The 114,988-nt window shown below is 60.6% G+C and carries 102 protein-coding genes, 1 tRNA gene and 1 pseudogene (2 of these 104 cut by a window edge); 43 read left to right on the top strand and 61 right to left on the bottom strand.

All coding sequences use genetic code 11. The features are described 5' to 3' along the window. A protein-coding gene (locus AC0MRV_RS17880) for a GxxExxY protein (protein WP_472765873.1) crosses the window boundary here: on the bottom strand, positions 1-259 show its 5' portion. The gene continues 134 nt to the left of window position 1, outside the view; only the first 259 of its 393 coding nucleotides appear in the window; the start codon lies at positions 257-259; the stop codon falls past the left edge of the window. Between the two features lie 46 nt (positions 260-305). Next, positions 306-1,712, bottom strand: coding sequence for a UTP--glucose-1-phosphate uridylyltransferase (locus AC0MRV_RS17875; protein WP_472765872.1), 1,407 nt, complete (start codon positions 1,710-1,712; stop codon positions 306-308). Between the two features lie 845 nt (positions 1,713-2,557). Between AC0MRV_RS17875 and AC0MRV_RS17870 the strand changes: the two genes are divergently transcribed. After that, entirely contained in the window at positions 2,558-2,938 is a 381-nt protein-coding gene (locus AC0MRV_RS17870; protein WP_472765871.1) for a hypothetical protein, read from the top strand. A gap of 28 nt (positions 2,939-2,966) precedes the next feature. Here the strand turns inward: AC0MRV_RS17870 and AC0MRV_RS17865 are convergent, their stop codons facing one another. Beyond that, a complete protein-coding gene (locus AC0MRV_RS17865; RefSeq protein ID WP_472765870.1) occupies positions 2,967-3,248 on the bottom strand; it encodes a hypothetical protein in 282 nt (93 codons plus the stop codon). Positions 3,249-3,372: 124 nt separating this feature from the next. Between AC0MRV_RS17865 and AC0MRV_RS17860 the strand changes: the two genes are divergently transcribed. Beyond that, complete coding sequence (locus AC0MRV_RS17860) at positions 3,373-4,743, top strand: hypothetical protein (RefSeq protein WP_472765869.1); 1,371 nt, start codon at positions 3,373-3,375, stop codon at positions 4,741-4,743. Between the two features lie 288 nt (positions 4,744-5,031). Here the strand turns inward: AC0MRV_RS17860 and ptsP are convergent, their stop codons facing one another. Together ptsP and ispE are read right to left on the bottom strand one after the other, a co-directional pair. Next, complete coding sequence (gene ptsP / locus AC0MRV_RS17855) at positions 5,032-6,795, bottom strand: phosphoenolpyruvate--protein phosphotransferase (RefSeq protein WP_472765868.1); 1,764 nt, start codon at positions 6,793-6,795, stop codon at positions 5,032-5,034. A gap of 102 nt (positions 6,796-6,897) precedes the next feature. Then, a complete protein-coding gene (gene ispE, locus AC0MRV_RS17850) occupies positions 6,898-7,800 on the bottom strand; it encodes a 4-(cytidine 5'-diphospho)-2-C-methyl-D-erythritol kinase (RefSeq protein WP_472765867.1) in 903 nt (300 codons plus the stop codon). A 419-nt stretch (positions 7,801-8,219) separates the two neighbouring features. On the opposite strand from ispE, the gene pyrF reads away from it, so the two are divergent. The 5 genes from pyrF (at position 8,220) to AC0MRV_RS17825 (ending at position 14,786) form a co-directional block, all read left to right on the top strand. Further along, the gene (gene pyrF, locus AC0MRV_RS17845; RefSeq protein WP_472765866.1) at positions 8,220-8,915 is read left to right on the top strand and encodes an orotidine-5'-phosphate decarboxylase; all 696 of its coding nucleotides are present in this window, start codon (positions 8,220-8,222) and stop codon (positions 8,913-8,915) included. A 641-nt stretch (positions 8,916-9,556) separates the two neighbouring features. Next, entirely contained in the window at positions 9,557-10,240 is a 684-nt protein-coding gene (ispD, locus tag AC0MRV_RS17840; RefSeq protein WP_472765865.1) for a 2-C-methyl-D-erythritol 4-phosphate cytidylyltransferase, read from the top strand. A 145-nt stretch (positions 10,241-10,385) separates the two neighbouring features. After that, positions 10,386-10,883 (top strand): 2-C-methyl-D-erythritol 2,4-cyclodiphosphate synthase, encoded by a 498-nt coding sequence (gene ispF / locus AC0MRV_RS17835; protein ID WP_472765864.1) that lies wholly within the window; start codon positions 10,386-10,388, stop codon positions 10,881-10,883. A 320-nt stretch (positions 10,884-11,203) separates the two neighbouring features. Then, the gene (locus AC0MRV_RS17830; protein WP_472765863.1) at positions 11,204-12,841 is read left to right on the top strand and encodes a peptide ABC transporter substrate-binding protein; all 1,638 of its coding nucleotides are present in this window, start codon (positions 11,204-11,206) and stop codon (positions 12,839-12,841) included. 316 nt (positions 12,842-13,157) lie between these two features. After that, complete coding sequence (locus AC0MRV_RS17825) at positions 13,158-14,786, top strand: peptide ABC transporter substrate-binding protein (protein ID WP_472765862.1); 1,629 nt, start codon at positions 13,158-13,160, stop codon at positions 14,784-14,786. 199 nt (positions 14,787-14,985) lie between these two features. On the opposite strand, the gene AC0MRV_RS17820 is transcribed toward AC0MRV_RS17825, so the two are convergent. Beyond that, positions 14,986-15,336: a hypothetical protein gene (locus AC0MRV_RS17820; RefSeq protein WP_472765861.1), complete on the bottom strand. Its 351-nt coding sequence runs from the start codon at positions 15,334-15,336 to the stop codon at positions 14,986-14,988. Positions 15,337-15,534: 198 nt separating this feature from the next. Between AC0MRV_RS17820 and AC0MRV_RS17815 the strand changes: the two genes are divergently transcribed. Next, entirely contained in the window at positions 15,535-15,816 is a 282-nt protein-coding gene (locus AC0MRV_RS17815; protein ID WP_472765860.1) for a hypothetical protein, read from the top strand. A gap of 332 nt (positions 15,817-16,148) precedes the next feature. Here the strand turns inward: AC0MRV_RS17815 and AC0MRV_RS17810 are convergent, their stop codons facing one another. Next, positions 16,149-16,514: a four helix bundle protein gene (locus AC0MRV_RS17810; protein ID WP_472765859.1), complete on the bottom strand. Its 366-nt coding sequence runs from the start codon at positions 16,512-16,514 to the stop codon at positions 16,149-16,151. A 127-nt stretch (positions 16,515-16,641) separates the two neighbouring features. Further along, positions 16,642-17,460, bottom strand: coding sequence for an ExeA family protein (locus AC0MRV_RS17805; protein ID WP_472765858.1), 819 nt, complete (start codon positions 17,458-17,460; stop codon positions 16,642-16,644). Between the two features lie 550 nt (positions 17,461-18,010). Here AC0MRV_RS17805 and AC0MRV_RS17800 point away from each other — a divergent pair. Continuing rightward, positions 18,011-18,286: an FtsB family cell division protein gene (locus tag AC0MRV_RS17800; RefSeq protein ID WP_472765857.1), complete on the top strand. Its 276-nt coding sequence runs from the start codon at positions 18,011-18,013 to the stop codon at positions 18,284-18,286. Between the two features lie 12 nt (positions 18,287-18,298). Here AC0MRV_RS17800 and AC0MRV_RS17795 read toward each other — a convergent pair whose 3' ends face one another. The 3 genes from AC0MRV_RS17795 to AC0MRV_RS17785 all read right to left on the bottom strand — a co-directional run bounded on the left by AC0MRV_RS17795 (position 18,299) and on the right by AC0MRV_RS17785 (position 20,900). Beyond that, positions 18,299-19,234, bottom strand: coding sequence for a GDP-L-fucose synthase family protein (locus AC0MRV_RS17795; protein WP_472765856.1), 936 nt, complete (start codon positions 19,232-19,234; stop codon positions 18,299-18,301). Between the two features lie 138 nt (positions 19,235-19,372). Next, positions 19,373-20,389 (bottom strand): GDP-mannose 4,6-dehydratase, encoded by a 1,017-nt coding sequence (gene gmd / locus AC0MRV_RS17790; RefSeq protein ID WP_472765855.1) that lies wholly within the window; start codon positions 20,387-20,389, stop codon positions 19,373-19,375. Positions 20,390-20,606: 217 nt separating this feature from the next. Next, entirely contained in the window at positions 20,607-20,900 is a 294-nt protein-coding gene (locus tag AC0MRV_RS17785) for a VanZ family protein (RefSeq protein WP_472766059.1), read from the bottom strand. Positions 20,901-21,441: 541 nt separating this feature from the next. On the opposite strand from AC0MRV_RS17785, the gene AC0MRV_RS17780 reads away from it, so the two are divergent. Then, positions 21,442-22,083 carry a WecB/TagA/CpsF family glycosyltransferase gene (locus AC0MRV_RS17780; protein WP_472765854.1) on the top strand — a complete coding sequence of 214 codons (642 nt, stop codon included), beginning with the start codon at positions 21,442-21,444 and terminating at the stop codon, positions 22,081-22,083. 737 nt (positions 22,084-22,820) lie between these two features. On the opposite strand, the gene AC0MRV_RS17775 is transcribed toward AC0MRV_RS17780, so the two are convergent. The 5 genes and pseudogenes from AC0MRV_RS17775 to AC0MRV_RS17755 all read right to left on the bottom strand — a co-directional run bounded on the left by AC0MRV_RS17775 (position 22,821) and on the right by AC0MRV_RS17755 (position 26,485). Further along, on the bottom strand, positions 22,821-24,236 hold the full coding sequence (locus AC0MRV_RS17775) for an exopolysaccharide biosynthesis polyprenyl glycosylphosphotransferase (protein ID WP_472765853.1): 1,416 nt from the start codon (positions 24,234-24,236) through the stop codon (positions 22,821-22,823). Positions 24,237-24,441: 205 nt separating this feature from the next. Then, positions 24,442-25,134, bottom strand: coding sequence for an exosortase-associated EpsI family protein (locus AC0MRV_RS17770; protein WP_472765852.1), 693 nt, complete (start codon positions 25,132-25,134; stop codon positions 24,442-24,444). Positions 25,135-25,499: 365 nt separating this feature from the next. After that, complete coding sequence (locus AC0MRV_RS17765; protein ID WP_472765851.1) at positions 25,500-25,643, bottom strand: integrase core domain-containing protein; 144 nt, start codon at positions 25,641-25,643, stop codon at positions 25,500-25,502. Further along, positions 25,622-26,095: pseudogene (locus tag AC0MRV_RS17760) on the bottom strand (DDE-type integrase/transposase/recombinase); the annotation flags it as partial. The pseudogene AC0MRV_RS17760 and the gene AC0MRV_RS17765, both read right to left, overlap by 22 nt. Positions 26,096-26,173: 78 nt before the next feature. Further along, positions 26,174-26,485 (bottom strand): transposase, encoded by a 312-nt coding sequence (locus AC0MRV_RS17755; protein WP_472765850.1) that lies wholly within the window; start codon positions 26,483-26,485, stop codon positions 26,174-26,176. A gap of 403 nt (positions 26,486-26,888) precedes the next feature. Between AC0MRV_RS17755 and AC0MRV_RS17750 the strand changes: the two genes are divergently transcribed. Both AC0MRV_RS17750 and AC0MRV_RS17745 read left to right on the top strand, forming a co-directional pair. Then, positions 26,889-28,205 carry an O-antigen ligase family protein gene (locus tag AC0MRV_RS17750; protein WP_472765849.1) on the top strand — a complete coding sequence of 439 codons (1,317 nt, stop codon included), beginning with the start codon at positions 26,889-26,891 and terminating at the stop codon, positions 28,203-28,205. Positions 28,206-28,338: 133 nt separating this feature from the next. Beyond that, entirely contained in the window at positions 28,339-31,398 is a 3,060-nt protein-coding gene (locus AC0MRV_RS17745) for a hypothetical protein (RefSeq protein WP_472765848.1), read from the top strand. Between the two features lie 422 nt (positions 31,399-31,820). Here the strand turns inward: AC0MRV_RS17745 and AC0MRV_RS17740 are convergent, their stop codons facing one another. The 13 genes from AC0MRV_RS17740 to AC0MRV_RS17680 form a co-directional block, all read right to left on the bottom strand. Further along, positions 31,821-32,804, bottom strand: a complete 984-nt coding sequence (locus AC0MRV_RS17740) for an NAD-dependent epimerase/dehydratase family protein (RefSeq protein ID WP_472765847.1) — start codon at positions 32,802-32,804, stop codon at positions 31,821-31,823. Further along, entirely contained in the window at positions 32,801-33,361 is a 561-nt protein-coding gene (locus AC0MRV_RS17735) for an LbetaH domain-containing protein (RefSeq protein ID WP_472765846.1), read from the bottom strand. The genes AC0MRV_RS17740 and AC0MRV_RS17735 overlap by 4 nt, the downstream gene beginning before the upstream one ends. Then, the gene (locus AC0MRV_RS17730) at positions 33,358-34,482 is read right to left on the bottom strand and encodes a glycosyltransferase (RefSeq protein WP_472765845.1); all 1,125 of its coding nucleotides are present in this window, start codon (positions 34,480-34,482) and stop codon (positions 33,358-33,360) included. The genes AC0MRV_RS17735 and AC0MRV_RS17730 overlap by 4 nt, the downstream gene beginning before the upstream one ends. Positions 34,483-34,546: 64 nt before the next feature. Continuing rightward, on the bottom strand, positions 34,547-35,338 hold the full coding sequence (locus tag AC0MRV_RS17725) for a glycosyltransferase (RefSeq protein ID WP_472765844.1): 792 nt from the start codon (positions 35,336-35,338) through the stop codon (positions 34,547-34,549). Between the two features lie 8 nt (positions 35,339-35,346). Next, a complete protein-coding gene (locus tag AC0MRV_RS17720; RefSeq protein ID WP_472765843.1) occupies positions 35,347-36,891 on the bottom strand; it encodes a hypothetical protein in 1,545 nt (514 codons plus the stop codon). A 7-nt stretch (positions 36,892-36,898) separates the two neighbouring features. Next, positions 36,899-38,272 carry a lipopolysaccharide biosynthesis protein gene (locus AC0MRV_RS17715; protein ID WP_472765842.1) on the bottom strand — a complete coding sequence of 458 codons (1,374 nt, stop codon included), beginning with the start codon at positions 38,270-38,272 and terminating at the stop codon, positions 36,899-36,901. Then, complete coding sequence (locus AC0MRV_RS17710; RefSeq protein WP_472765841.1) at positions 38,269-39,072, bottom strand: CDP-alcohol phosphatidyltransferase family protein; 804 nt, start codon at positions 39,070-39,072, stop codon at positions 38,269-38,271. Before AC0MRV_RS17710 ends, AC0MRV_RS17715 begins: the two co-directional genes overlap by 4 nt. Continuing rightward, a complete protein-coding gene (locus AC0MRV_RS17705) occupies positions 39,059-40,231 on the bottom strand; it encodes a CDP-glycerol glycerophosphotransferase family protein (RefSeq protein ID WP_472765840.1) in 1,173 nt (390 codons plus the stop codon). Before AC0MRV_RS17705 ends, AC0MRV_RS17710 begins: the two co-directional genes overlap by 14 nt. A gap of 44 nt (positions 40,232-40,275) precedes the next feature. Continuing rightward, the gene (locus AC0MRV_RS17700) at positions 40,276-41,010 is read right to left on the bottom strand and encodes a phosphocholine cytidylyltransferase family protein (RefSeq protein ID WP_472765839.1); all 735 of its coding nucleotides are present in this window, start codon (positions 41,008-41,010) and stop codon (positions 40,276-40,278) included. After that, positions 41,003-42,100, bottom strand: coding sequence for an iron-containing alcohol dehydrogenase (locus AC0MRV_RS17695; protein ID WP_472765838.1), 1,098 nt, complete (start codon positions 42,098-42,100; stop codon positions 41,003-41,005). The genes AC0MRV_RS17700 and AC0MRV_RS17695 overlap by 8 nt, the downstream gene beginning before the upstream one ends. Further along, positions 42,097-43,569, bottom strand: a complete 1,473-nt coding sequence (locus tag AC0MRV_RS17690) for a xylulokinase (RefSeq protein ID WP_472765837.1) — start codon at positions 43,567-43,569, stop codon at positions 42,097-42,099. Before AC0MRV_RS17690 ends, AC0MRV_RS17695 begins: the two co-directional genes overlap by 4 nt. Then, a complete protein-coding gene (locus tag AC0MRV_RS17685) occupies positions 43,557-44,408 on the bottom strand; it encodes a class II fructose-bisphosphate aldolase (RefSeq protein WP_472765836.1) in 852 nt (283 codons plus the stop codon). Before AC0MRV_RS17685 ends, AC0MRV_RS17690 begins: the two co-directional genes overlap by 13 nt. Before the next feature lie 48 nt (positions 44,409-44,456). After that, complete coding sequence (locus tag AC0MRV_RS17680) at positions 44,457-44,963, bottom strand: GbsR/MarR family transcriptional regulator (RefSeq protein ID WP_472765835.1); 507 nt, start codon at positions 44,961-44,963, stop codon at positions 44,457-44,459. 544 nt (positions 44,964-45,507) lie between these two features. On the opposite strand from AC0MRV_RS17680, the gene cysD reads away from it, so the two are divergent. The 4 genes from cysD (at position 45,508) to cysC (ending at position 49,394) form a co-directional block, all read left to right on the top strand. Continuing rightward, positions 45,508-46,413 carry a sulfate adenylyltransferase subunit CysD gene (gene cysD / locus AC0MRV_RS17675; protein ID WP_472765834.1) on the top strand — a complete coding sequence of 302 codons (906 nt, stop codon included), beginning with the start codon at positions 45,508-45,510 and terminating at the stop codon, positions 46,411-46,413. A gap of 57 nt (positions 46,414-46,470) precedes the next feature. Further along, positions 46,471-47,739, top strand: coding sequence for a sulfate adenylyltransferase subunit CysN (gene cysN, locus AC0MRV_RS17670; RefSeq protein ID WP_472765833.1), 1,269 nt, complete (start codon positions 46,471-46,473; stop codon positions 47,737-47,739). 286 nt (positions 47,740-48,025) lie between these two features. Beyond that, positions 48,026-48,793 carry a 3'(2'),5'-bisphosphate nucleotidase CysQ gene (gene cysQ, locus AC0MRV_RS17665; RefSeq protein WP_472765832.1) on the top strand — a complete coding sequence of 256 codons (768 nt, stop codon included), beginning with the start codon at positions 48,026-48,028 and terminating at the stop codon, positions 48,791-48,793. 10 nt (positions 48,794-48,803) lie between these two features. Beyond that, complete coding sequence (gene cysC / locus AC0MRV_RS17660; RefSeq protein ID WP_472765831.1) at positions 48,804-49,394, top strand: adenylyl-sulfate kinase; 591 nt, start codon at positions 48,804-48,806, stop codon at positions 49,392-49,394. 168 nt (positions 49,395-49,562) lie between these two features. Here the strand turns inward: cysC and AC0MRV_RS17655 are convergent, their stop codons facing one another. Continuing rightward, entirely contained in the window at positions 49,563-50,726 is a 1,164-nt protein-coding gene (locus AC0MRV_RS17655; RefSeq protein ID WP_472765830.1) for an NAD-dependent epimerase/dehydratase family protein, read from the bottom strand. An 825-nt stretch (positions 50,727-51,551) separates the two neighbouring features. Between AC0MRV_RS17655 and AC0MRV_RS17650 the strand changes: the two genes are divergently transcribed. Both AC0MRV_RS17650 and AC0MRV_RS17645 read left to right on the top strand, forming a co-directional pair. Further along, positions 51,552-52,874 carry a hypothetical protein gene (locus tag AC0MRV_RS17650; RefSeq protein WP_472765829.1) on the top strand — a complete coding sequence of 441 codons (1,323 nt, stop codon included), beginning with the start codon at positions 51,552-51,554 and terminating at the stop codon, positions 52,872-52,874. A 12-nt stretch (positions 52,875-52,886) separates the two neighbouring features. Beyond that, entirely contained in the window at positions 52,887-54,101 is a 1,215-nt protein-coding gene (locus AC0MRV_RS17645) for a site-specific integrase (protein ID WP_472765828.1), read from the top strand. Positions 54,102-54,118: 17 nt separating this feature from the next. Here the strand turns inward: AC0MRV_RS17645 and gmd (AC0MRV_RS17640) are convergent, their stop codons facing one another. Continuing rightward, the gene (gene gmd, locus AC0MRV_RS17640) at positions 54,119-55,126 is read right to left on the bottom strand and encodes a GDP-mannose 4,6-dehydratase (RefSeq protein ID WP_472765827.1); all 1,008 of its coding nucleotides are present in this window, start codon (positions 55,124-55,126) and stop codon (positions 54,119-54,121) included. A 118-nt stretch (positions 55,127-55,244) separates the two neighbouring features. Beyond that, positions 55,245-56,999, bottom strand: a complete 1,755-nt coding sequence (polX, locus tag AC0MRV_RS17635) for a DNA polymerase/3'-5' exonuclease PolX (protein WP_472765826.1) — start codon at positions 56,997-56,999, stop codon at positions 55,245-55,247. A gap of 425 nt (positions 57,000-57,424) precedes the next feature. On the opposite strand from polX, the gene AC0MRV_RS17630 reads away from it, so the two are divergent. After that, positions 57,425-57,841, top strand: a complete 417-nt coding sequence (locus tag AC0MRV_RS17630; protein WP_472765825.1) for an acyl-CoA thioesterase — start codon at positions 57,425-57,427, stop codon at positions 57,839-57,841. A gap of 203 nt (positions 57,842-58,044) precedes the next feature. Here AC0MRV_RS17630 and AC0MRV_RS17625 read toward each other — a convergent pair whose 3' ends face one another. Further along, positions 58,045-59,268 carry an AMP-binding protein gene (locus AC0MRV_RS17625; protein ID WP_472765824.1) on the bottom strand — a complete coding sequence of 408 codons (1,224 nt, stop codon included), beginning with the start codon at positions 59,266-59,268 and terminating at the stop codon, positions 58,045-58,047. Further along, positions 59,247-60,269 carry an o-succinylbenzoate synthase gene (locus tag AC0MRV_RS17620; RefSeq protein WP_472765823.1) on the bottom strand — a complete coding sequence of 341 codons (1,023 nt, stop codon included), beginning with the start codon at positions 60,267-60,269 and terminating at the stop codon, positions 59,247-59,249. Before AC0MRV_RS17620 ends, AC0MRV_RS17625 begins: the two co-directional genes overlap by 22 nt. 211 nt (positions 60,270-60,480) lie before the next feature. On the opposite strand from AC0MRV_RS17620, the gene guaB reads away from it, so the two are divergent. The 3 genes from guaB to AC0MRV_RS17605 all read left to right on the top strand — a co-directional run bounded on the left by guaB (position 60,481) and on the right by AC0MRV_RS17605 (position 64,147). Next, positions 60,481-62,061, top strand: coding sequence for an IMP dehydrogenase (guaB, locus tag AC0MRV_RS17615; RefSeq protein ID WP_472765822.1), 1,581 nt, complete (start codon positions 60,481-60,483; stop codon positions 62,059-62,061). Positions 62,062-62,168: 107 nt separating this feature from the next. Beyond that, a complete protein-coding gene (locus AC0MRV_RS17610; protein ID WP_472765821.1) occupies positions 62,169-63,710 on the top strand; it encodes an adenylosuccinate synthetase in 1,542 nt (513 codons plus the stop codon). A gap of 8 nt (positions 63,711-63,718) precedes the next feature. After that, the gene (locus AC0MRV_RS17605; RefSeq protein ID WP_472765820.1) at positions 63,719-64,147 is read left to right on the top strand and encodes a DUF5069 domain-containing protein; all 429 of its coding nucleotides are present in this window, start codon (positions 63,719-63,721) and stop codon (positions 64,145-64,147) included. 796 nt (positions 64,148-64,943) lie between these two features. Here AC0MRV_RS17605 and AC0MRV_RS17600 read toward each other — a convergent pair. The 10 genes from AC0MRV_RS17600 to AC0MRV_RS17555 form a co-directional block, all read right to left on the bottom strand. Beyond that, positions 64,944-65,927, bottom strand: a complete 984-nt coding sequence (locus AC0MRV_RS17600) for an FAD:protein FMN transferase (RefSeq protein WP_472765819.1) — start codon at positions 65,925-65,927, stop codon at positions 64,944-64,946. Next, the gene (locus AC0MRV_RS17595; RefSeq protein ID WP_472765818.1) at positions 65,924-66,688 is read right to left on the bottom strand and encodes a PepSY domain-containing protein; all 765 of its coding nucleotides are present in this window, start codon (positions 66,686-66,688) and stop codon (positions 65,924-65,926) included. The genes AC0MRV_RS17600 and AC0MRV_RS17595 overlap by 4 nt, the downstream gene beginning before the upstream one ends. Further along, positions 66,685-67,206, bottom strand: coding sequence for an FMN-binding protein (locus tag AC0MRV_RS17590; protein ID WP_472765817.1), 522 nt, complete (start codon positions 67,204-67,206; stop codon positions 66,685-66,687). The genes AC0MRV_RS17595 and AC0MRV_RS17590 overlap by 4 nt, the downstream gene beginning before the upstream one ends. A gap of 47 nt (positions 67,207-67,253) precedes the next feature. After that, a complete protein-coding gene (locus tag AC0MRV_RS17585; RefSeq protein WP_472765816.1) occupies positions 67,254-68,519 on the bottom strand; it encodes a porin in 1,266 nt (421 codons plus the stop codon). A 627-nt stretch (positions 68,520-69,146) separates the two neighbouring features. Next, the gene (locus tag AC0MRV_RS17580) at positions 69,147-70,454 is read right to left on the bottom strand and encodes a bifunctional folylpolyglutamate synthase/dihydrofolate synthase (protein WP_472765815.1); all 1,308 of its coding nucleotides are present in this window, start codon (positions 70,452-70,454) and stop codon (positions 69,147-69,149) included. A 55-nt stretch (positions 70,455-70,509) separates the two neighbouring features. After that, the gene (accD, locus tag AC0MRV_RS17575; protein WP_472765814.1) at positions 70,510-71,439 is read right to left on the bottom strand and encodes an acetyl-CoA carboxylase, carboxyltransferase subunit beta; all 930 of its coding nucleotides are present in this window, start codon (positions 71,437-71,439) and stop codon (positions 70,510-70,512) included. 39 nt (positions 71,440-71,478) lie between these two features. Next, positions 71,479-72,237 carry a double zinc ribbon domain-containing protein gene (locus AC0MRV_RS17570; protein WP_472765813.1) on the bottom strand — a complete coding sequence of 253 codons (759 nt, stop codon included), beginning with the start codon at positions 72,235-72,237 and terminating at the stop codon, positions 71,479-71,481. Further along, positions 72,234-72,986 carry a tRNA pseudouridine(38-40) synthase TruA gene (gene truA, locus AC0MRV_RS17565; RefSeq protein ID WP_472765812.1) on the bottom strand — a complete coding sequence of 251 codons (753 nt, stop codon included), beginning with the start codon at positions 72,984-72,986 and terminating at the stop codon, positions 72,234-72,236. The genes AC0MRV_RS17570 and truA overlap by 4 nt, the downstream gene beginning before the upstream one ends. Then, positions 72,983-73,429 (bottom strand): Holliday junction resolvase RuvX, encoded by a 447-nt coding sequence (ruvX, locus tag AC0MRV_RS17560; protein WP_472765811.1) that lies wholly within the window; start codon positions 73,427-73,429, stop codon positions 72,983-72,985. The genes truA and ruvX overlap by 4 nt, the downstream gene beginning before the upstream one ends. A gap of 18 nt (positions 73,430-73,447) precedes the next feature. Further along, positions 73,448-74,536, bottom strand: coding sequence for a mannose-1-phosphate guanylyltransferase (locus tag AC0MRV_RS17555; protein WP_472765810.1), 1,089 nt, complete (start codon positions 74,534-74,536; stop codon positions 73,448-73,450). A 96-nt stretch (positions 74,537-74,632) separates the two neighbouring features. On the opposite strand from AC0MRV_RS17555, the gene moeB reads away from it, so the two are divergent. Beyond that, the gene (gene moeB, locus AC0MRV_RS17550; RefSeq protein ID WP_472765809.1) at positions 74,633-75,808 is read left to right on the top strand and encodes a molybdopterin-synthase adenylyltransferase MoeB; all 1,176 of its coding nucleotides are present in this window, start codon (positions 74,633-74,635) and stop codon (positions 75,806-75,808) included. A gap of 154 nt (positions 75,809-75,962) precedes the next feature. On the opposite strand, the gene AC0MRV_RS17545 is transcribed toward moeB, so the two are convergent. Both AC0MRV_RS17545 and AC0MRV_RS17540 read right to left on the bottom strand, forming a co-directional pair. After that, positions 75,963-76,874 carry an aminotransferase class IV gene (locus AC0MRV_RS17545; RefSeq protein ID WP_472765808.1) on the bottom strand — a complete coding sequence of 304 codons (912 nt, stop codon included), beginning with the start codon at positions 76,872-76,874 and terminating at the stop codon, positions 75,963-75,965. Between the two features lie 117 nt (positions 76,875-76,991). Then, positions 76,992-77,417 carry a helix-turn-helix domain-containing protein gene (locus AC0MRV_RS17540; protein ID WP_472765807.1) on the bottom strand — a complete coding sequence of 142 codons (426 nt, stop codon included), beginning with the start codon at positions 77,415-77,417 and terminating at the stop codon, positions 76,992-76,994. A gap of 122 nt (positions 77,418-77,539) precedes the next feature. On the opposite strand from AC0MRV_RS17540, the gene AC0MRV_RS17535 reads away from it, so the two are divergent. Continuing rightward, a complete protein-coding gene (locus AC0MRV_RS17535) occupies positions 77,540-78,475 on the top strand; it encodes an acetamidase/formamidase family protein (protein ID WP_472765806.1) in 936 nt (311 codons plus the stop codon). 128 nt (positions 78,476-78,603) lie between these two features. Next, positions 78,604-78,873: a hypothetical protein gene (locus tag AC0MRV_RS17530; protein WP_472765805.1), complete on the top strand. Its 270-nt coding sequence runs from the start codon at positions 78,604-78,606 to the stop codon at positions 78,871-78,873. Positions 78,874-78,997: 124 nt separating this feature from the next. Here AC0MRV_RS17530 and AC0MRV_RS17525 read toward each other — a convergent pair whose 3' ends face one another. From AC0MRV_RS17525 to serS, 5 genes are all read right to left on the bottom strand, one after another. Beyond that, positions 78,998-80,365, bottom strand: coding sequence for a UDP-glucose 6-dehydrogenase (locus tag AC0MRV_RS17525; protein ID WP_472765804.1), 1,368 nt, complete (start codon positions 80,363-80,365; stop codon positions 78,998-79,000). 49 nt (positions 80,366-80,414) lie between these two features. After that, positions 80,415-81,710 (bottom strand): aminotransferase-like domain-containing protein, encoded by a 1,296-nt coding sequence (locus AC0MRV_RS17520; protein ID WP_472765803.1) that lies wholly within the window; start codon positions 81,708-81,710, stop codon positions 80,415-80,417. Positions 81,711-81,823: 113 nt separating this feature from the next. Further along, positions 81,824-83,779 (bottom strand): ATP-dependent zinc metalloprotease FtsH, encoded by a 1,956-nt coding sequence (gene ftsH, locus AC0MRV_RS17515; protein WP_472765802.1) that lies wholly within the window; start codon positions 83,777-83,779, stop codon positions 81,824-81,826. Between the two features lie 169 nt (positions 83,780-83,948). After that, complete coding sequence (gene tilS, locus AC0MRV_RS17510) at positions 83,949-84,980, bottom strand: tRNA lysidine(34) synthetase TilS (protein WP_472765801.1); 1,032 nt, start codon at positions 84,978-84,980, stop codon at positions 83,949-83,951. Positions 84,981-85,013: 33 nt separating this feature from the next. Next, positions 85,014-86,288, bottom strand: a complete 1,275-nt coding sequence (gene serS / locus AC0MRV_RS17505) for a serine--tRNA ligase (RefSeq protein WP_472765800.1) — start codon at positions 86,286-86,288, stop codon at positions 85,014-85,016. 185 nt (positions 86,289-86,473) lie between these two features. On the opposite strand from serS, the gene AC0MRV_RS17500 reads away from it, so the two are divergent. The 4 genes from AC0MRV_RS17500 to AC0MRV_RS17485 all read left to right on the top strand — a co-directional run bounded on the left by AC0MRV_RS17500 (position 86,474) and on the right by AC0MRV_RS17485 (position 90,288). Next, a complete protein-coding gene (locus AC0MRV_RS17500) occupies positions 86,474-87,283 on the top strand; it encodes a sulfotransferase family 2 domain-containing protein (protein WP_472765799.1) in 810 nt (269 codons plus the stop codon). 17 nt (positions 87,284-87,300) lie between these two features. After that, entirely contained in the window at positions 87,301-88,218 is a 918-nt protein-coding gene (locus AC0MRV_RS17495) for an LpxL/LpxP family acyltransferase (RefSeq protein WP_472765798.1), read from the top strand. A gap of 96 nt (positions 88,219-88,314) precedes the next feature. After that, a complete protein-coding gene (locus AC0MRV_RS17490; RefSeq protein ID WP_472765797.1) occupies positions 88,315-89,292 on the top strand; it encodes an ABC transporter ATP-binding protein in 978 nt (325 codons plus the stop codon). A gap of 15 nt (positions 89,293-89,307) precedes the next feature. Beyond that, positions 89,308-90,288 (top strand): ABC transporter ATP-binding protein, encoded by a 981-nt coding sequence (locus tag AC0MRV_RS17485; protein ID WP_472765796.1) that lies wholly within the window; start codon positions 89,308-89,310, stop codon positions 90,286-90,288. Between the two features lie 104 nt (positions 90,289-90,392). Here AC0MRV_RS17485 and AC0MRV_RS17480 read toward each other — a convergent pair whose 3' ends face one another. After that, a complete protein-coding gene (locus AC0MRV_RS17480) occupies positions 90,393-90,863 on the bottom strand; it encodes a tRNA (cytidine(34)-2'-O)-methyltransferase (RefSeq protein ID WP_472765795.1) in 471 nt (156 codons plus the stop codon). Positions 90,864-90,982: 119 nt separating this feature from the next. Between AC0MRV_RS17480 and AC0MRV_RS17475 the strand changes: the two genes are divergently transcribed. Then, positions 90,983-91,375 carry a response regulator gene (locus AC0MRV_RS17475; protein WP_472765794.1) on the top strand — a complete coding sequence of 131 codons (393 nt, stop codon included), beginning with the start codon at positions 90,983-90,985 and terminating at the stop codon, positions 91,373-91,375. Between the two features lie 13 nt (positions 91,376-91,388). Here AC0MRV_RS17475 and AC0MRV_RS17470 read toward each other — a convergent pair whose 3' ends face one another. The 3 genes from AC0MRV_RS17470 to AC0MRV_RS17460 form a co-directional block, all read right to left on the bottom strand. Continuing rightward, positions 91,389-92,297: a homoserine kinase gene (locus AC0MRV_RS17470; RefSeq protein ID WP_472765793.1), complete on the bottom strand. Its 909-nt coding sequence runs from the start codon at positions 92,295-92,297 to the stop codon at positions 91,389-91,391. A 47-nt stretch (positions 92,298-92,344) separates the two neighbouring features. Beyond that, the gene (smpB, locus tag AC0MRV_RS17465) at positions 92,345-92,818 is read right to left on the bottom strand and encodes an SsrA-binding protein SmpB (protein WP_472765792.1); all 474 of its coding nucleotides are present in this window, start codon (positions 92,816-92,818) and stop codon (positions 92,345-92,347) included. Positions 92,819-92,933: 115 nt separating this feature from the next. Next, complete coding sequence (locus tag AC0MRV_RS17460; RefSeq protein ID WP_472765791.1) at positions 92,934-93,134, bottom strand: DNA-directed RNA polymerase subunit omega; 201 nt, start codon at positions 93,132-93,134, stop codon at positions 92,934-92,936. Between the two features lie 156 nt (positions 93,135-93,290). On the opposite strand from AC0MRV_RS17460, the gene cutA reads away from it, so the two are divergent. The 5 genes from cutA to AC0MRV_RS17435 all read left to right on the top strand — a co-directional run bounded on the left by cutA (position 93,291) and on the right by AC0MRV_RS17435 (position 95,689). Continuing rightward, complete coding sequence (gene cutA, locus AC0MRV_RS17455) at positions 93,291-93,611, top strand: divalent-cation tolerance protein CutA (protein ID WP_472765790.1); 321 nt, start codon at positions 93,291-93,293, stop codon at positions 93,609-93,611. A 33-nt stretch (positions 93,612-93,644) separates the two neighbouring features. Further along, positions 93,645-93,800, top strand: a complete 156-nt coding sequence (locus AC0MRV_RS17450) for a small basic protein (RefSeq protein WP_472765789.1) — start codon at positions 93,645-93,647, stop codon at positions 93,798-93,800. A 102-nt stretch (positions 93,801-93,902) separates the two neighbouring features. Then, on the top strand, positions 93,903-94,826 hold the full coding sequence (locus AC0MRV_RS17445) for a DUF368 domain-containing protein (protein ID WP_472765788.1): 924 nt from the start codon (positions 93,903-93,905) through the stop codon (positions 94,824-94,826). 84 nt (positions 94,827-94,910) lie between these two features. Continuing rightward, positions 94,911-94,985 (top strand) — tRNA-Arg (locus AC0MRV_RS17440). 107 nt (positions 94,986-95,092) lie between these two features. Further along, on the top strand, positions 95,093-95,689 hold the full coding sequence (locus AC0MRV_RS17435) for a hypothetical protein (RefSeq protein ID WP_472765787.1): 597 nt from the start codon (positions 95,093-95,095) through the stop codon (positions 95,687-95,689). 71 nt (positions 95,690-95,760) lie between these two features. Here AC0MRV_RS17435 and lpdA read toward each other — a convergent pair whose 3' ends face one another. Together lpdA and AC0MRV_RS17425 are read right to left on the bottom strand one after the other, a co-directional pair. Continuing rightward, on the bottom strand, positions 95,761-97,158 hold the full coding sequence (lpdA, locus tag AC0MRV_RS17430; RefSeq protein ID WP_472765786.1) for a dihydrolipoyl dehydrogenase: 1,398 nt from the start codon (positions 97,156-97,158) through the stop codon (positions 95,761-95,763). 82 nt (positions 97,159-97,240) lie between these two features. Continuing rightward, positions 97,241-97,678 (bottom strand): phage holin family protein, encoded by a 438-nt coding sequence (locus tag AC0MRV_RS17425; RefSeq protein ID WP_472765785.1) that lies wholly within the window; start codon positions 97,676-97,678, stop codon positions 97,241-97,243. A 40-nt stretch (positions 97,679-97,718) separates the two neighbouring features. Between AC0MRV_RS17425 and AC0MRV_RS17420 the strand changes: the two genes are divergently transcribed. The 3 genes from AC0MRV_RS17420 (at position 97,719) to uvrA (ending at position 105,372) form a co-directional block, all read left to right on the top strand. Next, complete coding sequence (locus AC0MRV_RS17420) at positions 97,719-98,822, top strand: glycosyltransferase (protein WP_472765784.1); 1,104 nt, start codon at positions 97,719-97,721, stop codon at positions 98,820-98,822. Next, complete coding sequence (locus AC0MRV_RS17415) at positions 98,819-99,589, top strand: DeoR/GlpR family DNA-binding transcription regulator (protein WP_472765783.1); 771 nt, start codon at positions 98,819-98,821, stop codon at positions 99,587-99,589. Before AC0MRV_RS17420 ends, AC0MRV_RS17415 begins: the two co-directional genes overlap by 4 nt. Before the next feature lie 101 nt (positions 99,590-99,690). Further along, the gene (uvrA, locus tag AC0MRV_RS17410) at positions 99,691-105,372 is read left to right on the top strand and encodes an excinuclease ABC subunit UvrA (RefSeq protein WP_472765782.1); all 5,682 of its coding nucleotides are present in this window, start codon (positions 99,691-99,693) and stop codon (positions 105,370-105,372) included. On the opposite strand, the gene AC0MRV_RS17405 is transcribed toward uvrA, so the two are convergent. Next, positions 105,369-105,758 (bottom strand): response regulator, encoded by a 390-nt coding sequence (locus AC0MRV_RS17405; RefSeq protein ID WP_472765781.1) that lies wholly within the window; start codon positions 105,756-105,758, stop codon positions 105,369-105,371. The two genes, uvrA and AC0MRV_RS17405, sit on opposite strands and share 4 nt — an antisense overlap. A 42-nt stretch (positions 105,759-105,800) precedes the next feature. Next, positions 105,801-106,223, bottom strand: a complete 423-nt coding sequence (locus AC0MRV_RS17400; RefSeq protein ID WP_472765780.1) for a response regulator — start codon at positions 106,221-106,223, stop codon at positions 105,801-105,803. A 121-nt stretch (positions 106,224-106,344) separates the two neighbouring features. On the opposite strand from AC0MRV_RS17400, the gene AC0MRV_RS17395 reads away from it, so the two are divergent. Together AC0MRV_RS17395 and eno are read left to right on the top strand one after the other, a co-directional pair. Next, a complete protein-coding gene (locus AC0MRV_RS17395) occupies positions 106,345-107,370 on the top strand; it encodes an ankyrin repeat domain-containing protein (RefSeq protein ID WP_472765779.1) in 1,026 nt (341 codons plus the stop codon). A gap of 156 nt (positions 107,371-107,526) precedes the next feature. Next, on the top strand, positions 107,527-108,840 hold the full coding sequence (gene eno, locus AC0MRV_RS17390; protein ID WP_472765778.1) for a phosphopyruvate hydratase: 1,314 nt from the start codon (positions 107,527-107,529) through the stop codon (positions 108,838-108,840). A gap of 169 nt (positions 108,841-109,009) precedes the next feature. Here the strand turns inward: eno and AC0MRV_RS17385 are convergent, their stop codons facing one another. Further along, positions 109,010-110,083 carry a nucleoside hydrolase gene (locus AC0MRV_RS17385; RefSeq protein WP_472765777.1) on the bottom strand — a complete coding sequence of 358 codons (1,074 nt, stop codon included), beginning with the start codon at positions 110,081-110,083 and terminating at the stop codon, positions 109,010-109,012. Positions 110,084-110,205: 122 nt separating this feature from the next. On the opposite strand from AC0MRV_RS17385, the gene AC0MRV_RS17380 reads away from it, so the two are divergent. Together AC0MRV_RS17380 and AC0MRV_RS17375 are read left to right on the top strand one after the other, a co-directional pair. Further along, entirely contained in the window at positions 110,206-112,392 is a 2,187-nt protein-coding gene (locus AC0MRV_RS17380) for a hypothetical protein (RefSeq protein ID WP_472765776.1), read from the top strand. 16 nt (positions 112,393-112,408) lie between these two features. Beyond that, positions 112,409-113,203, top strand: a complete 795-nt coding sequence (locus AC0MRV_RS17375) for a sugar phosphate isomerase/epimerase family protein (RefSeq protein ID WP_472765775.1) — start codon at positions 112,409-112,411, stop codon at positions 113,201-113,203. Here the strand turns inward: AC0MRV_RS17375 and AC0MRV_RS17370 are convergent. Beyond that, positions 113,191-114,060, bottom strand: coding sequence for a helix-turn-helix transcriptional regulator (locus AC0MRV_RS17370; protein WP_472765774.1), 870 nt, complete (start codon positions 114,058-114,060; stop codon positions 113,191-113,193). The genes AC0MRV_RS17375 and AC0MRV_RS17370 overlap by 13 nt on opposite strands. Positions 114,061-114,175: 115 nt before the next feature. On the opposite strand from AC0MRV_RS17370, the gene AC0MRV_RS17365 reads away from it, so the two are divergent. After that, a protein-coding gene (locus tag AC0MRV_RS17365; protein WP_472765773.1) for a uroporphyrinogen decarboxylase family protein crosses the window boundary here: on the top strand, positions 114,176-114,988 show its 5' portion. 249 nt of this gene lie beyond the right edge of the window; 813 of the gene's 1,062 nt are visible here — the first part of the coding sequence; the start codon lies at positions 114,176-114,178; its stop codon lies off the right edge, out of view.

Genomic DNA, 114,988 nt, shown 5'->3' with positions numbered 1-114,988 from the left:
CAACCTTCGGATCCACGATGACCTTTCCGCCGACGATAAGATCAGGAACGAGCCGTCCAATGAGCTCCCTCTCGTAGTAGACGGGGAAGCTCTGCTGCTGCTCCACATCCAAACCAGCTTTCCGCAGCTCGATCACCAAAGCGTTCTCGTAGAGCTTCTCATCCAGTCCCGGTTTAAGTGTATTCAGAACCTTCATCGCAGCGCCAATGATCCGGTGACTCAATTCGCCCTGCGGGAAGTCACATTCTACCGCATTCATTGCCTCTCCGTATCTGCGCCCATCAGCGAAATCTGCGGTTAAGATTCTACGCCAGCACCGTCCCGGCCTCGATCTGCGGTGTGGGATCGGCGGCCGCCCAGGACGCGGCGAACGAGGCTTCGTCGTAACCGAAGGACGGGGCGACTTCGAATGTGACCGCCGGCAAACCCGTGTCGTCGACCGCAAGCGCGGCGCCGTGGGCATTGGCCCAGCGCGCAAACTGGCGCAATTGATCGGCCCGGCTGGTCGCCGGGCTGTCGACGCCCTCGGCATTCTTGACCGGGGAAAAATCGTCCTCCCGCCGTGTTTCGATGATGACCGGATTTTTCGCGAAAGGCAGCGCATCGAAGACAAACATCTCGAACTTGATGCCGTTCGGCGCGTCGGGTTTCACCGGCGCACCACTTTCGTCCACCGTGGGGATCTTTTTGTTGGCGCGATGAAACGGCAACGCGACCCCTTCGCCACCTTGGGCAAGACGGCGCACAAACTCGCGGTCGAGCACATGAATCGCGATGCTGCCGGCCAGGTAACGCAGCTCACCGTTCGCGTCGGTCTCTTCCTGCATCTCGCTCGGCAAATCGGAATACTCCACCACCACCGTCTTGCCGCGCTGCTCGCAGAAATGGCCGACCTTTTCGCCGGCGTAAGCCTTCGGCACCATCTTGCTCGACATCTCCGAGCCCCGCAGCACGTGCCAGCCAATGAAGGCCGGGTCGATGACCCGGATGAGGGGATTGTCCACTTGGAAGTAACTGATGATGTCGATGCCCCGCGCCGCCAAAAAATCGAGCGCGCCACTGCGATCGAGGGCCCGCAGCGAGCCCCCGTGACCATCCGGGGACATCGCGATGCTGCCTTGGCTGGCGAGCATGATCTTCCCGTTCATGTCCACCGCCGGCATGCGGCCTTGGCGGAAGAAGCGCACCTGCTCCGGAGCGAGGCCGAAGAAGGCGTGCTCCCGCAAAAACGACTCGGTCGCCTCGTGATTCTGATGGCTGGTCATGATCAGCCACGGAATCACCACGCCGTAGCGTTTTCCGGCGGCCCCAATCTTTTCGGCAAAGACCTGAAAGAGGGTTTTCTCGAGCACCGGCGTGACCGGAAAGGTGCCCTTGGGTCCATCGTAACCGAGCCGGGTTCCCTGCCCGCCCGCAACCGTGAAGGCCGCCACTCGGCCGGCGCGCAACGCCTGTTCCCCCGCCGCCAGGGCCTTGTCCCAAGCTGCGGCGTCACCGCCTTGCTCCGGACGCTTTTCGTAAGGCGCCGGAGTCAGATCACTCAGATCCACGCCCGCTCCGTGATCGCTGTCGATCAGCTCCCGCTTGAGACGCGCGACCTCGGCCAAGTCGATTTCGGCCGCCTCAGCCAGCAAGGTTTCCTGCGCGTTGGCGTCGAGGGCGTCGTAAAAGGCGAAGACCTGCCCTTGGCCCGCATCGCGGAAGGCAGCCATCAGATCAGTCGGTGAAAGCTGGGACATTGGCCGACCACGTTGCGAAACCCGCCCCGTCCGCCGCAACGCCATAAATGCAACGATCGCACGCGCATCGCACAAAGGAACCGCCGGAGAACCACCGCCCCCTCTAGCGGAGGAGGGCCTCACCGCATCGGCGCCATCTGCGGTTAAAACCAACCGCCGACCAAGCGAGGTTTGACCGCAGATCAAGCAGATAGCCACAGATCCACTCCGCCGCCCTCACGCCGTCCGGAGGTCGGCGTCCACCAACTCACCACAAGGTCAACGCCGACGCCTGTCCCGCGAACGCGGCGATCCCCGACCGCGACTTCGTTGCCCCTCGGATCTGTGCCCATCTGTGACCTCAGTGGTTAATAACCCACGGTGCCTCTCAACATCTGCCTCATCCGCGGCCCCAATACCCGCGTTGCCTCTCCGCTATCCGCGCTCATCTGCTTGATCTGCGGTTAAAACCAACCACCGACCAAGCGAGGTTTGACCGCAGATGGCGCAGATAGCCGCAGATCCACTCCGCCGCCCTCACGCCGTCCGGAGGTCGGCGTCCACCCACTCAACACAAGGTGGCCGCCGACGCCTGTCCCGCGAACGCGGCGATCCCCGAGCGCGACTTCGTTGCCCCTCGGATCTGCGCCCATCTGTGACCTCAGTGGTTCAAAATCCAGCCCTGCCTCTCAGCTATCCGCGCCCATCTGCGTCATCCGCGGTCAAAAACCATCCCTGCCTCCCTGTTCCCAGCAACCAGCCCACCAGCTCCCAGTCTCCAGCTCCCAGCCATTTCCTCGTTTGCGCGGCGGAGTTTTCCCGTTTCCTCTGAGTCACCCATGTTTTCCGTTCCGTCCGCTGTCTTTGCCGCCCCGTTTTTCCTGGTCTTCGAGCTGGCGCAACTCGTGGTGAGCGAACGTCACGTCGGCGTGAAACAGATCAAACGCGGCACCGACCCCCGGCTCGACGGCCCGTCGAACCGGGTGGCGGGTTGGTGGGTGTTCATGCTCGTCATCTACTGGTTGTGGATGGGCGGTATGCTCTACTTCCCTTTCTCGCGTGTGCACATGTGCATCCTCATCGGAGTCTCGCTGATTGGCTACGCGTTGCGCCGGAACGCCGGCCTGAAGTGGATCTTGGTGATCCTCACCTTTGAGGGCGCCATTCGCATCGGCATTCTCATCTCTCTGCTCGGCCGCACTTGGCGGACGCTGCACTGAAAGCCAAGGCGCGCTCGCCGACGCCGCCCTACCGCTGCAGTCGGTTGCGCACCATGCGCTCGTCTTCGCTGAGCAACGACTCGCGAAAGAACGCTTCCGCTTTCGAGAGGAGTTTGGCGTATTGGGAATATTGCCCCGCCCACGAATTTGGCACCGACATGTGTTGAATCGTGCCCGGTTTCACTCGTCCATTCACCGTCTCGGCCGCGAAGCGCACGGCCATCTTCGGGTCATGCGTGTGGACCACAAAATACTGCGTCGAGCCGTCGGTGGCTTCCTGTTCGATGCGCACGAAGTGAGGGAAGTTCATGTCGCTGGGCAAAAGCTGCGTGCCCCCGCCCCGCCGCGCAACCCAAAGGTCCGCCCATTGGTCACTTCGCAAAAATTCAGCGTTCCCGTGCGACCGGTTTTCCGTTTCGCTTTCGCTCCGTCACATGGAACTCCCCGACGACGCCCCGAAGCTCCCCAAAATTCCCTTCATCATCGGCGACGTGATTCTACTCGGCGTCGCGACCACCCTGCTCTACCGGCTCGGTGAAACCCCGACCACCGCCCAAGTGGTGGCAATCATTGCCTGCGCCGGGCTCGGCGTGACCTGTTTTCTGGCCCCGTTTCTGATCACCTACGCACGGAAGCAGGAGCAGCAGCTGATTGAGCGCCAAGGCGCGCTCGAAGCCCTCACGCGCACCACCTCCGCCGCCGCCGACCAAGCCAGCATCGCCGCCAACGGCCTGCACGAGATCGCCGAGGTCACCAAGCGCAACCTGCATTCATTGGAGGAACTCCCGGCCAAGATTGAAGCCGCCCGCCAGTCCGCCAAATCCAAGGAGAACCACCAGCACGCCACCGCGGTTGAAGCCCTGCGCAACGACTTCGACCAGCTCCGCGAAGAACAGTCCGGCTCGACCGAATCCACCACCCAGCTCCTGGAAAAACTGAGCGAACAGATCGGCGACTTGGAATCCCGCTTGAGCGCGCGCTTGGGCGAACTGGATTCGCAAGTGGCCGCACTCAAAGTCGCGCCCGTGCCCGCTCCAACTCCCGCACCGACACCGGCACTGGCGTCGGCGCCCGAACCGGAACTCAAACCCGAGCCCGAACCTGAGCCGGAACCGGAACCCACGCCGGAGCCAGAACCGGCCGCGCCAGCGTCCACCGAACCGGATCCGGAAACGGCTGCGGAACCACCAGCCGAAGAGACCGCGGCCGCGCCGGAACCTACGCCGGAGCCGGAACCGGAAACAAAGGCGGAAGCACCGCCCAAGCCCAAGAAGAAGCCGCGCAAGACCGCCCCCAAAGCCGTCGAGCCCTCCCTCTTCGATTCGATGGATGCGGCGGCGCCGCCGGAACCGACTGCTGCAGAACCGACGGAGGAACCTGAGGATGAGGAGGAGCCATCAGACTCCGCGCCGGAGCTTGAGGCCGAACCCGAAACAGCCTCCAGCGAAGTCACGGCGGTCGCAGACGAGACCGACACCGACGAAGTTTCCGGCGAAGCCGCGCCATTTGACGACGAGCCACCACCCGAACCTTCGCTCTCGTCAGACGGCCTGACGCGACTCACGGTCACCGCCTACATCGGCATCGGCAACCGCTTGTTCATCCGCGGCGACGGCCCCGGCCTCAGCCGCGAGGAAGGCACGCCCCTGCAATTTGTTTCGATTGGGAAATGGCGCTGGGAAACCGACGCCGCCACCGCACCCGTGAAGGTCTCCATCTGGAAGAACGACCAGATCGAATGCACCACCCTCGGCGAAATCGAACTCGCTCCCGGCGCCCAGCTCGAAACCAGCGCCAACTTCTGAGCGCCCTCGGCAGCGGAGTGTGGCACCGCAGATTTCGCAGATAGACGCAGATCCACTCCGCCGCCCTCACGCCGTCCGGAGGTCGGCGTCCACCCACTCACCACAAGGTGGACGCGGACGCCTGTCCCGCGAACGTGGCGATCCCCGACCGCGTCTTCGTTGCCTCTCGGATCTGTGCCCATCTGTGACATCAGTGGTTCAAAAACCAGCCCTGCCTCTCCGCTTTCCGCGCCCATCTGCGTAATCTGCGGTTAAAACCAGCGTTGCCCACCCGCCCGGTCCCCCCAGCTACGACCGCATGTGCGCCCGGTAAAAATCGATGCACAGCTTCTCGATTTCCTCCGGTGAATCCATCTCCTTCGTCCGCTCAGCCAAAGCACGGGCCTCGTCCATGCGCATGTTGCGGATGAGATACTTGGCCGCCGGCAACAGCGGTGGCGTCATGCTGAGCTCGTCCACCCCGATGCCGAGCAACAGCGGCACATAAACCGGGTCCCCTGCCATTTCGCCGCACACGCTGACCTTGATGCCGGCCGCATGCGCCGCCTGCACCACCTCGCGCAACACGCGCAACACCGCCGGATGCGCCGGCTCATAAAGGTGCGCCGTGCGTTCATTCACCCGATCAATCGCAATCAGGTATTGAATGAGGTCGTTGGTGCCGATGCTGAAGAAATCGCACTCCTGCGCGAGCCGGTCGGCCGTGAGGGCCGCACTCGGAATCTCGATCATGCTCCCCACCGGCATGTTCGGATTGTAGGCTTGGCCCGCCGCGTCGAGTTCCTGTTGGCATTCCGCCAGCAGTGCACGCGCTTCGCGCAGCTCCTTGGTGCCACTGATCATCGGGAACATCAGGTGGACGTTGCCCACCGCGCTCGCGCGCAGGATCGCCCGAAGTTGGGCTTTGAATATATCGCGGTGTTCGAGACAGAACCGAATCGCACGGAACCCGAGGAACGGATTTTCCTCCCGCGGAAACAAATGCGGCGCGCCGCTCATGGGTTTGTCGCCGCCCAAGTCGAGCGTGCGGATGACCACCGGATGCTCGCCAAACGACTCCGCCACCGCGCGGTAATCGGCAAACTGTTCCTCCTCGGACGGAATGCGGGGCGCGGCCAGGTAGAGGTATTCGGAGCGGAACAAGCCGACGCCCTCCGCCGCGTGTTCGCGGACCAGCCCCACCTCGTCGGCCTTTTCGATGTTGGCGCGCAGCGGCACCGCCACGCCGTCCCGGGTGACGCACGGTTCGTGCACCGCGTCCATCAGTCGTTTCTCGAAACTCTGCTTTTCCGACCGCAGCTCACCGTAACGATAAAGGGTCTGCTTGCTCGGGCGGATGATCACGACCCCGTCGTAGCCATCGACGATGACTTCCTCGCCATCCTTGATCTGCTCCATCACCCCGCGCACGCCGACCACCGCGGGCACCTTCATGGAGCGGGCCACGATGACCGCGTGACTGGTCTTGCTGCCGGACTCGGTGACGATGCCGAGGGCGGACGAACGATCGAGCGTCGCCGCGTCGGACGGCGCGATGTCATCGGCCACCACGATGCGACGCCCCAACAGTTCGCTCAGACTCTCGGCGGTCTGCCCCATCAGGTTGTGGAGCACGCGGAACGCGACATCGCGAATGTCGCCCGCGCGCTCGCGCAGGTATTCATCGTCGATCTCCGCAAAGGCACGAATGTAACGCTGCGCGACCGTGTTGAAACAGGCCTCCACGTTCTTGCCGGTCGTATGGATTTCGCGCTCGGTTTCGGAGATGAGCGCCTGATCCTCCAGCACCATCAGGTGCGCGTCAAAGATCTGCGCCTCTTCTTCGCCCAGGTTCTTTTCCACCTGATCGCGGATCACCGTGATCTGCCCCCGCGTGGCCATCAGCGCCTGATTGAAGCGTTCAATTTCGGCAGGGCGCTTGTCCTCAGAAATCTGATACTCCGGCACCTCCAACTCCGCCTTGCGGTAGACAAAAGTGGGCCCGTAAGCGATTCCCGGCGAGGCGGAGATTCCGTGCAGAATCACCTCGGGTTTGGGCTCGGTTGCGGACATGTGGCTTGGCGGAGATAAGGGGATGAAAACGAAATTAGGCGGCGCCTCCCGGGGGCGGCTCCCCACGATAACCTTCCCCCTCCCGGAGGGGTCAATCCGGATTTACAAATGGGAACGCAACACCCGGGTGACAATGCACCACGCCGAGTCCCCCCAACCTTCCCGCACGGTCGCGATGACCGCCTCTGCCTCGACGCCGTCCTCCAGGAAAGCGTAGCACGCGCTGCCGCTGCCACTCATGCGTGCCCGCACCCCATGGACCTCATGGAGCTGCCGAATCATCGTCGGCAGCGCGATGAACTTGCCGAAGGCCGGCACCTCGAGGGAATTGAACCCCAAGTCGTGCACCGACGCGCGCGCCGCGTGGCACCAGGCCTTCACCCACGCCTCGGCGTCCGGTTTCGGCAGATAACCCGCCGGCGCCCCGGCGGCGAGCGTGTGGTAGGCCCAGGCCGTGTTGATGCCAAAGGCCGGTTTGAACACCAGCAGTCGCAGCGCCGCCAGCCGATCAGCGGCCTGTCCCGGCAACGGCTCCAGATGCTCGCCCCGTCCCCGCATGATCATCGGCCCGTCGGCCAGAAACAACGGGCAATCCGAACCGATCTCGGCCGCGAGTTCGTGCACTTGCTCGGGTTCAAGCGCGTGGTCCGCAAGCTCGTTCAAGGCACGCAAAGCCATCGCCGCGTTGCTGCTGCCGCCGCCTAGGCCCGCTCCCATCGGCACCCGTTTGACCAAATGAAACGCCGCACCGCCGGCGTAGCCGGTCTGCTCGCGAAAGCGTTCGGCGGCCCGCAGCACCAAATTGTCTCCGCCCAGCGGCACCGCCGGATCATCACAAGTCAGCGCGAATCCCGCCTCCGGTCGGGGCGCCACGGTCAGTTCATCCCCAAATGCCAAGGGGGCCACGATCGACACGAGCTCATGAAAGCCGTCCTCCCGTCGGTCGGTCACCGCCAAAAACGCATTGATCTTCGCCGGGCAAAAATAGGTCTGAGCGTTCTCCACAGTCGGCGGAATCTGAGCACCCGGCGGATGACAAACGAGGGTAAACCACCACTTGAGCCGAAAAGCGCAAAACGACCAGGCAGCAACCGAACCACCATGAAGGCAGCCCGCGTGCGGGCGCTCCCCTGCCCTTCGGTCCCAGCCACCAGTCCCAAGTCCACCACTCCACCGCCGTCGGGCGTGGCAAGCCACGCCCCTACACCTAGCCCCATGTAGGGGTTTGGCTCGCCAAACCCGCAGTGCGTCAGCCGGACACACCACCTCTCTTAAACTTGAACTTTCCACTTCAACTGCGGCGCTCCGCGCCGCCACCAGCCCACCTGCCACCAGCCACCAGCGACCGTCCACCAGCGACCAGCACCCAGATTTCAGTTTTTCAGCATTTTAGCTTTTCAGCTTTTCCGTTCTCCTCCTCCCCAATGCCCACCCAACTCATCCTCGCCCTCGACGTTCCGGATCGCGAAACCGCCCGCCCGCTGCTCCAGCAGCTGCAGGGCTCCCTGCCTTGGGTGAAGATCGGCCTGCAGATGTTCACCGCCCACGGCCCGGACTGGGTGCGCGAGGTTTCCGACCTCGGCTTCAAGATCTTCCTCGATCTCAAACTGCACGACATCCCCAACACGGTGGCCAAAGCCGTGGAGTCGCTCTCGGTCCTGCCCATCGACATGCTCACAATCCATACCTTGGGAGGACGCGAGATGATGGCCGCCGCGGTGGCCGCGCAGCAGGAAACCAAGCCCGACCTGCAACTGCTCGGTGTCACCGTGCTCACCTCCATGAACGCCGAGGCCTTGGCCGCGATCGGCTGCAGCGACGCCCCCGCCGCGCAAGTCAGCCGCCTCGCCGCGCTCGGCGTCGAAGCCGGCATGAGCGGATTCGTCTGTTCCCCGCTCGAAGTCGCTCAACTGCATGCCGAACTTCCGGCCGATACCCAGTTGGTCACGCCCGGCATCCGTCCAGTCGGCGCCGACAAAGGCGATCAATCCCGCATCATGACCCCGGCCGACGCCGCCCGCGCCGGCTCGACGCACATCGTCGTCGGCCGCCCCATCCTCAAAGCCCCCGATCCCGCCGCCGCCGCCCGCTCCATCATCACCGAGCTCAACCTCGCGTAGGCCCCCGTTTCGCCGGCTGCCACAACACCGTCCGGATCACCGCGTCCTCGTTGCCTCACGGATCTGTGCCCATCTGTGTCATCAGTGGTTCAAAAAACCAGGGTGCCTCTCAACATCTGCTACATCTGCGGTCCCAAAACCCTCGTTGCCTCACCGCTATCCGCGCCCATCCGCGTTATCAGCAGCCAGTACCAACCGCCGACCAAGCGACGTTTTACCGCAGATGGCGCAGATAGTCGCTGATCCACTCCGCCGCCCTCACGCCGTCCGGAGGTCGGCGTCCACCCACTCACCACAAGGCGGACGCGGACGCCTGTCCCGCGAACGCGGCGATCCCCGACCGCGTCTTCGTTGCCCCTCGGATCTGTGCCCATCTGTGACATCAGTGGTTCAAAATCCAGCCCTGCCTCCCCGCTATCCGCGCCCATCTGCGTATTCTGCGGTTTAAACCAGCGTTGCCCCTCCGCCCAGCCCACCAGCGACCAGCCCCCACCAGCAACTAGCACCCACCAGCAACCAGCCCCCACCAGATTCGTTTGACGGAACGTCCGTCAATTGCGGCACTCTAAGCCCCTGTTCAAAAGGTTGCTCCACCTCTGGAACTCAGCTTTTCAGTTTTTAGCTTTTCAGCTTTTCCCCACATGTCCCGCACCGCCGCCATCCTTCTCGCCGCCGGTTCCGGCAAACGCATGGCCGGTGCCGTCGATGACAAAATCCTCGCCCCGCTGGCCGGCAAACCGGTGTTCTCGCACAGCGCGGCCACCTTCGCCGCCAGTGGCGTAGCCGACCTCTACGTCATCGTCTACCGCGACCAGCGTCAGATGCTCGAGCTCACTGCCTTGGCTCCGACGCCGACCCTCTTCGTCCCTGGAGGCAGTGAACGCCAATACTCCGTCGCCAACGCCTTGGACGCGCTGCCGGCGGACATCGAACAGGTGTTCATTCACGACTGCGCCCGCCCCTTCGTGCGCATCGAACACCTGATCGCGCTGCACAAGATCGTGCGCAAGGAAGGCGCCGTGGTGCTCGCCCATCGCGCCACCGACACGATCAAACTCCACCGGGATGATGGTCATCTCAAGACCCTCGACCGCGGCGCGCTTTGGGCGATGGAGACCCCCCAGGTTTTTGAACGCGAACTCATCGTCAAAGCCTACAACCGCGCCGCCAATCGCGGTGTGAAGCTGACCGACGACGCCGCGGCCGTGGAACTGCTCCGGCACCCCATCGCGCTCCTCGAGAACAGCCATCCGAATCCGAAGCTGACCACGGCCCACGACCTGCCGTGGTTCGAATACCTGCTCCAATCCGCCTCCGCGGATTGAGTCGGTCTTAAGGTAGGGCGGGACCGCTGGGCCCGCCGCCGAACGTAGAGTTCGGTTCACCATCCGGACGGCCCAGCGGTCCGTCCCTACCTCAACACCGCATTTCCTCTTTGCGCCTCTTGCGCCTTTTTGCGGCTATTCCGTGATGAATCCCTTCCGCATTGGCCACGGTTACGACATTCATCGCATCGTGGCGGGACGCCCGATGGTGCTCGGCGGCGTGCGCTTTGAGGTGCCTTACGGACTCGACGGCCACTCCGATGCCGACGCGCTCACCCACGCCATTTGCGACGCCCTGCTGGGCGCGGCGGGGCTGCCCGACATCGGCCACTTTTTCCCCAACGACGACCCGGCCTTCAAGGACATCGACTCCCAGAAACTCCTCGCCCGCGTCGCCGCGGAACTGCGGACCCGCGGCTGGGAGATCGGTAACATCGATGCGTCCCTCATCGCGGAGAAACCCAAGATCGCGCCCGTGCTCGCCGAAATGAAAGCGCGCCTCGCCGCCTCCGCCGGCGTCACCGTCGAGCAGCTTGGCTTGAAGGCCACCACCAACGAAGGCGCGGGCAGCCTGGGCCGCGCCGAAGCCATCGCCGCCCACGCCGTCGCGCTCATCCATCGCTCGGCTGCGAGCGGTGGATGAGAAATCCCAACACTCAGCGTAGGCCAACGGGCGAGGTTTGCACCGCAGATCACGCCGATATCCGCAGATCCACTCCACCGCCAGACGCCGTCCGGAGGTCCTCGTCCACCCACTCACCGCAAGGTGGACGCGGACGCCTGTCCCGCGAACGCGGCGATCCCCGGCCGCGTGTTTCATGTGCCTCTCCTCCTCCACGCCGACGGCCCTTTGCCTCCCGGTATCTGTGCTCATCTGTGCAATTGCCTCGGCGCTTCGCCTCTCGGGTGTCGCTTCGCTCGAAAGTGGTTTAAAAAACGCGTCTGCCTCTCAGCATTCCTTTCGTGCCTCTCCGACTCCCTTCGTGGTCCTACCTCTCTGCCTGCCTCGCTATCTCGTGTCTCCTCTTTGCTGGCTGCAAACCGCGTGAGACGAACGTCGAGTCCGGCAACCGCACGCAGACCCTGCACCGCGGCATGGGACCGGCGCTGGCGAACCTCGACCCTCACCTCGCCACCGGGACAACGGACTACAACGTGCTCAGTGCGCTCTATGAAGGCCTCGTCGCCGAAGACCCTGTCGATCTCTCCCCGGTCCCCGGCGTCGCCTCCCGCTGGGACGTGTCCGCCGATGGCCTGCACTACACCTTCCACCTGCGCGCAGACGCCCGTTGGTCCAACGGCGACCCGGTCACGGCGCAGGACTTCATCGCCTCCTGGCAGCGCGTGCTCTCCCCCCAACTCGGCGCCGATTACGCCAACCTCCTCTACGTGCTGGCTGGCGCCGAAGCCTATCATCGCGGCGAGACCACCGACTTCTCCACCGTCGGCATCGCCGCGCCAGACGACTCCACCCTCGAGGTCACGCTCGCCTATCCCGCCCCCTACTTCCTCTCCCTCCTGCAACACTGGATGTGGTATCCCGTCCACCTGCCTTCGATCCGCGCGGTGGGCGATCCGCTCGATCGCAACACGCCCTGGGCGCGGGTTGGCACCATGGTCAGCAACGGTCCGTTTCAATTAAGCGATTGGCGTCACGGCGAGCGCATCATCGCCACCCGCAACCCGCACTACTGGGACGCGGCCACCGTGCGGCTGCAGGCGATCCACTTTCATCCCTTCGAAGGCGTCGACACCGAGGAACGCGCCTTTCGTTCCGGCCAGATCCACCTCACCGACGCCCTGCCCGCCGCCAAGATCGAAACCTACCGCGCCGACGCGCCGAATAAACTCCGCATCGATCCCTACCTCGGCACCTACTTCTTCCGCCTAAACACCCGGCGGGAATTTCTGGCCGACGTCCGCGTGCGTCGGGCCCTCAACCTCGCCATCGACCGCACCGCCATCGTCGAAAACATCCTGCGCGGCGGCCAGATCCCCCACGCCGCATTTGTGCCGCGCGGCACCGGCAGCGGATACGAACCACCGACCCCGCCCTTGCTGGACTACGCCGCCGCCCGCGAGTTGTTGGCCGACGCCGGTTTCCCGGATGGCGCGGGTGCACCGACCGTCGAGATCCTGTTCAACACCTCCGAAAACCACCAACTGGTCGCGGAGGCGATTCAGGCCATGTGGCAGCGCGAACTCGGGCTCACGGTCACCTTGCGCAACATGGAAAACAAGTCGGTCCTGCAAACTCGCCGCAGCGGCGTCTACGACATCCTGCGCTCGGTCTGGATCGCCGACTACGACGACCCGACTTCCTTCCTCGACATCATGCGCGGCGACAGCGGCAACAACTACACCGGCTGGGCCGATCCCGCTTTCGACGCCCTGCTCGATCAGGCCGCCCGCACGACCGACCGCGCCGCCCGCCAAGCGTTCCTGCGCCAAGCCGAACAACGCCTGCTCGACGGCGCCCCCGTCCTCCCCCTCTTCACCTTCACCCACGTCTTCGCCATCGATCCGGCGGTCCGCGGCTGGCATCCGACCCTCCTCGACCACCACCCCTACAAACACGTGTGGCTGGAGCCGGCAAGGTAGGGCGGGACCGCTGGGCCCGCCGCCGAACCACGGACGGCCCAGCGGTCCGTCCCTACCCATTTGCGGCTTTTGCGTCTTTGTTTCTTCGGCTGCCCTGAAGGGCTCCCGCCTCAGTCCCCCCCTTGGGCACGACGCACGCGTCGCACCATCTGCGCGCTGCGCGCTCCGTTTGCGGCCATTTTCTTCCGACGGAGTGCGGGGCCTCCCGCAGACTCGACCATTAGACATTCAGACTTTCCGACCTCTAGACCGCAGCGCATCCGCGCTGCCTGCCTAAACCGCTTGAACCTCGCCCACTCTTGGCTGTCTTGGGCGCATGCTGACCTCCAAACTTCGTTCGCTCTCGGCGCTCACTGCCAGCGTGCTCCTCCCTTTCCTCCTCGCCGGCTGCGGCGGCTCGGGCTCCGCCGGGTCGGATGGCGACCTCAAGGTCCTGCACTTCGGCAACGGCGCCGAACCACAGGACATCGACCCACAGGTCGTCACCGGCACCATCGAGCACCGCATCGTCAAGTCGCTGCTGGAGGGTCTGGTCTCCGAAGACCCGGACCTGAACATCATCCCGGGCGTCGCCCAATCCTGGGACATCTCGGACGACGGACTCGTTTACACCTTCCACCTCAATCCGAACGCCAAGTGGTCCAACGGTGACACCATCACGGCCACCGATTTCACCGAATCCTATCGCCGCATCCTCACCCCGTCCTTGGCGGCGGAATACGCCTACATGTTGTATCACGTGGTCGGCGCCGAGGATTACCAGGCCGGCAAGCTCACCGATTTCAGCCAGACCGGCTTCAAGGCCATCGATGACCACACCCTTGAGCTCACCCTTCGTCAGCCGACCCCCTTCCTGCTCCACGCCCTGAATCACTACGCCTGGTATCCGGTGCCGGTGAAGGTCATTGAGCAGGTCGGCGATTTTGCCACCCGCGGCTCACGCTGGACCCGCCCCGAGAACTTCGTCGGCAACGGTCCCTTCGTGCTCAAGGAATGGCTGCCCAACCGCAAGATCGTGGTGGAAAAGTCGCCGACCTACTGGGACCGCGAAACGGTCAAGCTCGACCAGATTCATTTTTATCCGATCGAAAGCATCGACACGGAGGAGCGCATGTTCCGCACGGGGCAGCTTCACGTGACCAACGAGGTGCCGCTGGCGAAGATTCCGTTTTATCAGGCCGAGCGCCCCAACGACCTCGAGATCGCGCCCTACAACGGCATCTATTTCTACCGTTTCAACACCACGCGTCCGCCGCTCACGGACCCGCGCGTGCGCAAGGCCCTGACCTACGCCATCGACCGCGAAAGCCTGGTGGAGAAAGTCACCCTCGCCAACGAGACGCCGGCCTACACCGCCGTGCCGCCGGGGGTGTTGTCCTACGTCTCCGAACATCCCTTCGAGGCCGACCTCGCTGAAGCCAAACGCCTGCTCGCCGAAGCCGGATTCCCGAACGGCGAGGGGTTCCCCAAGATCGACGTGCTCTACAACAGCTCCGAGAAGCACAAGGTCATCGCCGAAGCCATCCAGCAGATGTGGCGGCAGAACCTCGGCATCGACATCGGCCTCTACAACCAGGAGTGGAAGGTCTACCTCGACGCCCAGGACAACCTCGACTTCACGATCTCCCGCGCCGGCTGGATCGCTGACTACGTCGACCCGCACGTCTTCCTCGACCTCTGGGAAACCGGCGGCGGCAACAACGACACGGGTTGGAGCAATGCGCGTTACGATGAGCTGCTCGCGGAATCCCTCGATGCGCCATCCGACGAAGCCCGCTTCGCGATCTACAACCAGATGGAAAAGATCCTCCTCGAGGACATGCCCATCATGCCCATCTACCACTACACTCGTGTCCGCCTGATCAACCGAGACGTGGTGACGAACTACCACTCCACCCCGCTCGACAACTTCCCTTGGAAGTTCGCCGACGTGAAGGCGCCGTAATCGGCTTGTTTCTTTAGCCGCAAAGAGACGCAAAATTCACAAGAAATCGGCGAATGCCCGCCGTCGAACCACGGCCGGCCCAGCGGTCCGTCCCTACCTTCTTGCGCCTTTTGCGCCTTTTTGCGGCCATTCTTCGCCCACACAGGGGCGCGGGCCCTCCCGCAGACTCGACTTTTCGACTTTTAGACTCACGAAGAGCCTAAAAGCTCTTCGTGTAAACATACCCCTGCGCGTCCTGGAACCGCAGCTCGCGATCGGCGATGCCGATCACTCGCAACTGCAGATCGCGGTCGACCACATCGTTCAGGCGATACACGCGGTCGTTGAAGAGCACCTTCGGATCGGTCGTCGACAGCCGCACGCCCGTCACACGAGCACGCTCCAAATAACGCAACACCACCTCCTGCGGTTGGACCGCCGTGCCACCGGCCGCCCTCGCCGAGCTCCGCGCTTCCGTGTCGCTCAGGATGGTCAAGCCGCCCCCCGCCGCCCGCGTCGGAATCTCGCCAGGTGGCTCAGCCGACAAGGTCTGAGATCGTGGCTCAGGCACCGGAGCGGCGGATGGGAGACTCGAGGTCACCCGCGTAGGCTCAACACCGCCAACCTCATTCTGCGGCGATGACGAAGCGCGCTCCGGCACCGACACAATTTTCGGAGACGTATCGGTCTCGACGCTTTCCACCGCGGCGGCAGCAGGCTGAGACGGACCAATGGAAACGGTCGGAATCGCGACCTCCTCGATTGGCCCTTGCGCCTCTGTAGTGGCCTGGCCCTGTCCTGCGACCGCGGTGATCGCCAGATCTGCATCCTTAGTCTGGCGCACGGCCTCACCCTCACCGGGCGTTGCAAGCAACGCCCCTACATTCCCACCGTCTGCTGTAGGGGTCTGGCTCGCCAGACCCGCGTCAGCATTTCCGACGACGCCATCGGCATCGCCGTCGCCTCCCCGTCCCAGCCACCAGCCCCCTGCCACCAGCAACACCAACCCCACGCCAGCCGGAAGAGCCCACCGCGAAAGTCCACCGCCTGACCGCCGAGTGCGCGCCGCAACCAAGGGATCGATGCGTCCCCCGCCTGCATCGTCTCCAAACGCCCCACCCGACGCCGGCGCCTGCGGTGGCCGCGGTGGAGCCGGCGGCGTGCCCCCCGCATTCAACTCCCCCGCCCCCGGCGGAAGCACGGCGCCCGACTTGGCGGCGTCCTCCGCCGCACGCTGCTTCTGCGCTTTTTTAAGGGCTTCGTTGATTAAACTCATGGTCTGGGTGGTGGTTGCTGGGAGCTGGAAACTGGGGGCTGAAGATAGAGCGCTGGTTTTCCAGATCGTGGTTGCTGGTGCCTGCTGACTGGATCGGTCAGTCGGAGTTAGGAAGTCGTCGAAGCACTTTGCGACTGAATCAACCGAGTCAGCATACGACCGACTGTTTCATTGTCTGCGATGAGTGCCTCAACCGCAGGCTTAAGATCGACGTAACACTCCGCGACATACGTAAGCCATTCCAACGTCTCATCGTTCGAAGCACGCGCCACAATCAGGTAGCGGAGGTAGTCCTGAGGGTATTCACGTCGTCCATACCCCTCGACTATGTTCGCGGAGACCGACTTTGACGCCCGCCGCAACTGACTACCGGTTTCGTAAAGCTCAAACTTCGGTAGCCGCAGACTCAGTTCGTGACAAGCGAGCCCAGAGGCGTGAGCCCGCTGATATACTTCCAACGATTTATAGGACATGATCTTCAGGGTAAGTCGTTGCTAGCGGGTTGCGACCTAGAGTTCTTCGATGCCCTGATCCACCAGCAACTAGCTTCGAGTTTCCAGATCCGAGTTCCCATTGTGACCAGCCTCCAGCAACCAGTCCCTAGAAAGTTAACTTTCTGACGTCCTTGATCGCACGCCTCACATCCCAGTAGGTCACTTCGTCCGATTCGCGGATGAAGGAAGCGAGAAGCGATTTGTCGCAGACGTTGTTGATGATGCGGGGAATGCCGCTGGAGAAGCGGTGGATTTTGCGGGCCGCCCAACTCGTGAACTGGGGCCGCCCCTGACTGCCAGCCAAGGTGAGGCGGTGGCGGATGTAGTGAGCGACGTCGTTGCGCGTCAGCGGCTTCAACTCGTAGTGCACCAGGATGCGCTGGCGCAGTTGCCGCAGTTCGGGGAGCGCGAGGATATCCTTCAGTTCCGGCTGGCCCATGAGGACGATCTGCAGGAGCTTCTGCTTGTCGGTCTCGAGGTTTGAAATCAGGCGGATCTGCTCGAGCACCTCGAAGGACAAGTTCTGGGCCTCATCCACGATGAGCACGATCTCCCGCCCGGCCGCGATGCGTTGCAGCAGCACTTCCTGCATGTGGGCAATCAAATCGTGGAGGCCCACATCCCGCGTGGTCTCCTCGCCCAACTCGCGCAGGATGGCGCGCAGCATCTCAGTCTCATTGACGCGAGGATTGAGAATGAGCGCCGTATCCCACTCAGAGTCCTCCAGTTCATTGAGCAGGCGGCGGCACAGGGTGGTTTTCCCACAACCGACCTCGCCCACCAGCACGATGAACCCCTTGCGCTCCTGCAGACCATAGAGCAGGTGCTGCAACGCCTCTTGGTGGGTGGGGCTCAAGTAAAGGAACTTGGGATCCGGGGTGATGTTAAACGGCATCTCGGAGAGGCCGTAATAACTTTGATACATAAGCCGCTCACCTTGTGAGGCTTTCGCCGAAAAGCACGCCAAAACCCGAGGATCGCCGCCACGCAAGCGCCCGCCCGCGGGCGCTCCCACGATTTTCACACCCGGTTGACGGGTTTCGCGCAAACCACCGGCCGACCAATCGAAATTTAACCACTACCGAGCGAAGCGACACCCGAGGGGCGCAGCGCCGAGGCAATTTCACAGAGAAACACAGATCCACTCCACCGCCCTCACGCCGTCCGGAGGTCGACGTCCACCTAATCAACGCATGGTGGACGCGGACGCCTGTCCCGCGATCGCGGCGATCCCCGACCGCGTCTTCGTTGCCCCTCGGATCTGTGCCCATTTGTGACATCAGTGGTCCCAAAACCCACGTTGCCCCTCGGCCCCAGCAACCAGCTCCCATCCGCCAGCTGACCAGAGACCAGTCCACCAGTTCCCAGCGACCAGCGACCAGCAACCAGCGACCAGCGACCACCTTCACACCTTATTGCCTCGGGCGAGACTTTCCCACTTTGACAAGGTCACCACCCGCGACTTTGGTCGCGCCATGCAACGTTTGGTGACGATCGTGATGGCCTTGGTGTTCGTGGCGATGGCCGCGGGTTCCACCACGGTGTTCTTCCAGACCAAGGCGGAATACGAGCAACGGCAGCAAACCGAACGCCTCGTGAAGGAGCGCCTGCGCATCGCCCAAGACCGGCTCAAGGAACAGGAAGAGATGCTGCAACGCCTCCGCAGTGACCCCGACTACGTGTCCCTGGTCATCCGCCGCCGCCTCGGCTACGCCAAGCCCGAGGAACTCGTCTTCCGCTTCGAAAACTGAGGCGATATCACCTCAGGTCCGAAGAATGCCGGCGGCTTGTTCAGCTTGGAACGAGGTGTAGGTGCGCTCGATGCCTTCGCGGAGCGCAATCCGGGCGGTCCAGCCGAGGGCGCTGAGCTTGGAGACATCCATCAATTTCCGCGGCGTGCCGTCGGGCTTGCTTGAATCCCACGTGATGGTGCCCGCGTAACCGACGACCTCGGCCACGATCTCGGTGAGTTCTTTGATGGAAACATCGGTGCCGGTGCCGACATTGATCAGGTCCGGCGGAGTCTCCATCCGGAGCAGGAACGCACAGGCGTCGGCCAGGTCGTCGACGTGGAGGAACTCACGTTTGGGCGAACCGGTGCCCCACGCCACGACTTCGGGTTGGTTGCTGAGTTTCGCTTCGTGGAATCGGCGGATAAGCGCGGGCAGCACGTGCGAATTCTGGCCGTGGTAGTTGTCGCCCGGACCGTAGAGGTTGGTCGGCATGGCCGAGTGGAAGCAGACTCCGTATTGGCGACGGTAATACTCGGCCAGCTTGAGACCGGCGATCTTGGCGATGGCGTAGGCTTCGTTGGTCGGTTCCAGCGGACCGGTCAGCAGGCAATCCTCCGGCATCGGTTGCGGCGCCAGTTTCGGGTAAATGCAGGAGCTGCCAAGGAAGAGCAGCCGCCCCACCCCGCTGCGGTAGGCCGCGTGGATGCAGTTGGTCGCCAGCGCCAGATTGTCGAAGGCGAACTCGGCCGGATAGGTATGGTTGGCGTGGATACCACCCACCTTGGCCGCCGCGATGATGGCGGCGTCGGGTTTCTCGGTGGCAAAGAAGGACTCAACTGCCGCTTGATTGGTAAGGTCGAGTTCGGCCCGCGTGCGGGTAACGAGCTCAACGCCCGCTTCGTTGGCAAAGCGCCGCACCAGCGCTCCGCCCACCATACCCCGATGACCTGCGATAAAGAGTTTCATAAAACGTATTTAAAATAGGCCCACAGAACACACGGAATACACCGAAACGGAAGGAACATTAAATCACGCTAATTTGCGCTGATGAGCGAAAATTAGCGTTCCCCCGATTTTTGCGACTTCTGCGCTTTTTTGCGGCTATCAAAGCGCGGGCAGCGCCGCGATCTGGGCTTCGCGTTTGGCGAGTTCGAGGTCGGCCTCGGTCATGATCTTGACCAATTCCTTGAAACGCACCTGCGGCTCCCAGCCGAGTTGCTTCTTGGCCTTGGCCGGGTCGCCGATGAGCAGCTCGACTTCGGCCGGGCGCTCGTAGCGGGCGTCGTATTTGACATACTTCTCCCAATCGAGGTCGAGCAGGCTGAAGGTCTCCTGGATGAACTCCTTCACGGTGTGGGTCTCGTTGGTCGCGACAACGTAATCGTCGGGCGTGTCCTGCTGGAGCATCATCCACATCATCTCGACGTATTCCTTGGCGTAACCCCAATCGCGCTTGGCGTCGAGGTTGCCCATGTAAAGGGCGTCCTGCAGGCCGAGTTTGATGCGGGTGGCGGCCCGGGTGATCTTGCGGGTCACAAAGGTCTCACCGCGGCGCGGCGACTCGTGGTTGAAGAGGATGCCGGAGGACGCGTGCAGGTTGTAGGACTCGCGGTAGTTCACCGTCAACCAGTGCGCGTAAAGTTTGGCGCAGGCGTAGGGCGAGCGCGGGTAAAACGGCGTCGTCTCGGTCTGCGGCACGGCCTGCACCTTGCCGAACATCTCAGAGGAGGAGGCCTGATAATAGCGCACCTTCTTAACCAGCCCCGCTTCGTGAATCGCTTCGAGAATGCGTTGGGCACCGAGGCCCACGACGTCACCGGTGTATTCCGGCACATCGAAGGACACCCGCACATGCGACTGCGCGCCGAGGTTGTAGATCTCATCGGGCTGGAGATCGTAGAGCAACTTCACCATCTGCACGCTGTCGGCCAAATCGCCGTAATGCAGAAACAGCTTCACGCCGTTCACGTGCGGATCCCGGTAAAGGTGATCGATCCTGCTCGTGTTGAAAGTCGAGGCCCGGCGGATGATGCCGTGCACTTCGTATCCCTTCGCGAGCAGGAGTTCAGCGAGGTAGGAACCGTCCTGACCTGTGATGCCGGTGATGAGCGCTTTCTTCATAAAAACAAGTAAGATCGGGAAACGCTTTCCGTCTTGGCAAGCCTCGTGTCGCGAAACCTTTGCCACGTAAAACCGTACGGCCACCAACGAAGGCCAGAGGCCGGAAATACTAACGGCAGCCACAGTGCTCGCGCTGCTAGCCTACGGAAGCCGGCAGGGTCCAACAGTGAGCTCGAGCCGCGAACGCCGTGCAGCGCGAATCGCGCTGCAACCTCGATTATCCGTCATCTGCGGCTCTGCCGCCTCGCGACCGGCAACTGCTAGCCCACACCGCCCAACCGATTCCCGCGCCTACCCAAGATGCCAGCACGTCCTTCCAATCACTAGACCGGCCTGGAAGCCAAAGCTGCGCCAGTTCCAAGAAGACGGCTAGGACTGCCGCCAAAACAAACGACGCCGATCCGGATCGCCGATTAAGGGCAAAAACGAAAACGCCAAACAGCACCGCGAAGGCCGGTACGTTCCTTAAAATCCCGTGCCGGTCCACCGCCTCGCCCAACCATACGGGCATCCAACCGATTTCTCCAAGGTACGGCGAAGCCCGCAACGACAGGAAGCCGAAGAGACTCACTGTGAGCAACGCGACTAACACGCGTATCCACGTAGACACAAATTAAAGAAGCCGAACCAACGGCCGAGCGCAAGCTAGTCGCTAGCTCCGCACTGCCGATGGCAGCCACGGTGCTCGCTGCGGTAGCCTACGACGGCCGGCACAGCCGGCACGGTCCAACCGCGGGCTCGCGGAGCGAGCACCGTCCGCGAGTGCAGCGTCCAGCGCTGCCACCGCTCCGGCGCTCAGGTCAAATTTCATCCTTTAAGCTTGGCGACCGACCAACACGCTGTCGCTGATGTCGACCGAGCCAAAGGAGCACCGCCCCCCCATAGCAGCGTCCCGCACTGCACCGTCCTCGGACGTCCGATGTCCCACCGCAGATGCGCAGCCGCTGCCGACTCGCCGAATCCTTGGTGTCGACTACTTCGTCGGGACGATTGAACAGGCGGTCGCCAAGACAGTCTCTGGTGGCTTGGTACTCGCTCCCTCCGGGCCCGGGATGACGGTCGATATCGTAAACTCCAAAGAATATCGCGAAGCGGTGCAGAACGCCGATCTGGCAATCACCGATTCGGGTTACATGATCCTGCTCTGGCGCCTGTTGACAGGAGAGAGGCTGCCGCGACTTTCCGGGCTGCGTTTCATCCATGCCCTTTTGCGCGAGCCGGCCATGAAAGAACCCGGAGCCTCTTTCTGGGTAATGCCCAACCAAGCTGAAAGTGACCGCAATGTAGCCTGGCTGAATGCCCACGGATTCAGCGTTACCAACGACGACATCTATTTGGCGCCATTCTATGGCTCGGCCCGGATAGACGACCCGGAATTGGTCACTCGCATAGAGGACCGTCGGCCTCTTCTCGTCATGCTCTGCATTGGCGGCGGGATTCAGGAACGCGTGGGGCTCTACTTGAAGCGTCGGTTGAGTTATCTCCCCGGTATTCCCTGCCTTGGCGCCGCCATAGCCTTTGTGACTGGAGGCCAAGCCAACATCCCTCCTTGGGCCGACCGACTCATGCTCGGCTGGCTGTTGCGCACGCTCTCGAACCCGAAAAAATTCGGCAAACGCTACTGGAATAGCATAGGCCTCGCCCGCCTGCTTTACCGCCACCGCGAGCGGATGCCACCGCTTCGCAGCCGGTGAATCGTGAAGCCGAAAAGTCAGACGGCGCTCGCTAGGCGAGCTGACGGTGAGACGGTCGATCGGTGCCTCCGGTATCTTGTCCACCTCCTCCCATTGCGATGAGCACCGAGGGTATGAGATTTTTGAACTTCGAGAAACTGGAGGTCTACCGAGCCGCATTTTCGTTTCAGCAGGCCATTTTCCACACGAGCAAGCTTTGACTGAGGGAAGAAACCTATTCCCTGACCGGCCAAGTACGCCGCGACCGTCGATCAATCGGCGCGAAAATAGCGTAAGTATGTGCGAAACGGCGATACTCTGCTCCAAGTTTTTGAGCGACCTAACCGGCTCTGACGGCCAGCAACAAGACGCGGCGCGGTACGCGAAGCGGCGACAGAAGCCTGATTAGAGCGGGTGCCAGAGAATTGGGCGTGAGAGTAACAATCACTGCCTAGGCTTAACTCTGCCGCAGGATGCAAATACATCTCATCGGAAACGCAGGAGTCGCTTCGTTTCGGGGCCAAGAAAATTGGACGTATGATGGCATGTATGATGGCCAAGCACGACGAGATCTACCGCTAAAGCGGTCGGATCCACATCGGCCAGTGCCACCATTGGCACGCAACGTGATCGCTATGCGGTCCTTCCGCTTGAAAAGAGGTATCACGGGAAGCTTTCGTGAAGCAGATCGCACTATCACCGTCCGATCGTGAAGATGGCGGTGCCCATCGAAGTTGCCTCCGGTAGCGCCGCTGCCGCTAGTAAGCGCTCTTCGGCGGAAAGAACACCTGCCAGAAGGTGCGTAAGATGATGACGACATCCAGCGTCAAGCTCCAGTGGTTGACGTAGTAGAGATCCCAATACACTCGGCGATTGAGTTTGGCCGGATCGTCAATCTCACCGCGAAAACCCTTGGTCTGGGCCATACCGGTGATACCCGGCTTGACCAAAGTGCGCATGCGGTAAGTATTCTCCTGAAGCGCAAACTCCTCATCGTGCTGGGGCAAATGTGGCCGGGGCCCCACGACACTCATTTCGCCCCTCAGGACGTTGATGAACTGGGGAAATTCATCGAGGCTACTCCGTCTTAGAAATCGCCCAAGCGGGTAGATGCGGTCATCCGCCGTCGACGCTTGTTTCGCTTCCTGTTGGTCGTTTCGCTCCGCCGCATACATGGAACGGTATTTGAACATCTCGAAAGAGCGTCGGTTTTGTCCGCCGCGCGGACGCAAGAAGAACACCGGGCCGGGCGACTGCCAGCGCTGCACCAGCCAAACAAACAGCGTCAGCAGCGGTAGCACGAAGAGCACCACCGGCAGAGAGACCGCGATGTCGAGGAGACGCTTCAGCGCCCGGTTGATCGGATCCTCCAACGGCTCCTCCTGCAACGCAAGGAACTGATGGCCACCTTCCTCAATGGGCACAAAGGACTGGGCCATTCGGTCCGCGTAGTTGTTGTAGATTAACAAGCGCGCCCCCTCCTGTTGGCAGGCATCCACCAAACGCTCCATGACGGCCACATCCTCCATTAGCTCCATCACAATGACCTGCTGCACCCCTAAGTCCTGAATATAGCCCCGCGCCTCCTCCACCGTCCCCACGTACGGCGCGATCAACGTGTCAGCACGCGAAGGCGTCTCGTTGCTCACGAGCCCCACCGGTTTGATGCCCAGATGCTCCCGATTCGCAATCCAATCATTTAGGCGTTCCAGCGCCTGAAAACGTCCGACGAACAAAGTCCGCAACAACCGCTGCTGCGGAAACAGCAACCGCGCGAGTTCCCGCGGCACCCGGGCATGGCTCCACCACAGAAAGAGGAACAAAAGAACAAGGTAGGATCCCAGAAAAAGGCGGCTCACCGCCCGATCCTTGATCGCAAACATGAGTGTAAAAATACACGCCGCGACAATAAGAGTCTGTCGCCCAGCGAGTAAGATCGTATCAAGCAATTGTAGCCTGTGAAGTCGCTGCGCTTCTTCGGCCATAGTACGAGCACTGACCAACATTCCTACGATCACCGACAACACGTAGGGCATAAGGTTTAGATTATCGCTCAAGTCGATGAGTGGCAGCAGGTCGACGGCTTCTGCCAACGAAATGAACAACAAACTGGACGCCACAAGAGTGAAGAACCCGTAGGCCGTGACCAAACCTCTCAATCGATAGGCAATCATCAGGATATCGATGCAACGCACGGGCACCCCGCCAGCGCAAGCGCGTTATGCACTACGCATTTGGCACAGGACGCCGGTCGTGCCAATTCCGCACTCCCGAGCTGCTGACTCGGTTTTTCTTTTCATCAGACTACCTCCGCGGAGAGCCTGTCACAGTCCCTCATGGACCAAACTGTGTATCGGCGTGAAACCGCACTCACTGGAATCACTCGGGGCCAAAATCGACGAGAGCACGCACTGTTGCAACCAAAGGGTCTATCACAGGTCGCAGATTTTCGCTACCTAGGGGTCTAGCTGAGGATAGCCTGATAAAAAACTGCTCCTCCCTCTGATTCATCCCGTCTCGCCAAATGTCCGCAAGCATTGCATACCAAGGTGGTCGTCCAATTGTTCCATAAGACACCGCTTGGCGGCCAACGACGTGCCAGAAAAGAACGTGTTCTCTTGTGCCTCCGACTGAAAAGACCCGCGACTCCGCGATTGGAATGCTACCAGTCACGTCAGTCCAGGTTGAAAGATGCGAAGCCGCCTCCAGTTTCCAGCCGTTTTCAACCCAACAGACATCCGGCGTATGCCTAGCAACGTCCTTGATCGACATTCTTCCCGCCCCCCAATAGGCAATGTAGACCGACAACCGATCGGAGCGAGGCGACCTGTAGTCCACGAAGACGGCGTCATCAAAATTAAGGATCTCGCCGACCTTCTGCCGCATCTCCGGGGAATCAGCAAGAGAACGTTGCTCCAGTATCCACCCCGGCGGCGGATCGGGCAGAAGTCCAAGCACCGAGATGGAGGAACGACTCTCCGGTGAAAGCGTTGAACCAAACAAGAGGAGGCCTACCGCAGTCACCAGCAAAGCGAATCCCGAGCCCATAGTGAACTTCTTTGCACCAGTCATTCTTCGTAACAAAAGGCTCTCAATGTGAAAAATCGCGAGCGCTAATCACCGAAGAACAAATTACCACTTCGTCAATCCGAGAAGAGGGAACTCAAAATAGGCGGGGCGGGCGCGCCCAATGCGTCTCTTTCTGACGTTTCCCCTGACTGGTGGTCTCCCAAGCGCTGAAGCTTGAAAACGAGAGTCCGGGGGGGGGGGACCTTGCCCCCGTGGACTGGAGCGTTGGGCTCTAATTCTTGCGGCTAGGATGGTCGGGTTTCGGTGGTGGTTTTCCATAGCTTCCTGGCGAAGACTGCCAGAGGCAGCGAGGCCAGAGAGCTATGCGAACGGTAGTGAATACAGTCTTTGCGCCAGGCTTCAAGTTTCTAGCGTGCGTCTTCCAGTTCGAAGAACAGGTGCACGTTCAGGCACTCGTCGCGGAGTCGTCCGTTGAAGCTCTCGACGAAGCCGTTTTCGACCGGCTTTCCCGCGGGACAAAGTCGAGGCGCAACTGGTTCTGGTAGGCCCATGCGTCCATCGCCTTGCTGTAAAACTCACAGCCATTGTCGACGCGGATGGCCTCTGGCCGAGGACGACCCTTACAGACCTCCGTGAGTTGGGTGGCGACGTGGGTGCCACTCATACCGACTTCGGCCCAGATTCGCAGCGCTTTGCGAGTATACGCATCGGTCAGCGCCAGGATCCGGAACATCCGGCCGCTCTCGAAGCGATCCGTTACGAAGTCCATCGACCAGAGTTGATTGGCCTTCACCGGCGGGATGATCGGACCGCCTTGCTTGGCTACCCGCTTCTTCTTGTGCCGCCGGCTTAGCCCCAAACCTTCCTTGCGATACTGTCGGAAGATGCGTTTCGCATTCACCAGCCAGCCCTCACGGCGCAGCATCGTCGCTAGCCGTCGATAGCCAAAGCGCACTTGCACCCCATCCAACTCACGCAGGCGCTTGCGCAGCACCGGCTCCATCGGATCCGGCTTCGCCTGATAATAAAACGACGAACACTGCAACTGCATCACTTCACACGCTCGAAACTGCGCCACATGTTAGGCATGCACGAGCCGTATCGCCAACTCGCGTTTGCGCGCAGGGCTAAGATTTTTTGCGATCACCTCCTGGAGCATGTGCTTGTCCAAGCTCAGATTCGCGACCAACTGCAGCAGCTTCGCGTTCTCATCGCGCAGGTGTCGAATCTCTCGGATCTCGGAGGAGCCCAAACCGGAAAATCGCTTCATCCAGTTGCAGAACGTCGCCTCGGACACACCCATCTGACGCCACAGGTCGGCGACCTTTCGACCGCCCTCGGCCTGTTTCAGGGCGTAGACGATCTGTTCATTAGTGGAGCACTTCCTTTTCATCTCGGGGGTCCTTTCAGGGATGACCACCCTAGCCGTTTCCGCTATCCATTTGTCGGGGTCAGCGCCCCCCCGTGGCCGTTTCTTGCCGCTTCGGCAATCCAGCTCTTGGGAAGCAGATCAATCCGCTCGACACGCTTTTTGACGAGAAACACGGCCCCACCCGTCATTGCACTTCTTTCAGAATCTCCTCTTGCGCCACTCACGCGTTTTTGCGGCTATCCCGACAATGCCATCGTCGCCAGACCAACTGCTTCGGAAGTTCCGCGGCAACCAACGCGCTTCGCTGCCTATTCACCCTTTGGAGAAAGCTTTAGCATGGGTGGTTGCGCTAAATGCCTGTTCGCTACCGTGGATGCTAGGAGGAATGCGCCCTTGGGCGCAGCTCGCCTCTCTGAGTCTGTCGGTGATTGCCTTCAGCCTTTCGCTTATTCCCCGACACTTTGCAGGAAATTACACCCGAGCTGAATCGTACACATATTACCCCCACCGCAAGCTCCTGCGTTGGCCGATCTGGTGGATATCCGTGCTCTTTTTTGGATGTATCCTGATCCAAGCCCTCAATCCTTCCTACGAATTCGTTCAGCGAGAAACTACTTGGGCCATGCGAAGCATCCCGAATCACATCACTTGGCTGCCTTCAGGAATGAAGACTCCGTTCAACATGATGAACCCTTGGCGCCAAATGCTAATATGGGCCGCCCCATTCCTCTTGGCTTGCGCACTATGGGTCGGGTTCTCGCGGCGCAAAACGTTGGTAACCTTGCTAACCGCAATCGTGATCAATGCAACAGTGCTAGGACTTACTGGAATCGCCGCGCGCTTCACCGCTCCAGATAAGATACTGTGGCTGACTGACGGCATTCCCAACTATGCATTCGCCTCCTTTATTTACAAGAATCATGCGGGGAGCTTCTTCGCGCTCTCCGCTTCGTTGACGCTTTCCTTAGCCGTTTACGCACGTCAGCGCGCTGCGCGCCGACAACTGCGCAGCAGTCCTGCTAGTCTGCTTGTGTTTGGCTCCATGATACTGTTCGTGGCGGTGCTCCTTTCATACTCTCGAGCGGCTATCATCATTCTTGCTGGATTCCTAATTATTATGACAATAGTTGGGTTTGGGCGCTTGATTTATTCCGGCGGCTTCGCCCGCGCACCGCTGGCAATTGGAATATTTGCACTCGGAGTTGTCTTGTTCGGTCTGATCGGTGGGAAACTCGTCAACTCAGAAAAAACCTTAGACCGAATCAGTCGCCTGACCGACACCGAGAAGTCCGATCGTTCGGTTCTTTCGCGACAAATGGCTTGGGATGCAGGCGTAGACATGGCGTTGGAACACCCCGTCGTCGGTTGGGGAGCCGGCGGTTTTCGATTTCTTTTCCCAAAGTACCAATCGAAGCACCCTGAGATTACTTTCGTAGGCTGGCGTCCTCCCCCGAACAACTACCTTTTTTGGGAACACGCTCACAATGACTACCTGCAATTGCTGATCGAAACTGGATGGAGCGGAGTCGGAATGTGTTTTTTCGCTGGTCTACTAGCTTTTATGAGTTTCGTCCGAAACCGGGGTTTGCTTCATCTACCGGCCCTTGGCCTAGCAGGTGCCTGCGGGGTTACCCTCGCTCACGCAATAGTCGACTTCCCTTTGCAGAATCCAGCAATCCTCACCACCTTAGCCATAACTGCCATATCTGCGCTGATATTTCCTACACAAGAACCGCGGTAGTCGTGATGCCGAAACAGGCATGCTGTTTTTGAAAGAAACCGATTATAATATCCAGCTCAAGCCCCCCTTGGGGAGGCACTAATTCTTGACCTATTCTACGAGTTCAATACATGATTACAATTCAGCCATTGCCGTGACTGAAACGAAGCAACCTCCAAAAGAGCAACTCATTCGTACAGTCGCCTTGGGCGCTATCTTGTGGATAACCACTCCGCTGCGCTCGGCAGAGCCTGCATCGAAATATCTTGGATTCGACACGGGCTGGTCGCCCGAACAAACTGAAGCCACGCTCGACGACCTCGTTGTCAATGGATCCCATGGCACTTGGCTTCGGATACGCAATATGGCCGAGTCCCCGGTTTTGGCTCCACCCGAGGGTGAGCGCGGAAACGAAGCATCGTTCAAGGGCCGGGTCGGAACAGTTCGCGCGGACTTGGCTGCCTTGCGTGAACGGGGCCACCGTGTCGTCGCCATGCTTCGGTGGTCGTACCGATCATGGGAAAGTGGAACCCGTCCCCATCGCTCGCATCTTCCGATAGACTTAAAGGAGGCCTACGAGCGCTCCCACGACCTCGCCTTCACCTACGGCGACCTAATTGATGCTTGGGAAATCGACAACGAACCCGACATCTCGTTTGTGCCTGAAAACGCCGAAACCTTCGCAGCTTTTTACAAAGCATGCAGCCTCGGCATATTAGACGGCCGCAAGAAGGCGCAACGGACTCAAAATCGGATAACAAATAATCAAAGAATACTCAATGACCTTGCCGGCTCAGCCGATATCGCGTCACGCCCACACTTTCAAAATCAACGCGCAGCAAGCGCCGTCATGCACTCGCCCATGGCTTTGCCTCCCGGCCCCTACTGGCAGGAGCTAGTTGCTAACGAGGTATTGAGCTATACCGAGGCTTTCAATTACCACTTTTACGGCTACCCCGAGGACTTTCGCGGGGTGCGCGATGCCTGGGTGGCTGCGCTCGAACAAGCGCAGCGGGTAGAAAAGCATGAAGATTCGGTTCGGAAAGTCCGCTCCTCTGGAAGTAGCAATCCGTCTAGATTGCCAGTAAATAGCAAAAGTTTGCGATACGAGGGCCCGCCTTTGGCTTCCCCTGGATTCGACCTTGATCGCGCAAGGCGATCACTTCCCATTTTCCTAACAGAATACGGCTACGGTCTGCTCGACCGCGTTGACCGCTATACCTTAGAAGGGCGCGAGCGGCAAAAGCGGTTCTTCGAGCTCACCCTACCTTCCATAACTGACGGAACCATTGCCGGAGCCATGGCCTTTGTCTTCATGCCCTACTACGAACGCGGCGTGAATGAATTTGGTTTGTTGGCCGAAGCACCGGGGGGCCTTCGATCCGGGTCGCTCGCGCAACAAAGTGAGATCATACCGCAGGAGGCGTCCAGTTTTGAAGGAGAGCAAGTCGACTCGTCAACGACTCCTTCCGCTGAACCTTCTACCCAAAAACATCCTCTACCTATCGGTTCAGACGATACCTTCCCACTTTTGACCGATGGAGACATGCCATCTGAGGTGGTAATCGACTTCATCGCCAGCGATGACACCCGCAGCGTAAAACGCTACAATGGTCACTTACTCGAACGCGTAAGCACAGCGACCGCGCAAAATGAGGAACTCGACTATTCGTCGAAGCCCCCTCGCTCCACCTCCTCAGGCAGTTTCGCCCTCGTTCTTTACAACTTTAACGACGAACCGGTAACTGGCACTATAGCTATCGCTCTGGAGAACGGAAACGTCGCACAGAGCCAAGACGTTTCGGCGCGACTCCCCCCCCCCACCTCTTCTACAGATGCGAAACGTCCGGGCAAATCCACCAAATCAGCGGTGAAAGAAGACGCATCTTCCGAGCCCCCCTCCCCCTATCGCCGTCCCGATACTCCGCGCTCTTCTCTCCGCCCGCCCAGTGAACCAGACTGGCCTAACGCCGAAACCCGCATCACCATCACGGAGAACGGCAAAACATACGCGGTCACCCCGGCGTTGGAGTTCTTGCTTCAATCGGCGGGAGACGGAGAACAAAAGACCAAGATTGGAAACCTCGAACACCCCGCAGAAAACGGCGAACAGAATTCGGATGCCACTCCCACGGCACCACGTAGCCGCCGCCACACCCCGCTCGCCAGTGCCGCAGCGAAAGCGGAATCTCTAGCATTCGTTTCGAATCCGATCACCCTTGCCCCGATGGGGCGTCGCGAACTCCACTTCACCGCCGACCTCCCAAACGAAGATTTTCGAGGCTACAGGCTTTGGGCAGTATGGAACACAGATTCACGAGCAGGCGATAACGCAGACGAGCGCGAATCACTATCTCATCAGGCCACCCCTTCAGCCAAAGCTGATTCGACGCCCAGATCGACAACTTCTAATTCCGCGACAGCGAATCTAAACGGTGTACAGCCGCATTCCACCCGACTTGCCACTCGGCTCTACCCCTCTCCCTCTGGCTTCCGAGCCAAAATTGTGGACACCTTCAGCTTTACCGCCGAAGACAACGCTAGCACCCGAGCCCGCCAAATAGCGCGACCTCGGGTGTACGGAGAGGCTGAGCTATACCAGAACCGCACGGCAAGACGCTGGCTCAGCACCAACGGAGCCAAAATCGACGAAACGGCCACCGGCTGGCGAATCACCATCAACGACCTACCCTCCGAGCCGCTGCGCCCAGCCGAACTGGAACTTCCGCTACCTGCCTACTGGAGGTTTCCGCCCGACGCCGCACTCAGCCTCAAGTACAGACTTGTTGTAGATGAGCCCAATGCAATCAGCGGTCCTGTCCGACTCAACCAAAGCGAAGGTCGATCAACCTCTGGAGCTTCATCAAACTCCAACACTTTCACCAAATCAGAGAATTCGCACAATCGCTTCGAGGAAATCGAAATCAACCTCCGCGATAAAGACGGCACCCTTTGGGGGGTTTGGCCCCGTCTTAATGCCAGCACATCTTGGCAGTCGTACTTTGAACCAATCGGGAATTTTTCGCCCATGTTTTTTTCGCGACCTGCACCGCAAATCGGTAACCTTGTCCACCAATTCTCCGACGAAAGCATTGCCGACGACCAAAACTCCATCGAAGCAGCGAGCCTTGTGGTTCTCGTCCGCCCACGCATCATCCCGACAATTATAGAAATCGAATCCATCTACCGCATCGAGCTAGAACCCATTTATTAAAATATCACTTGACGCCTAACTCCCCTACCTGTTGCGCAATTCTAAAACACTTAAGTTCTCCCAACTTGTAGGTAAACGCCCCTATTGCACCCACCGGAACCAAAAACCTTGCCCGCCAAACGACGGTCCGATGCCTATAACCCATTGCTTTGTCGCTTCAGTCAGCCAAATAAGGAACAACTTCGAAGCAAGCTACCACGCCGAACTGTGCAACAAATCCCTTAATCACTGAGAACTTAGCCACCATTAAGACGCCCTCAAAGCAGGCGGGAACTTTAAGAAAAACAACAAACTCGGCCTCCACACAATAACGTCCTAAGCAGACAGCGCCTCTAGCGCACCCCAAGCAGCGTCAAAAGCAACGCCCTCTGGAACTTACCACGCAAACTCCACATACTTGGCCTGCAATTTGCGCCGAACCATCAATCAATAGCACCCGACTGTTGCATCCAGCGCACCGTCACATCCGTACCTTGCTGCCAAGAATAAGGAAGTTCACCCGTCACAACCTTCAACTCATTTAGCTGCGGATATACCATGTCTGCTACAAGGTTCCTCAGTCGAAATGTCGTTAGCGGTGCGCAATCGCCATTGCGAAACAGATTAATACAATCACCAACTTTTGCCGCAAGCCACATTGCCGACATTGGAACTGTAGGGATCTTCCCCGGCAACCCGAAACTGCGATGTATGTAATTCGCCCACTCACGCAAAGCGACCGGTTCATAGTCACCCAAGTAAAATGTCCTTCCGTTAATTATATCGGAAGGGGCTTTGGACAAAGAAATCAACTGAAAGACCGTATTGCCAACAAAACCAAAAGATTTATTCGGATTGTGACCTCTCTGGTGAAAATATCTGCGCGCTTTAACTTGGTCGAAAAAATTCCGATATGGGATCCCAAAACCAGGCCCCCATATTGACGTCGGACGAACAATGACCCATTCAAAAGGCACCTGCGCCGAACGAACCAGAGCCTCCCCCTGCATCTTACTTTCACCATAATAATTCGGCGGCGAGTACTCGCTGTAAGAGCTAGGAATATGGTCAATGCGACAAACCATACGACTGGAAGCGAAAATAACACGCCTTACAGACGACGTACTCTCACAAACCTGAATTACATTCTGAACACCTTCAATATTGGCAGAATAGTCCGCAACGGATCGTCCCAGCAAATCGGTACGCGCGCCTAAGTGAAAAACTACCTCCGGGCGAAAATTTGCCATGAAGTCTGCGAGCCCAACGGTGTCCAAAAGATTGATTTGAGAAAATCTTAACCCCGTTTGATACTCCAATGGTTCACGGCAATCACAAGCAGCAACCTCGTGCCCCTCGTCAATCAATGCTATGGTCAAATTCCGACCAATAAATCCGGTTGCTCCGGTGACTAAGATTCGTGTCATTCTTCCAAAACTCTAGTACCTACTCTTTGCGCAGGATTACCACGCATAATCGCCCAGGGCTCTGTTGACCTGGTAACCACTGCAGCCGCACAAAGCACGCAATGCTCACCGACAACAACCCCAGGACCAACAAATACACATGATGCTATCCAAACGCCACGTTCAATCGTGGTAGGAGCATTCAGATAGGACATTTTGCTATCCTTAAAGTTATGATTACCAGTAGCGATATACACACGGTGCGCAATTGCAACATTGTCCTTAAGAACCACCGGCGCCATATTCAAAATACCGGTATCTTCGCCAATCCAACAGTAATTACCAACAGTAAGCCTCCACGGCAAATGAATATTAACACGTGGCCTAATAACAACCCCCCTCCCGACACGCGCACCAAAAAGTCTCAGCAGAAGCACTTTCAAACGCACTGGGTAGGGAATCGACGACATGAAAACAATTGCTTTGACCAAATGCCACAGCATAAAAGCAATTAAGCCACAACCACGATCGAACCCATTCCGCGGATCGAATTTATCATTCCTAACCTCGATACTCATAACGCAAATACACTTCTACATGCATCGTTCAGCTGGCTCGCCACCACTGCCCAAGTATAATTATTCTCTACTAATTCTCGCCCCAGGTGCCCTCTTTGATTTCGCTCTACGTCTGAAGTGTTAAGCAGTTGTTTTAACGAACTACGCAAACTTTCCATCGACACGTCACTACACCATCCCGCCCCGGATTCTTCTACCTCAGGAAAATTACAAGCTGTGGTTATCACGACGGGCAAATGAAAAGCCAAAGCCTCCAGAATTGCGACAGAAAATCCTTCTGAACGAGAAGGAAGCACAAAAGCATCGGCATTAGCGAAAACACCAAACTTTTCAGATCCACCAACAGCGTCCACAAAAGAAACATCATTCTGAATCCCAAGTGTTGATGCTAGCCGTAATAATGAGAAACGTGCTCCATCATCAGGACCGACGATCTTAATTTCCCAATCAATTCTTTTTGACCTCTCGATTCCAGCCCAGGCATTCAAAAGTATATCGAGTCCCTTCTTCTCATGGACCCTGCCCAAAAACAGCAAGCAACGACGGTGACGTTTCAACGTACCCCTCTCGCCCATCAAACTGAACGAATCGATACCCTCCAAGTCAATACCGTTGGGACACACTACAATAGGCGCTTTTACACCTTGCGAACGAATTTGACCTTCTTCTTTTAAAGTCAGGGCCCGCCACAATCCGGAATGAAGAAAGTTAGCATCCTCGAAAAGGAAACGAGCCATACGCTTCTTCCAAACTGACCTACAGGTAATCCATGGTTCGAATATACCATGAACATGGTAGACTAACGGCTTGTTCTGAAGACGTGCCTCTCTGCCCATTATCCAGTTACTAGCTGTATAGAACCCGTGCCCATGAATAATATTTGATTCGGCCACCAGCTTCCTCGAATCATTTAGCAAATCAATCGAGAAACATGCTTTAACAGGCCCCATCGCACGATAGCCGCCCACTGCTGAACCACGGAAGGTGCTCTTCTGTGTTATCCCGACTAACTTGGATTCTGTACCCGTGCGCGAAAGCGATGCGCTGAGTTGCGCCGCAGCGCTAAATATACCACCTGCATTCTCACCATCAACCGATTGAACAAAATGGCAATGATTCATCTGGGTTTCTACTGGGTTAAAACCTATTCTAGATCCTGTGCCCAAACTCCTTTCAAACCATCAATCATACTCTATCAACAGAAGCTTTGACGCTACTACGCCCTGACAAGAATCTACGCAAGTACTGGGGCAAATTCACCATCCTGTAGAACAGCAACGCAAGCCGCGACTGAAATCGCGCAGGATACAAACCAAAAGAACGCAACATCTCCTCTCGCTCTTGCAAACCTACTTTATTTGCCGATAGTTGCTGATCATGTAGTCGATATGCAGCGCACACCTCGGAAACATAATCGCATCTAACCTTGGACCGCATCGCCCTTATCCAGAAATCGTTGTCTGCCTGGATACTATATTTCTCATTGAATCCGCGCATCCTCACAAACAATGAACGTCGCACAAGAACAGCCTGTTGCGTAAATATATAGATCCCGAACGTCGCCAAGAAAGGAAAAAGCCAGTAAAACTTGGTTGAAGTCGATTCAACAATCTTATTCTTATTCCAATCAACAAACTGGACGCGCCCATATATAATATCCGCCCTCGAAGATCGACTACGCTCAATTAACTTTGCCATTCCAGGGAGCCAATAGTCGTCATCATTAATATATCCCACCCAGTCAAAATCCCCGCCATGACGAAATATTATATCATTAACCGCACCGTAAACTCCGCCAGTTCGAGATTCCGGGACGACATGCACCTCACTTGGCAAAAGATTCGTTAAGTTTTCAGCTGATGCGCTTGGACAAGTAACAATATGGGCAACCTCTGGATAATCTCGAACACTTTGCACGGAATCAACTATGCATACACGTTCTCCGAGAGTGGGCGTTACAATAAGTATTCTTTTCATTTTAACATCTACTCTTGTGTACGGACACGGGACGTTCCGGAAGACGTTGACGCGCGAATTAGAAAACCCAAAGCCATGCCAATGAAAACTACCTCTTTTATCCAATAATAGAACGGAATACCAAAGAGGAAGAAACCTTCGTACGTTATTACAGCAAAACACATCGCGCAAAATCCCACAATATGCCACCCTACTGATGGAGCAGAAACGGAACGATCAACAAAACCGCTCAAAGTCCAGAATCGAGACGGAACCTTAACGTTAGGTAGATGTAGACGATGTTGCGACCGTACCAGAGTAGACCGCAACTTGTATAGACAATATATTGGAATGACGCCGAAAATTACTATTTGCACAAAGAAGCCAAGAACCCCCATTCGCGCAATTAATTCATAGGTCCGCACGTGGAGATAAACCTCGCTCACAGCAAGATTCTTCCACCCATCAAGTGCAAGGTTCGTCAATCGTAAGTTCGTGCCATAATCAGCACCGAAGCCTACACCCATTCCTCTTGTTGTCACCAATACGTCGCGTAACACTAGCCAATCATCCATATAGAGTTCATTAGAAACGGAGGCGCTGTTAGATGTATCCCGCGTAGAAAAGCTTCGCAACCGCTCTAAAATCTCATCGCTATTGAATAGGGAGACCGCAAAAACTAGACCGCCGACAATTGTTATGACACCCAAAACAAACCCTTTGAGAGCAATCACTCTGTACCGACCCGACAACCAGCCATACAAAAGTACAAACACTATACTATTCGCCAAGGAAGCCGCGAGATCGGACCTTCGGTAGCTACCCGTCATTAACATTAGACCACCAACCACGAGCAGAACGGCCAATAGTGAAATGTACATGTTTCGTCGAATAGGAACCGTAAATAGAAGAACAATCCCGGCCAAAAAGCACACACGACACTGGAATAAGAAAACAGAGTCAGCGGCTAAAGTGTTAACACCAAAAATTTGTGCTTGGTATAGACCGCTGTAGAAAAGAACCGGGGCGATAATCATCCGCAACAATGCTGCAACCACCGCACCAAGTAGAAAACCCCTCATCCATACTGAAACCTGTCCATTTGCCGCAAAAAGCCAAGTCACTACACCAAAGACGCCCCACTGTCGCACTCCTGTAGATAAGGCCTCTAGCAGCTCTCCCGTGCTGAGTGCAGCGCGTGCGCCCGAGAAGACGGAAAAACCAATCGAAATAATTAGCACCAAGTTCGCAATAGGTCCCGCTTTACAACCGTACATCAGCGCTAGAGAAAATATAACGCAGAACGCAATTGTTACGAGGATTTTATGCAATGAAATAAATAAATCTGGATTCAGACCGAATGAGTTAAAATAGTTTCCTCCAGTCAACCACGTCCCGGTATCCGGAAAGGCAAATACAAATCCTAAAACTAAACATAAACCAACGATGAATCCGGATGAATTATCATCATCGACTCTTGTATTGTTAATCTTAAAAACTTCTAGAAGCCGGAGGCTAAACGGCAACCTTAACATTCTTCGACCTGTTTGAACGCCTCTGCGATCGTACATCATACAATTATTAAATGGCAAACGCCGTAACTAGGATAACCGCAACCGAGTATGAAATTACCGCAGGAGAAACGGTTCGATACCAAAATCCGAACTCCCTCTGCACATGGTAGTATAATACTCCCTGCGCCAATACTGAAGTAACACACCAAAAGATCAACATCTCCGAAAGCATCATTTCAAAATTTAGGCAGATTGGTACCAGCAGTAAAATAGAGGCGGTATGTGCCCACATTGACCACGCCACGTTCTTTTCCATATGTGCTGCTTGCAACAAATACCAATAAGGAACATTAACCAAAGTTATAGAAGCCCAGACACACATAATTCTCGATCCATACACCATCTGATCGTTTACACCAGGCAACCAGAATGAAATAATAGCCTCAGCCAGAAGAAAATATGCGCCAAGCAATATAGCCCCCGATAAAGTCAGATACCGGACTATGATCTTTGTTATCTGCTCTACCTCGGACTTCATGCCGTTCTTCAAGAGGTGACCATACGCAGGAAGGAATGACTGGGCGCCACCCACCAATAAATTTCTAAGCAGATCCGGGATCCGCTTTGCAACATCATACACCCCGGCAGCCGACAGCCCCAGTGTCAATGTCACAACGACTCTGAAAATTGGTTCCCTGAGTAAACTCCCCAAAGAAATCACATAAATGTGCCTCCCATCACTGATCATCTTTATCAATCGCCGATATACCATTGCGAAGCTTAAATCAGTATTGTCTGTCCCCCATGTTGGACATTCACTAAGCCGGCGCATGCGAAAAAGAGGAATCTTCACAAAGTTGGCGACAATCAGAGCTATAGCTAAACCTTCAAGCGGGCGACCGATCATAGCAGCATATATTCCAACAACTAGCCGGACCGCGGGAACTACGGTTTCAATCTTTTTTGCGTAGTAAGTTTGGTGAAAACCTACGAGAGTCGCCATGTCCAATTGAGCAACCAATTGAATCCCGGTACCTATGATCAGCAAAAGTATTGATAAACGAAGCGCCTCTGCGCTGTAGACCTGCAAAGAACTATCAACCACCCAATATTGAATCGTCACCCAAATCACAGCCAATCCACCTACTAGCAAATAGTAGAAAATTCTGGCCACTCGATAGTCATCAACCACCTCATTGAGGCCACCTTCATCCACAACCGCACTTAACTTTCGTGTAATAGTGATACTAAACCCTACATCCGTTAAGCTAATATATAATGATATTGAAACCAATAGGCTCCAAAGACCCAAGACGTCTAACCCTGAAACTCGAATTATTATCGGATAAAGCAGCACATAACTCAGGGTATTTAGCAGAACTTGAATGGGACCGAACAGACTTGAACGTCTGATGTCCATTTGCAGTTTCGGGACGCTCATGACTGAGTGCTGCGCCCAAGGAGTTTTGAGTAATATTTATAGAAAAGCCGCTTTACGCTATAGTTATTCTTTCTAATCAAGAGCCTTTCACCACTTCTGCGACCTCCGGGCCCAATATTTATGTACGCTCGAACTAGAGCAACAAAGTCGACAAGAATTGTCAATGAATAGTACAGCATTGCATACTTAAAAACCCCCAGTCCAAGAAATAGTCCCAGTATCGCAGCAGCAACAAGTTGCCAAGGATCATTTCTCAACCATCCGTTTCCAAACTTGCCCCACTTGCCCAAGAGCAGATCCCAACGGTTTGTAGAATATTTTTCGCAAACTAGCTCATATGGACAGAACCACTGAACAGTTTCCCTCACAACTATTATCAGCATTCCCGCATAGAGGCATGTATCGATCCAGACTATAGATAATGTTGCAGTTGTGCAATAAATGATAATAATCGATTTAACGCGATCACTGAAATAGTCGAAGTATCCACCAATAACGGAAGATTTCTTCAAATACCTAGCAACCATTCCATCGCTGAAGTCCAACAATGCCCCGATCCCCATAAGTGATATTGCGAGTGCTGTGAAACCTTGAAGCCAAGAAACCGCACCCGCCATCACGATAAGCAATGAGCCTGCTGTAATTACATTAGGTGCAACCCTCAATTTTATAAGAAAGATTGTTGCGGGCAGACTTAATATCCTGCAAAATAGTATGCCTGGTACGGAGTAATCACTTTTCTTAAGAAAGTCTTTCTCTTCCAACAGTACCAGAACATGACCAATCCTAGATTTCTTCATAATACGAAGGGCATATACCTGCCAGTTCCATAAGACGATTCACCGCGCCAGATTCGTTAAACTTGTTCAATTGAATCGTTTTGCTGCTGTCAGGTTCTTTTAAGTTGCCCATGCACGAAAGTGAAGCCAACAGTTCGCTTAAGTTTCTACAAAGTGGCCCGACCAGCCACTCTTCGATTGGCTCCAACTGGAAACGCCTCGTTTCACGATATTTCTCAAAATCAGGGAAGAAGAAGATTACAGGCCGACGCAGGCTAAGATAATCAACGTATACAGATGAGATATCGGTTATTAAGGCATCGGAACGCCCCAGCGCTTCGTAAAGCGTTAGACCTTGGTCATGCAACCATTTATCTGATATTAGCCAGATTCGTTCGTCAATTTTTCTACTGGTACCGTAAGTCACCGACATTGGATGAGGCTTCACAAGAAGTCGGACGTTGTTGCGCCTAAGCCAAGTTCCTAGTGTTTCAACTTCTTCTACCGACATCGCGAGAGCGCTACCAGATTCTTCTCCGTCCTGAGTTACGAATCCAGTCGTTGATTTCCGATATGTAGGAAGAAAGACGAGAACCTGCTCTACGCCCTCGCGTACCGCCGCTTCGTAGGCGTCGACTGCTTTCGTTTGCGAAAACAAGAGATCATTTCGGGGAAGTCCAATTGCAGGTATTTTCGCTTTACTGAATCCTGACGCCGCAGCTTGGACGTTAGAAAACATTTTCGATGTGCTAAGCAGCCAGGTGCACTGAGGGACATATGATCCGCGAAGATCTCCCCACACCCTCTTGAGTGGCATCCCATGCCATAAATTGACCACACATTGCTGCTTAGGCAGTGGCATGAAGCCATACAATCCATGAGTAAAGAAGACATAGCGCGACCGACAGTAACGCCACATCGCTAACAATGAGAATTTATTCAGAAATTCTATCTCATCGGTGAACGCTCCAACCAATAGCCTCATTCTAGACGCTGACTGCTCGATATCACCCGAAACCAGATAGGTCACAGAAATACTTCGGGATGGCTCATCACGCAGCCAGCGCAGAACCGCCACCATTTGATCTTCGACATCAGGAAAAGCGTGTATGAGGAGATGACGACGCTTCGGCAAGAGGAAGTTTCCAATCGCAATTAGAACGAATAGAAAATTTTTCACGTATCCGATTTTTAACTAACGTAGTAGTTGGCTGGCCCGTGCCATTACATGATTCTCGAAAAAACACTTTCTGCGTCTTGGAGTTCAGCCACGGTGTCTATTTCATACCATTCTAACGCTGTGACATCCACCACACCGAAGTCCTGCACTAGCAAACATTGGTCAAGGTAGTCCTCAAAGAGTTGCTTGTAGGCGTTTGGACGATCGAGAAACCTTTGCAACAGTCGGTATACCACGCGATCCTCAATCTCTGTATTGATGCGATAAAGATCGGCAGAACAGCCAGTAGCGTCCGCTTGACTGATTGTTTTCGCAATCTGGGTCACCCGTCCCGCTGCGTTTACCGCTAGTTTTTCCGATTCCTCGTTGTAGTCCGAACGATCTAGTGAGAAAGCGCAGGGCATGTCGGACGCATACATCCTGACGACTAACTCCTGCTCGTATACCACGTCTGAATTTAGAATTAGTAGTTGCCCTTTAGCCTTTGTTAAAGCAAGTGCAGCGGAAAGTAAACTGTTGCTCGTAGCATACTGGTTATTTTCCCAAAGTTGAATAGGCAACCCCTCAAATTTCGGATCCTTGAGGTACTCTCGCAGGACTTCGATTTTATAACCGCCAATAATATGTATCTTCGCTGGAGCGAATGAACGCAATTGTCCGAGCAAGCGGCTCAAAATTGTTCCGTCTAGAAACGGAGCCATGCACTTGGGCCGGTCTTTTGTGATTTCAGCCATGCGACTGCCCGTGCCGGCCGCAAGTATTACAATTTCGTCAATCATGATTGGATGGGGAAAGGAGGTATTCTAGGGTGCTTCGATCTCGGAAGCAAGGATCTGCCGACAGATCGCCGGTCACCTGACGCGCCATAGCATGTGTTTGTTCGCTTAGGTCCTTAAAGCGATCTCTGCGGACAATATCGCGGGCCCGGGCATGAATGCGCTCAAATGTGGCACGAAACTCCCGGTATCCGGCGTCGGCGGTCAACATCATCCGGGCTGCGTCAACCACGCGATCGGGCGCTTCCTTCTCGACCAAATTCAGCCATGGCCGCGAAAGGAACCATATTCCTTCCACATGAGAGGTGCCAGTCGCCGGTCCTACAACATACTGCACTCGATGGGGCAGGCAGGTGGAAGCTGAAGCTAGGCACAAACCCGCGTTGTATGCCGCTTCCATAGCCTCGATGTAACTCCCGAGACTGGCATCGCATTTGAAGAGCCAATGGTTCAGCCGGGCAAACCCTTCTGCCGCAAATCCGAGTGACTGCTCCGTTCGCCGTAGGCTTACAGTCGTTTCGAATAAGTGCGCAAAGATATCGAAGGCGTAGTGGCACGCGAGCGATTGGCTGATCGAGCACCAAAGCCGCTCATCGTAGACCACACCATCCGCCATGAGGCCCGCGCCGCGAAGCCCGGTTTTGCGACCACCAACCGAAAGTATGGCCGCTTTACTCGACTCCGAGCCGCTACTGGCCAAAGAGGGAACCAACAGCAGTTGATTCGAACGAGTTTGTTCTATACGGCCGCCAGTCGCCAATACGCTGCCGAGCTCAGCGGCCGACTTATAGCCGTTACCCCAAAACGCGACCGCTTTTGCCGCATCCAACGCCTTGCCGCCGCCTATGCCGATTACTACCCGAGGTGTTCGTGCCATCGAATTCAAAGCAGTAAAGTCTTCGCACGCTGGCTCTCGCCGAACCGCCAACGTGCGATGCCCGTCTGCCCAAGCAAAGTTCTCAGCCACATAACTCGCAGCGCTAGGCGTATGTACTACGACTAGATCTGAACCGCGAAGTTCGGGGGCGATTCGGGCAATGATATCCCGCCATTGTCTGGGGGATTCGATCCGGTGTTTTCTCGGCGGAATCATAGATTCTCCAGGTAACCGTCCTCCGACTTCATTGGCATAGAAATACGTTTGCGGTGCTTCTTGAAAACTGGTTGTAGTGCTTGATAGAGCTCTAGAAACATCTTGTAGCCATCACGATAGATCTCGGCAGCGTCGTCGTCAGGGAAAACTATGTCCCTGACCTTTACGACGGAGTTCAACCAGCCTGGCTTGCGCGGGTCGAGACCGAGGCGCTGATGGAATGCCATTAAATAAGCACCAAGCACAGTGCTTTCAAACTCGGAAACTATTTCGAGCGGCATGCCGTAAATGTCGGCCTTGATCCGATTGCAAATCTCCATGCGACTGAGCCCACCACTTAGGCGGATCTTAGTCGGGCGTTTGCCATACGCTTCACTGACAGCGTCGATTAGTGTACGCCCCGAATACGCAGCCGCCTCGAGCGTGGCTCGCACAAAGTGTTTTCGCGAATGCATGCGCTCAACGCCGAAAAACACACCGCGCGCATCAGGATTCCAGATGGGAGCACGCTCGCCCAGCAAGTATGGTAGAAAAATGATGCGACTGTCGCGCGCGCTTACACTTTGCGCATCGGATTGCATCATGTCGTAGACGTGCGGCGAGCGTTGATAGAAAGTCGACTTCAGCCACTCAATCAAACCACCGCCGAGATTGTTGCTGCCGCCCACATAATGGCATCCGAGTTCCGGCATCGCTTGGGATACAACGGCCCCTTGGATGTGCGGTGCCGAAGTGGCTGTCTGCAGGCGAATTGAGGTCACGGTGCCCGAGACGTCACATAGCACGCCTTCATCCGACACGCCGCTGCCGAGCACCGACACGATGGCATCGTAACTCGATAGAACGACCTCCACAGATGGCTTTAAACGAAGATCAAACGCAGCGGACGCGCTGATCGTGCCCACGACCTCTCCCATCGACTGAACTTTTGGCAGGCGACTGCGGATCGCCTCTTCGGACACCTCGTAGTCTCCATGGCGAACATCGTAGCCGAGCTTTTCAGCGTTCAACGTATCCGTCGATGCGATACCTGTTAGTCGATGGATGATGTAGTCGTTCGGGGCGAGAAATCGGTGTGTGGCAACGAACACCTCTGGCTCGTGGCGTTGAATCCAACGGATCCGCTGCAGCATGATCGGCTCGTTTTCTGTGCCATTGCACTCGTGGTGTCGCCGATCGCTGACCATAATAATCGGACGCAAGGGCAACCCATCGACATCGACACAAGCTAGGCAAGACGCAGAGGCGGATACCGTCAAAGCTTCAATGGCATCTAATTCGCAGCCCGAAGCCTCAGCATCGCGGAAGAGCATCTGGGTTAGGTGCCACCATTCGTTACCATCCTGCTCCACGCCATCGCCGAAAATAACTGAATTCAGCGGGTATGCGCGCTTGAAAGTGATGCGATGACGGTGATCCAGCAGGCAGAGCCGGATGCTTTTCATTCCCAAATTAATTACAGCAAACATGAAGCATACTTTTGGTGAAGTTGGTCAAAAAAGTGGACGAGTTCTTTTTGAACTATCTCGGTGAACTCAAGCGGGGATTTGACGCCACGAGACAAAACCCCGCCATCCGCGAGCAAATTCATCCACCTCACTTTCAGATCCGTGCTGATGTTGATCTTGCAGTGCCCATTTTGAACCAAGCGCTCGACCAAAGTCATATTCATTCCTGAGCCACCGTGGAGCACCAACGGCGTCGTCGCAAGGGCCTTACCTACACCTTCAACAAGATCGAGGTCGAAGACCTCGTCCCCTTTGTAGTGACCATGCATGTTGCCGAATCCCACTGCCAGTAGGTCGGGAGCCACCGATTCAAAGAAAGTCAACACTTCAGGCACGATCAAGCCCGAATCTTGGTGCGCATCGGAGCCAACTCCGTCTTCGATGCCCCTTACGTGACCGATTTCACATTCGATCAAACATTTGCAGTTGGCTTCGCGCACGCGCCGAACCGCTTGCTGTGATGCCTGTATATTGGACGTGAGCGACTGCGCGCTGCCGTCGTACATGACCGAGTCAAAGCCGGCACGAGCGCAAGCTTCAATGAGCGACAGATCCGTACAATGATCAAGATGAAGCCAAACATCTTCGAGATTCAGACTGTTTTTCCATCCAACTATCTCTGACGGCCGATATTGTCGAAACAAACGCGCTGAGCACTGCGCGATCACCGGCGCATGAAGATTGACGAACGTGGTCGCAAGTGCACGGAACGACTGGTAGTCGAAAATGTTTACGGAAAGCACTGCTTTTTGCCGGGCTAATGCGCTCTCAAGAGCTTCGATCAAGGTGAGATTACTCATGAATCGGTCTTATAGTGTTAATTCCCCTAGTTTTGGATTTCCATTCTTTTAGCCGAGAAACCGCGCAATCCACGGAATAATCCCCGCTGCCTTGTAACGCCATTTGGCAAGTTTGCTTAACCTAGACCGAAGGGTTTTCCGGTCGGCCAGATCAAATCGAGTTTGTTGAAGCAGTTTATCCAATCGTCCCATGCGGTTGGCGTTGGCCTCCAGTTGCGGTTGGATTCTGTCTTGCATGTACGCCAGCACCAATCTGCGGAGCTCCAACTCCGGCTCGTAGCGTTCGCGTCGGTCTTCAGGAATGGATACCAATTTCACCGCACCTATTTCCTTGAGCGCCTTCAGACCGCCGCTGACTGAGCCTTTGCTCAAAGACAACCGCTCGTTAATTTCCGCAAAACAGAGTGGTTCCGGGGTGGCATAAAGCAGGCCGTAGATTTCACCATAGGATTTCGGCAATCCCAAGGTTTGCATCATGTCCACGAAGATGGCGATGAGCTCGCGCTCGAATTCCGAAAGGCTGATGGTGGTAGTTGGCAGTTGGTCGCTGGTCACTGGGGATTCCAAACTGGTGAACTTTGCACTATGACCTGAGGGTTGGTCGCTGGTGAGCTAGCCTTGAGGCAACGGATCTGGTCCTAGAATCCCATACTCTGGGAACCAGCACCAAGCTACGGCTTTGCCGGGTCGCGTCCCACGTGGGGGAAACGGCCTGGGCTCGGATCGGGGGATCTCCCGAGTGCCATGGTCCGGACGATGAACAAGGGTCATGTTCCTGTTCAATTCATTTTGAACTGAACTACGTAAGTTTCTGCGGAAGGAGGGAATTTTGCTCAAGGTCACGGGCTCTCTGAGGACCCGGAGTCGACAATTGCCTCCGCACTGCGGCGCCTCGCCCCTCCCTGGCCTCTTGTTATCTATTTCACCTTGTTTACTAAACCTTACGGATTGACACCCCCGCTGATCCGTTCTCGCCTCACACTCCCGAGCTATCCATTCGTTCTCTTTTGCTCGTTTCACGGCCAATCCGGCCTCTACCCACCTTGTATTCCTGCCGCGATACAGCGCCGAAAGCCCGCCACACACGCTCCTTCTTCAAATGTCCAGTTATTCGGTAAACCACCTTCGCCATCTCGAATCCGAGGCGATTTTCATTCTGCGCGAGACCGCGGCTCAGTTCCAGAAGCCCGTGCTGCTCTTCTCCGGCGGCAAGGACTCGATTGTCGTCGCCCATTTGGCCAAGAAGGCGTTCTGGCCCGGGAAGATGCCGTTTCCGCTGATGCACGTGGACACCGGGCACAACTTCGCTGAGACGATCGCCTATCGCGACGAGTTCGTGGCAAACATCGGTGCCAACCTGGTCGTGGCTTCGGTGCAGAAGTCCATCGACGAGGGCCGGGTTCAGGAAGAGAAAGGCCCTAACGCATCCCGCAACGCCCTGCAGACGGTCACCCTGCTCGATGCTATCGAAGAGCATCAATTTGACTGCGCCCTCGGCGGCGCCCGCCGCGACGAGGAGAAGGCCCGCGCCAAGGAGCGCTTCTTTTCTCACCGCGATGAATTCGGTCAGTGGGATCCCAAAAACCAACGCCCCGAGCTCTGGAACCTCTTCAATGGCCGCAAGGCGCCTGGTGAACACTTCCGCGTGTTCCCGCTCTCCAACTGGACGGAGATGGACGTCTGGCAATACATCAAGCAGGAGGAAATTCCCCTGCCCTCGATCTACTTCACCCACGAGCGTGAGGTGATCCAACGCGGCGGCACGCTGCTCGCCGTCACCGACTTCATCACCCCCGCTGCCGATGAGGTCGTCGAAACACGCCGCGTCCGTTTCCGCACCGTCGGCGACGCAACCTGCACCGGCGCGGTCGAGTCCCCCGCCGCCACCCTCGACGACGTCATTGCCGAAGTCGCTGCCGCCCGTCAAACCGAACGCGGCACCCGCGCCGACGACAAACGCAGCGACACCGCCATGGAAGACCGCAAGAAGGCCGGATACTTTTAATTCACCTGCCTCCACGACTCCGGCTTCCCACATTCATTCGATCAATTTTCGGCAAATATGTCCGCTTCTGACTACACCTCCATGGAATTGCTCCGCTTCACCACGGCGGGGTCCGTCGACGACGGGAAGAGCACGCTCATCGGGCGGCTCATGTATGACACCAAAACGATCTTCGAGGATCAGCTCGACTCCATTGAGCGCACCTCCAAGCAACGCGGCGACGGGCACCTTGACCTCGCGCTCCTCACCGACGGTCTGCGCGCCGAACGCGAACAGGGCATCACCATCGATGTGGCCTACCGCTACTTCGCCACGCCGCGCCGCAAGTTCATCATTTCCGACACGCCGGGTCACATCCAATACACCCGCAACATGGTCACTGGCGCGTCCACCGCCAATCTGGCCATCATCCTCATCGATGCGCGCAAGGGCGTCATCGAACAGACTTGCCGCCACTCCTTCATCGCCTCCCTGCTCGGCATCAAGCACATCACCGTCGCAGTCAACAAGATGGACCTGATCGAGTGGGACGAGGCCAAGTTCAACGCCATCGTCACCGCCTACAAGGACTTCGCCAGCCGCCTCGATGTCCCGGAGATCACCTTCATTCCGATCAGCGCGTTGCACGGTGACAACGTGGTCGAGAAATCGGCCAACACACCGTGGTATCAGGGGCCGTCCCTGCTCTATCACCTCGAGACCGTCTACATCGGCACCGACGTCAACCACGTCGACCCGCGCTTCCCGGTCCAATACGTCATCCGCCCCCACTCCGACGAGTGGCACGACTTCCGCGGCTTCGCGGGTCGCGTCGCCAGCGGCGTCTTCAAACCGGGCGACGACGTCACCGTGCTGCCCTCCGGCTTTGCCGCCAAGATCAAGGCCATCCACGCCGACGAGGGCGAACTCGAGGAGGCCTTCTCGCCCCACTCCGTCGCGATCACCCTTGACCGCGAAATCGACATCTCCCGCGGCGACATGCTGGCCAAGCCCAACAACCAGCCGACGGTCGGCCAGGACATCGACCTGATGATCTGCTGGTTCTCGGAAAAGAAGAGTCTCACTGCCCGCGGCAAATACATCCTGCGCCACACCAGCAAGGAATGCCGCGCGATCGTGAAGGAGGTCCACTACAAGGTCGACGTGAACACCCTGCACAAGATCGAGGACGACAAAAACGTCGTCCTCAACGACATCGCCCGCGTCACCCTTCGCACCTCCTCCCCCCTCTTCTACGACTCCTACCGCAAGAACCGCATCACCGGCTCCGTCATCCTGGTGGATGAGTTTTCCAACGAGACCGTGGCAGCGGGAATGATCCGTTGAATTTGAAAATGCATTTCGAAGAAATGTTTCAAATGACGCAGCGCGACAGCGCGGAGATGGCGAGTCATTCAATGACTCGGTCCAACGGACCTGATGTGGCGGGCGCCCCGCGGGCAGCCTCACCAGCAAACGGTGGCAGCGGGAATGATCCGATAGTGGATAGCCGCAAGAGGGCGCAAGAGGCGCAAAAAAACCATTAATCATTCAGGCCGATCATCGGCGGAGTCGGCGTCCCAATTTCTGCGTCTTCTGCGCCTTTTGGCGGCCAATTTGTTTTCCGATTCCCATGCTCGAAATTCTGCGATCCATCGCTGAGGCCGCCGGTTTGGAAACCCTGCGTTTCTACGGCCAAGCCCTCACTGTCGACGCCAAGGCCGACGACTCGCCCCTCACGCAAGCCGATCTCGCTTCACATCGTCTGATCACCTCACGGCTGCGGGACGCATTCCCAGATATTGCCGTGGTGTCCGAAGAAGACGGCGAACGCTCCGCGGCCACGCTCACAGCCAAGCGTTTCTTTGTGGTCGACCCACTCGACGGCACCAAGGAGTTCATCAAGAAGACTGGCTCCTTCACCGTAAACATCGGCCTGGTGGAAAATGGTCGCCCTGTTGCCGGCATCGTTCATGTGCCCGCGACCGGAGTCACCTACGGCGCCGACGCCACAGGAGCATGGCGGGCAGAGAAAGCGGCCGCGCCCGCCAAGATTCGCACCACGCGCCCGGGCGAAAAGCTGCGGATCGTCGCCAGCCGCGATCACGCCGGTCCCGAGGTCGAAGCCTTGTTGACGCGTTTTCCCGACGCCGATTGCCTGAGCATTGGCAGTTCACTTAAGTTCTGCCTGGTTGCCGAGGGCAAAGCCGACGTCTACCTCCGCGACGTCCCCACCATGGAATGGGATACGGCCGCCGCCCAAGCCATCGTCGAGGTCGCCGACGGAGCAGTGCTCACCCACCCCTCGCATACTCTCCTCACCTACGGCAAACCCGACTACCGCAACGGATCTCTTTTGACGATCGGAGACTTGGCACTGCTCGATCGGTTGTTCAACTGACCGCAGAAGCATGCCCGACAACATTTACACCATTCACGACCGTTTGGTCTCCCGGGCTGAGAAGGAGACCCAACTCGGGCAGCGTGGACAGGTCTTGTGGTTCTACGGCCTGAGCGGCTCGGGCAAGTCGACCATCGCCATCGAACTCGAGCGCCAACTCCACGAGGCCGGCAAGGTGGTGAAGGTGCTCGACGGCGACAACGTGCGCAGCGGCCTCAACAAGAACCTCGGCTTCTCCGACGACGATCGCCGCGAAAACATCCGCCGCATTGCCGAGGTCGCCAAACTCTTCGCCGACGCCGGCATCATCACATTGGTCAGTTTCATTACGCCCAAGCGCGAGCTCCGCGCGATCGCCCGCGAGGTGATCGGCCCAGATGACCTCACCCTCGCCTACGTGAAGGCCTCCTTTGAGGTCTGCCAACAACGCGACCCGAAAGGTCTCTACGCCAAGGTAGCGGCCGGCCAGGTAAAGCAGTTCACCGGCAAGGACTCAGGCTTCGAAGAACCAAGCACCGAAGACGGCGACACCGTCATCGATACGGAGGCTCAGGATTTGGCGGGCTGCGTGGCTGAGGCCCGGAAACTCATCCGAGAGTAATTGCCGCAAAGAGGCGCAAGGGGCGCAAAAAAGTCGGTACACCAACTGTCGCGTATGATTGCGAACCGAGATCAGCGCGGACTCGGCGACAATAGCCGAGAACGAAAAAGTTCAGAAACTCGCTCGGTGACTTTTTACGCCTTTTGCGCCTTTTTGCGGCTAACCTCCTTACAGCCTGATGTCGCGCAGCCAGACACGGTTCGCCTCATACCATTCGACCATGCGGCGGAAACCGTCCGCAGGTTTCACGGTAGGATGCCAGTCAAGCAGGCGAGCTGCTTTGCTGACGTCCGCCGCGGTGTCCATCATGTCGCCGCTGTGAAAGGGCTCATGCCGAATGCTCGCGGCCTTACCGAGCGCCGTCTCGATGATCGCGATCATGTCGCGGATCGCGGTTGGCGCATTGCCGCCACCGAGATTGATGACGTTGTAGCCGGCTCGACCCTCCGGGTGCCCCGATCCGGCAATCCCTTCGCCATGCTGCGGGGCGCGCTCTTGAGGCGCGCCATCTTCGCGCGTTCGCGCTTCGTCATAACCCAACGGCCGCAGCGCGGCGATCGTCCCGGCCACAATGTCGTCCACATACGTGAAGTCGCGCGTCTGACTGCCATCGCCGTAGAGGGTGATCGGCGTGCCCTCGTCAATCCACTTGATGAAGCGCAGCGGACTCATGTCCGGGCGACTCGCTGGTCCATAAACGGTGAAGTAACGCAGCACCGAAACATCGATGCCATGGAGGTGGTGAAACGCGTAGGACATCGCCTCGGCGCCTAGCTTGGAGGCGGCATAGGGCGAGAGCGGCCGGTTGACGTCGTGGGTCTCAACAAACGGCGTGGGCGCGCCCGCGTAGAGCGACGACGAGGAGGCCAGCACATACTTCTTCACGCCATGCCGCGCCATGGCCTGCAGCAAATTGACCGCGCCCGACACATTGGTCGACGCGTAGACCTCGGGGTGTTCGACCGAGTAGCGCACACCGGCGCGCGCCGCCAAGTTGATGACCGCATCGAAATGCTGCGAGGCGAACAAATGGTGCACTGCCGCCGCGTCCTCTACATCGAGGGCGCGAAAGGAGAACGCGCCGTGATCCAACTTTGCCCCGGCAAAGGCCGACTGCTTCGGGGACGGCCCCAGCCGCTGGCCGTCGCCGCCGAGCAAACGATCGAGCCGATGATCCTTCAGCCGAACATCATAGTAGTCGTTGAGGTTATCGACGCCAACGACGCGATGCCCCTGCGTCAGGAGAGCGCGCGCCGTGTGCGAACCGATGAACCCCGCCACCCCGGTGAGGAGGACGGTCTGGGATGAAGAAGCGCGAGGGTCGACGGCCATGAACGAAGGAGAAGCGAGCACGTCGCGATCCGCGCGCGGGGTCAACACTCGGCATCCCAACGCGAGATCGTAGACCGTGGCACTGCGCACTACGAGCGCTGAACGCCGTGTCCGCGAGCGCACCCGCAAAACTTCGGAATTTTCGCGGGAGTTCCCGCCTCGCCCGGTATTCGCGCCCACAAAAAGGGGCTGGTCCGAACTTTTTCGGCCCGCCGATCAACTGTTCGGTTCGACAAGACCTGCTGTTCCAAAACCGGTCGATGCGCGCCCTTGGCAGCTAATTGAGCCCGTTCGCGATCGCTAAAGGTGCAAAATGCGCGGCCGAATCGGGGCTAAATCACCTCAAATCCCACTGTGGGCAGGTAAACGGCACCTCCTGAAACCAAAAGTCCGAAGGGTCGATCGGGGGGGGGGGACAGAACGGGGGGGGTGAAGCAGAATTCTTGCACGTTAAAATGTCATCCAAATTGATCATTTTCTAAGCCGATTTATTTCCTTTTTCGTTTTTTACCATATACTTGCGAAGCTTTTCCTCAACCCCTCGACTCCCGAATAGGGGGGGGGGACAGAACGGGGGGGGGGCCGCAGTATTTTTGCACGTTATTTCCCTCAATTTCTGCGTCCGAGGTCGCCAATTGCTGAGACGGTAGGATTGGACCAAAACGCTGCCCTGAATTGTTCTTTCACGTTGTTTTCCTGCGACTTCCGTAATTTCTTAGCCAATTCGGAAACAAAAAAGATGAGAGAACCATAATATGAAAGCCACCGAGCCGGCACCCTCCCGACGATAGGAGGAGGGGGGCCAGGATGCCGCCAAAATATGGCATGCACCCGCCCTTGCCACCTGAGCTTTCCCCGAAAAGCGCTCCCTCGGATTTTTCAAAGGCAAAAGGCGCTGGACCAAGCACGCGTCAAAACGCTCACCCCGTAGACGCCAAAACTCAGTCCGAGGAACAGCTCGAATTCGAGCTGCAACCGGATCTTGAGCCTCCAGAAAAACTTCGTCGGGAGCAAAAGGAGGAACGCGGTCACGTGCGCTACCCTAGCCTCATAAAGCCCGGCACACGCGGAAACCGAGAATACTATACTGTTCGGTTTAAATACGACCCGAACGCAAAGGAATCCCAACTTTTCAACCTTCGGACGACCGATTTACATATCGCACTTGCCAGAAGGGACGAACTTATGTGGGCCTCGTTACGCGGAATACCAGAGGAGGACGTAATACGTGAATGGCAAATGCGCGCCGATCAGCAGGACGCTTTTCGGCGCTCCTTGAACTCCCATCGCCCCGATGGCGGAAACCCAACTACGACGCTCGCCGAGTTGCGTAGGGCCCTAGAATACGACCCTGAGGTGCCCCGCCATCTCATTTATACAATAAGACGGTGGATGCGCGAGTGCCTCATTTTCGACCATGGCTATTCCACGGACTTCATACACCAACTTCCGATCGAAGTTTTAGACAACGCATACCTTTACCTACTAATGGGTTCACGGCTCGAACGCCTTATGCTTTCTGGCAACGGGATTCGAGCAAACGAAATTCAGTCGCTCGTAAAACATGCGCGTATATGGCGAGACAGCCCACCCCTCGCACATATTGAGCTCCCCAACGTATTCTCTAAAATTACCGAATGGGCCGATCAAGACTTCATAAAAAGAAAATACATGAATCAAAATCGAGAAAAATATATACCACTGCACGAACGCCTCATCAGCCATCTTTACAGTTGCCTATTCGAGGCGGCGCACAATCCCCTTCGCGCGGAGAACTCGCTGTTGCTGGCAACCTACTGGGGTTTTAATTTCGCTCCCGAAGAATCATTTCAACTCTTCAACACGACATTCCCCAAATTCTCCGCATCCCAAATCGCGATCGGTCAACGCCGAATGTCCGGACTCCTCAATCCTATCAAGGAGCGTGAAAAGAAATTAAACAAAACGATCGCCGAATTTGGCCTTTGCATGCGCCTCAAAACTCGGCCCCCGGGATGCAATATTTATGATTTTTGCGAAATCGAATCGCGCTACAGAAGCATTTCAGCCGGCTGGATTCAGCAATATTTTGACGGTTTTTGCTATCAAGGCTGGGTCGAGGAACAGCATCTTCGCCTGCGTTCAATTCTAACAAAATCATCTCAATAAATTAGTATACTAATGAAAAATAAATACAACATCCAGGCGAAACTTGAGCATGCACACTGCATCTGTGATGAGTTCGCCATCAAGGACAGCGAATCACCGAAGAAAAATGTTCATTTTGAATGGCAGGAGGACGAATGCAAAATCAATGAAACACAGCTCCTTTTGTCAGGTTTATCAAAGTCGGACTCATCGCCTGTAATTCAATTCTACTTAGACTACTGCACTGATGCGACAAGTTGCACCTGCAGCCTAGGCGAGGCGATCACACGAACCTATTATACCTCAAACATCAACGTCGCCACTAGGAAGCGCTACCTTATCTATATCGCAAAGGCAGTATACTTAGGTGTGCAGATTAATCTGGGCTCTTCGGACTTCGAAATCCCAAAATCTTTACGTCGAACTATCTATGCACAAATTCTCGCATTCCCAATAACACATCTCCCGCAGAACATATTATATAATTACTGCGAAGCCCTTTACCCGGAAGAGTCACTGATAGTTTCGGACTGCCATCAATCACTGAACAACTGCATCACTGCCGTCCGATCAACTTTCGGAAAGTTTCCGCCTGCGATCAAGTCTAACAACAAAGCGATTGAGCAGTGCTTGTCATACGCTTCGTTTCCGACCGTGCTTCCGCCACCCATTGCCCCTACCCCGGAAGGCCTTTCATCTTTTCTCTTCGCTTCGCTCGGACTCGAAGGAGACATCTTCGTCACCAATCTTTTCCAACTCGGAGCCGGAGCTCGTTTCAGTGAGGTTTTCATGCTGCGCAATCGCGACATTCAATTCTCAACAACATCGCCTACTGCCCATTTTATTAAGGGCGACGGATTTACGACGAAAACAAAACTAAGCCGTTCAGCCGCAATCCCAATCGAGCTCTATAATAAATTTAGGGCCCCTCACGCGCCAATTAGTTCGCTCAACAATCTGATACTGCCGGTGTCACGGCGAAAGATATTTTCCTTACGCGAAGAATCGGCGAATTTCATCGAACAGTTTGACCTAAATATCGAATACGGCAAAACCCATTTTTTGCGCCGCATCTATACGACCTATATGCTCAAGAAAGATTGGAATCCACGTAAAGTAGCCGATTTCTTGGGGCACGCTGGTTTAAATGTAATCCAGTCCCATTACTACCTTCGTAAATGGACTGACGAGCACACGAAGATCATGGACGATTTCTGGCATGCGGTGGGCATCAGCTTCGCGAACTGATCACTACGATCACAGCTCTAGCCAACCATCAGCGCCGCCAGCTCGCGTCCTTTGGTCCCCGCCTCCCAATTCAACTTCGCTTTCGCTTTGGACGGGTCGCCGCGTAGGCATTGCGCATCAACGGTGCGGAAGTAGCGCGGCGAGACCCGCAGGACGATCGCACCGGTATCGGTGCGGCGGGCCACTTCTTCCACACCCTGCCCCACAAACTCGACGGGGATCCCCCCCGCGGTGAAGGCGGCGTGGGCAAACTCACGCACTGTGCAGGTTTCACCCGTCGCGAGGACGTAGTCATCCGCGGTGTCCTGCTGCAGCATGCGCCACATGGCTTCGACGTATTCCTTGGCGTAACCCCAGTCGCGCCGGCCATCGAGGTTGCCCAACTCGATCACCCCATTCTCGCCGCGCGCGATTCGCGCGACGCCCAGGGATATCTTGCGGGTCACAAAGTTTTCTCCGCGGCGCGGGGACTCGTGGTTGAAAGCAATGCCATTGCAGACGAACAACCCGTGCGTCTCGCGGTAGATTTTCCCGAGGTGCATTGAAAACGCCTTCGCCGCACCGTAGGGGTTGCGGGGGGCCACCGGGGTCGACTCATCCTGCGGCTCCGTCGCGGGCGCCCCAAAGATCTCTGAACTCGCCGCCAGAAACACCCGGGAGGGATTCTGCAGTTCCCGCACGCTTTCCAACAGGTGCAAGGTCGCCATGCCGTTTTCGAGACAGGTCACCTCCGGCAACTCCAGACTCAAACCCACATGGCTTTGGCCCGCCAGGTGGTAGACCTCGTCGGGCTCAATCTTGTGCAGCAGGCGGTGAAACGAGGTCACGTCGTTCAGCTCGCCGTAGTGCAACACCAGTCGTCCCGAGTCCAAGTGCTCCGGTGTCCGCAAATGGTCAATTCGGCTGCGGTTGTAGGCACTCGCGCGCCGCACCAGCCCATGCACCGCGTAACCTTTGTCCAGCAACAGCTCGGCCAAGTAGGATCCGTCCTGTCCGGTGATGCCGGTGATGAGCGCTTTTTTCATAAAACGGGATAGCCGCAAAAAGGCGCAAAAGGCGCAAGAACCACTCCAACGAAATTCATCCCAATCCCTCGATCTACCGGATCCCCTTTTTGCGACTTCTGCGCCTTTTTGCGGTCATTTACCTGCGCCCGAAGAATGCCGCGACGTCGTCGCGGCTTCGGGTGTTGAGCACGTGCTTCGCCTGCAGCCAGCCTTTGCGGGCCGCGTTCACTCCGGCGAGCACGTGCTGGAGGCCGTCGCATTCGTGGGCGTCTGGATTGATCGCACAGAGCAACCCCCGCTCGGCCGCCTTGCGCCAGAGTCGCCAGTCCAGATCGAGCCGCCAGGGGCTCGCGTTGAGTTCGATGATGGTCCCATTCGCAATCGCGGCATCAATGACTTTCGCCAGGTTCACCTTGTAGGGTTCGCGCCGCAGCAGGAGCCGACCCGTGGCATGGCCCAGCATGGTGACGTGCGGATTCTCAATCGCCCGGATGATGCGCGCCGTCATTTCGTCCTCACTTTGGGCAAAGGCGTTGTGCACCGAGGCGACCACGTAGTCCAACTGCGCCATCACCTCGTCACTGAAATCCAACCGGCCATCGGTCAGGATATCGACCTCGCTCCCCGCGAAGACATGGGTCTTGAAACGACCCGACGCATTCAGTTCGCGGATCTCCTCGACCTGTTTCAGCAGGCGTTCCTCATCGAGACCGTTGGCCTGAAAACTTGCCTTCGAGTGATCGGCGATGCCGAGGTAATCCCACCCCAACTTTTCCGCCGCCGCCGCCATTTCGGCCAAGGTATTCCGACCGTCGCTGGCCGTGGTGTGATTGTGAAACGCCCCACGCAGGTCGCTCAGTTCGAACAGCTCCGGCAACTCGCCCTGCTCCGCCGCTTCGATTTCCCCCAAGCCTTCGCGCAAGGCCGGCGGCACAAACGCTAGCCCGAGTTCGCGGAACAGGCCCGCCTCGTCCTCGACGACCTTGCTCTCGCCGCGCTCGGCTTTCTCCTTCGCCGTGCCCTCACCTGCGGCCGGCACGAGGCCCCACTCAGACAGACTCAACCCGCGCTCCAGCGCCCGTTGCCGCATGCCCACATTGTGATCCTTCGAGCCGGTGAAGTGGTGCAACGCAAAGACAAACTGCCCCGGCGGCACGATGCGAAGATCCGCCTGCAGCCCGCTCTCGAAACGCACACTCGACTTCGTTTCACCGCGCGCGGTGACCTCCTTCACTTCAGGCAACTCACAGAACCAGGTCATCACCGGCGCCGGGTACTCACTGGCCACGATGAAGTCGAGATCACCCACGGTCTCCATGCCCCGGCGCAAGCTGCCCGCCGCCTCCGCGCGCACGACTTCCGGGCGTTCCCGCAGCCCAGCCACGATCGGCTGAGCCACCTCATTGGCGAGCCACCACAGATGCCGTTTACCGTAGGCTTCGCGGTTGCGAATCCCCTCGGCGATCTTCGCGGCCGACTTGGCGCCAAAGCCGCTCAGCTCCGCCACGCGCCCATCCTCACAGGCCTTGGCCAAGCCCTCAATCGTATCGATGCCGAGCTTGTCGTGGATCGCCTTGATCTTCTTCGCGCCCAACCCCGGCACCTCGAGCATTTCGACCAACCCCGGCGCAATGGAGGCCTTGAGCTTATCGTAAAAGCCCAGCGATCCGGTCGCGTGGAGCTCACCGATCTTCTGAGCCAACGCGTCCCCGATGCCTTTGACGGTATCGAGCTTTTCCTCGGCCACCAAACGCTCAAACTCCTCCGTCTCCAGCGATTCCAGCACCCGCGCGCCGCTGCCGTAGGCGCGGATCTTGAAGGGGTTCTCCCCCTTAAGTTCGAGCAGCACTCCGATCTCCTCGAAAATCTCGGCGATTTCGTTTTTGGTCATGCGGCAAGCTTGGGCAGCGCCTGGCGCCGTCAAAAGCTGAAAGCTGAAAATCTGAGAGCTTAAAGGCAGGCTCGATTCTCAACCAGCACCCAGCGAAGCGACAAACCGGAGGCAGGAAGTTTTTTAACCACTACCGAGCGAAGCGACATCCGAGAGGCGTAGCGCCGAGGCAATTACACAGAGAAACACAGATCCACTCCAACGCCCTCACGCCGTCCGGAGGTCGGCGTCCACCCACTCACCTGAAGGTGGACGCGGTCGTCCCTGACCGCGTCGTTGTTGCCTCTCAGCCATCTGTGCTCCTTTGTGCACTCTGTGGTCAAATACCACGTTGCCTCTCATCCATCTGCGCCCATCGGCGTCATCTGCGGTCAGCCGATTTTTCGACCTTTAGACTTTTGGACGTTTAGACTTTCCTCCCGTTCATGGGTCAGCCTTTCACCTACTCCCGCACGATTCATTTTCCCGATACCGATGCCGCGGGGGTGGTCTTCTTTGCGCGCTACCTGAGCATCGTCCACGAGGCCTATGAGGAAGCCTTGGCTGCCGCGCATATTCCCCTCGCGAGCTTTTTCGCTGACCAAGGGGTGATCGTGCCGATCTCCAAGAGCGAGGCCTCCTACCTGCGGCCACTCCAGTGTGGCGACAAGGTCGAGGTGGAACTGCGGCCGACGCGGCTGAACGAAAACACGTTCGCCCTCGATGCCGTGTTGTGGAAGCGGATCGACGACACGCGCAAACGCGCCGCCGTGGTGCGCACCGAGCATGTCTGCATTCACTCGACCAGCCGCGAACGTCTCGCGCTTCCGCCGGCCCTGGCCGCCTGGGTGGATGCCAGCTAGGTGCTGGGTGCTGGTCGGCTGGGAGCTGGTGTTCTGGGTGCTGGGTGCTGGTGGCTGGGTGCTGGTCGGCTGGTTGGCTGGTTGGCTGGTTGCTGGGAACTCAAAGGTGCAGCCTATCCTACGGATATCACGGATCCATTCTCACGCGTTCGTAGCCTCAATGTAGGCCGATCGATTGCGGGCGCGATGTTGCCTCTCGGCCATCAGCGCTCATCGGCGCCATCTGCGGTTGAGCCTTTCGTCAGCGCCGCGCGAACCGCGGCCCGCTGGACCTTGCCCAGCGCGTTCACGGGCCACGGGTCCACGATTTGAAATGCCTTGGGCCGCTTGAATGGGGCCAAGCTGCCTTTGAGCTGCTCCTCTACGTCCAAAACTTGCCCCGCCAGATCCGGCGCAATGGCGGCCATGACGATTTGTCCCCAACGCTCGTCCGGCAGGCCGATCACCGCCACCCGTTCGTCGCCAAAATACTCTCGGAGCAAGGCCTCCACCTCGCCGGCGTCGACCTTCTCGCCACCGGTGACGATCACCGCATCCGCCCGCCCGAGCACCCGGAGCGATCCGTTCTTCCCCAGCTCGACCCGATCGCCGCTTTCCCAGCTTTCAATGTCACGAGACTGCGGCCAGTATCCGCGAAACAATGACGGTCCGGCCAGCGCCAGCCGCCCCTCCGGATTCACCGTCGCAGTCACATGCGGAAAGAGCTCCAGGCCATTCATTTCGGCCTCCGTGCACGCCGCAATCATCGCCATGGTTTCGGTCATGCCATAGGAAGGCACCACGGCCACGCCCGCATCGGTTGCGGCTGCGACCAGCCCGGCATCTGCGGCCGCTCCGCCGATCAGCACCCGTCGAAATCGACGCAACCAAGTCCGACCGGCTTCGTCGTGCAACAAGCGCCGCAATTGCGCGGGCACCAACGAGACGGTCGCGTTCTCCGGCAGACGTTCATGGAAACGGCCTTCCCGCCAGGCCGGCCAAGTGGCGTCGACGAATTCGCCTTCGGTCAACACGCAGCGCAGCCAAGCCATGAGCCCACCGACGTGGTGCAGTGGCAAGACACCGACCCCCTGAACCACCCGCTCGTCGAAAAACTCCCCGTAGGCGCGGACCGCCGCCGCGATCGTGGTTTGGTCGTGGCGGGCCAGCTTCACACCCCCGGTGCTGCCGCCGGTCGGAATCAACAGCCAACCGGATTCGCTTGAGACCGATTCCGACGCCGTCGCGACCACACGTTGAAACTCCGCCCGCTCGACCGTGCCCCAGTCGGGATTGGCCAAAGCGACTTGTCCGCCCGTCGCGGTCGCGGCGATGAAGGCGTTCCGGAAAGCCGCCGGTTCGCGCTCTTCGACCACCGTGACCGAGCGCGGGTCGATACCCGCCTCGAGGCCTCCCCCCAAGGCCCTTAGAAACTCGCGGCGCTCCATACGTCCTCCGCATTGAGGGCTTCAACATCACTCCACCGCACGAAGGGCATCGCCGTCGGGCCGTTCGCCCAGCGCGCCTCAAACAACGGCCACACGCCCAAGCCCAACGCCCGACGTTTCTCCTTCAACGCGAAGGCAAATCCATACACCGCGCGAGCTCCCACCGCCGTTTCCAATGCGGTCGAAACCACCACATCCAACTGATGCCGTTCTACTTCGGCCAACAGCTGAACCGGATCGCCCATCAACGACACCTTGAGCACCCACACCCCGGGCCAGCCATGGTCCAGCCACCGCGCAAAATCGGCCCCGTCGGTGAGTGATTCGTCGAGCGCGATCGCCGTCGGGTAGTCGGTGGCCAAGCCCAGCAGGAGGTCGTCGCTGCGCGCGTCGCCCGCGGCCACGGGTTGCTCCACAAATTCGATCTGCGGCCGCTCCGCACAACAGTCCAACCACGCCTCCGCCTGCCGCCGGTCCCAGGCCCCGTTCGCGTCGAGACGCAAACGACTTTCACTCGGCAATGCGCCCAGCACATCGTCAAGGAGCACCCGTTCATCGCGCGGATCCCCCACGCCCACCTTCCACTTAAAGGTGCGAAAGCCCAGTTCCGCCCGTTCCGGCGCCGCCCGGAGCACCGTCCGCCCCGCCGGCAAAAGCGCGGCCACGGGCAAATACTCGTGCTGGCGCTGCCCCACCAAAGCCTCGCCCCGGGCTTCCCGCACCGCCGTGGCCAAAGCGAACCCGACCGCACCGCCCTGCCCGATGACTTGATCGACCAAACCATCCCCCGGATCCGGGCCCAAGCGGCGCAGCACCTCCTCACATTCGTCCAGGCTGGGGCCGCCAAAGCCCGGCACCGGCGCGACCTCGCCGAAACCGACACCCCCCGCTTCCGCCTCGACGCGCACCCACAGCCCCTCGCGCTCCGACCACAGACCGTGCGCCGTGCGCAGGGGCTGCCGAAAGGGCAACTGGTAGCGTTGGTAACGAAGTCGGAGCATCGGCGGCAGCATGCGCCGGGCTGAACCCTGCCAAAAGCTGAAACGCTAAAAATCTGAACTGCGGAAATACTCGTTTCTGCGGGTGCATACCCGGACGTGTATTTCAGCTTTTTAGCTCTCAGGTTTTCAGTTTTTCGGCCGGCTCTGCCGGCCTCCAGCCACTTTCCTCTTCCCATTCCGCCGCCTGTCCCTACTACGTTCCCGGCAACTCATGACTAAGGTTGCCACGTCCTCAGCCGCTGCGTTCGACGCACAATTCTATCAACCGGCCGACGATTTCTTCGCCGCCAACCGCCCGGTGGGGCTCACGTTCGACGACGTCACGCTCGCGACGCTTTACTCGGAAATCCTGCCCAAGGATGCCGACACCGCCACCGCGCTCTCCGATCAGGTGCGGCTTTCGATCCCGATCATTTCGTCGGACATGGACACCGTGACCGAGTCGCGCATGGCCATCGCCATGGCCCTCAGCGGCGGCCTCGGCCTCATCCACTACAACATGAAGCCGCGCGAGCAGATCAAGGAGGTCGCCCGCGTCAAACGCCACATCCACGGCCTCATCCAAGACCCGATCACCGTCACGCCCGACCAGCACGTGGGCGACGTGCTCGATCTCATCGACGCCAAGAACTACGAGTTCCGCACCTTTCCCGTGGTCGACAGTGCCGGCAAACTTGTCGGCCTGCTCTCCGGCTCCACCGTGCGCGAGCGTTACCGCTCCAAATCCGTGGCGGAAGCCATGACGCCCCGCGGCGACATCCACACCGTCCCGGTCGAGGCCCTCAAACCCGATCCCATCGCCGCCGCCGATGCCTTCTTCACCGAGCATGTGGGCATCCACAAGATGCTCGTGGTCGACGGTGAAGACCACCTGCGCGGCCTCGCCACCTTCTCCGACGTCGAACGCATCACCTCCGAAGCCGGCGCCCGCCGCAAAGCCGCCCGCGACAGCGAATTCCGCCTCGTCGTCGGCGCCGCCCTCGCCCCCGTGCGTCTGCCGGACGGCACGCTCGATCGCGATCGCATCATCGACCACGTCGGCCAACTGGTCGCCGAACATATCGACTGCGTGGCCGTTTCGACCGCCCACGGCCACACCGCCGGTGTCGGCGACATGGTGCGCCTCGTCCGCGACGCTTTCCCCGACCTCACCATCATTGCCGGCAATGTCACCAGCGGCGCCGGGGTGGAGTTCCTGGCCGACTGCGGAGCCAACGCCATCAAGGTCGGCCAGGGTCCCGGCTCGATCTGCACCACCCGCGTCGTCGCCGGCGTGGGCATTCCCCAACTCACCGCCCTGCATGTCGCCGCCCACGGGGCCCGCGCCAAGGGCGTGAAGATCATCGCCGACGGTGGCATCACCAAGAGTGGCGACATCGTCAAAGCCCTCACCCTCGCCGACGCCGTCATCCTCGGCGGTCTGCTCGCTGGCTGTCGCGAAGCACCGGGTGAGATCATGGAGATCAACGGCAAGATCTATAAACAATACCGCGGCATGGGCTCCCTCGCCGCGATGCAGGCCGGCTCTGCCGCCCGCTACGGTCACAGCAAGGACGACAAGACCCGCAAGCTCACCGCCGAGGGCATCGAGGCGCTGAAGGAGGTTTCCGGCTCCCTCGACGACGTGCTCGGCAACCTCGTCGGTGGCCTGCAGAGCGGCATGGGCTACCTCGGGGCAAAGGACCTTCCGACCCTGCGCGCCAACGCCCGTTACATCCGCGTGAGCCCGGCTGGCCAGAAGGAGTCGTCTCCTCACGACGTCATCGAGATCAAAGCCGGCGTCAAAGGCTGAACCCTCGGCGGTAGCTTCGTTTGGGTCTTGATCCCCCCCGCGTCCTGCTCTTTGAGCGTTAGGGCAACAGGGGAACTGTCCCGGTTGCCAACCGCCAACCTGCAACCATGTCCCTGATTCCATTTTCCAGCCGTTTGATCGCCGATGTCGGCATCTCGCTGGGCGACGAAGGCAAAGGCCGTCTCGTCCCCGAAGTGTGCGAGGAGCTCGCCGGCACGCCCCACCCGGTTTCGACCGTCCTCAAGGTGAACGGCGGCGCCAACTCCGGCCACACCGCCGCCGGCGTGAAGCTCAACCTCCTGCCGTCGGGCGTGGTCGAGAAAGACATCACGCACCTGGCGATCGGCTGCGGCGTCGTCGCCGATCCGCGCAAGGTCTGGTGGGAAGCCGCCCCCCTCGAGCACAAGGGTTATCAGGTCATCTCCCGCCTCGCCATCGACGAGCGCACGATGGTGAGTGACCTCATTCATCGCCTGCTCGATCTGGCCTGGGAACACTACCGCGCCAACGTCCTCCAGGAGGAGCCGCGCGGCTCGACCGGCCGCGGCATCACTCCCGCCTACATGGATGAAGTGGGCCAGTGGCAGATCACTTACGCCGACTTCCTCGCCGGCCCCAACTACTACGCCCGCAAGGTCGCCCAACGCGCCGACCGCGCCCTGCGCACCATCGAGCATGTCTGCCAGGTCGACGCCGCCACGTTCGCGGGATTCTTCGACACCCTGAGCGCCGCCGAGAAGCGCGCCAACACCGAGGCCATCGAACTTGGCGTGTTGGACGAAGCCGAATTTGATTTCACGGTCTTCCGTGGCGAGGCCCCCTTCTCGATCAACGTGGACAAGCTCGTTGAAGTCTACTGGGCCGCCGGCACCCGCCTCGCTCCGCAGATCGTCGAGGTGCGCGAACTCATCCGCCGCGAACTGGCCGCCGGCCACACCATCCTCGGTGAGTTCGGCCAAGCCTACTGGTTGGACAAGCGCCACGGCTTTTCGCCCAACGTCACCGCTTCGCACACCTACACGCCCGAGATCTTCGAGAGCGCCGGTGTGCCCTCCCAGCCGGTCCATACCTTCGGCGTGGCCAAGGCTTACGACACCAAGGTGGGCACCCACACCTTCCTGACCCAGATGGACGACGCCCATCCGCTAGCCATCCTGCTCAAGAAACTCGAGTTCGGCTCCACCACCGGCCGCCAGCGCATGGTCGGCTGGTTCGATGCCGTGGAAAAGGGCGACGCCCTGCGCTACGGTGGTTTCCAGGACCTGATGATCAACAAGACCGACGCCCTCACCCATCGCGGCGAGTGGAACGGCGACCTGCTCATCTGCACCGCCTACGAAGACGCCGACGGCAAACGCTACGCCCACGTGCCCCGCAACGAGGCCGTGCGCAAGACCCTGCGGCCGGTCTACTCACGTCATCCCGGCTGGACCGAAGACATCAGTGAAGTCCGCCACTTCGCCGACCTGCCCGCCAATGCCCGCGCCTACATCGCGGCGATGATGCGCAGCATCCTTCAAGTCGCTTATGAGGGTGGCGCCTGGCCCGCCGACGACCAACTGCCCAACTTGCGCTACCTCGGCGTAGGTCCGGGGCCTTCACAGCTCATCAAGGACGTCCCGTCCACCGCTGACCTGATCAAACTCTAAAGCCCGTCATGTCTGAGAAAAAGCATCCCATCGATCCCGCCACGCCGACCCACGGCATGGTCTACTTTGCCCGTTCCCTGAACAAGATTCGCCTGCACGCCGCCGGTGAGTTGCGCGAGGATTTCCAGGCCAATCTCGGCAAGGCGATCGACGCCTTCATGTGCGACTACCTGCGCATCGACTACGCGGCGCTGCGCGACCGCACGCTGCAGGGCGGCACCGACGAGGAGATCCTCGCTTGGGTGCAGGAGACCTCTGGCCGCGACCTGAGCCCGATCGACATTCGGGTCTGGAACCACTTCGTCACCAAGCTGGGTTGGAACGACGACATGACCGACCGCTTCGAATTCCGCCGCAACGAGGCCGGCCTCGACGACAACCCGGCCGTGCAGACGATCTTCGACGTCCTCGACTGGGACGAAGGCCGGAAGAGCTGAGACGCGGTTAGGTCGACCGCAGATTTCGCAGAGTGGCGCAGATCCACTCCACCGGCCTCACGCTGTCCGGAGGTCGGCGTCCACCCACTCGACTGAAGGTGGACGCGGTCGTCCCCGACCGTGTCGTCGTTGCCTCTCAACTATCCGCGTTCATCTGCGTGATCTGCGGTCAACTCCAACCAGCCGACCAAACGAGTTTTAACCACTGCCGAGCGAAGCGACACCCGAGAGGCGCAGCGCCGAGGCAATCTCACAGCGAAACACAGATCTAATTCTCTGTGATGTTCTGTGCTCTCTGTGGTCAAAACCCACGTTGCCGCCCGGCTATCTGCGCCAATCTGCGTGATCGGCGGTCTACTCCAACCAGCCGACCAAACGAGGTTTCACCGCAGATTGCGCAGATGACCGCAGACCCACTCCACCGGCCTCACGCCGTCCGGAGGTCGGCGTCCACCTACTCGACTGAAGGTGGACGCGGACGCCTGTCCCGCGAACGCGGCGATCCCCGACCGCGTCGTCGTTGCCTCTCAGCTATCTGTGCCCATCTGTGACATCAGTGGTTTTAAACCAGACCTGCCTCTCAGCTATCTGCGCCCATCTGCGTCATCTGCGGTCAACTCCAACCAACCGACCAAACGAGGTTTCACCGCAGATCCCGCAGAGTAGCGCAGATCCACTCTAACGCCACGGACGGCCCAGCGGTCCGTCCCTACCTCTGTGCTCCTCTGTGCACTCTGTGGTCAAACCCACGTTGCCTCTCAGCTATCTGCGCCCATCCGCGTGATCTGCGGTTGCACTAACCTGTTGCACCGAGCCGATGCCATGCTCCATCGGCATCCAGAACCTCGGCACGCGCGCCATCGAAGGCGCTCAAGATCCTTTCGGCTGCGCCGGGTTCGGCCACAGCCAACGCGGTCGACAAGGCGTCCGCCACCGCCGCGGTCGGAGCAATGACACTGACACTCGCCCACTGCTCACGACTCTCACCGCGACGCGCGTCCAACAGGTGGTGGCGCCCGCCCGTGGCGTAGACCTGACCATAACCACCCGAGGTGGCGATCGCTTCGCCTGCTTGCAGCTGGGCGACTCCGGCCAAACCGTTGCCCGCGGGGGCGCGGATCCCCACCTGCCACGGGCGATTCGCCGGATGCGATCCCAGCGCGCGCTTCTCGCCCAAATCCACCAGCGCCGCGGTGTATCCGGCCGCTGCCAACACGGCCGCAACCCGATCCGTGATGTAGCCTTGGGCGATGCCGTTAAGGGTCACCGCCATGCCCGGCTGCGCCAGCCTCACGAGCTCATCGGAAAGACTCAATGCGCGGAAATTCACCTTCGTCAGAATCTGCTGCAACTGAGCCTCATCCCCCTCGCCCGCGGCGAGCGCTTCACACAACGGATGGATGGTCACGTCAAACGCGCCCTCGCTGACTTCGCTCACGTGCCGTGCGAGTCGAAGGACCTCCAACAACTCGGCCGGCGGATTCGCCAAGCGACCGGCGGCGTTAAGTCGCGACAACGCCGAGCGATCATCGTAGAGGCTGAAGATTCGCTCCAAGCGCAACATCTCGCGGCGGCAGGCTTCGAAGATCCCGTCGTCGGCCACGCCGCCGTAAAGGTCGATGCCCACCTCGCCGCCGAGGCCGATGCCCCGCCAGCGTCGGGGTTCGGCGGTCGCCGCCCGCAAGGGTGACATCGCCCCCAGACCCAGCAGACCCACGGCGGCTGTGTTCACAGCAGCAATACGCAGGAAGCGGCGACGGTTGACGAGCGGAGCATTCATCGGCGTTTCACACGCAAAGCATACCAAGCTCCCGAAAGGGTCAAAAATCCCAGCGCGATTGCCGCCAGATCCACCACCCATACTCCCATCCGACCAAAGAAGCGACCGGAGTGCAGATCCAGCATCACCCGATAAAGGCTGATCCCTTCGCCGCGGTGGGCGGTCAGGAGGGCGTTGCGTTGCGCGGTGGTAAGCTCAATCGGACCGAGGAAAATGCCCGTTTGGTCCGTCGGCGCCCACGCGAGCAGATCGACCGAACTGGCAAAGATGCCCTGCGACGTGCGCAGCAGCACCGGCGCCTCTCCCGGCCCGCGCCCGACCGCCTCGATTTCGCCTGCCGGCAGCGAAGCCGCGCCAAGTTTTTCGACCAGGTCCCCACCCGGTGTGAGCACCCACAGGTCAGTCGCTGAGGCGATCAAGGAGACCTCTGGCAGAGCCAGCGCCCCGACCAAACCACCACCGGTGTCCACCCGTTGATCATTAAAATACACCGTGCCGTCCCACCACGCCGCCACGTCGCGATCCAGCGCGTAGGCCACGGGTTGTCCGACCGGGTTCATGTCATACCAGTCGTAAACCCAGTTCGCCGTTAGGCGGCGTTCATCCAGCGCCAGCCCTTCGGTGTGATTGAGCGCAATGCCGGTGACGATGACGGCGATGAACACGAGCGCGAAGCCCAACCCCAACCGTTGGTGCCAGGCCCACCACGCCAGGCGACGACCGCGCCGGCCGGAAGAAACTGCAGGATCGGGTTCGCTCATGAGTCCGCGGACTCTTGCACGCGCGCGTCCAAATACAACGCCAGTCGACCCAGTTTGCGCAGCGCATTGACCGACAGCGTCGCGCCGGTGATGCCGTCAATCGATTCGCTGAGGCGCGTGCCGTCGGTGAGTGTCACGCCTTTGAATTGGTCGGTGAAAAACGGGTGCTTCACTTCCCAGCCGTGCGACTCGCGGTAAACGAGGACCTGCAGCCGTTGGATCTCACCGCCGTCCACCACGATGCCCGTCGTGATCAGTTTCACTTTGCCGATCTCCTCCAACACCCACGCCGTGCGCTCGCCGCGCTGCCAATAACGCAGGCGCAAGCCGGCGTAGTCGTGACCGAGGATGTCCTTGATGCCCGGCTTCACATCGGCCGTCAGCCACAACATCTGCGGCGCCCCCGGCTCGCCGTCGGCGAAGGCCTCGGCCACAAAATCCGCCGGGGACAGATAGACCTCCTCCTCGGTCTCCGCCGCGAAACTCGCGCTCGCGCAGACCAACAGAACAAGGACCATCCATCCCCGGCGCATGTGACCTATGGGAAATTGATGCGAGCCGGCGCTTAGAAGTGGTAACCCACGCCGAGACTCACGGTCTCGTCGTCGGCACCGTTGGCCGGGTCGGCGAACTGCACGTCGGCCTTGAGCACCACGGCCTCGTGCGGCCACCAGTTCACACCGGCATCGATGTATTCGTCGGCGGAGGCGACGTTGTCGCCCGCCTCGCGATCGTAGCGGCTGTAGCGGGCGAAGAAGCCCACGTCACCCAGTCCGGTTTCGAAGCGGTAGGACGGCTCGAGATAGAACCCGTATTGTTCGTCGCGACCGAGCGCGGCCGGGGCGTTGCCGCCGAGGTCCCAGCGGGCGTAAAGGGCGCGGAAACCCCAGGGGCCGCTGCGCCAATCGGCGTGGGCCGTCATGAGGGTCGCGTCGACCGTCTCGGCCAGCGTGCCTTGGGCGAGATCTTCCTGATATTGACCGGTGAAGGCGAGCTGTAGACCCGGGATGCCGGTGTAGGTCGCGCGGAAGGTTGCGGCCATGGCTTCGAAGGAGGCCTCGCCGACCTTTTGGCGACCATTGCGGATCCGGAAGGCGTTGCCCCCCGTGGTCGGGGTGAAGAGGCCGGAGTGCACCGCGTAGTCGAACGCAAAGCCACTGTCGGTCTGCTGCGTGAGACTCACCCCGCCCTCCCACCAGGTGGTCGGGATGATCTGACTCTCCACGCGCGGACGCTCGACACCGTAGAAGGTGGCCGGCTCATGGATCTCATTGATCAGGCCGACGGGCATGAGGAAGAGACCGGCACGGGCCTTGTTGGACTCGTTGAGATCAAATTCGACGAAGGCCTGCTCAAGTTCGACCTCGCCCGGCTGACCGTCGCCCGCGATGGAGTGCTCCAACTCGACCTCCGAGAGGAGGCGAATCGAGTCGGAGAACTCGTGGTTGACGAACAGGACCCAGCGGTGGAAGTCGATCTCGTCGCCGTTGCCGAAGTTCATGTGCATCTCGCCGTAGCCGCCCAAGGACGTGCGATCATACCAGGCGTTGCCGCCGGATCCGCCGGCCTGAGCGCGATCGGCTAGGGTCTCGACGTAGGACGTCGTGGCCTCGATCTTGGCGTCGGCTTCGCGCAATTGGGATGACGTGGTCGCCAGCTGGGCCTCGGCTTGGCCGGTGCGGGCCTCGGCGGCCTCCACCCGTTGGGTGAGCTCGGCGATCTGGGCCTGCTGCTGCTGAATGATGGCCCACATCTCCTCCGGCGTGGGCAACTCGGCCGCGCCCAAGGACAACGGCAGCACGCTGGCGACAGCCACCGCGAGGCGGCGCATGCGGGAATAGAAAAAAGGTGTGGTTCGGTTCACGGACTTCATTTCTTGAAACTGATACTCATTCTTAAGAACAAGGCCCCGCAACGTGCATAGGCCCGCATATCGAATCAAGGACTTTTTGCGCTTCGGTCTCAGTCTCATTTTATTGAGACTGATTGTAGCCATTCCGGCGGGGTCTCTTGTGCTACGGGACCTAGTCAACGACAGCGGGTGCAAGCGCCTCACCTGCAATCCGCGATCACACCCGAATTGTAGGCTGCCCGCTGGCGGGCGCTCCGCTGTCTCTCGGCCCCCAGCTTCCAGTATTTAACCGCAGAGTGCCGCAGATCCGATCATACGTGCCCACGCCGTCCGGATCACCGCGTTCGCGGGACAGGCGTCGGCGTCCACCTGCTCGACTGAAGGTGGACGCGGACGTCCCCGACCGCGTTGTCGTTGCCTCTCCGCTCTCTGCGCTCATCCGTGCGATCTGCGGTCAACTCCAACCAGCCGATCAAACGAGGTAAAACCGTTGATTTCGCAGATGGGCGCAGATCCGATGAAACGCCGCGGACGGCCCGGCGGTTCGTCCCTACCCCTGTGCTTCACTTTGTTCTTTACGGTCGCCCCCCTACCCGGTCTCCGCCGTCAAAAATCCTGCAGGCGCGCCTCGTTGGGTCCTTGCTCAGGAGCGATCAGGCTCAGGACTTCGCCGGCGAGGTAAATCGACCCGGTCACGACGACCGCTTCATCAAACGGCAAGGCCTTGAGGCTGCCGCTCGGTCCCAGCAGCGCCTCCACCTTGCTGTCGTGCACTTCACCAGCGAAATCCGCCGGAATCAGGGCGCGCAGCTCCTGATGCGTGCAGGCCCGCGCTTGGTTGGGCACGACGAGGTGAATCCTCGAGGCAAACCGGGCCACGACTTCCAAGAGCGCGCCGGCTCGAGAAGCACCCAAAGCGCCGACCACGATCACCGGCTTGTGGCCCAATTCACCCACAAGTCGCTGTAGGTTGCGTTCCAGGCTTTCGGCGCCCTCCGGGTTGTGCGAGGCATCGAGCACCAGGTCGGTCTGCCCAAGCTGAAAATGTTGCCAGCGGGCCGGCCAGTGCGCGCTCCGCAAGCCGACCCGGATAGCCGCCTCGGCAATTCCCCATTCTGCCGGCAAGGCCCGCGCCACCAAGGTCGCGGTCGCCGCATTCCAGCGCTGGCAGTCCCCCTCCATCGCGGTCTCCGGATAATCGACCGTATTGTCGCCAAACACGTCCCGCACCGAGCTGATCGGACAGCCAAGCTCCGCGGCGCGAGCACGCACCACCGCCTCGGCTTCCGCCGGCAAACGCCCCATCACGACCGGCACCCCCGGCTTAAGGATCCCGGCCTTCGCCGCCGCGATCTCCGCGTGGGTGTGGCCCAGGATCTCACAGTGATCAAAACCGATCGAAGTGATCGCACAGACGGTCGGTTGAACGATGTTGGTGGCGTCCAATTCTCCGCCCAGTCCCACCTCCACCACCGCCACATCACAGCTTTGGCGCTGAAACTGCAGGAAGGCCATGGCGGTCATGAATTCGAAAAAACTCGGATGATCGTCCGGATCGGACTCCGCCAAACTCGCGGCCATCGGCAGCAGTTCGCGCGTGTAGTTCACGATCTCCGTTTCCGACAGCGTGCGCCGGTCGACCTGCACGCGCTCCCCCAGTCGCACGAGATGCGGCGAGGTGTAGAGCCCGACCCGCTTGCCCGCCGCGCGAAGAATCGCATCCAGCATGGCCGCGGTGGAGCCCTTGCCATTGGTCCCCGCCAAATGAATGACCGGCACGGCCCGCTCCGGATGGTCCAGCGCCCGGGCCAGCGCGCGCATGCGATCGATGCCGAACTTTACCCCCTTCGCCTTCAGACTGAAGAGGTAGTCCTGCACCTCCGGATAATCGGACATCAACGCAGCGGGGGTCATGGCACAGCAGGAGCAGTCCGCGGACCGGATTCGCTCAACACGCCCGAACCGGCGTTCAACCAGCCGCCACCGGGGAGTCGGCCGGCTCGGTCACCGCCGGAGCCGGAGCACTGGCGGCCGGCTCCTGGGGCGCCGGCGTCGGACGCTTCAGGTAAAGCGCCGAAAGGATATCGCGCAGACGATCGCGCATCTCGAGCCGACTCACGATCTGATCGATCAGGCCCTTCTGCAGCAGGAACTCCGCCGTCTGGAAACCGGGCGGCAGCGTCTGCTTGGTGGTCTCTTTGATGACGCGGGCGCCGGCAAATCCGATGAGCGCGCCGGGCTCGGCAATGTTCACGTCCCCCAGCACCGCGAAACTCGCCGACACCCCGCCCATCGTCGGATGGGTCAGGATCGAAATGTAAGGCAACTTGGCTTCGCTCAGACGACCCAGCGCCGCGCTGGTTTTGGCCATCTGCATGAGGGAGAAAATGCCTTCCTGCATGCGCGCGCCACCCGAGGCACTGAAGATGAGACACGGGATCTTTTCGCTGAGCGCCTTTTCGATGGCTCGGGTGATTTTTTCACCGGCCGCCGATCCCATGGCGCCGCCGCAGAAACGAAAATCCATCACCGCCACCGCCACCGGGATGTCGTGGATCTTGCCGGTGCCGCTGATGACCGCCTCGGGCAGGCCGCTGGCCTCCTTGTATTTGGCGATACGCTCCGGGTAGGGCTTGGAATCGACAAACTCCAGCGGGTCAGCCGAGGTCACCCCGGCATCGATTTCGACGAAGCTGCCCGGATCGAAAAGGGCGTCGAGCCGCTGACGGGCGCCGATCCCGAAGTGGTAGCCGCTCTTCGGCACCACCATCTGGTTGGCTTCCAATTCCTTGTTGAAAACGATTTCGCCGGAAATCGGGCACTTCGTCCAGAGTCCCTTGGGGATATCCTTCTTTTTGGGAACGACAGTCGAATACTTCGGCTTGTTGAAAAGCGACATGGGCGTGGAAAACGGCGCGAGACGGAGCGAGTTTTGGATCTAACCGTGGGCGAAGGTGAGGACGTCGAGACTCACCGCCCCCGCGTCCCGGAGAGCGAGCGCGCAGGCATTGAGGGTTGAACCTGTGGTGAAGACATCATCTACCAAAATGTAACGTGATTCGGCGGTTATGGCGGCCCCGTTCCCCCCTGCAAAGGCATTTTTCATCCGCGCTCGGCGCGTGCGCCGATCGTAAGCCGTTTGCGATTCGCTATCTTGCACGCGTTCAAGCAGCTCGGCGACGACCGTGCCGGCTCCCACGACCTTGGCGATCTCCTCGGCCCACAGCAGCGATTGATTAAATCCCCGATCGCGCAGCTTGCGCGGATGCATCGGCACCGGCACGAGGACCGCGCCGGCCACGTAGTCAACGAGGTCGGGATTCGCGACCAACAGTGCGGCCATGTCGGCAAGGACGTAGAAACCTTGGTGATATTTAAGCTCCAACACCAGCTGACGCCCGGCGCCCTTGAACAACGTCACTGTCTTGGCTCGACCGTAGGCGGGACGCAGTCCCTCGCAGTGCGGACAAATCCGCTCCCCTTCCACCGCGCCGAAGAACGGATGCCCGCAAGTCTCACAGTGCGGCGCCCGCACGCGCGTGATCGTCGGCGCGCAATGCTCGCACACATGCCGTAGCGGGCTCCCCGCCTCCACCACGCCACCGCAGCCCAAACACACCGGCGGAAACAACAGGTCCCGCACCGCCCCCGTCGCGTTGCGCGTCCACTGCCCCAGCGATGTGGTCGGCGTGCTCAATAAAATACCTTTTCCAGAAACAGACCCTGCGGCGGACAGGTCTCGACCTCCGCCGTGCGTTGGCCGGCTGCGAGCAGCCGCTTGATGTCGTCGATGCTGCGGCGCCCCTCGCCCACCGCGACCAAGGCTCCGGTGAGGCTACGCACCATCTTGTAGAGGAAGCCGTCCGCCTCGAAAATGAAGCGAAGGTGTTGCTTGCGAGCCTGGACCTCCAGGCGGCGCAGATCGCGCACCGGCGTTTCCAACTCGCCGCCGTTGTCAGCCGCGAATGAGCTGAAGTCGTGCGACCCGCGCAAGATACCCGCGGCGGATTCCATGGCCGCGAGATCGAGCCGACGGGGACGCTCCAAACACCAGGCGAACGGGCGCGTGAACGGATCGGCATCCCCCTCGATCAGGTAGTAGGAGTAACGCTTTCCCGTCGCGCTGAAGCGGGCGTGAAAATCCGCCCGCGCCGGCTTGACGGTCTTGATCTGAATCGCGGGCGGCAGACCCACCTTCATCGCCAAACGCAGTTTGTCGGGACCGTGGTTCCAAGCCGCATCGAAGTGAAAAACCTGCCCGCGTGCGTGCACGCCGGCATCCGTGCGCCCACTGCCGTGAATCCGGATTGGCGCTTTGAACACCGCCGCCAGACGCGCCTCAATCACGTCCTGAATGCCGTTCCCGTTGGTCTGGCTCTGCCAACCCGAGAAAGCCGTGCCATCGTAGGCGCACTCAACTTTCCACCGCGGCAAGGTCGCGCTCATTGGGACGCGCCCTCATCCCACATGGGCATCGCCGGCGGGAAACGTTGGTCGAGGTAGTCCTGCAGGATCATGGCGGCTGCGCGGGAATCGACCACCCCGCTCTGGCGCAGATCCCGCAGTTTGTGCTTGGGCAGGGTCGACTCCGCCGCGTGAGACGTCAGCCGTTCATCGACCAGGTGGACCGGCAGTCCGGTCGCCTCGCGTAAGCGCTCGGCGAATACCTCGGCCTCCTTGGCCTTGGGTCCGACGGTGTCGTCCATGTTGAGCGGATACCCCACGACCAGCTCGTCGATCCGTCGCACGCGAATTTCCTCCAGCAGGCCCGCCCAGCGCAGGTCAGCGTCGACCTGCGTGAGCGCGGGCAGCGGCGAAGCGAGCCCGAGCTCGTCGCCGCTGGCCAAGCCGATGCGTTTGGTGCCCGGGTCGATGCCGAGAAAGCGCATGAGCGGAGAGGGACGCGATCAGGTGTAGATCTTCGCGTCCGGGTGCGCGTAGACCTGCTTGAGCAGCGCTTTGATTTCCTGCGCCTTGGCCTTGGGACAAACCAAGGTCGCTTCGGGCGTGTGCACCACGATCAGATCGTCGGCGCCGACCACGGTCACGAGGTGCTTGCCCTCGCTGAAAACGATGTTGCCGCTGCCCTGCTCCACCAGCGCCTCGCCGCGCTTCACGTTGCCGGCCTTGTCGGCCTTGTAGTGACGAGCGACTGCCGGCCACGCGCCGACATCGTCCCAATCGAAGGTCGAGGGCAACATCACCACATTGTCGGACTTTTCGAGCAAGGCGTAGTCGACCGAGATTTTTTCGAGTTCCGGGTATACCTTCTTCAAAACCGGCGCCAGGCGGCGGCCCTTGGCCAAAGCCGCGCGAATCGGCTGCAACCCGGCGTCGAGTTTCGGCGCGAACTTCGCGATGGCGGTTTCGACCACTTCGACGCTCCACACAAACATGCCGGCGTTCCAGAAGTAGTCTCCGGATTTTAAATACTTCTTCGCCGTCTTGAGGTCGGGTTTTTCCACAAAACGCTTCACCGCGTAGACCTCGCGGCGGTTGGCCTTTTGCCACGCCTTGCCGCGCTGCACGTAACCAAACCCAGTCGCCGGTTCGGTCGGCGCGATGCCGATCGTCACCATCACCGGCGCCTTGGCCGCGGCCGCGAAGGCCGCCTTCAAGTCGGCCTGATACTTCTTGCCGTTATGAATCACGTGATCGGCCGGCAGGATGGCGAAGACCCCTTGGGGGTCCCGGGCACCAACGATGGCGGCGGCCAATCCCACTGCCGCGGCGGTGTCACGGCCAACCGGCTCGGCGATGATGTTTTCCTTCGGCAGGTCCTTGCACACCGCGCGCACACCCTTCTCCTGCACGGCGCTGGTGATCACGAGGATGTTTTCCTTCGGCACGATGGGCAGCACGCGCTCGACCGTTTGCGTCAGCAGCGGCTTGTCGCCCACCACGGGCAGCAAGTGCTTGGGGCGCTCCGCCCGGCTCTGCGGCCAGAAACGTTCACCTTTTCCTCCAGCGATGATGACGATGTAGGGATTAGCCATAAGGGACCAAACGAAAGCCAGTCCTGCGCCATCGCAAATAATCATTTGCGACGTTTCCGGTTCCGGCCTCTGTTTCGGCCCTTCCCGCCGCCCGCCATGTCGCCCCTCACTGCCACCGAACTCGCCCGCTACAGCCGCCACGTGCTGCTGCCGGAAATCGGCGTCGAGGGCCAAACACGGCTCAAACACGCCAAGGTGCTTGTCATTGGCGCCGGCGGACTCGGCAGCCCCGCCGCGCTTTATTTGGCCGCCGCGGGGGTCGGCACGCTGGGCATCGCCGACTTCGACCGCGTCGAAACGCACAACCTGCACCGGCAGCTGCTGCACAGCGACGCCACCGTCGGGCAGCTCAAAACGCAGTCGGCGGCGGCCCGCCTGCGCGAGGTGAACCCGCACTGCGCAGTGGCGGAGCATGCCGACGGCGTGACGCGGGAGAACGCCGTGTCGTTGTTTGGTGAATACGACGTGATCGTCGACGGCACCGATAACTTTGGCGCCCGCTATCGCAATAACGACGCCGCGGTGCGGGCGCGCCGTCCGCTGGTATTCGGCAGCGTCTACCGCTTTGAGGGGCAAGTCAGCGTGTTTGCGCCGCACCTCGGCGGGCCGTGCTATCGCTGCCTGTTCCCGGAACCGCCCGCCGCCGGCAGCGTGCCGGGATGCGGCGAAGTCGGCGTGCTGGGCGCGCTGTGCGGCGTGATCGGCAGCTGGCAGGCGCTCGAAACGATCAAACTCATCACGGGCTGCGGCGAACCCCTGCTCGGACGATTGCTCACCTACGACGCGCTCAGTCAAAACGTGTCCACCCTGCGTTTCGCGCCGGTCGAATCCTGTCACGGGTGCGGCGCCGAGCATCGCGACTCTCCGTTGCCCGCCGAGCCGGCTGCGACATGCCCGGAACCCCTTTCAGCCGAACCACCCACGATGTCCGAATCAGATCCCGACTCCTACCCGCTGCAAATCACGGTGCACGAAGCCCAACAACTGTTGGCCAACAACGATGGCGCGTGTCGCATCATCGATGTGCGCGAACCTCACGAGTGGCAAATCTGCCACATCGACGGCGCAAAACATATCCCGATGCGCCAGATTCCGGAAACCGCCACCGAGCTCCCCCGCGATCAACACCTGTTGATCTGCTGCCACCACGGCGGCCGCAGCATGCGCGTGGTGCAATACCTGCGCTCCTTGGGCTTCAAAGCGGTCACCAACATCGACGGCGGCGTCGATGCCTGGTCGCGGGAGATCGACCCGAGTTTGATGCGTTACTGACCGGCGTGATCCGCGCGCAAGCGCTTCGTCCAAGTTACGCACCCGAAAACACATCGTAGGCAGCCCGCTCGCGGGCGCTGCGTTGCCCCCCGGCCATCTGCGTTCATCCCACGTTACCTGCGGTGCAATTCTTCAACCAGCCCACCCGCCCGGCTCACACCGCCAGGTCCGCTCGGTCACCCAGATGCTCGATCGCATAGGCGTTGAAGGCGGTCTTCAAAGCACGACTGTGCGTGCCCTCGCCGACCCGAAACAGGACGTCGTCGATCCGACCCACTGGCTGAATATCCTTCGTGCTCGAGAGCAACATCGCCTCATCCATCGTCGAGAGATCCGCCGGATTGAGCACGCGCTCGACTGGATTTAAGCCCGCGCGTTGGGCAACGTGTTCCATCACCAAACGGCGCGTAACGCCCGCAAGAATCCCCACCGACAAAGGTGGGGTTACGAGGTCGGTCCCGCATACGAAGGCGATGTTAGCCGTGGCGGCTTCCGTGATTTCGCCAGCCTGGTTGAGGATCAACACGTCGTCCGCGCCGCGTTGCCGCGCTTCGTGCAGACACAGGAGATTGTTGAGGTAGTTGCCCGTCTTCCACGCCGGGTTCAGGGCGTCGATCGGGTTGCGTCGCAAAGTTTGCGCGACCGCCAAGGTCATCCCCGCCGCCCAGGCCTGCGGGGCCAATTGCGGCACAGCTTGAACCAAGAGCACGTAACCTGCCGCCCCGGCCAAGGCCGGGTCCAAGCCGATCCGGCCTTCCCCGCGATAAATCTGCAAGCGCACATAAACGTCACCCGCGTCGTTGCAGTGGTTTCGGTAGGCCTCGACCGTGCGACGAATTTCGTCCTGCAGCGCCCCGGGTTCGAGCGGCACCGCCATCGACAAGGCCGACGCGGAACCGCGCAAACGATCCCAATGCTCCTCCCAACCAAAGATGCGCCCGCCATAGGTTCGCCAGACCTCGTAGATCGCGTCGCCGTAGAGAAAACCGCGGTTGAGCGGACTCAAACTCGGCTCGGTCGCGGCGTGCAGACGCCCATTGGTGTTCGCTTGGACAAAGGAGGACATCGAGACGCCCAGCGAGAGCCGATCCGCCGCGGGGTTCAACCAACGAGTTGCCCCAAAACAAAAATGCCCCGCGACGCTGTCGTCGCGGGGCACGAAAGCACGAATGGAATTCAGGGATCAGGCGCCAGCCGGAGCCGCGTTGTCGGAGCCACGCGCCTTCACGAGGCCGAACTCCTTCTTGATGTTCTGGACGCTCGGCACCGAGATGCCGAGGCGCTCGGCGATCGCCGCGCCCGTCTCACCGGCTTCAACCGCAGCCTTCACCTGAGCCTTGAGCTCATCGGTGATCTTGGCGCGCGAGCGCTTGCCCGGCTTGGCCGCTTTGGCGGCACCCTTGGGCTTGCGACCGCGAGTCTTGGTCGAGCCTGAAGCGGCTTTGACGGCTTTGATAAAGGAGGCCAGATCGGCGAAACCATACTTGGCCGGCAAACCGGCGAGTTCGCGCGTGCGCTCGACCTCGATGGCTTGCTGCAGCTGGGCTGCCTTAGCTTGGAGCTCCTGTAGTTCTTTAATTTTGTCGGTCACCATAACGGAGCGAGACAAAGTATATATTCACCGCGATATCAAGGCATATGATAATATTTTTATCATTTCACAGATATTATACGTAATTATCGCCACCACAAACTTGCCCTGCTGGAGGCGCGCGGCAAATTTCGTGCTCTATGTCCGCCCTGCATCGACTCGACGCCACCGCCTTGGTTCACCGCTGGAATAGCGCGATCCCGCCCCGTTTAACCATCGCGCCCGGCGATACGGTGGAAATAGACATGGCCGACTCCAGTGGATTTCAGGTGCAGCCGGACTGGACGGTGGCCGAATTCAAAGCCCGATTTGATCCGCTGAAGGTGCATGCCCTCACCGGGCCGATCGCGATCGACGGTGCGGAGCCTGGTGACCAACTGGCCGTTCACATTGAGGGTTTTGAACACCGGGGCTGGGCCTGGACCAGCCTGATACCAGGACTCGGCCTGCTGCCCGAGGACTTCCCGGAGCACCATTTGTTTATCTGGAAATTGGATAACGCTCATAGCACGAGCATGCCCGGTGTGACGCTCGATCTGAATCCCTTCGCGGGAATCATCGGAGTCCAACGCGCCGAAGCGGGCGAGTTTCGCACGCGGGCGCCGGGCGTGTTCGGCGGCAACATGGATGTGCGCCACCTCACGGCCGGCACGACGCTGTATTTGCCCGTGCTCACGCCCGGGGCAAATCTGTTGGCCGGCGACTGTCACGCCGCCCAGGGCGACGGCGAGGTTTGTATCAATGGGATGGAGGCGCCCATGACCGGGCGATTCAAGATCGAGCTGATCAAACAACAACCCTTGGCCGCTCCCTATGCGATCACCCCCTCCCCCTTGGTTTCGCCCCGCTATTCCGCCAATCGGTGGCATATGTTTATCGAATCGGACGAAGATCCACGCCAAGCCGCCAAACAGGCCGTGCGCCGCGCCATAGCGTTTATCTGCAAACGACTCAATATTACACCCGAATGGGCCTACACATTGTGTAGTGTGGTGCTGGACCTGAAGATTTCACAACTGGTGAATCAGCCCACGACCACGGTGACCGCCTATTTGCCTGAAGCTATTTTCGACTGAATGTAGGCGTCGGATCCGCGTTATTGTGGGCATTAAACGCCATACTATCGCAGTCGACGGCACCCGACGGAATCGCAACCGAACGGCGAACTCACTACCCTCCTTCCAACCCCAAAAAGGAGGCCGTCATGTTCAATGTAAAAATCCACCTCGATCCGGCGGAATTCGCCGTGGTCAGTCGATTCGCCAATAAGCTGGAGGTTCGCCCGGAGGATGTGGCCTACGCTGGTCTCGACTACATCATGAGTCACACCGACGACGAAGCCTTGCGCACCTCGATCCAGGAAACCAAAGCCGCCCGCGTTGCCAACCTGCCAATCTGGGCAGATTCCGAACGATCGGTGCATGCCTATGAAGGCAGTGCCGACGACCAACCGGAGGAACACCTGCAGTTCTAATGGCAACTCGATCGACCGAGTCACCCAAACCTGTGCTGTAGCCGGCCGCGGTGAGGCCGGTTCGGGATCGTTCGCCCGCGCCAAAGCGAAGGCCGGGCGGGACAATCCCGGCTAGACTGCGCGCTCAGGCCTTGCCCACGCCGAACGCGGTGAAGCCCAAGGCCCGGAGCTGCTCCAAATCGAGCAGGTTGCGGCCGTCGAAGAGGAAAGCGGGCTTCGGCATGCCGGCCAGCACGGCCGCGAAGTCGATGGACTTAAACTCGTCCCATTCGGTCAACACGGCGACCGCATGTGCGCCTTGAGCGGCCTCTTCCGCGGAGGAGACGACCTTAAGCTGCGCGCCGGCTTTGCCTTCATCGGCCCCCAGCACATCGCGGCGAATTTGTTCTGCCGGCACCTTGGGATCGTAGACGACCACCTCTGCCATTTCGGCAATGAGATCGCGGCACACCGAAATCGCCGCGGTTTCGCGCGTATCGTTGGTGTCCTTCTTGAAGGCAAAACCCCAGATCGCGATCCGCTTGCCCGCCACCGTGTTGAACAAGGTCTTCACGATGCGAGCCGCGAAGCGCGACTTCTGCCAATCGTTCATCTGCACCACACTTTGCCAGTAGGCGGCGACCTCCGGCAGACCGAAGCTTTCACAGAGGTAAACCAGATTGAGGATGTCCTTCTGGAAACAGGAACCGCCGAAACCGACCGAGGCCTTGAGAAACTTGGGACCAATGCGGCTGTCGTGCCCGATCGCCCGGGCGACTTCGTCAACATCGGCTTCGGTCGCTTCACACAGGGCGGAGATCGAGTTAATCGACGAAATACGCTGCGCCAGAAACGCGTTGGCCACGAGTTTGGACAATTCGGAGGACCAGAGGTTGGTCGTGATGATGCGCTCACGCGGCACCCAGTGGGCGTAGACACTGGCCAGCTGCTCGACGGCTTCCTGCCCCTCGGGCGTCTTCTCGCCGCCGATCAAGACGCGATCGGGATTGTGCAGGTCGACGATCGCGGTGCCTTCCGCCAAGAACTCGGGATTGGAGAGCACCTGGAACTTCAGTCCCCGGGTGTTGGCCGCCAGGATCTTCTGGATCGTTTCCGCCGTTTTCACCGGGATGGTGGATTTCTCCACGATGATCTTCCCGGAAGTGGCGACTTCGGCGATCGTGCGGGCAACCGACTCGATGAACCGCAGGTCCGCCGCCCGACCGGCGCCTAAACCATAGGTCTTCGTGGGCGTATTCACTGCCACGAAGACAATATCAGCCGCGTTGATTTCTTCGGCTACCGCCGTGGAAAAAAACAAATTACGACCGCGGCACTCTTCGACGACCTCATCGAGGCCCGGCTCGTAGATTGGGAGGGTGTCCGAATTCCACGCATCAATGCGGGCCTGATTCATGTCCACCACGGTGACACGAACCTCGGGCGCTTTTTGCGCAATCACCGCCATGGTGGGACCGCCGACGTAGCCTGCTCCGATGCAACAGATCTTCATAATAAAGCCGGCCAGCCTTGTATCACCACCCGGGAGGGCCAAGTCTGTTTTATGAGGCTGTGCTACAATCCGGTGTCGGCACAAACGCCCGGGCCACGCCACAGAATCGCTGGGCCGCTGCGGCTAGCTGCTCCGCCCCGAGCACTCCAAAACTCAGGCGGATCGTATCACTGGGCGCGTCATCGCCAAAACACAGTTCGCCGGGCACGTATAAAACGCCGGCTTCCACACAGGCATGGCAAAAGGCCGATTCCAGTCCCGTATCGAGCCCGGCGGGAGCACGCAGCCACAAATACAAGCCGCCCGCCGGCTGGCTCCATTCCCACCCGAGCTCCGCCAGCCCACCAGCCCGCAGCGCACTATCGAGCGTCAGCATCTTTTGGTGATACGCGGGGCGGATCACGTTCAACTGCCGCTCCAATCCGCCCTGTTCCATCACCGCCTCCATGAGACGCTGATTAAAATTGGCCGTGCCAAAATCGTGATGCGCTTTCACGTGCAACATCTTCGCCCGCCACTCGATGTCGCTGCAGGTCGCGAAACCGACCTTCAAACCGGTGGCAAAGGGCTTGGTCAGCGTTGAGGTATAAAGCCTCGGAAACCCCTCCCACTCGGGAATGCTCAACACACTCGGAGCCGGCCACGGCTGCTCGTAATAAATATCTCGATACGCCGCGTCTTCGATCACCGGGATGATCATGTCCTTATTCCGCAACTGCCGGCCGATCGCGGCCTTTTCGTCAAGCGTCAGACTGCGGCCAGAGGGGTTGGAAAAATAGCTGACGAAATAAACCGCCTTCAGACGATCGGCATCGCCGTCGCGCTGGAGGTCCTGCAGCAGCTCCGCAAAGCGTGCTTCGTCGACCAGCCCGGTTTCCTCGTCCACCGGAATCGAGCGCGCCTCGATGCCCAAGCCTTTGAGCATTTCCAGAAACACAAAATAGCTTGGTCGGTCGACCAGCACCAAATCGCCCGGGTCACACAGCACCTGCATCGCGAGATACAAAGCCTGCTGCGAGCCATTGGTGATGAAGCAGCCCCTCTGCACATCGTGGTAATCGAGTTCCGGCTCCTGCGCACAGAGATGCTGCGCCAGCAAGCGCCGCAACTCCGGCCGACCGTGGTTGCTGCCGTATTGCAGGTATTCGTTGCTGTGGTCCTCCTGCGCCAATTTACCAACCACTGCGGCAACCTGCGCCACCGGCAGCGTGGCATTGTCCGTAAAGCCCGCGGCGATGGAGAGCAGCGCCGGATTCTCCAGGGCCATGGCCATCAAGCGCGCAATCGTGGGGGGCTGCGCGCGATTTCCGAGGCTGGAGAAGGTGGGTGAAACGGAGGAGTCCATGGCGAACGGGAGGCAGAGCTTGAGCCGGAGCACCCCGCCTATGCGAAAACAAAAACGACGCAGGCGGCACACCTGCGTCGTGAAAAGGGGCGAACAATCGGGCGCCGAAAACGTCAGGCGGGAGTCGGCGCGGCGGAACCTAATCCGGCTTCCGGCTCATCCTTGCTCTTCTTCTCGCCGTCCTTGTCGGCGGTCGGTTTCGTCGGCTCTTCGATCGGCTTGGAGGAGATGACCGGCGACTTGATTTCGCCGTGCTCAATGATTTCCAACACGTGCTTACCCTCGATGGTTTCGTATTCCATCAGCGCATCGGCGACCGCCTCGAGGGCCTCCTTGCGCTCGGTCAGGATGTTGGTCGCGCGCTCGTATTGCGCGTCAACAATCTTGCGAATCTCCTGATCGATCTGCCGGGCCGTCTCCTGGCTGTAATTCTCGTTGCGCGTGATTTCGCGACCGAGGAACACGGTGTCCTGGTTATCACCGTATGCGATCGGGCCGAGCGGGCTCATGCCCCAATCGCACACCATGTGGCGCGCCATGCGGGTGACCTGCTTGATGTCGCCGGCGGCGCCGCTGGAGACGTCGTCGAAACAGAGTTCCTCGGCAATGCGACCACCGAGCGCCATCGCGATCTGGTCGAGCACGCGCTTCTTGTAGGCGCTCAACTGCTCCTTGCGCGGCACATACATGGCCATGCCGAGCGCCTGCCCGCGGGGCAGGATGGTGACCTTGTGAATCGGGAACCATTCGTCGAGCAGCAGCGCGCCAATGAGCGCGTGACCGGCTTCGTGCACCGCCGTCTTACGCTTGTCTTCGTCGTCCATGACGCGGCGACGCTCGCGGCCGAAGAGCACCTTCTCGCGCGCATCCTCGATGTCGATGGCCTCAACCTTCTTCTTGTTGCGACGAGCGGCAAGCAGCGCGCCTTCGTTCAGCAAATTGGCGAGCTCGGCGCCCGACATACCGGACGTCGCGCGGGCCACGGAGGCGAGTTCCACGTCGTCCGACAGCGCAATCTTGCGCGCATGCACGCGGAGAATCTGTTCGCGGCCGACCAAGTCGGGCAGATCGACATGGATCTGGCGATCGAAACGGCCCGGACGCAGCAGGGCGTTGTCCAGCACGTCGGGGCGGTTCGTCGCCGCGACGATGATGACGCCATCGGTGGTGTCGAAGCCGTCCATCTCCACCAGCAGGGAGTTGAGGGTCTGCTCTCGCTCGTCATTGCCGCCGCCGAGACCGGCGCCGCGCTGACGACCGACCGCGTCGATTTCGTCGATGAAAATGATGCAGGGTGCGTTCTTGCGGCCTTGTTCAAACATGTCGCGCACGCGGCTGGCGCCGACGCCGACGAACATTTCCACGAAGTCCGAACCGGACACGCTGAAGAACGGCACGTCCGCCTCGCCCGCCACCGCCTTGGCCAGCAGCGTCTTACCGGTGCCGGGGGGGCCGACGAGCAGGATGCCCTTCGGGATCTTGCCGCCCATGCGCTGAAACTTCTTCGGGTCGCGCAGGAAGTCGACGACCTCGGCGATCTCTTCCTTCGCCTCGTCGCAACCGGCGACGTTCTTGAAGTTCACCTTGTCCCGATCGCGGTGCAGCATCTTCGCCTTGCTCTTGCCGAAGCTGAGCGCGCCCTTGCCCGCGTTGCGGAGTTGGCGCACGAAGAGGAAATAAAGCAGGCCGATGATGAGCAGGAACGGGATGACGTTCTGCGCGAGCGAGGTCAGGAAGGTGTTCGGGCGCTCCTGCTCAAACACGCCGGTTTCGACCAACTTATCGAGACTCGCGTCGGTGAGGCGCCCTTCCGCCGCGAAATCGGTGGTTTGTTCGCCCTTCAGGTTGGTGAACAGCGGCTCGGCGGTTTTGCCGGTGATGATCGCCCAATTGCGACCACCGGAAAGCTCCGGTCGGATCGTCCCTTTCTGCACTTGGCCGCCCTCAGCGAGCTCGATGACTCGAGCGATGTTGACCTGCGCCGCCGGCGACACGTTGGCGGGATTCAGTTTCCACACCAGGACCACGAGGCCGATCACGATGATCCACACCAAGAACACCTTGGGCATCTGGAATCGGTCGGGGGACGGAGGACGGAGCGGCTTGCGCTTCTTATCGGGATCGTTTTCGGGCATTAAATCTTGGGACTAAACGGTGAAGGTGGCGGTTCCGTGAAGATAAGTCAACGAACCCGCCGTCGGGTTTTCTGAGGAGATGTCCTCCCCTCCATACCCCGAATCAGGCCGATAGTTTCTCAAAAAACAACCGGCCGCGGCGAATTCGCACAAAACCGCCCTTCCCCAGACTGAATCGCCGGGTGGCGCCATCACGCGCCAGAGCGAGTAAATTTTCGAAGCCCGTCCGGGACAAATCCCCCGAATCCGCCTGCCGCCCCAGCCAAGCGTGCAAGGCTCTCCGCCACAGCGCCGCCGGTTTGCCGGCCAATTTTCGCAAGGACAATGATCCGTCCGCCTCGATTGGGTCCACGTCCTCCAACCACTGATCGAGCGCGGTGGCATCTTCCTCCAATAGCTCGCGGCTGAGCGCGGCGCCGGCCAACGCATCCCGCTGGGCGGCGTCGATCCAGATCGGCAAAACATTCGCCCGCATACGATTGCGCAAATAATCTCCATTCGCGTTGGTGTGATCCTCCCGCCACGTGGCACCGGCCTCGATCAGATGCTTGCGCAAGGCTTCACGCGACAGGTTCAAGAGCGGCCGCAGCCGCCATCGCCCCGTGCCAGTTTCCTGCACCGGGCGCGGTGCCGCCAGTCCCGCCGTGCCACTGCCCCGGGCGAGCCGCATGAGCAGGGTCTCCGCCACGTCGTCTTGTTGGTGCCCAGTCCACACCACCTTGGCCCGATGCCGGCGGCAAACCTGCTCCAGAAAACCCTGTCGGGCGGCCCGGGCGACTGCCTCACTGGGCGCCACGGGCGGATTCTCCCACCGCCCACCTTCAAATCGGATGCCCAGCCCCGTGGCCAAACGGGCACAAAACCGCGCATCGGCCGTCGAGGCCCGACCGCGCAATCGGTGATCAAAGTGCGCCAGCACCAACTGCCCGCGCTTGGTCGGCCAGGCGGCCCAGACCGCGAGCACCAAGGCTACCGAGTCGCTGCCCCCCGAGCAGGCCAAGACCCAGAGCCCACGATGCCCGGCTTCGCCGGGTCGCACCGCGGCCACGGTCGCCGGATGCAGCGCCTCCATCGGCACCAGCTCGCCCAACCGCATCCCGACCCGCTGCCATTTGCTCGGTTTCGCGGACGGCATCGGCGAGATTGGTGGTGGAGGCGTTCGCCCGGCTCAGCTGAAGCGAACCGTGTCGCGGCCGAAATACGGCACCAGCGCCGCCGGCAATTTCACCGAACCATCGTCTTGCAGGTTGTTTTCGAGCAAGGCCGCGAGCACACGCGGCACCGCCAGGCCCGAACCATTGAGGGTGTGCACCAGCTCCGGCTTGGCCTCGCCGCCCGCCGGCCGGTAACGGATCTTCGCCCGCCGCGCTTGGAAGGCTTCAAAGTTCGAACAGCTCGACACCTCCAGCCAGCGCTGCTGGCCGGCCGACCAGACTTCGAGGTCATACTTCTTCGCCTGCGCGAAACCGAGGTCGCCGCCGCACATGAGCAGCACGCGATACGGCAGTTCGAGTTTCTGCAGCAATCGCTCGGCATCGCCGCGCAGCGCGTCCAATTCGGCGAAACTGGTCGAGGGGTGCACCCACTTGAGCAGCTCGACCTTATCGAACTGGTGCAGGCGATTCAGTCCGCGCACGTCCTTGCCGTAGCTGCCGGCTTCGCGCCGGAAACACGGCGTGTAAGCGCAACGCTTCACCGGTAGGGCCGCCTCATCGATGATCTCATCGCGGAAGAAATTGGTCAGCGGCACCTCGGCCGTCGGCACCGCGTAGAGCTGGTCGTTCACCGTCTCATACATCTGCCCTTCCTTGTCGGGCAATTGGCCGGTGGCCGTCGCGCTGGCTGCGTTGACGAAGATCGGCGGGTTCACTTCCACGTAACCCGCCTGACCGGCCTCATCCAAAAAGAAGTGCAGTAGCGCGCGCACGAGGCGGGCGCCGTCGCCAATGTAGAACGGAAAGCCCGCGCCGGTCACCTTGGCGCCGCGCGCGAAGTCGAACGCCTTGTCGAAGCCCGGGATTTCCCAGTGCGGCTTGGCCACCGACGACACCGCGTTCACGTCGCCATGCGTCGCATGCACGACGTTGTCGTCGCCATTGCGCCCTTCCGGCACCGACACGTGCGGCAGGTTGGGCAGCTCCAGCATCGCGGCCTGCCAGGCCGTCTCGGTTTCGCGCAGCTCGTCTTCTTTGGCCTTCACGTCGCCCTTGAGCGCCTTCATTTCGCCCACCTTGGCCATGAACTCCGGCGAACCTTTGGCCAACTGGGCCATCTCGCCATTGACGGCCTTTTGCTGCGCACGGAGGGACTCGACCTCGCTCAGTTGCTGACGCCAACGCGCATCGAGCGCGATGACCGCGTCCAGGTCGACATCGAGGTGCTTCTTGGCGATCGCGGCGCGAACGAGGTCCGGCGATTCACGGAGGAGTTTGGGATCAAGCATGGTGTGCGAAAAAGTCAGCCAGCAAAAAGCACCTCCCGCAGGCATGCCAACCTCGAAAGCGGGCGGAAGCGGTTGGGCCGGACCGCCAGGCCGTCCGCTCGCGCTGCCCCACACCACGTCCCCGCTTTAGCCTTCCCCCGCGCGGCCTCCCTTTCCAACGTCGTCACTCGCCTCCGATCCGCCACATGTCCGACACCGTTCCAGCCTCGCCCGCCTCCACCGCCGCCGCCAGCGCCTGGACCGTTTTTCGCCAACCTCACTTCAGTCCCTTCAAGTGTTACATCCGCCGCGATCTCGGGCTCGCGGTCTTGCTCAACCCCAAAGTCGGCTCGACCGCCTTTCGCCAGGTCCTCGTTGAGGGTCTCACGGAGGCCGGCGCCAAACCCCAGCTCGGCCGGCTGTGGCCGTTCAACCGCACCCGACGCTACACCACGGCGCCGCTGGCGGATTACTTTCACGCCTTCAATCATCCGGAGGACTACGACTTCCGCTGCTTCGTCCGCAACCCCTACGCCCGCGTGCTTTCGGCTTGGAACGACAAATTGGTGAAGGGCTTCAACTCGCCCCAATACCCCCGCAGCATGCGCAAACTCGTGCCGGAGCTCCGTCGTTTCGCCGCCGAACGCGGTCTGCCCGGCGCCACCGACGACGCGCCTTTTCCCTTCGCCTCGTTCCTCAGCTACATCGAGTCCCAACCGGAAGGCCGCCGTAACCAGCATTGGGATACGCAACGCTCCGTGCTGCTCGCCGACCACGTGCCCTACCGACACACCTACCACATGGAGACCGAGTTCGTCAGCGGCATGGCCGACACGCTCGCGCTCACCGGCATCCCCGCCGAGTGGGTGGCGGAAAAGCTTGCCCGCCCCACCAACGCCTCCGGCAAAATCACCGAGCCCGTTTACACCGCCGAGCTCGCCGAACGCGTCCACCGCCTTTACGCGATCGACTTTGAGCGCTTCGGCTACGAGCGCGATTCCTGGCAAGGTCTCTGATTCCGTCTCTCGACCCGATGTCCACGCGCCGCAGCGAATCCTCCCACCTCGCCCATCCCAAATATTGGCCCACCTGGTTTGGCCTGGGTGTGTTCTACCTGCTCAATTACCTGCCTTGGTCGTGCAAGCGCGCCCTCGCCACCGTGCTCGGCACGCTGATCTTTCACGTGATCCCGGTGCGCCGCCGCGTGACGCTGATCAACCTCAAACTCGCCTTCCCCGATCTGAGCGAGAGCGACCGCCGGCGACTGGCCCGCGCCCACTACCGTTCGCTGGCGCTCGGCCTGTTTGAAACCTGCGCCGCGTGGTGGTCACCGTCCCATCGCCTGCCGCCCTTCAAGATCATCGGCAAGGAGCATCTCGTCACTGCGGCCAAGGCCGGCAAAGGCGCCCTCGTCGTCACCGCCCACGTTACCCTGCTCGAAATGGGCGCCCGCATCGTCAATGAGCAGATCGAGTTCAATGCCCTTTACCGCGACCCCAACAACCCGGTCGTCGCCGGCATCATGCGGTCCAACCGCGAGAAGCACCTGCGTTCGGCCATCCCCTTTGACGACCTGCGCGGACTGCTTCGGGTCCTCAAGTCCGGCGGCCTTGTCTGGTATGCGCCCGACCAAGGCAAGAAGACCAAAATGTCCGAGATCCTCCCCTTCTTTGGCGAACCGGCCATCACCAACGTCGCCACGTCTCGCATCGCCCAGATGAGTGGTTGCCGGGTGATTCCCTACTTCGCCCGGCGCCTGACTGACGGCAGCTACGAACTGCAGGTGTTTCCGCCGTGGGAGAATTTCCCCTCCGGCGACCACACCGCCGACGCGCTGCGCGTAAACCACTTCATCGAGGAACAGGTGAAGCGCGCGCCGGAGCAGTATTTTTGGGTCCACAAGCGCTACAAACGCCGCGGCGAAGGCTACCCCGACGTTTATCGCGCCTGATTGGCATCGCCCTCGCTCTGCCGAAGGCACTTGCCCCGCCGCGAAAATTGGCGGTAGCTCCTGCCACACACACAACCAACTCGAGCCCCCTGATTGATGTCTCTTCTTTCAGTTAACGACCTCCGCACCTACTTCCACACCCGCAATGGGACCTACCGCGCCGTAGATGGCGTCAGCTTCGACCTCGATCGCGGCGAAACCCTCGGCATCGTCGGCGAATCCGGCTCCGGCAAATCGGTCACCTGCTATTCGCTCATGGGGCTCATCCCCACGCCTCCCGGCCGCATTGAAAGCGGCACGGCGATGTTCGATGGCGTCGACCTGCTGAACTGCACGGCCAAGCAGGCCCGCTCCATTCGCGGCAAGCGCGTCAGCATGATCTTCCAGGATCCGATGACCTCGCTGAACCCCTATATGCGGATCAGCGACCAGCTCATCGAACCGCTTCTCATCCACGAGGACATCTCCAAGGCCGACGCCCTCAAGCGCGCCCTCGAAATGCTCGACCTCGTCGGCATCAACGACGCCGCCAGCCGCATCCACTACTTTCCCCACGAGTTCTCCGGCGGCATGCGTCAGCGGGTGATGATTGCCATGGCGCTGATCACCAAACCCGAGCTGCTCATCGCCGACGAGCCGACCACCGCCCTCGACGTCACGGTGCAGGCCCAGATCCTCGAACTCATCCAGAAGATGCAGGAGGAGATCGGCATGGCGGTCATCTTCATCACCCACGACCTCGGTGTCGTCTCCGGCCTCTGCGACCGCGTGCAGGTGATGTATGCCGGCAAGATCGTCGAGACTGCCGACACCCGCACCCTCTTTTACGAACCGAAGCATCCCTACACCAAGGCCCTGCAACGTTCGATCCCCTCGATGCAGCCGAAGGGCGCCGAACTCTACACCATCAAGGGCCTGCCGCCCGATCTGTCGAAGCCGCTGCCCGGTTGTTCCTTCGCCGCCCGCTGCGAATACGCGGTCGACCGCTGCCGCGAAGGCCACGCCCCCACGCTCGAACCGATCAACGACCATCACCGTCAAACCTGCCTGCGCGTCCAAGCCGGCGAAATCTAAGCGGAGGAACGAACCATGCCTGAGACCATTCTCGAACTGCAGAACCTCCAGACGCACTTCCCGATCAAGAAGGGCTTCCTCGTCAAAAAAACCGTCGGCACCGTGAAGGCCGTCGACGGCGTGGACCTCAAGGTCAAACAAGGCGAGGTCCTCGGCTTGGTCGGAGAATCCGGCTGCGGCAAATCCACCCTCGCCCGCACCGTGATGCAGCTGGTGCCGACCACCGGTGGCACCGTCGTGCTGGAAGGTCGCAACCTCACCTCGGCCTCGGAGGACGATGTGCTCTCCATCCGCCGCGACCTGCAAATGGTCTTCCAAGACCCCTATGCGTCGCTCAACCCGCGCGCCACGGTCTTTGCGACGCTCGCCGAGCCTTTGCTCGTGCACAAGGTCTGCACCGCTTCCGAGGTGACCGCCCGGGTCACCGAACTCATGAAGACGGTCGGTCTTTCCCCGCGCTACATGCAGAAGTATCCCCACGAATTTTCGGGGGGCCAACGCCAACGCATCGCCATCGCCCGCGCCCTCGCGCTGAAACCCAAGGTCGTCATCGCCGACGAACCGGTGTCCGCGCTCGACGTATCCATCCAGGCCCAGATCCTCAATCTGCTCGCCGACCTCGTGCGTCAGATGGGTCTCAGCCTCATCTTCATCGCCCACGACCTCTCCGTGGTGAAACACATCTCCGATCGCGTCGCCGTCATGTATCTCGGCAAGATCGTCGAGATCGGCACCGCCGAAGACATCATTGACCGGCCGGCTCACCCTTACACGCGTGCCCTCGTCAGCGCGATCCCCACGCCGAACCCGGACGAAGAACGCAACCGCAAGCGCATCGTTCTTCCCGGCGACCCGCCCTCTCCGATCAATCCGCCGAGCGGCTGCACTTTCCACCCGCGCTGCCCGCACGCCAAGGACGTCTGCAAGACCGACAAGCCGGCGCTCGAGGTTTTCCAAAGCCGCGAGGTTTCCTGCCACCTGAAGACTGAAATCTGAACCGCGCTGCGTGCGGTAAATCCCAAATCACAACCGCACCAATCCCAACCCAGCGCTCCCGCGGGTTTGAGATTTGATTGTTGGGAATTCCTCAGGTTCGGAGTTCAGCTTTGGCCGCGCGGCCAAAGCTGACGCATAACCTCATACGTCGCGATGCCGGCCGCGGTGCTCAGGTTCAGCGAACGCAGGCTTTCGTTGCGGTGGGGAATCGTGAGTCGCTGGCCCGGGCCGATCTCATCGTGCAGCCATGCCGGCGCGCCGTGGCCCTCGTTGCCGAAGACCAGCCCATCCCCATCCTCGTATTGAACGTCCCAATACGACTGCTCCGTTTTGGTCGTGAACAGCCACAGCCGACGTGGCGCGACCGGGCTCGCCTTGAACGCCGCCCAATCCGCGTGGTGATGCACGTCGAGCTCATGCCAATAATCCATTCCCGCCCGTTTCAGATGCCGATCGGTGATCTCGAAACCGAGCGGATGCACGAGATGCAACCGGCAGCGCGTCAGCGCACACATGCGGCCAATGTTGCCGGTGTTCTGCGGTATTTCCGGATTAAAAAGCACCACGTGAATCATGATCGAAAGCAGGCTGATGCTGTAAAATGAAGCAACCGCAACGCAACCGTGCAGTGAACCTAGTGCTTTACTGCCAGCGAATTACAACCTAGCACAGTGCTCCGCGAAACAAACCTGTTTTGAGCACTCCCCGCCAGCCCCACGCCGTGATTGTCGATGATGAGCAGTCCTATCTGGACCTGCTGGCGGTCATTCTGGAAGAACACCTGGAGTGCCCCGTGGCGACCTTTGCCCGGCCCGCCGCGGCACTCGAAGCCATGAAGTCGCTCGAGGTCGGTATCATCGTCACCGATTTTTACATGCCCGAAATCGACGGCGTGGAATTCCTCCGCCGCGCGGCCGAGATTCACCCCGGCGCTCCGGCGATCATGATCACCGGCCACGCCCAAGCCCTCGACGAACGCGACCGCAGTGGCATCGGTAATCTGAAGGCCGTTCTCGCCAAACCCTTCGGTGCCCAGGTGCTGGCAGATCACATCCGGCGCTATTGGCCGGCGGCCGGTGCCGCCTGATTCGCCCTCTTGGTCACTCGATCACCAGCCCGCGATTGTCGGCGCACAACAGGTGTGCCGCACTCTCGATGCCCTTGGCTGAAAAGGCGGCGCGCATAGCCGCCGCCACCTGCTCAGCGTGCTCGGCGAAACTCACGCACAATACACTGGAGCCACTGCCACTCAACCAACCGCAAAGACCGCCGGCAGTCTCGCCGGCGGCGATCGCCTCCACCGCGCCCACGATGCCGGGCAAACGATAGGGCTCGTGCAGAAAATCTCCCACCGCGCCGCGCAGGTTCTCGTAGTTGTGCGTCGCCAGCGCCGCGGTCAGGTAGGCCGCACTGTTCACGCTGCGCACCGCGTCGAGGTGCGCCAGTTGCGTCGGCAGCACGCCGCGCGACGCCTTGGTGGCGACTTCCGTCACCGGCGACACGACCACAAAGCGCAAGGTATCATCGATCTCGATACGAACGAGTCCGGCGTAGTCGGCCGGCGTGACGCCACAACGGGCGACGCAAAACCCACCCAGCACCCCGGCGGTGGCATTGTCGGGGTGACCTTCGATCTTCGTGATCACCGCCGCCATATCCTCCGGCGAGAGCGGCGAGCCGGCCCAGTGATTGAGCCCGGCCATAACGCCCGCCAAGACGGTCACGCTCGAGCCCAAGCCGCGCGCCGGAGGCACGTCGCCTTCGATGCGATAGCGGAAACCCGGCACCTCGGCGCCCGGCACGTTCGCCTGAAACGCGGCGATGGATTCGGCGACCAGGTCGGTTGCCCGTTCGTCGGACGGCCGTTCGCCACGCCCCACCCCGGCAGCAACGCCATCGGTCGGCGTGAGCCGCACGCGGTTGTAGATCTGCAAAGCGAGGCCGAGGGTATCAAAGCCGGCGCCACAATTGGAGGTGCTGCCAGGGACGCGAACGGTGACGGGCGACATGTAGATGGTGAAAGGCTGGAGAGGTTCGAAAGCGCGGAACGGAAACGTCAGCGGCGCGCCTTGACCGCGCGATCGAGCTCCCGCTGCACGATCTTCTTTTTGAGGTCCTCCCGCTTGTCGTAAAGCTTCTTACCGGTGCAAATCCCCACCTCCACCTTCACCAGCGCCTCCTTGAAATACATGCGCAAGGGGATGAGCGAGCGTCCGCCTTGGTTGAGGGCCTGATCGATTTTGCGCAGCTCCGATTTGCGCAGCAGCAGCTTGCGCGTGCGTCGCGGCTCGTGGTTGGAATACGTGCCGAAGCGATACTCGTCAATGTGCGCATTCACCATCCACAGCTCGCCCTTCTTCAGGCGGCCGAACGCGTCGTTGATCTGAGCACGACCGGCGCGAATCGACTTCACCTCCGTGCCACGCAACGCGATCCCGGCCTCAAAACGCGTTTCCACAAAGTAGTCGCGCCCCGCCTTGGCGTTGCGGATCTCGGTGAAGCGTTTGGCGTCTTTGTTCGAACGGGCCATGGGTTGGGCGGAAAGAGTTAAACGACGGGCAAAAAAGAGGCGGCACCGCCAAAGCGGGCCGCCCGGAAAAGCTTACGGTCGAGCGGCGGCGCAGCACCACCCCTCGTTCATCGCATCAGGACTCAGCGGTCTCGAAAACGATCTTGCCCTCGATCACCTCGCGCAGCGCGACGTCCTCAGGCGACAGTTTCTCGAGCGACTCAACCAACGGACGGCTGCCCCGCTTGAGCTGCTTAACGCGTCGGGAGACGACGTTGATGAGCAAATTCGGATCGGGCACCATGGTCAGGGCCTCTTTGATGTAATCGTCACGCATGAATCGGAGGGAAGATGGATCTACAGAAACCGTCGAGAGGATGAGCCGCCCTGCTCACCGTCAAGGCGATTTTACAACTGGATGGCAGCTCCAAGCTTCTGCGCACACGGATTTAATTCGCATCGAATCCCTCCACCAAACCGTTAAAACAGCACCATGTTGATTGGCTGGACCACGACCGAAACTGCTGCCCAGGCCCAGGCTCTGGCCGATGGCCTGATTGAGCAACACCTCGCCGCCTGCGTGCAGATCGAAGGCCCCCTCACCTCCGTTTACCGTTGGGAGGGTAAGGTGGAGCATGCCACGGAGTTTCGGCTCGCCATCAAGTTCATGGGCAACCGCCATTTGGAGGTGGAAACCTACCTCCACAACCACCACCCCTATGCCACACCGCAGTGGATCGTGGTCCGCGCCGAACATGTGTCCGAAAAATACTTGTCATGGGCGCAGGCGAACTCTAGCTCCCTTCCCCTTTAACGCGTCACTAGCACCACTTTTACCAATACCATCATGTCCCAACACAAGTCTCTCCAAGGTCCCCGTGGCCTCGTCGTGAAGCGCAACGTGCTCAAGCGTTTTGAGCGAGTCGAGCTCCTCAAGAAGCGCGGCCAGTGGAAGGAAGGCGACCGCGTCGTCGGCCTCAAGAAGACCACCCCGGCGGTCTAAAAGCTCCGTATCACCAACACTTTAATTGGCAGGTCCGATTCACGTCGGCCTGCCTTTTTTTGTGGCGCGAACGCCCGTCCGCCGCCAATTCCCGCTAAGTCCATGCGCCTTCTTTCCCACCTTCGCATCGCCCTCGTGGGCTTCCTCATGGGTTCGGCCGACGTCGTGCCCGGCGTCTCCGGCGGCACCATTGCCTTCATTTGCGGCATTTATGAACGCTTGCTCAATGGCATCAAGTCCTTCGACCTGACCACCCTGCGGCTCGTTTTGCGCGGCGATTTAAAGGGTGCGTGGGATCGCGTGCCGGTCGCTTTCTTCGTCGCCTTGGGCGGCGGCCTGTTGATCGCCGTGCTCAGCATGGCCAAGGTGTTGGAGCATCTCTTGGTCAACCACCCCGCCGAGCTGTGGTCCTTCTTTTTCGGGCTGGTTCTGGGCTCGATCGTTTTTCTCGCGCGCGAAACTTGGCAATGGGGTCCGCTGGATTTCGCCCTCTTCGCCGCCTTCGCGATCGGCACGTGGTTCCTCGTCGGCATGCAGGCCACCCAAACGCCGCCCGGCCTCCCGTTTGTCTTCCTGGCCGGCGCAATTGCCATCTGCGCCATGATTCTCCCCGGAATTTCCGGGTCCTACCTCCTGCTCATCATGGGCAAGTATCAGGAAATCCTCTCGGCGGTGAATGATCGCGACGTGGTCACGGTGGGGGTATTCTGCGCCGGCATCGCAACGGGCATCCTCTCCTTTGTGCGGATCGTCAGCTGGATGCTGAAGCACCACCGCCATGCCACCCTGATCGCCCTCACCGGCGTGATGGCCGGTGCCCTGCGCACCCTCTGGCCGTGGAAGGAAACGGTCTCGACCCGCATCAACAGTGCCGGCGAAGAGGTGCCCTTGATCCAGACCAACATCATGCCGGGCGCCGAGGCCAACGTCGGTCTCGCCCTCGCCCTGCTCGTCGCCGGCGGCATCGCCGTGCTGCTGATCGAACGCCTCGCCCGCGCCGAAAAGCGCGAGACGCCCGTCGCCTGATTTTCGCATTACGTCAGCTCGGGAGAAAAACCGCTCGACAGCCGAACCTGTGCGGGACCACTTTTCCCGCCTCCGCTGGGCCACGCTCCTGTAGCACAATGGATAGTGTAGCGGTCTCCGAAGCCGTTGATGTGGGTTCGATTCCCGCCGGGAGCACCAGCCAGTATTCCTCACTTTTGCCGTGGCAACTACGCCGCGGCTTTTTTGGGCCCAGAGGGATATGCGCGGTCCCCGGGCGCGATACCGGGGCCGGCCATCTTGGCCGCATGTCCTCCTCCATCCCTCAAATTCCTGACTCCTTTCGGATCGAACAACCGTGGCACTTCCGCTTCCGGCCGGACCTCATTGAAGAGCTCTGCCTCCGGGAGCAGATTAGCCGCTCATTTCCCATTTCGGGCACGCGTTATCCTTCGTGGCTGCGCGCCATGAACAACGAAACGCGCGAGTTCCCCGTGTTTGCGCACGCTTATGAGATCGTCCAGCAGCCCGCCTGGTGTTCTCTGCGATGGGTGTTCCGCGAGTGTCGGCTGCAGGTCGGTGGACCCCGCCTGCTGATCGCCAGCAACCAATTCGGCTGGTGGACTGCGCTGGCCGTCGATGGCTTGGCCGCGATGCTTTTGGATCGAGCCGCCCACCGCGCCGCGTGCGGCAACGCGCAGAGCCCGGCGCAGTTGCGGCGCTACTTTGAAGCCCCCGCCTTTGATCCGTCCACCTCGGGGCCCGCCACGCGAGCGGTCGCCGCTGTGGGGTTCGAATGGCCAACCGGTCGCTGCCAGATTCTCGTGCAGTCACACCAAACCGATGCCGCAGTCGGGTTTCTGAATCCCCGCGATGGACTCCGGCCGGTGCGACTTCGCGCATAGGCCGCGCGACAAAAAAGCCGGGCTCGCGGGAGCCCGGCCAAATTGGATCACGTGAGCGAATCGTTCGCCGCTCAGATGTGAATCGCTTCGCCCATCGAGGCGGCGGCGGCTTCCATCAACGCTTCGCTCAAGGTCGGATGCGCGTGGATGGTCTTGTGGACCTCTTCCACCGAACACTCCAGCTCGATGGCGAGACCATATTCGGCAATCAGTTCGGTGGCCTCGGAACCGATGATGTGCGCGCCGTAGATCTCACCGGTCTTTTTGTCGGTGATCACTTTCACAAAGCCCTCGGAGGAGCCACCGGCGACCGCCTTACCCGAGGCGGTAAAGGGGAACTTGCCGACCTTGTAATCGAGCTTCTTTTCCTTCGCCGCTTGTTCGGTGAGACCGGTGCTGGCGACCTGCGGCTGGCAGTAAGTGCAGCCCGGGAAATTGCTGACGCGATTCGGTTTGCCGTGGCCAAACATGCCGTTGACCGCGTTGACCGCCTCGAAGGTCGCGATGTGGGCGAGCCACGGCGGACCGATAATGTCACCGGCGGCGTAGATGCCCTTCACGTTGGTCTCGTAGTTGTCGTCGACCTTCACGTAGTTGCGGTCGAGCTCGACCTTCACGCCCGGCGCCAGCACGCCCTCGATGTTGGCCACCACACCGATGGCGGACAGCACCACCTCGGCTTCGACGACTTCCTTCACGTCGTCCTTCACCAGGTCGAGCGTCACCGAGTCCTGGCCGACGCGGAAGTTCTCACACTTGGTGCCGGTGCGGATCTTGATGCCTTGCTTTTCGAACGAGCGTTCGAGCGTCTTGGAAATTTCGTTGTCCTCCACCGGCAGCACGCCCGGCAACATCTCGACCAGCGTCACGTCGGCGCCAAAGGCGTTGTAGAAGTAGGCGAACTCCACGCCAATCGCGCCGGCGCCGACGATCACGATGGATTTGGGCAGTTTCTTCGAGGCCAGCGCTTCGCGCGAGGTCATCACGCGTTCGCCATCCACCTCAAGGCCGGGGATGCGGCGCATCTTGCAGCCGGTGGCGATCAGGATGTTTTTGCCGCGCAGCACTTCACCCTTGGCCGGACCGTCGACCACCGAAACGAGGCCGGGCTGACTCACCTGCGCCGTGCCCCGGATGTAGTCGACCTTGTTCTTTTTGAACAGGAACTCGATGCCCTTGGCCATCTGGCCGGCCACGCCACGGGAGCGTTCCATGACCTTGGCGAAGTCGAACTTGATGTCGCCGACCTCGAAGCCGAACTCATCCGCCTTCTGCATCTTGAGATACAGCTCGGCGCTCTTCAGCAGCGCCTTCGTCGGGATGCAGCCCCAATTCAGACAGGTGCCGCCGGCACTCTCCATTTCGACGCAGGCAACTTTCTTGCCGAGTTGCCCGGCGCGAATGGCGCCCGCGTAGCCAGCGGGTCCGCCGCCGATGACGATGAGATCGTAGTCCTTGGAATCAGCCATGGTGTGTAAATTTGGACCGCAACGTCGCTTGCCCCCCTGCGCCGGTCAAATCGTTTCGCCGATCCACCCCGGCATGGACCGCTCAAACGTCGATCACGTCGTCGTCCTTGCCCTTGCCGCCGGATTTCCGGCGACCGCCGCGACGACCGTTTTTCCCCTCGGTTGGTTTACCGCCGAGCACAGCTCCGACCAACAGGTTCGTGACACTCACGATCACCGCCCCCAGCAGGGCTGCCCCAAAGGAAGTCACGGTGAAACCGTCCACCAGCTCGCTCACCAACCAGAAAAGAGTCGCGTTGATCAACACGATGCCCAGTCCCATCGTCACGACGATGAACGGCAGCGCGAACAACATCAGGAGCGGTTTGAGCACCGCATTGAGGAAGCTCAACAGCACCACCACGATGATGAGCGTCGACACCTCGTCGCAGACGATGCCGGGCACCAGCTTGGTCGCGATCGTGACGCCGAGCGCCATGATGCTCCAGCGCAGCAGCAGTTGCAGGAACGGTTGATTCATCCGTGGTGACGACCCTCCCCCCGACCTTCCGTTCCCGGCAATGAAAATACTCGTCGTCCAAGACTACCTGCGCAGTGGGGGCACCGAACGCCAGTCAGTCCTGCTCGCCCGCGGTTTCGCGGCCGCCGGTCATCCGACGCACCTGATCACATTTCGCCCCGGCGGCCCGTTGACCCCGGAGACACCCCAACCGGAGCTGCACCTGCAGTCCTTGCAGAAACGGGACACCAAACTCGATTGGTGGGCGCCCGGGCTGGTTCGCCGCGCCAAGGCGTTGGCCCCCGACGTTGTCCTGTGCATGGGGCGCATGGCCAACTGCTACGGGTCCGCGTTGCAACGCGCGCTTCCCGCCACCGCCGTGATCTCGACCCTGCGCACCGGCAAAGCCCTGCCGCGACTCTTTCGCCGTTCCCTGCGGCAAACCCGGCACACCATCGCCAACAGTCACGCTGCCCGCCAGCGGGTGATCGACGAACTCGGACTTTCGCCTGACGCGGTCAGCGTCATTCACAACGCGCTGGTTTTTGCGCCGCGCGCACCCGATTCCGCCGAGCGCGAGCGAGTGCGCGCGCAACTTGGCGCCACTGCGCGCACCGTCGTGCTGCTCGACGTCGCCATGTTCCGGCCCGAAAAAAATCAGGTCGCACTCCTCGACATCATGGCGGAGCTGAACACCACCGCGCCGGTCCAGCTCTGGCTCGCCGGTGAAGGCCCGTCCCTGGCCGCCTGCCAGACCCGCGCGGCCGAACTCGGCCTCGAAGATCGGGTGCGTTTCCTTGGCTGGACCGCCGACCCGGCGCCGCTCTACACCGCCGCCGACCTCGCCGTGCATGCTTCGAAACGAGAATCCCTCTCCAACTTCCTCATCGAAGCGCAGGCGCACGGACTCCCCGCCGTCGCTTACGACGCGCTCGGGGTCAGTGAAACATTCGAGGACGGCGTGAGCGGCCACCTGATTCCCGCTGGCAACCAATACGCCTTCCGCGCCGCCCTCACCGCCTTGGTCGATGACGCGGCCGCCCGCCACACCATGGGCGCACAGGCACGCACCCACGCCAACGCTCGCTTCTCGACCGAAAGGCAGATCGCTGCCTACCTCGAACGTTTCGACTCTCTGCTGACCACACCGAACTCCTCTGCATGACCAACCGCCGCCGCGTTGAACTGATCGAAAAATACCTGCGCGACCACCGTTACGCCGACCTGCAGACGCTCGCCACCCGCTTCGACACCTCCGTGTCGACGGTGCGCCGCGCGCTCGACGAACTGGAAGCCCGCGGCGTCGCCCGGCGACACCACGGCGGCGCGTCGATCGTCGAGGCCGACGAAGTCGCGCGCGAATACGACTTCATTGCCCACGACCAACGCAACGCCGAGGAAAAGTTCGCCATGGCGCGCTTCATTGCCGAACGCGTTCTGCCCGGTATGACCGTCATGATCGACGGTGGCACCTCGCCCTACGCGGTCGCCCGCCTGCTCATCGGCAAACGCCTCAAAGTAGTCACCAATTCCCTGCCCGTCGCCGGCCTGCTCAGCGACGTTTCGACCATCGAAACCATCGTCACCGGCGGCAACATTCACAACCGCATCGGCGTGCTGGTCGGTCCGTATTGCGACGAGACGCTTGCCCGTATCCACGCCGACATCGCCATCGTCGGTGCCGTCGGCGTCACCAAGGAAGGGCTCTGGACCCACAACCCGACCATCGCGACCACCCAACGCCGCATGATGGAGTCGGCCGAGCAGAACATTGTCGCCGTCGACCACTCCAAATTCGGCCGCAAGGCGCCCATCCTCGCCACAAAGTTCGCCGCCAACCAGACCCTCGTGACCGATCGGGACCCACCCGCCGATGTCGGCCGCGCGCTGCGCGCCGCCCGCGCCACGCTGGCCCTGTGCCCGACCGCCTGAGCGCGCCCGTCGCGCCCCCTGCTGACAACCCTATGTCAGCAGCTTTGGTCGCGTCCGCGTGCTGATTTGCATTCCCTCCGTTCCCCGCCCTTCTTCCGTCCGTGCCTCTTTCTCCCGCGCAATGCATCCGCCTCCGTGGCGTCCGTCAGAACAACCTCAAGGGCTTCGACCTCGATCTTCCGCTCGGGCAATACATCGTCGTCACCGGGCTGAGTGGCGCCGGCAAGAGTTCGCTCGTTTTCGACACGCTGCACGCCGAGGGCCAGCGTCGCTACGTTGAAACCTTCTCCGCCTACACGCGGCAGTTCCTCGACCTGTTGGATAAACCCGCCGTCGACTCGATCGAGAACATCCGCCCGTCGATCGCCATTGAGCAGACCAACACGGTTAAAACCTCGCGCTCCACCGTGGGCACCATGACCGAGCTGACGGACTACGCCAAAGTTTGGTTCAGCCACGTGGCCCGCTGCTACGACCCTGCCACCGGCGCGATCGTCGAGGACGACACCCCGGCGACCATTTGGGGCAAGGCCCAACTCGAGCATCCGGGCGCCCCGGTGGTCGTGGCCTTCAAGATCGAACGCCCGGCGAAACTGCAATGGGCCGAAATCCTGCAAAATCTCCGTGGCCAGGCCTACGTTCGTGCGCTGCTGCCACTCGCCGACGACACCCAGACCTCCGCGCCGTATCGCATCGAGGACCTCGAAAAGGACCCGGCACCGCTCGCCAAACTTGATCATCTCTTCGTCGCCCAGGACCGCGTCAGCCTGACCGAAGCCGATCGCAGCCGCTTCCTCGAAGCCGCCGAAACCGCCCTGCACTTCGGCCAGGGCGAGCTGCACCTCTTCGCCGCCCAGGCGACCGGCCGCAACTTCCGCGCCGCCGGCCACTATTCCCGCGGTCTTCATTCACCCGCGACCGGTCGCACCTTCCGACCCGCGACGCCGGCTTTGTTTTCCTTCAACTCCCCGCTCGGCGCCTGCCCGCACTGCCGCGGCTTTGGCCGCGTCATCGAAATCGACTACCGCCTCGCCATCCCCGACCGCTCCAAGTCCATCGACGAGGGCGCGATCAAATGTTGGGAAGGCCAAGTCTACGGCGAGTCGAAGAAGGACCTCCTCAGCTTCACCAAAAAGAAGAAGATCCCCACCCACATTCCCTTCGCCGAGCTCACGGCCGAGCAACAGGCCTTCGTCATCGACGGCGAACCGGGCTACGGCACCGACGGCAAGGAATGGCCGCGCGCGTGGTATGGATTGAGGGGCTTCTTTGATTGGCTGGAAAAGAACACTTACAAGATGCACGTGCGGGTCTTCCTCTCCCGCTTTCGCGCCTACAACCCGTGTCCACAATGTCACGGCACCCGCCTCCAGCCCGACGCCCTTTGCTGGAAATGGGAAGGCCTGACCCTGCCCGAGGTCTATACCAAGCCGGTCTCGGAACTGCTCGAGTTGCTCGGCCCCCACGCTCCCCAACGCGGTGACCACCAATCCGAACTGGCCTACAACGCCATGCTCACCCGCCTGCGCTACCTCGACCAGGTCGGGCTCGGTTATCTCACGCTGGACCGCCCGTCCAAAACGCTTTCCGGCGGCGAGGTCGAACGCGTCAACCTCACCTCCTGCCTCGGCACCGCGCTGGTCGACACGCTCTTCGTGCTCGATGAACCTTCCGTCGGTCTGCACCCCCGCGACATTGATCGCCTCATCGGCATCATCCGCACGCTCACCGACGCCGGCAACACGGTCGTCGTCGTCGAGCACGACGAAGCCATGATCCGCGCCGCCGACCACCTTATCGAGATCGGCCCGGAACCCGGCAGCCGCGGCGGCCACGTCGTGTTCCAGGGCGATTTGCCCGCCATGCTCGCTTCCGAGGCCAGCATCACCGGCCGCTACCTTTCCGGCCGCGCCGACCTGACACCCCCGACTTCTCGCCGTCCGGTCGATCCCAAGACCCCGCGCCTCACCTTCCGCGGCGCGTCGAAACACAACCTGGCCAATCTCGACGTATCCATTCCGCTGCGACGCCTGGTTTGCCTCAGCGGCGTTTCCGGCTCCGGCAAGTCCACCCTGCTCGACCACGTGATCTACCAGGGGCTCCAAACTCACCGCCACCAGCAGACCGAGGACGTCGCCACGATCGCATCGATCGAGGGCGCCGAGCTCTTCGACGAAATCGTGCTGGTCGACCAAAGCCCGCTCTCCCGCACCCCACGATCGAACCCGGCCCTCTACTGCGAAGCGTGGGACGGCATCCGCAACCTCTACGCCAGCGAACCGGCCGCCGCCGAAGCCGGTTTCACCGCCTCCAGTTTCTCCTTCAACGCCGGGGACGGCCGTTGCGATCACTGCCAAGGGCTCGGCTACGAGCGCGTCGAGATGCAGTTTCTTTCCGACGTCTTCGTGCCGTGCCCCATCTGCGAGGGCAAGCGCTTCAAACCCGAAGTCCTCGCCGTCACTTGGCAGGGCCGCTCCGTCGCCGAGCTGCTGCAAACCTCCATTGCCGACGCCCTGCCGCTGTTTGCCGAACACACCGCGATTCAGCAGCGTCTCCAATCTCTCGATACGGTCGGCCTGGGCTATCTGACCCTCGGCCAGCCACTCAACACCCTCAGCGGCGGCGAAGCCCAGCGCCTGAAACTCGTCAAATATCTCGGTCTCGGAGATTTCAGCGGCACCTCGAACTCGAAAATAGAGAATCAAAAATCGAAAATCCCCGGCGCCCTCCTCCTCCTTGACGAACCCACCACCGGTCTCCACCGCCACGACGTCGGTCGCCTCCTCGGCGTCCTCCAAGCCCTCGCCGACGCCGGTCACAGTGTGGTCGTCATCGAGCACAACCTCGACGTGCTCGCCGCCGCCGACTGGATCATCGAGGTGGGCCCCGAAGCCGGCGCTGCCGGCGGCCGCATCGTCGCCGAAGGCCCGCCCGAACACCTCGCCGCCCTCACCGGCAAAAAAGCCACTGCCACCTCCCCCTACCTCGCCGCCACCCTCGACCCCGACAAAACTTGTCACGTAATACGTGACAAGTCGTTGGGAGTCGCTGCGGAAGAGGCGGTTGCGTATGCGCCGGAACGCGTGGGCGGACTAAACATCGTTGGCGCGCGGGAGAACAACCTGAAGAACCTTTCGCTATCCCTGCCGCACAATGAGTTGATTGTCGTCACGGGCGTGTCGGGTTCCGGCAAGTCGACCCTCGCCTTCGACATCGTCTTCGCCGAGGGGCAGCGCCGCTTCATGGAATCGATGTCGGCCTACGCCCGGCAATTCGTTGAACAACTGCCCCGACCGGCCATCGACCATCTCGGCGGCATTCCGCCGACGGTCGCGATCGAGCAACGCGTCACCCGCGGCTCCCGTAAATCGACCGTCGCGACCATCACCGAGGTCGCCCAATACCTGCGCCTGCTCTACGCCCGGATCGGTATCCAGCATCACCCGGACACCGACCGCCCGGTCCAACCCCTCAGTCCGGCACAGTTGCAAAAGCTCCTGCAAAAGGTGCTGCGCTCCCCCGCCGCCCGCCGCGCCAAACATCTCTACCTTTGCGCCCCACTGATCCGCGGTCGCAAGGGCCACCACGAACCGATCGCCAAGTGGATCGCCAAACAGGGCTTCGAACTCATGCGCGCCGACGGTCGCGTGTTTCCCGTCGTCGCCTTCAGCAAACTCGACCGCTACAAGGAGCACGATGTCGAAGTCGTCGTGGCCGACCTGAAAGGTGCGAAGCCCGCCGACATCAACACCGCCCTCGATCAGGCCCTGCACCTCGGCAAGGGCGGTTGTTTCCTGCTCACCCCGGCCGGTGACGTCATCTCGTGGTTCTCCACCACCCGCACCGATCTTGAGACCGGGGAGTCCTTCCCCGAGCTCGACCCCAAACACTTCTCGCACAACTCGCCGCGCGGCTGGTGCCCGGCCTGCCGTGGTCATGGCCGCATCTTCGGCTGGATGATCAATCAAAAGGACGAAGACGAACTGCCCCCGGAGATTGCCGATATTGCCCACGACCTCGGCGACCTCGAAGACGCCTCTTCCACCGCCTGCCCCGAGTGTCACGGCACCCGACTCAACCGCATTTCGCGCTCCGTCAAACTGCACTTCCGCGGGCGCAAATCCGCCATGTCGCTGCCCGATCTTCTCGCCGGCACGGCCAACGAACTGCTCCAACACCTCGCCTCCATCAACACCGACGAACGCGGTCGTCTCATCCTCCGCGACATTCACCCGCAAATTGAGGAGCGCCTCAAGTTCCTCGACCACGTGGGCCTCGGTTACCTGTCCCTTGATCGCCCGACCGCCACGCTCTCGGGTGGCGAAGCCCAACGTATCCGCCTCGCGGCTCAGCTCGGCACCAACCTCGCCGGCGTGCTCTACGTGCTCGACGAGCCCAGCATCGGCCTGCACGCCCGCGACAACGACCGCCTCATCGCCACACTCGAATCGCTCCGCGACAAGGGTAACTCACTCCTCGTGGTCGAACACGACGACGAGCTCATGCTGCACGCCGACCGCATCGTCGACCTCGGCCCCGGCGCGGGCATCCACGGCGGCGAACTGCTGGCCAGCGGCACGCCCGCGGAAATCAAACGCAGTGACCGCTCCCTCACCGGCCTCTTCCTCGCCAAGGGCATCGCCCATCCGTTGCGCGGCGCGTATCGCAAAATCCCCGACGCCAAATCCCGTGCTCCGGGCGCGTGGCTCAAGCTTTCCGGCGTCGGCTTTCGCAATCTCAACGGCTTTGACCTGCGCCTGCCGCTCGGCCGCCTCATCATGGCCGTCGGACCCAGCGGCGCGGGCAAATCCACCCTCTTCCGCGACGTGCTGCATCCGGCCGTCGCCGCCGCCATCAAGGCCAAGAAGTCGCGTCTCACCGGCGCGGCCCTGCTCAAGTCCGGCGCCTTCCCGCATGCCGAGGAGTGCGTCGACACCGCGCCCTTTCGCGAACTGAGCGGCTCCATCCCCTTCAAGACCGTCATTGAGGTCGACCAGTCGCCCATCGGCAAAACGCCGCGCTCCACGCCGGCCACCTACCTCGGTATCTTCGACTTGATCCGCCAGTTCTTCGCCTCACTGCCCGAGTCGAAGATGCGGGGCTACAACGCTGGCCGATTCTCCTTCAACACCGCCGGAGGCCGTTGCGAAACCTGCTCCGGCGCCGGTCGCATCAAACTCGAGATGGCCTTCATGCCGGACACCTTCCTGCCTTGCGAAGACTGCGGTGGCTCACGCTACGGCCCCGAGCTCAACGACGTCACGTGGAATGGCCGCACCATCGGCCAAGTCCTGCAGCTCACTTTCGAAGAGGCGGCGGAGTTCTTCTCCTTTCACAGTCAGCTCGGTGAAGTCTGCAAACTCATGGTCGATTGTGGTCTGGGCTATCTCACGCTCGGACAAAGCTCGCCGACCCTGTCCGGCGGTGAAGCCCAGCGGTTAAAGCTCATCGCCGAACTCTCGCGCGGTCTCGCCTCCTACACCGAACGCTCGCGCGGCCAGAAGCCGCAAAATCTCTACCTGCTGGAAGAGCCGACCATCGGTCTTCACCTCAGCGACTGCGAAAAACTCATTCACTTGCTCCACTCGCTCGTCGAGCAAGGTCACACCGTGGTCGTGATCGAGCATCATCTCGATGTGATTGCGGAAGCCGACTACGTGGTCGAACTCGGCCCGACGGGCGGCCCTGCCGGCGGGCGTTTGCTTTACCAAGGTGCGCTCGACGGTCTGCTCAAAAGCAAGCGTTCGGTCACCGCCTCCTACCTGCGCGAAAAGCTCGGTTAAACGGCCAACGCGCCAGCGACGGCCGCCTTGAGCTGTTTGTCGTCGACCGGCTTGATCAGGTAGGCACTGAGCTCCGCCAAGGTCTGCGCGCGCGAGATCAGGTCGGGGTTCAGGTAACCGGTCACCAGAATGCGTTTGGTCTTCGGAAAGTGTTCCCGCACGCGCATCAGAAAATCCAAGCCCAACTCGCCCGGCATGAGATGATCGACCAGCACCACGTCGAAGTGCTGCAAACCCATCTGCACGTCGGCTTCGGCGGTGGAGTTCGCCGTCTCGACTTCGTAATCATCCGCGAGTCGCAGCCGCATCACTTCCAAAAGCTCGGCTTCGTCATCGACCACCAGGACGGACGGGCGACGACCAGCGGACGCGGATTCGGAAGTCATGAAAGTTAGAGGGGGCGGGTAACGTCCCGACGACGAAGGTTGTTATTCAGCGACCGATTGGTCGTGCAGCTTCACCGCCTCGGAGGTCACCTTGACCAGTTCGGTCAGCGAAACCGGCTTGAGCAGGTAGCGGAACAACGCCGCTTCGTTGACACTGCGGAGCAGCATTTCCGGCTTCATGTAGCCCGTCACCAGGATGCGCTGCATGTGGGGATACTCCTCGCGAGCACGCACCAGGAAACTCATGCCGTTGCCACCGGGCATCAGGTGGTCGGCGATGACCACCTTGAACTCCTTCTTGCGCAGGATGAACTCCGCCTCCCGGGACGACGTGGCGGTGGTGCATTCGAATTCGGACGACAACGCCGAAACGAAGATCTCCAACAAGGACGCCTCGTCGTCCACCAACAGGATCGGGTCCTTCTTTTTAGGCGCAGGGGACGGCTTGTCTTTTTCGGAACTCATGCTCGTGAACCGAACGTGAAATTTTGAATCCCGTTGGCAAACTCTAAAGCAGAGCTAGCCATGCGCCGTTTTTTGTTTTGCGTCCCTTTTACGAACGCAGAACCTACCTGACTCCAGCAGCATGGAAAAAACGGACCTATTTGCAGCGCTGCGTAACGGCTCGATCTCGAAGAACGAACTGGCCGTCATTCCGCCCGCTGATTTCATCATCCCGAACGCCTCGGGCAGCACCCCCTTGCATGCAGCCGCCCGCTACGGGTGCCTGCGGGACTTGCCGCCGGCCGTGCTGACGGTCGAAAACATGCTGATCAAGAACGACTCGGGCTACGCGCCGCTGCACCACGCCGCGATGGGCGAAGTGCTGGCCCAGGTTCCGCCGACGTTCCTCACCCACGATAATTTACTGTGCCGCAGCAACAGCGGCTACACCGTGTATCACGTCGCCGCCAGCAACGGTTGCCTCACCGGGCTGCCCGCCGGCCTCGTGACCGGTGAGGTCGTGCAGATCCGCAACGATCTCGGGCAAAACCTGCTGCACGAAGCCGCTGAACAAGGATCGCTCGACCGCTTCCCGGCCGAGTTCCTCACTGCCGAGCTGCTCGCCACCACCAATGCCAGCGGCGAAACGGTCATTCACGTCGCCGCCCTCAACGGCCACCTCGATCAGATTCCGGAGAACCTGCTGACCGAAGAATCACTCCTGCGCAAAACCCACGCGGGCGACACCGTGCTGCACGCCGCCGCGATCGCCGGCAACCTGCGCCAGATCCCGGATGCCTTCCTCGTGCACGACAACCTGATCATCGCGTCCAAGGCCGGCTTCACGCCGATTCACGCCGCCGCCGAGACCGGGCAACTCGATCACATCCCGGCCGAACATTTCACCGCCGACCTGCTCCTTCACCGCAACGACCACGGCGACACGCCCCTGCATGCCGCCGCCTTTGAGGGGCATCTCGACCAGATTCCGCCGCACCTCTTCACCGCCGAGCTGCTCCAGGCCCGCAACTACAATCGCGTGAGCGTGCTGCGCACCGCCGTCGCACGCGGTTACGTTTCCCAGTTGCCCGAGGCGCTGCAACCCAAGCCGCCAAGCGCGTTTCGTCGCCAAATGGAGAAGCTGGGGCTCATGCGCCCCCGCTACTGAGTCCCGGCTCACGCCTCGCTCCGACCGGCCCACGGCGTCGCGCATTTTTTGCCGCGAAGCGCTCACCGACCGATTTGGACTTCCCTCAGTCCACGCCTGTGCTTCACTGCTGGTTCACTCCGCGTCCAGCGCGTCACCTCCTCACCCTTTCCTCCCATGAATACCACGATCACTGCCATCAATGCCCGAGAGATCATCGACTCCCGCGGCAACCCGACCGTTGAGGTCGACGTGAAACTTGCCGACGGCACCCTCGGCCGCGCCGCGGTTCCGTCCGGCGCCTCCACGGGCGAGCACGAAGCTCACGAGCTGCGCGACAGCCAGGTCAAGGGCCTCAAGGGCGCCGCCGCCAAGGCCGCCAAGAGCCGCTACCTCGGCAAGGGCGTGCAGGCCGCGGTCGGCAACGTGAAGGGCGCCATCGCCGAGACCCTCGTTGGTTTCGACGCCTGTGATCAGGTCGGCATCGACACCGCCATGCTCAAGCTCGATGGCACCAAGACCAAGTCGAAGCTCGGCGCCAACGCCATCCTCGGCGTTTCCCTCGCCACCGCCCACGCCGCCGCCACCAGCCTCGGCCAGCCCCTCTACAAGTATCTCGGCGGCCCGAACGCCAAGGTCCTCCCGGTTCCGATGATGAACATCATGAATGGCGGCGCCCACTCGGACGCCCCGATCGACTTCCAGGAGTTCATGATCCGTCCGGTCAACTTCAACAGCTTCTCCGAAGCTCTCCGCGCCGGCGCCGAGGTGTTCCACGCCCTCAAGTCCGTCCTCAAGGCCAAGGGTCTGCAGACCGCCGTCGGCGACGAAGGTGGTTTTGCCCCCAACCTCGCCTCCACCACCGACGCCCTCGACGCCATCGCCGACGCCGTCAAGAAGGCCGGCTACAAGCTGGGCAAGGACATCATGCTCGCCCTCGACGTCGCCTCCTCCGAGTTCTACGACGCCAAGAAGAAGAAATACGTCTTCAAGAAGTCCTCCGGTCAGGAGTTCTCCGGTGATGAATTTGTCGCCTACTACAAGGAGCTCGTCGCCAAGTATCCGATCGACTCCATCGAGGACGGCTGCGCCGAGAACGACTGGGCCACCTGGAAAAAGCTCACCGACGCCATTGGCGACCGCTGCCAGCTCGTCGGCGACGACCTCTTCGTCACTAACGTCGACTTCCTCCGCAAGGGCATCGAGACCGGCACCGCCAACTCGATCCTCGTGAAGGTGAACCAGATCGGTTCCCTCACCGAGACCCTCGACGCCGTCGAACTCGCCCACAAGAGCAAGTATACCGCCGTCATCTCCCACCGCTCCGGTGAGACCGAGGACACCACGATCGCCGACATCGCCGTCGCGACCAACGCCGGCCAGATCAAGACCGGTTCCGCCTCCCGCACCGACCGCGTGGCGAAATACAACCAGCTCCTCCGCATCGAAGAGGAACTGGGGGCCTCCGCGATCTACGCCGGCCGCCTCTGAGCGATTCGCCTTCCCGGCATTCTTTGCAAAGGCCCCGCCTACCGGCGGGGCTTTTTTGTGAGCGGCCACAAGGTAGGGACGGACCGCTGGGCCGTCCGCGGTTTGCCGGGAGGGCGCACGGGTAACCGCGAACGGCGGGCCCAGCGGTCCCGCCCTACCTTGTGCTCCGTCAAGCCAAGGTGCGCAGCAACGCGTTCAGGGCCTCGGCCATCGCGGCGCCATATTCGATGCCGCCTTTGCGTGCAAATAGATGCAGGTGGCTCGGCTCATCAACGATCCGCCACTCAACCTGACCTTCGTCACTCACCGTCGCGTCGATCGGGTCGAGTCGCAGCTCCCAGGTTTCCCACCGCTGTTCGTGAATCTCCTGCCGCGTTCGAAAGCGCCAACCTTCCGGTGTCTGCGCCAATTCGCGTCCCGCCGCCATCACCAGCGAGGCCGTCGACCACAGGTTGCGCACCGCCTCCTGCACATTCTCCCACACCGGCCCCCGCCCGAGCGTTGCCAAGGCGCCAAGAATATCGCCACGGGCACTGCCCGTCAAACCGTAGGCGAACCAACCGCGCCACGCCGGCGCCAGTTCGGCCAGGAGCACCTCGTGTTTCGCCCGCCAATGGGTGCCGCGGTCCGAGACCTGATTGAAGGCCCCCTTTTCCGTCGCGCAGGGATACCAATGAATCGGCAGACCCGAGCTAAACAGCCCGACAAACGCCGCCGGGTCCAATTGCACATTCCACTCCAACGCCCGCTGCACCGTGCTGCCCGCGTTGATCACCACGGCCCGGACCTTGCGCCGCAGCAGCTCCGGATCGCGATTGAACGCCGCCGTCACCACCCGCGCCGAGCCGACCACGCTGATCACCACCGGCGCCGGCGCGGTCGCCAGCGTTTGCAGCAGCAGGTCGATGCCAGCCTGCTCTCGCAGCGGCCGATCCTCGGCCGTGTCGGCCGGGGACCCCAACGCCGCCAGTGGCCCCATCGCGACTGGAATGCTGCGGCCGAGCAACCACGCCGCCTGCGCCACCGGCACCACGCCGGGATCCCGCGCGATGTCCCAACCCGCCGGCGCCGGGCGCAGGAACTTCTCTGTTGTATCCAAAATCACCGCACGCAGGTCCAGTTCCGGCAGGGCCAGCAAGGTGGCGAGATCAAACTGATCATCCGGATCCTGCGGCGGGTGATACAGGTCCGTGACGTGCACCAGGGGAATGCGGGTGGGCGACGGGGGAACGGAAAGCGCCATGCCCTCCGCTGTCCCACAACTTGCCCGATTTGACCACTCCGATCTCTGCCTTCCGGGCGGCTTCGGAAACTTTCATTCTCTTTCATCTTCCGTTGCCGGCGTTCTTGTCTGAATCGAAACCCATGCCCCCGCCGATTTCCGCGCGTCTCGAGCAGCGTCAGCACCGCCCGACCCTGTTGCTCAACGACCAGCCTGTCGCCCCGCTGATCTACGCTTTGTCCGATTGTCCCGGTGCCCGCTGGACTTGGGAGGAGGTGCCGACCCGCAACATCGCTGAGTTCGCCCAGCGTGGCGTGCGGCTCTTCCAGGCCGACGTTTGGTTTGAACAAATGCTTTCGGCCGACGGGCAACTCGACGTCAGCCTCGCCCGACGCCAGATCGCCGGCGTCACCGCCGCCGCCCCCGACGCCGCCGTCATGCTGCGCCTCCACCTCAACCCGCCCCCCACCTGGTGCGCCGCCCACCCGGACGAGTGTGTGGGTTACGCGGATACCGCCCCCTACGACCCGCCGCGGCACGGTTTGTATCGTCCCTTGGCCGACGACGCCCAGCGCCCGCTCCGGGCCAGTTTTTACTCCAAGCTTTGGCAGGACTGGGCCCACGCCACCCTGCGCGAGTTTTGTGGTGCGCTGGCTGCCTCCCCGGAAGGCAACGCGCTCTTCGGCCTCCAGCTGGCCAACGGCGTTTACGGCGAATGGCACCAGTTCGGATTCATCCACCACGACCCCGACACCGGCGTCGCCGCCACCCACGCGTTCCGCGCTTGGTTGAGTGAGCGTTACCAGGACGACGCCGGCCTCGCGGCCGCCTGGAATCAACCAGGCATCACGCTGAAGACCGCCACGCTGCCGGACTCGCCCGCCCGCGAAACCGTCGACGGCGGCATCCTGCGCCATCCCGCGACGCAGCGCGACGTCATCGACGCGTTCACCTTTCAGCACACCGTCCTCACCGACATCGTGCTCGCCTTCGCTGCGACCGCCAAAGCCGCATGGCCCCGGCCACTCGTTACCGCGGCCTTCTTCGGTTACTTCTACAGTATCTTCGGCCGCCAGGGCGCAGGAGCCCAGCTCGCCGTCCACGCCGCCCTCGCCTCGCCGCACCTTGATTGCCTGTGTTCACCGCAATCCTATGAACCGGCGGCGCGGGCCTTTGGCGGACCGGGCAATGCCCGCGGCATGATCGGCGCGGTGCGCCGGGCCGGCAAACTGTGGCTCGACGAAATGGACATGCCCACCAGTCACGTGGGCTGCCCATGGGACGCGTCGTTCAAAAGCACCCCGGCCGACGACATCGCGATTCATCGCCGCAACGTGCTGCAGCCGCTCACTCGGGGCGGCGGCCAATGGTGGTATGACTTCGGCCCCATCGGCCGCACGCCTGACTTCGCTCGCGGGGGCAACTGCGGTTGGTGGGACACCCCGGAGTTGCTCGCGGAGGTCGCCGCGATCCAAGCCATCGCCACCCAAAAGCTCAGCACCCCGTTCGAACGTCCCGCCGACATCCTGTTGGTGCATGATCCCATGGCCTTCTGCCACACCGTCAGCCACCGCCACCCGCAGGCTGAATTTGGCCAGCTCCCGACCACGACTTCGGATCCCGTCAGTCCGCTGTTGGTCGATGATCTGCTGCATGCCCTCTATCAAAGCGGGCTGAGTTTCGACGAAGCGTTGCTCGAGGAACTGCCGGATTTGGATCTCAGCCCCTACCGCCTCGTCCTGCTGGCCACCACTCCCGTGCTCAGTGCCGCGCAGCGCAAGATCATCCGGGATCGAGTGGCCGCCGACGGCCGTCATGTCGCGGCCTTGGGCTACACCGCTTGGAGCGACGGCGAGCGACTGGATCCCTCCCTCGCGACCGCCCTCACCGGCATCAACACCCGCCGACATCAACCGAATCCCCCCGTCCAGACCCTTGGCCTGGACGGCACCGCAGAGGAACGCACCTTGCCGGCCAGTCTCGAGCTCCCGGCTTTTGTGGTGGAGGACAACGACACCATCGTCGGCCGCTGGTCGGATGGCTCCCCCGCCGCCGTCCGTCGACGCAACGCGACCTCCACGTGGTGGACGTTTGCGCTCCCGCCCACGCAGCCGGCCGTCGTGCGAGCGCTCGGACTCGCCGCCGGTTGCCACGCCTGCAACAGTCACCCCGAAACCACCCTGATCGGCGACGGCCTCATCGTTGTGCACACCGTCGAGGGCGGACCGCGCACCTTGCATTGGCCCGGCGCCAAGCCCTTCACGGTGGAATTGCCGCCCCGCTCGACCACCGTCTACGACGGGCGCTCCGGCGAACCACTTCTCGCCTGATTCCCACTTCCGCCCGATGGCCTACCAACGCTGCTACTCCACGCTCGGCACGCCCGCCCTGTCACTCTTCGAAACCCTCGATTTTGCCGCGGCTCATGAGCTCGACGCGGTCGAGCTGCGCACCCTCAACGGCCGCATCGACCTGCCCGCGCTTTTCACTGAACAATTCGGCCAACCCGCTGAGCTCGCCACCGCGCTGGGCGAGCGCGCGCAGCGTATCCGCTCCTTGGACACGTCGCTGCGCCTGCTGGCCAACACCCCGGCGGAGCGCGAGGACTTTCTGGCTTTCGTGCCCTGGGCCGAAGCACTCGGGGTTCGCTGGCTGCGACTCTTCGACGGCGGTCACTCTCTCGCCGAGGACCTGCCCGTCGCGCTCGACACCTTTCGTTGGTGGCACGACCTCAAGCAGCGACACGGTTGGCAGGCAGACATCATGATCGAGACGCACGACGCGTTGCTCGACAGTGCCAGCATCTTGGGCCTGGCCGGCGCCTGCCCGGGCATCGGCATACTCTGGGACACGCACCACACCTGGAAAATTGGCGGCGAAGCTCCGGCCACGACCTGGTCGCTGATCCGCGACCATGTGGTGCACATCCACGTGAAGGAAAGTGTCAGCGTGCCGTCCGCCCACCATCCCTTTTCCTACGTGCTGCCAGGCACCGGCGAGTTTCCCATGGCCAAACTCCAGCCTCTGCTTGCCGCAGCCTACTCCGGCGCCGTGAGCATGGAGTGGGAGCGGCATTGGCACCCCGATCTGCCGCCACTCGACGAAGCGCTGCGCTCCGCCGCCAATCTTCACTGGTGGTGAACGACGCCGTCGCCCTGCCGCTCCAGCCACCGCTTCGGCGGCATCCCGTGACGCGCGCGAAAGAGCCGGTAAAAATGCGACAAGTCCTCGAAGCCCGAGGAGAACGCCGCGCCCGTCACGCTGTAGCGCCCGCTCCGCAGGAGCCGCTCTGCGTGGGCGAGGCGCAGCTCGTTGAGCACTTCGACGAAGGACTTCCCGGTCAGCTCCCGAAACCGCAGGGTGAACTGCCGGCGCGATAGTCCGACTTGGTGCGCCGCCCGATCAATCGACCACGGGCGATAGAAGGTTTCCTGCAGGTCCAAACGCAGCGACTCCACTCGTTGCACCGTGGAATCCTCCGTCGTGCGCAGTTGGTAGCGATCCGCCCCCAGCAGCACTTGCAAGGCCAGCATGCGCACCGCCACCCCGCTGCCACGCCGATGCTCGGTCTGTTCCAGAATTCCCTGGCGCCAACACCCGATGACCGGTCCCGCCTGCACCGGCCGCAAACGCATGGACCCGATCTGCGAACGGCACAGCCGTTCCCACATCGCCAGCAAATCAGGCGCCTCATTCACGAATCGAGGTCCCAACCCCATCAACAGAATCACCGAGGGCTCGACATCGACCAGCCGATGTCGCCGCCCCGCCGGCACCATCAACATCGTGCCCGGTCCCGCCCGCACCGTCCCTTCATCGCTGGCGCCACGCCGCCGCGGCCCGAAAAGGTGCAGTTCCACCACCCCGCGCTGCACATACAACACCTTGTGAAAGGGGTCCTCCCGCTCGCTCATCCGGAAGTCTCCGGCATGCACGCTTTCAGCAAACACCACCCCATCGGGCGGCACATCAATCTGGAGCGGACCCGAGGTGGCCATGCCGCCACTGCAGGCAGAATCGCCCAATATGCCAAACATTATTCCCGGGCCGCCAATCGATTGCCACCGCCGTTGTGCTAAACTCCGACTTCCCCCAACCCCACCCGATTTGCCAATGGCCCATCCTTCCCGCCCCGTCCTGACTCGACGCGAAATTGAGTCCGTCCTGCGCTGCGACCCGAACACCAAGGTCGTTCCCTTCCTGCCGGCGATCTACGAGCACAAAGCCGCCTTCATCGGCTCCACCCCCTCGGCCATCGCCCGCGACGCCGACCTGCTCACCCGCGCCTTGCTGGCCGAATTTGAAAACGTGCAACCCGACGCCCTCGCGGTCGGGGTGGATGTCTACAACCTCGAGGCCGAGGCCTGCGGCTGCAAAGTGACCTTCTACGAGGGCGACGACACCTCTATTCCTGGCATCAGCCCCGGAGATCATGTCATCGCTCCCGGCACGGATCTATCGAACGCCAAGATCCCCAATCCGCTCACCGACGGTCGCATGCCGATCAACCTCCAGGCCACCCGTCAGGTGCGCAAAGCCTTGGGCGACGACATCTGGCTGCGCGGCGCCATCTCCGGGCCCTTCTCCCTGGCGATCTCCCTGGTCGGCGCCGAGGCCTTGTTCTTCTCCTGCGTCGATAACCCCGCATGGGTGCACGAGGTGCTCGGCTATTCCGGCCGCATCATCAAGGCCTTTGCCCAGGGCTACATCGATGCCGGCGCCGAGCTGATCATCTTCGATTCCCAAGCCTCGCCCGAGCTGCTCTCGCCCGCGATGTATGAGGAGTTCGTGATGCCGATCACCACCGACTTCGCGGAGTGGGCGGCCGGCCAGGGCGTGCGGGACGTGCCGCTCATCATCGGCGGCAACACCACTCGCATCGCCGACCTCCTGGTCGAGACCGGCTGCAACAACTTGCTGTGCGAT

Origin of the sequence: Actomonas spartinae (assembly GCF_051209155.1) — a bacterium.
Lineage (GTDB): Bacteria > Verrucomicrobiota > Verrucomicrobiia > Opitutales > Opitutaceae > Actomonas.
This window is presented reverse-complemented; position numbering and strand designations above follow the sequence as displayed.

Bases quoted from the DNA above. Each gene is read 5' to 3' on its own strand.
- ispD (WP_472765865.1), top strand. From the start codon at position 9,557: ATGTCCCGCACCGCCGCCATCCTTCTCGCCGCCGGTTCCGGCAAACGC.
- AC0MRV_RS17860 (WP_472765869.1), top strand. From the start codon at position 3,373: ATGGAACTCCCCGACGACGCCCCGAAGCTCCCCAAAATTCCCTTCATC.
- AC0MRV_RS17590 (WP_472765817.1), bottom strand. From the start codon at position 67,206: ATGGTCCTTGTTCTGTTGGTCTGCGCGAGCGCGAGTTTCGCGGCGGAG.
- AC0MRV_RS17485 (WP_472765796.1), top strand. From the start codon at position 89,308: ATGCCTGAGACCATTCTCGAACTGCAGAACCTCCAGACGCACTTCCCG.
- AC0MRV_RS17780 (WP_472765854.1), top strand. From the start codon at position 21,442: ATGACGGTCGATATCGTAAACTCCAAAGAATATCGCGAAGCGGTGCAG.
- AC0MRV_RS17825 (WP_472765862.1), top strand. From the start codon at position 13,158: ATGCTGACCTCCAAACTTCGTTCGCTCTCGGCGCTCACTGCCAGCGTG.
- AC0MRV_RS17720 (WP_472765843.1), bottom strand. From the start codon at position 36,891: ATGATGTACGATCGCAGAGGCGTTCAAACAGGTCGAAGAATGTTAAGG.
- moeB (WP_472765809.1), top strand. From the start codon at position 74,633: ATGTCGCCCCTCACTGCCACCGAACTCGCCCGCTACAGCCGCCACGTG.
- AC0MRV_RS17795 (WP_472765856.1), bottom strand. From the start codon at position 19,234: ATGAAACTCTTTATCGCAGGTCATCGGGGTATGGTGGGCGGAGCGCTG.
- AC0MRV_RS17450 (WP_472765789.1), top strand. From the start codon at position 93,645: ATGTCCCAACACAAGTCTCTCCAAGGTCCCCGTGGCCTCGTCGTGAAG.
- AC0MRV_RS17695 (WP_472765838.1), bottom strand. From the start codon at position 42,100: ATGATTCCGCCGAGAAAACACCGGATCGAATCCCCCAGACAATGGCGG.
- AC0MRV_RS17775 (WP_472765853.1), bottom strand. From the start codon at position 24,236: ATGATTGCCTATCGATTGAGAGGTTTGGTCACGGCCTACGGGTTCTTC.
- AC0MRV_RS17420 (WP_472765784.1), top strand. From the start codon at position 97,719: ATGAAAATACTCGTCGTCCAAGACTACCTGCGCAGTGGGGGCACCGAA.
- AC0MRV_RS17690 (WP_472765837.1), bottom strand. From the start codon at position 43,569: ATGTTTGCTGTAATTAATTTGGGAATGAAAAGCATCCGGCTCTGCCTG.
- AC0MRV_RS17650 (WP_472765829.1), top strand. From the start codon at position 51,552: ATGCACCCGCCCTTGCCACCTGAGCTTTCCCCGAAAAGCGCTCCCTCG.
- AC0MRV_RS17445 (WP_472765788.1), top strand. From the start codon at position 93,903: ATGCGCCTTCTTTCCCACCTTCGCATCGCCCTCGTGGGCTTCCTCATG.
- AC0MRV_RS17875 (WP_472765872.1), bottom strand. From the start codon at position 1,712: ATGGCTGCCTTCCGCGATGCGGGCCAAGGGCAGGTCTTCGCCTTTTAC.
- AC0MRV_RS17405 (WP_472765781.1), bottom strand. From the start codon at position 105,758: ATGACTTCCGAATCCGCGTCCGCTGGTCGTCGCCCGTCCGTCCTGGTG.
- gmd (WP_472765855.1), bottom strand. From the start codon at position 20,389: ATGAAGAAAGCGCTCATCACCGGCATCACAGGTCAGGACGGTTCCTAC.
- AC0MRV_RS17460 (WP_472765791.1), bottom strand. From the start codon at position 93,134: ATGCGTGACGATTACATCAAAGAGGCCCTGACCATGGTGCCCGATCCG.
- ftsH (WP_472765802.1), bottom strand. From the start codon at position 83,779: ATGCCCAAGGTGTTCTTGGTGTGGATCATCGTGATCGGCCTCGTGGTC.
- AC0MRV_RS17380 (WP_472765776.1), top strand. From the start codon at position 110,206: ATGCCCCCGCCGATTTCCGCGCGTCTCGAGCAGCGTCAGCACCGCCCG.
- AC0MRV_RS17770 (WP_472765852.1), bottom strand. From the start codon at position 25,134: ATGACTGGTGCAAAGAAGTTCACTATGGGCTCGGGATTCGCTTTGCTG.
- cysQ (WP_472765832.1), top strand. From the start codon at position 48,026: ATGCTCGAAATTCTGCGATCCATCGCTGAGGCCGCCGGTTTGGAAACC.
- AC0MRV_RS17525 (WP_472765804.1), bottom strand. From the start codon at position 80,365: ATGAAGATCTGTTGCATCGGAGCAGGCTACGTCGGCGGTCCCACCATG.
- cysD (WP_472765834.1), top strand. From the start codon at position 45,508: ATGTCCAGTTATTCGGTAAACCACCTTCGCCATCTCGAATCCGAGGCG.
- AC0MRV_RS17580 (WP_472765815.1), bottom strand. From the start codon at position 70,454: ATGACCCCCGCTGCGTTGATGTCCGATTATCCGGAGGTGCAGGACTAC.
- AC0MRV_RS17645 (WP_472765828.1), top strand. From the start codon at position 52,887: ATGAAAAATAAATACAACATCCAGGCGAAACTTGAGCATGCACACTGC.
- AC0MRV_RS17555 (WP_472765810.1), bottom strand. From the start codon at position 74,536: ATGGCTAATCCCTACATCGTCATCATCGCTGGAGGAAAAGGTGAACGT.
- AC0MRV_RS17435 (WP_472765787.1), top strand. From the start codon at position 95,093: ATGTCCTCCTCCATCCCTCAAATTCCTGACTCCTTTCGGATCGAACAA.
- AC0MRV_RS17425 (WP_472765785.1), bottom strand. From the start codon at position 97,678: ATGAATCAACCGTTCCTGCAACTGCTGCTGCGCTGGAGCATCATGGCG.
- AC0MRV_RS17395 (WP_472765779.1), top strand. From the start codon at position 106,345: ATGGAAAAAACGGACCTATTTGCAGCGCTGCGTAACGGCTCGATCTCG.
- cysN (WP_472765833.1), top strand. From the start codon at position 46,471: ATGTCCGCTTCTGACTACACCTCCATGGAATTGCTCCGCTTCACCACG.
- smpB (WP_472765792.1), bottom strand. From the start codon at position 92,818: ATGGCCCGTTCGAACAAAGACGCCAAACGCTTCACCGAGATCCGCAAC.
- gmd (WP_472765827.1), bottom strand. From the start codon at position 55,126: ATGAAAAAAGCGCTCATCACCGGCATCACCGGACAGGACGGATCCTAC.
- AC0MRV_RS17785 (WP_472766059.1), bottom strand. From the start codon at position 20,900: ATGCCCGTATGGTTGGGCGAGGCGGTGGACCGGCACGGGATTTTAAGG.
- AC0MRV_RS17715 (WP_472765842.1), bottom strand. From the start codon at position 38,272: ATGAGCGTCCCGAAACTGCAAATGGACATCAGACGTTCAAGTCTGTTC.
- AC0MRV_RS17535 (WP_472765806.1), top strand. From the start codon at position 77,540: ATGTCCGCCCTGCATCGACTCGACGCCACCGCCTTGGTTCACCGCTGG.
- tilS (WP_472765801.1), bottom strand. From the start codon at position 84,980: ATGCCGTCCGCGAAACCGAGCAAATGGCAGCGGGTCGGGATGCGGTTG.
- ptsP (WP_472765868.1), bottom strand. From the start codon at position 6,795: ATGTCCGCAACCGAGCCCAAACCCGAGGTGATTCTGCACGGAATCTCC.
- AC0MRV_RS17490 (WP_472765797.1), top strand. From the start codon at position 88,315: ATGTCTCTTCTTTCAGTTAACGACCTCCGCACCTACTTCCACACCCGC.
- eno (WP_472765778.1), top strand. From the start codon at position 107,527: ATGAATACCACGATCACTGCCATCAATGCCCGAGAGATCATCGACTCC.
- AC0MRV_RS17765 (WP_472765851.1), bottom strand. From the start codon at position 25,643: ATGGGCCTACCAGAACCAGTTGCGCCTCGACTTTGTCCCGCGGGAAAG.
- AC0MRV_RS17400 (WP_472765780.1), bottom strand. From the start codon at position 106,223: ATGAGTTCCGAAAAAGACAAGCCGTCCCCTGCGCCTAAAAAGAAGGAC.
- AC0MRV_RS17865 (WP_472765870.1), bottom strand. From the start codon at position 3,248: ATGAACTTCCCTCACTTCGTGCGCATCGAACAGGAAGCCACCGACGGC.
- AC0MRV_RS17725 (WP_472765844.1), bottom strand. From the start codon at position 35,338: ATGAAAAGAATACTTATTGTAACGCCCACTCTCGGAGAACGTGTATGC.
- accD (WP_472765814.1), bottom strand. From the start codon at position 71,439: ATGTCGCTTTTCAACAAGCCGAAGTATTCGACTGTCGTTCCCAAAAAG.
- AC0MRV_RS17495 (WP_472765798.1), top strand. From the start codon at position 87,301: ATGTCCACGCGCCGCAGCGAATCCTCCCACCTCGCCCATCCCAAATAT.
- pyrF (WP_472765866.1), top strand. From the start codon at position 8,220: ATGCCCACCCAACTCATCCTCGCCCTCGACGTTCCGGATCGCGAAACC.
- AC0MRV_RS17595 (WP_472765818.1), bottom strand. From the start codon at position 66,688: ATGAGCGAACCCGATCCTGCAGTTTCTTCCGGCCGGCGCGGTCGTCGC.
- AC0MRV_RS17735 (WP_472765846.1), bottom strand. From the start codon at position 33,361: ATGAGTATCGAGGTTAGGAATGATAAATTCGATCCGCGGAATGGGTTC.
- AC0MRV_RS17870 (WP_472765871.1), top strand. From the start codon at position 2,558: ATGTTTTCCGTTCCGTCCGCTGTCTTTGCCGCCCCGTTTTTCCTGGTC.
- AC0MRV_RS17500 (WP_472765799.1), top strand. From the start codon at position 86,474: ATGTCCGACACCGTTCCAGCCTCGCCCGCCTCCACCGCCGCCGCCAGC.
- AC0MRV_RS17805 (WP_472765858.1), bottom strand. From the start codon at position 17,460: ATGTATCAAAGTTATTACGGCCTCTCCGAGATGCCGTTTAACATCACC.
- AC0MRV_RS17480 (WP_472765795.1), bottom strand. From the start codon at position 90,863: ATGATTCACGTGGTGCTTTTTAATCCGGAAATACCGCAGAACACCGGC.
- AC0MRV_RS17810 (WP_472765859.1), bottom strand. From the start codon at position 16,514: ATGTCCTATAAATCGTTGGAAGTATATCAGCGGGCTCACGCCTCTGGG.
- AC0MRV_RS17520 (WP_472765803.1), bottom strand. From the start codon at position 81,710: ATGGACTCCTCCGTTTCACCCACCTTCTCCAGCCTCGGAAATCGCGCG.
- AC0MRV_RS17740 (WP_472765847.1), bottom strand. From the start codon at position 32,804: ATGACACGAATCTTAGTCACCGGAGCAACCGGATTTATTGGTCGGAAT.
- cysC (WP_472765831.1), top strand. From the start codon at position 48,804: ATGCCCGACAACATTTACACCATTCACGACCGTTTGGTCTCCCGGGCT.
- truA (WP_472765812.1), bottom strand. From the start codon at position 72,986: ATGAGCGCGACCTTGCCGCGGTGGAAAGTTGAGTGCGCCTACGATGGC.
- AC0MRV_RS17755 (WP_472765850.1), bottom strand. From the start codon at position 26,485: ATGAAAAGGAAGTGCTCCACTAATGAACAGATCGTCTACGCCCTGAAA.
- serS (WP_472765800.1), bottom strand. From the start codon at position 86,288: ATGCTTGATCCCAAACTCCTCCGTGAATCGCCGGACCTCGTTCGCGCC.
- AC0MRV_RS17630 (WP_472765825.1), top strand. From the start codon at position 57,425: ATGGGTCAGCCTTTCACCTACTCCCGCACGATTCATTTTCCCGATACC.
- AC0MRV_RS17385 (WP_472765777.1), bottom strand. From the start codon at position 110,083: ATGGCGCTTTCCGTTCCCCCGTCGCCCACCCGCATTCCCCTGGTGCAC.
- AC0MRV_RS17530 (WP_472765805.1), top strand. From the start codon at position 78,604: ATGTTCAATGTAAAAATCCACCTCGATCCGGCGGAATTCGCCGTGGTC.
- AC0MRV_RS17800 (WP_472765857.1), top strand. From the start codon at position 18,011: ATGCAACGTTTGGTGACGATCGTGATGGCCTTGGTGTTCGTGGCGATG.
- AC0MRV_RS17470 (WP_472765793.1), bottom strand. From the start codon at position 92,297: ATGTCGCCCGTCACCGTTCGCGTCCCTGGCAGCACCTCCAATTGTGGC.
- polX (WP_472765826.1), bottom strand. From the start codon at position 56,999: ATGACCAAAAACGAAATCGCCGAGATTTTCGAGGAGATCGGAGTGCTG.
- AC0MRV_RS17585 (WP_472765816.1), bottom strand. From the start codon at position 68,519: ATGCGCCGCCTCGCGGTGGCTGTCGCCAGCGTGCTGCCGTTGTCCTTG.
- AC0MRV_RS17620 (WP_472765823.1), bottom strand. From the start codon at position 60,269: ATGCTCCGACTTCGTTACCAACGCTACCAGTTGCCCTTTCGGCAGCCC.
- AC0MRV_RS17655 (WP_472765830.1), bottom strand. From the start codon at position 50,726: ATGGCCGTCGACCCTCGCGCTTCTTCATCCCAGACCGTCCTCCTCACC.
- cutA (WP_472765790.1), top strand. From the start codon at position 93,291: ATGTTGATTGGCTGGACCACGACCGAAACTGCTGCCCAGGCCCAGGCT.
- AC0MRV_RS17610 (WP_472765821.1), top strand. From the start codon at position 62,169: ATGTCCCTGATTCCATTTTCCAGCCGTTTGATCGCCGATGTCGGCATC.
- ruvX (WP_472765811.1), bottom strand. From the start codon at position 73,429: ATGCGCTTTCTCGGCATCGACCCGGGCACCAAACGCATCGGCTTGGCC.
- AC0MRV_RS17545 (WP_472765808.1), bottom strand. From the start codon at position 76,874: ATGTCCTCCTTTGTCCAAGCGAACACCAATGGGCGTCTGCACGCCGCG.
- ispF (WP_472765864.1), top strand. From the start codon at position 10,386: ATGAATCCCTTCCGCATTGGCCACGGTTACGACATTCATCGCATCGTG.
- AC0MRV_RS17415 (WP_472765783.1), top strand. From the start codon at position 98,819: ATGACCAACCGCCGCCGCGTTGAACTGATCGAAAAATACCTGCGCGAC.
- AC0MRV_RS17730 (WP_472765845.1), bottom strand. From the start codon at position 34,482: ATGAATCATTGCCATTTTGTTCAATCGGTTGATGGTGAGAATGCAGGT.
- guaB (WP_472765822.1), top strand. From the start codon at position 60,481: ATGACTAAGGTTGCCACGTCCTCAGCCGCTGCGTTCGACGCACAATTC.
- AC0MRV_RS17605 (WP_472765820.1), top strand. From the start codon at position 63,719: ATGTCTGAGAAAAAGCATCCCATCGATCCCGCCACGCCGACCCACGGC.
- AC0MRV_RS17370 (WP_472765774.1), bottom strand. From the start codon at position 114,060: ATGGCCACCTCGGGTCCGCTCCAGATTGATGTGCCGCCCGATGGGGTG.
- AC0MRV_RS17375 (WP_472765775.1), top strand. From the start codon at position 112,409: ATGGCCTACCAACGCTGCTACTCCACGCTCGGCACGCCCGCCCTGTCA.
- AC0MRV_RS17600 (WP_472765819.1), bottom strand. From the start codon at position 65,927: ATGAATGCTCCGCTCGTCAACCGTCGCCGCTTCCTGCGTATTGCTGCT.
- AC0MRV_RS17710 (WP_472765841.1), bottom strand. From the start codon at position 39,072: ATGAAGAAATCTAGGATTGGTCATGTTCTGGTACTGTTGGAAGAGAAA.
- AC0MRV_RS17700 (WP_472765839.1), bottom strand. From the start codon at position 41,010: ATGATTGACGAAATTGTAATACTTGCGGCCGGCACGGGCAGTCGCATG.
- AC0MRV_RS17625 (WP_472765824.1), bottom strand. From the start codon at position 59,268: ATGGAGCGCCGCGAGTTTCTAAGGGCCTTGGGGGGAGGCCTCGAGGCG.
- lpdA (WP_472765786.1), bottom strand. From the start codon at position 97,158: ATGGCTGATTCCAAGGACTACGATCTCATCGTCATCGGCGGCGGACCC.
- AC0MRV_RS17685 (WP_472765836.1), bottom strand. From the start codon at position 44,408: ATGAGTAATCTCACCTTGATCGAAGCTCTTGAGAGCGCATTAGCCCGG.